91 protein-coding genes are annotated in these 115,343 nt (G+C 56.4%); 51 read left to right on the top strand and 40 right to left on the bottom strand.

Going from position 1 to position 115,343, the window contains the following annotated elements:
• Positions 1–5 precede the first annotated feature (5 nt).
• The 6 genes from crtID (at position 6) to DNI29_RS18035 (ending at position 6,522) form a co-directional block, all read left to right on the top strand.
• Entirely contained in the window at positions 6–1,490 is a 1,485-nt protein-coding gene (gene crtID / locus DNI29_RS18060; protein ID WP_238388137.1) for a bifunctional phytoene desaturase/3,4-desaturase, read from the top strand.
• 100 nt (positions 1,491–1,590) lie between these two features.
• A complete protein-coding gene (locus DNI29_RS18055; RefSeq protein WP_110979759.1) occupies positions 1,591–2,433 on the top strand; it encodes a phytoene/squalene synthase family protein in 843 nt (280 codons plus the stop codon).
• 26 nt (positions 2,434–2,459) lie between these two features.
• On the top strand, positions 2,460–3,041 hold the full coding sequence (locus tag DNI29_RS18050; RefSeq protein WP_110979533.1) for a hypothetical protein: 582 nt from the start codon (positions 2,460–2,462) through the stop codon (positions 3,039–3,041).
• A 281-nt stretch (positions 3,042–3,322) separates the two neighbouring features.
• Positions 3,323–4,522, top strand: a complete 1,200-nt coding sequence (locus tag DNI29_RS18045; RefSeq protein ID WP_110979532.1) for a carboxypeptidase-like regulatory domain-containing protein — start codon at positions 3,323–3,325, stop codon at positions 4,520–4,522.
• Between the two features lie 343 nt (positions 4,523–4,865).
• Positions 4,866–5,714, top strand: a complete 849-nt coding sequence (locus DNI29_RS18040; protein ID WP_110979531.1) for a 4-hydroxy-3-methylbut-2-enyl diphosphate reductase — start codon at positions 4,866–4,868, stop codon at positions 5,712–5,714.
• 136 nt (positions 5,715–5,850) lie between these two features.
• The gene (locus tag DNI29_RS18035) at positions 5,851–6,522 is read left to right on the top strand and encodes a fatty acid desaturase (protein WP_238388144.1); all 672 of its coding nucleotides are present in this window, start codon (positions 5,851–5,853) and stop codon (positions 6,520–6,522) included.
• On the opposite strand, the gene DNI29_RS18030 is transcribed toward DNI29_RS18035, so the two are convergent.
• Entirely contained in the window at positions 6,519–7,256 is a 738-nt protein-coding gene (locus tag DNI29_RS18030) for a LytR/AlgR family response regulator transcription factor (protein ID WP_110979529.1), read from the bottom strand. The genes DNI29_RS18035 and DNI29_RS18030 overlap by 4 nt on opposite strands.
• A gap of 271 nt (positions 7,257–7,527) precedes the next feature.
• Here DNI29_RS18030 and DNI29_RS18025 point away from each other — a divergent pair, with 271 nt between their 5' ends.
• Complete coding sequence (locus DNI29_RS18025) at positions 7,528–8,106, top strand: hypothetical protein (protein WP_110979528.1); 579 nt, start codon at positions 7,528–7,530, stop codon at positions 8,104–8,106.
• A gap of 68 nt (positions 8,107–8,174) precedes the next feature.
• Here DNI29_RS18025 and DNI29_RS18020 read toward each other — a convergent pair whose 3' ends face one another.
• The 3 genes from DNI29_RS18020 to DNI29_RS18010 all read right to left on the bottom strand — a co-directional run bounded on the left by DNI29_RS18020 (position 8,175) and on the right by DNI29_RS18010 (position 11,469).
• Positions 8,175–8,546 (bottom strand): heavy-metal-associated domain-containing protein, encoded by a 372-nt coding sequence (locus DNI29_RS18020; protein WP_110979527.1) that lies wholly within the window; start codon positions 8,544–8,546, stop codon positions 8,175–8,177.
• A gap of 88 nt (positions 8,547–8,634) precedes the next feature.
• Positions 8,635–10,935 (bottom strand): TonB-dependent receptor, encoded by a 2,301-nt coding sequence (locus DNI29_RS18015; protein WP_110979526.1) that lies wholly within the window; start codon positions 10,933–10,935, stop codon positions 8,635–8,637.
• Positions 10,936–11,016: 81 nt separating this feature from the next.
• Positions 11,017–11,469, bottom strand: a complete 453-nt coding sequence (locus DNI29_RS18010; protein ID WP_110979525.1) for an HYC_CC_PP family protein — start codon at positions 11,467–11,469, stop codon at positions 11,017–11,019.
• A gap of 302 nt (positions 11,470–11,771) precedes the next feature.
• On the opposite strand from DNI29_RS18010, the gene mraZ reads away from it, so the two are divergent.
• The 13 genes from mraZ (at position 11,772) to ftsZ (ending at position 28,499) form a co-directional block, all read left to right on the top strand.
• Positions 11,772–12,251: a division/cell wall cluster transcriptional repressor MraZ gene (gene mraZ, locus DNI29_RS18005; RefSeq protein WP_110979524.1), complete on the top strand. Its 480-nt coding sequence runs from the start codon at positions 11,772–11,774 to the stop codon at positions 12,249–12,251.
• Complete coding sequence (gene rsmH / locus DNI29_RS18000) at positions 12,248–13,189, top strand: 16S rRNA (cytosine(1402)-N(4))-methyltransferase RsmH (protein ID WP_202910517.1); 942 nt, start codon at positions 12,248–12,250, stop codon at positions 13,187–13,189. The genes mraZ and rsmH overlap by 4 nt, the downstream gene beginning before the upstream one ends.
• Before the next feature lie 2 nt (positions 13,190–13,191).
• The gene (locus DNI29_RS24750) at positions 13,192–13,920 is read left to right on the top strand and encodes an FtsL-like putative cell division protein (protein ID WP_202910515.1); all 729 of its coding nucleotides are present in this window, start codon (positions 13,192–13,194) and stop codon (positions 13,918–13,920) included.
• Positions 13,904–16,276 carry a PASTA domain-containing penicillin-binding protein gene (locus DNI29_RS17990; RefSeq protein ID WP_238388136.1) on the top strand — a complete coding sequence of 791 codons (2,373 nt, stop codon included), beginning with the start codon at positions 13,904–13,906 and terminating at the stop codon, positions 16,274–16,276. Before DNI29_RS24750 ends, DNI29_RS17990 begins: the two co-directional genes overlap by 17 nt.
• Positions 16,277–16,338: 62 nt before the next feature.
• A complete protein-coding gene (locus tag DNI29_RS17985; protein WP_110979757.1) occupies positions 16,339–17,802 on the top strand; it encodes a UDP-N-acetylmuramoyl-L-alanyl-D-glutamate--2,6-diaminopimelate ligase in 1,464 nt (487 codons plus the stop codon).
• 109 nt (positions 17,803–17,911) lie between these two features.
• Entirely contained in the window at positions 17,912–19,132 is a 1,221-nt protein-coding gene (gene mraY, locus DNI29_RS17980) for a phospho-N-acetylmuramoyl-pentapeptide-transferase (RefSeq protein WP_110979523.1), read from the top strand.
• 88 nt (positions 19,133–19,220) lie between these two features.
• On the top strand, positions 19,221–20,582 hold the full coding sequence (gene murD / locus DNI29_RS17975; RefSeq protein WP_110979522.1) for a UDP-N-acetylmuramoyl-L-alanine--D-glutamate ligase: 1,362 nt from the start codon (positions 19,221–19,223) through the stop codon (positions 20,580–20,582).
• A gap of 70 nt (positions 20,583–20,652) precedes the next feature.
• Entirely contained in the window at positions 20,653–21,831 is a 1,179-nt protein-coding gene (locus DNI29_RS17970) for an FtsW/RodA/SpoVE family cell cycle protein (RefSeq protein WP_110979521.1), read from the top strand.
• Between the two features lie 215 nt (positions 21,832–22,046).
• Positions 22,047–23,192 carry an undecaprenyldiphospho-muramoylpentapeptide beta-N-acetylglucosaminyltransferase gene (murG, locus tag DNI29_RS17965; RefSeq protein WP_110979756.1) on the top strand — a complete coding sequence of 382 codons (1,146 nt, stop codon included), beginning with the start codon at positions 22,047–22,049 and terminating at the stop codon, positions 23,190–23,192.
• A gap of 23 nt (positions 23,193–23,215) precedes the next feature.
• Entirely contained in the window at positions 23,216–24,658 is a 1,443-nt protein-coding gene (gene murC, locus DNI29_RS17960) for a UDP-N-acetylmuramate--L-alanine ligase (RefSeq protein ID WP_438834631.1), read from the top strand.
• On the top strand, positions 24,642–25,406 hold the full coding sequence (locus DNI29_RS17955; RefSeq protein WP_110979520.1) for a cell division protein FtsQ/DivIB: 765 nt from the start codon (positions 24,642–24,644) through the stop codon (positions 25,404–25,406). Before murC ends, DNI29_RS17955 begins: the two co-directional genes overlap by 17 nt.
• Before the next feature lie 84 nt (positions 25,407–25,490).
• Positions 25,491–26,882, top strand: a complete 1,392-nt coding sequence (ftsA, locus tag DNI29_RS17950; protein ID WP_110979519.1) for a cell division protein FtsA — start codon at positions 25,491–25,493, stop codon at positions 26,880–26,882.
• A gap of 108 nt (positions 26,883–26,990) precedes the next feature.
• On the top strand, positions 26,991–28,499 hold the full coding sequence (gene ftsZ, locus DNI29_RS17945) for a cell division protein FtsZ (protein ID WP_110979518.1): 1,509 nt from the start codon (positions 26,991–26,993) through the stop codon (positions 28,497–28,499).
• 382 nt (positions 28,500–28,881) lie between these two features.
• On the opposite strand, the gene DNI29_RS17940 is transcribed toward ftsZ, so the two are convergent.
• The 5 genes from DNI29_RS17940 to DNI29_RS17920 form a co-directional block, all read right to left on the bottom strand.
• Positions 28,882–30,015 carry a cytochrome-c peroxidase gene (locus tag DNI29_RS17940; protein WP_110979517.1) on the bottom strand — a complete coding sequence of 378 codons (1,134 nt, stop codon included), beginning with the start codon at positions 30,013–30,015 and terminating at the stop codon, positions 28,882–28,884.
• 92 nt (positions 30,016–30,107) lie between these two features.
• Positions 30,108–30,635 carry an NADPH-dependent FMN reductase gene (locus DNI29_RS17935; RefSeq protein WP_110979754.1) on the bottom strand — a complete coding sequence of 176 codons (528 nt, stop codon included), beginning with the start codon at positions 30,633–30,635 and terminating at the stop codon, positions 30,108–30,110.
• Between the two features lie 140 nt (positions 30,636–30,775).
• Positions 30,776–31,531: a succinate dehydrogenase/fumarate reductase iron-sulfur subunit gene (locus DNI29_RS17930; protein ID WP_110979753.1), complete on the bottom strand. Its 756-nt coding sequence runs from the start codon at positions 31,529–31,531 to the stop codon at positions 30,776–30,778.
• Positions 31,532–31,653: 122 nt separating this feature from the next.
• Entirely contained in the window at positions 31,654–33,588 is a 1,935-nt protein-coding gene (locus DNI29_RS17925; RefSeq protein ID WP_110979516.1) for a fumarate reductase/succinate dehydrogenase flavoprotein subunit, read from the bottom strand.
• A 19-nt stretch (positions 33,589–33,607) separates the two neighbouring features.
• Positions 33,608–34,282 carry a succinate dehydrogenase cytochrome b subunit gene (locus tag DNI29_RS17920; protein WP_110979515.1) on the bottom strand — a complete coding sequence of 225 codons (675 nt, stop codon included), beginning with the start codon at positions 34,280–34,282 and terminating at the stop codon, positions 33,608–33,610.
• A 234-nt stretch (positions 34,283–34,516) separates the two neighbouring features.
• On the opposite strand from DNI29_RS17920, the gene DNI29_RS17915 reads away from it, so the two are divergent.
• The 6 genes from DNI29_RS17915 (at position 34,517) to DNI29_RS17890 (ending at position 45,269) form a co-directional block, all read left to right on the top strand.
• Positions 34,517–37,363 (top strand): T9SS type B sorting domain-containing protein, encoded by a 2,847-nt coding sequence (locus DNI29_RS17915; protein WP_110979514.1) that lies wholly within the window; start codon positions 34,517–34,519, stop codon positions 37,361–37,363.
• Between the two features lie 78 nt (positions 37,364–37,441).
• Positions 37,442–37,777, top strand: coding sequence for a hypothetical protein (locus DNI29_RS17910; RefSeq protein WP_110979513.1), 336 nt, complete (start codon positions 37,442–37,444; stop codon positions 37,775–37,777).
• 129 nt (positions 37,778–37,906) lie between these two features.
• A complete protein-coding gene (gene fabD, locus DNI29_RS17905) occupies positions 37,907–38,794 on the top strand; it encodes an ACP S-malonyltransferase (protein ID WP_110979512.1) in 888 nt (295 codons plus the stop codon).
• A gap of 1,507 nt (positions 38,795–40,301) precedes the next feature.
• Positions 40,302–42,197 carry a glycosyl hydrolase family 18 protein gene (locus DNI29_RS17900; protein WP_110979511.1) on the top strand — a complete coding sequence of 632 codons (1,896 nt, stop codon included), beginning with the start codon at positions 40,302–40,304 and terminating at the stop codon, positions 42,195–42,197.
• 528 nt (positions 42,198–42,725) lie between these two features.
• The gene (locus DNI29_RS17895) at positions 42,726–44,288 is read left to right on the top strand and encodes a hypothetical protein (protein ID WP_123823309.1); all 1,563 of its coding nucleotides are present in this window, start codon (positions 42,726–42,728) and stop codon (positions 44,286–44,288) included.
• A gap of 192 nt (positions 44,289–44,480) precedes the next feature.
• Complete coding sequence (locus DNI29_RS17890; protein WP_110979509.1) at positions 44,481–45,269, top strand: MBL fold metallo-hydrolase; 789 nt, start codon at positions 44,481–44,483, stop codon at positions 45,267–45,269.
• A gap of 417 nt (positions 45,270–45,686) precedes the next feature.
• Here the strand turns inward: DNI29_RS17890 and DNI29_RS17885 are convergent, their stop codons facing one another.
• From DNI29_RS17885 to DNI29_RS17870, 4 genes are all read right to left on the bottom strand, one after another.
• The gene (locus DNI29_RS17885; protein ID WP_110979508.1) at positions 45,687–48,158 is read right to left on the bottom strand and encodes a glutaminase family protein; all 2,472 of its coding nucleotides are present in this window, start codon (positions 48,156–48,158) and stop codon (positions 45,687–45,689) included.
• A 116-nt stretch (positions 48,159–48,274) separates the two neighbouring features.
• Positions 48,275–49,690 carry a glycoside hydrolase family 125 protein gene (locus tag DNI29_RS17880; protein WP_110979507.1) on the bottom strand — a complete coding sequence of 472 codons (1,416 nt, stop codon included), beginning with the start codon at positions 49,688–49,690 and terminating at the stop codon, positions 48,275–48,277.
• A 235-nt stretch (positions 49,691–49,925) separates the two neighbouring features.
• On the bottom strand, positions 49,926–52,127 hold the full coding sequence (locus DNI29_RS17875; RefSeq protein WP_110979506.1) for a GH92 family glycosyl hydrolase: 2,202 nt from the start codon (positions 52,125–52,127) through the stop codon (positions 49,926–49,928).
• Between the two features lie 143 nt (positions 52,128–52,270).
• Complete coding sequence (locus DNI29_RS17870) at positions 52,271–53,731, bottom strand: T9SS type A sorting domain-containing protein (protein ID WP_110979505.1); 1,461 nt, start codon at positions 53,729–53,731, stop codon at positions 52,271–52,273.
• A 285-nt stretch (positions 53,732–54,016) separates the two neighbouring features.
• Here DNI29_RS17870 and DNI29_RS17865 point away from each other — a divergent pair, with 285 nt between their 5' ends.
• The 8 genes from DNI29_RS17865 (at position 54,017) to DNI29_RS17830 (ending at position 68,446) form a co-directional block, all read left to right on the top strand.
• The gene (locus tag DNI29_RS17865) at positions 54,017–55,792 is read left to right on the top strand and encodes a class I mannose-6-phosphate isomerase (RefSeq protein WP_110979504.1); all 1,776 of its coding nucleotides are present in this window, start codon (positions 54,017–54,019) and stop codon (positions 55,790–55,792) included.
• Positions 55,793–55,855: 63 nt separating this feature from the next.
• Complete coding sequence (locus DNI29_RS17860; RefSeq protein ID WP_110979503.1) at positions 55,856–56,656, top strand: DeoR/GlpR family DNA-binding transcription regulator; 801 nt, start codon at positions 55,856–55,858, stop codon at positions 56,654–56,656.
• Positions 56,657–56,792: 136 nt separating this feature from the next.
• A complete protein-coding gene (locus DNI29_RS17855) occupies positions 56,793–58,193 on the top strand; it encodes a sugar porter family MFS transporter (protein ID WP_110979502.1) in 1,401 nt (466 codons plus the stop codon).
• A 571-nt stretch (positions 58,194–58,764) separates the two neighbouring features.
• Positions 58,765–61,938, top strand: a complete 3,174-nt coding sequence (locus tag DNI29_RS17850; RefSeq protein WP_110979501.1) for a SusC/RagA family TonB-linked outer membrane protein — start codon at positions 58,765–58,767, stop codon at positions 61,936–61,938.
• Positions 61,939–61,956: 18 nt separating this feature from the next.
• Entirely contained in the window at positions 61,957–63,567 is a 1,611-nt protein-coding gene (locus DNI29_RS17845) for a RagB/SusD family nutrient uptake outer membrane protein (RefSeq protein WP_110979500.1), read from the top strand.
• Positions 63,568–63,609: 42 nt separating this feature from the next.
• On the top strand, positions 63,610–64,746 hold the full coding sequence (locus DNI29_RS17840) for a SusE domain-containing protein (RefSeq protein ID WP_110979499.1): 1,137 nt from the start codon (positions 63,610–63,612) through the stop codon (positions 64,744–64,746).
• 39 nt (positions 64,747–64,785) lie between these two features.
• Positions 64,786–65,934: a glycoside hydrolase family 76 protein gene (locus DNI29_RS17835; protein WP_202910513.1), complete on the top strand. Its 1,149-nt coding sequence runs from the start codon at positions 64,786–64,788 to the stop codon at positions 65,932–65,934.
• 136 nt (positions 65,935–66,070) lie between these two features.
• Positions 66,071–68,446, top strand: coding sequence for a GH92 family glycosyl hydrolase (locus DNI29_RS17830; RefSeq protein WP_110979498.1), 2,376 nt, complete (start codon positions 66,071–66,073; stop codon positions 68,444–68,446).
• 233 nt (positions 68,447–68,679) lie between these two features.
• Here the strand turns inward: DNI29_RS17830 and DNI29_RS17825 are convergent, their stop codons facing one another.
• The 11 genes from DNI29_RS17825 to DNI29_RS17780 all read right to left on the bottom strand — a co-directional run bounded on the left by DNI29_RS17825 (position 68,680) and on the right by DNI29_RS17780 (position 76,615).
• Positions 68,680–69,246, bottom strand: coding sequence for a hypothetical protein (locus tag DNI29_RS17825; RefSeq protein WP_110979497.1), 567 nt, complete (start codon positions 69,244–69,246; stop codon positions 68,680–68,682).
• A gap of 23 nt (positions 69,247–69,269) precedes the next feature.
• On the bottom strand, positions 69,270–70,091 hold the full coding sequence (locus DNI29_RS17820) for a hypothetical protein (RefSeq protein WP_110979496.1): 822 nt from the start codon (positions 70,089–70,091) through the stop codon (positions 69,270–69,272).
• A gap of 38 nt (positions 70,092–70,129) precedes the next feature.
• Complete coding sequence (locus DNI29_RS17815; protein WP_110979495.1) at positions 70,130–70,348, bottom strand: hypothetical protein; 219 nt, start codon at positions 70,346–70,348, stop codon at positions 70,130–70,132.
• The gene (locus DNI29_RS17810) at positions 70,348–71,085 is read right to left on the bottom strand and encodes a DUF1963 domain-containing protein (protein ID WP_162303654.1); all 738 of its coding nucleotides are present in this window, start codon (positions 71,083–71,085) and stop codon (positions 70,348–70,350) included. Before DNI29_RS17810 ends, DNI29_RS17815 begins: the two co-directional genes overlap by 1 nt.
• 112 nt (positions 71,086–71,197) lie before the next feature.
• Positions 71,198–71,413 (bottom strand): hypothetical protein, encoded by a 216-nt coding sequence (locus DNI29_RS24220; RefSeq protein WP_123823308.1) that lies wholly within the window; start codon positions 71,411–71,413, stop codon positions 71,198–71,200.
• Positions 71,414–71,459: 46 nt separating this feature from the next.
• Positions 71,460–72,032 carry a nucleoside/nucleotide kinase family protein gene (locus tag DNI29_RS17805; protein ID WP_110979493.1) on the bottom strand — a complete coding sequence of 191 codons (573 nt, stop codon included), beginning with the start codon at positions 72,030–72,032 and terminating at the stop codon, positions 71,460–71,462.
• Between the two features lie 24 nt (positions 72,033–72,056).
• Positions 72,057–72,839: a hypothetical protein gene (locus tag DNI29_RS17800; RefSeq protein ID WP_110979492.1), complete on the bottom strand. Its 783-nt coding sequence runs from the start codon at positions 72,837–72,839 to the stop codon at positions 72,057–72,059.
• 153 nt (positions 72,840–72,992) lie between these two features.
• On the bottom strand, positions 72,993–74,561 hold the full coding sequence (locus tag DNI29_RS17795) for a TPM domain-containing protein (protein ID WP_110979491.1): 1,569 nt from the start codon (positions 74,559–74,561) through the stop codon (positions 72,993–72,995).
• 76 nt (positions 74,562–74,637) lie between these two features.
• Entirely contained in the window at positions 74,638–75,066 is a 429-nt protein-coding gene (locus DNI29_RS17790; RefSeq protein WP_110979490.1) for a hypothetical protein, read from the bottom strand.
• Between the two features lie 46 nt (positions 75,067–75,112).
• Positions 75,113–75,715 carry an SMI1/KNR4 family protein gene (locus tag DNI29_RS17785; protein ID WP_110979489.1) on the bottom strand — a complete coding sequence of 201 codons (603 nt, stop codon included), beginning with the start codon at positions 75,713–75,715 and terminating at the stop codon, positions 75,113–75,115.
• A 549-nt stretch (positions 75,716–76,264) separates the two neighbouring features.
• Positions 76,265–76,615 (bottom strand): SH3 domain-containing protein, encoded by a 351-nt coding sequence (locus tag DNI29_RS17780; protein WP_110979488.1) that lies wholly within the window; start codon positions 76,613–76,615, stop codon positions 76,265–76,267.
• Between the two features lie 209 nt (positions 76,616–76,824).
• Between DNI29_RS17780 and DNI29_RS17775 the strand changes: the two genes are divergently transcribed.
• Positions 76,825–77,241, top strand: coding sequence for a hypothetical protein (locus DNI29_RS17775; RefSeq protein WP_110979487.1), 417 nt, complete (start codon positions 76,825–76,827; stop codon positions 77,239–77,241).
• 87 nt (positions 77,242–77,328) lie between these two features.
• Complete coding sequence (locus tag DNI29_RS17770; RefSeq protein WP_110979486.1) at positions 77,329–77,745, top strand: hypothetical protein; 417 nt, start codon at positions 77,329–77,331, stop codon at positions 77,743–77,745.
• Positions 77,746–77,755: 10 nt separating this feature from the next.
• Here the strand turns inward: DNI29_RS17770 and DNI29_RS17765 are convergent, their stop codons facing one another.
• Together DNI29_RS17765 and DNI29_RS17760 are read right to left on the bottom strand one after the other, a co-directional pair.
• Entirely contained in the window at positions 77,756–78,190 is a 435-nt protein-coding gene (locus DNI29_RS17765) for a BLUF domain-containing protein (RefSeq protein WP_123823307.1), read from the bottom strand.
• A 430-nt stretch (positions 78,191–78,620) separates the two neighbouring features.
• Positions 78,621–79,187: a hypothetical protein gene (locus DNI29_RS17760; protein ID WP_110979484.1), complete on the bottom strand. Its 567-nt coding sequence runs from the start codon at positions 79,185–79,187 to the stop codon at positions 78,621–78,623.
• 630 nt (positions 79,188–79,817) lie between these two features.
• Between DNI29_RS17760 and DNI29_RS17755 the strand changes: the two genes are divergently transcribed.
• A complete protein-coding gene (locus tag DNI29_RS17755; protein WP_110979483.1) occupies positions 79,818–80,441 on the top strand; it encodes a porin family protein in 624 nt (207 codons plus the stop codon).
• Between the two features lie 161 nt (positions 80,442–80,602).
• On the opposite strand, the gene folK is transcribed toward DNI29_RS17755, so the two are convergent.
• On the bottom strand, positions 80,603–81,085 hold the full coding sequence (gene folK / locus DNI29_RS17750; protein ID WP_110979482.1) for a 2-amino-4-hydroxy-6-hydroxymethyldihydropteridine diphosphokinase: 483 nt from the start codon (positions 81,083–81,085) through the stop codon (positions 80,603–80,605).
• Between the two features lie 4 nt (positions 81,086–81,089).
• A complete protein-coding gene (locus tag DNI29_RS17745) occupies positions 81,090–81,962 on the bottom strand; it encodes an alpha/beta hydrolase family protein (RefSeq protein ID WP_110979481.1) in 873 nt (290 codons plus the stop codon).
• A gap of 490 nt (positions 81,963–82,452) precedes the next feature.
• Here DNI29_RS17745 and DNI29_RS17740 point away from each other — a divergent pair, with 490 nt between their 5' ends.
• Positions 82,453–83,433 (top strand): polyprenyl synthetase family protein, encoded by a 981-nt coding sequence (locus tag DNI29_RS17740; protein ID WP_110979480.1) that lies wholly within the window; start codon positions 82,453–82,455, stop codon positions 83,431–83,433.
• A gap of 104 nt (positions 83,434–83,537) precedes the next feature.
• On the opposite strand, the gene DNI29_RS17735 is transcribed toward DNI29_RS17740, so the two are convergent.
• Positions 83,538–83,846 (bottom strand): hypothetical protein, encoded by a 309-nt coding sequence (locus tag DNI29_RS17735; protein ID WP_110979479.1) that lies wholly within the window; start codon positions 83,844–83,846, stop codon positions 83,538–83,540.
• A gap of 171 nt (positions 83,847–84,017) precedes the next feature.
• Here DNI29_RS17735 and DNI29_RS17730 point away from each other — a divergent pair, with 171 nt between their 5' ends.
• A complete protein-coding gene (locus DNI29_RS17730) occupies positions 84,018–85,421 on the top strand; it encodes a cytochrome P450 (protein ID WP_110979478.1) in 1,404 nt (467 codons plus the stop codon).
• 180 nt (positions 85,422–85,601) lie between these two features.
• Here DNI29_RS17730 and DNI29_RS17725 read toward each other — a convergent pair whose 3' ends face one another.
• Complete coding sequence (locus DNI29_RS17725; protein WP_110979477.1) at positions 85,602–86,729, bottom strand: MBL fold metallo-hydrolase; 1,128 nt, start codon at positions 86,727–86,729, stop codon at positions 85,602–85,604.
• A gap of 175 nt (positions 86,730–86,904) precedes the next feature.
• Complete coding sequence (locus DNI29_RS17720) at positions 86,905–87,405, bottom strand: hypothetical protein (protein ID WP_110979476.1); 501 nt, start codon at positions 87,403–87,405, stop codon at positions 86,905–86,907.
• A gap of 371 nt (positions 87,406–87,776) precedes the next feature.
• On the opposite strand from DNI29_RS17720, the gene DNI29_RS17715 reads away from it, so the two are divergent.
• Both DNI29_RS17715 and DNI29_RS17710 read left to right on the top strand, forming a co-directional pair.
• Positions 87,777–88,301 carry an SMI1/KNR4 family protein gene (locus DNI29_RS17715; RefSeq protein ID WP_162303653.1) on the top strand — a complete coding sequence of 175 codons (525 nt, stop codon included), beginning with the start codon at positions 87,777–87,779 and terminating at the stop codon, positions 88,299–88,301.
• A 126-nt stretch (positions 88,302–88,427) separates the two neighbouring features.
• Positions 88,428–88,994: a GNAT family N-acetyltransferase gene (locus DNI29_RS17710; protein ID WP_110979474.1), complete on the top strand. Its 567-nt coding sequence runs from the start codon at positions 88,428–88,430 to the stop codon at positions 88,992–88,994.
• Between the two features lie 2 nt (positions 88,995–88,996).
• On the opposite strand, the gene DNI29_RS17705 is transcribed toward DNI29_RS17710, so the two are convergent.
• The gene (locus tag DNI29_RS17705) at positions 88,997–90,103 is read right to left on the bottom strand and encodes an FUSC family protein (RefSeq protein ID WP_110979473.1); all 1,107 of its coding nucleotides are present in this window, start codon (positions 90,101–90,103) and stop codon (positions 88,997–88,999) included.
• A 185-nt stretch (positions 90,104–90,288) separates the two neighbouring features.
• Complete coding sequence (locus DNI29_RS17700; RefSeq protein ID WP_110979472.1) at positions 90,289–91,632, bottom strand: TlpA disulfide reductase family protein; 1,344 nt, start codon at positions 91,630–91,632, stop codon at positions 90,289–90,291.
• A 257-nt stretch (positions 91,633–91,889) separates the two neighbouring features.
• Between DNI29_RS17700 and DNI29_RS17695 the strand changes: the two genes are divergently transcribed.
• From DNI29_RS17695 to DNI29_RS17660, 8 genes are all read left to right on the top strand, one after another.
• Positions 91,890–94,184, top strand: coding sequence for an aconitate hydratase (locus DNI29_RS17695; RefSeq protein ID WP_110979471.1), 2,295 nt, complete (start codon positions 91,890–91,892; stop codon positions 94,182–94,184).
• A 137-nt stretch (positions 94,185–94,321) separates the two neighbouring features.
• Positions 94,322–94,798 (top strand): hypothetical protein, encoded by a 477-nt coding sequence (locus tag DNI29_RS17690; RefSeq protein WP_110979470.1) that lies wholly within the window; start codon positions 94,322–94,324, stop codon positions 94,796–94,798.
• A 68-nt stretch (positions 94,799–94,866) separates the two neighbouring features.
• Positions 94,867–95,466, top strand: a complete 600-nt coding sequence (locus DNI29_RS17685; RefSeq protein WP_110979469.1) for a DUF3885 domain-containing protein — start codon at positions 94,867–94,869, stop codon at positions 95,464–95,466.
• A 32-nt stretch (positions 95,467–95,498) separates the two neighbouring features.
• On the top strand, positions 95,499–96,527 hold the full coding sequence (locus tag DNI29_RS17680; protein ID WP_110979468.1) for an XAC2610-related protein: 1,029 nt from the start codon (positions 95,499–95,501) through the stop codon (positions 96,525–96,527).
• 134 nt (positions 96,528–96,661) lie between these two features.
• On the top strand, positions 96,662–97,204 hold the full coding sequence (xrtK, locus tag DNI29_RS17675; RefSeq protein WP_110979467.1) for an exosortase K: 543 nt from the start codon (positions 96,662–96,664) through the stop codon (positions 97,202–97,204).
• Positions 97,188–100,037, top strand: coding sequence for an MSEP-CTERM sorting domain-containing protein (locus DNI29_RS17670; RefSeq protein WP_110979466.1), 2,850 nt, complete (start codon positions 97,188–97,190; stop codon positions 100,035–100,037). Before xrtK ends, DNI29_RS17670 begins: the two co-directional genes overlap by 17 nt.
• A 225-nt stretch (positions 100,038–100,262) precedes the next feature.
• Positions 100,263–102,275 carry a TonB-dependent receptor gene (locus DNI29_RS17665; protein ID WP_110979465.1) on the top strand — a complete coding sequence of 671 codons (2,013 nt, stop codon included), beginning with the start codon at positions 100,263–100,265 and terminating at the stop codon, positions 102,273–102,275.
• Positions 102,276–102,540: 265 nt separating this feature from the next.
• Positions 102,541–103,533, top strand: coding sequence for an AAA family ATPase (locus DNI29_RS17660; protein WP_110979464.1), 993 nt, complete (start codon positions 102,541–102,543; stop codon positions 103,531–103,533).
• Here the strand turns inward: DNI29_RS17660 and DNI29_RS17655 are convergent.
• Positions 103,528–103,938 carry a hypothetical protein gene (locus DNI29_RS17655; protein WP_202910511.1) on the bottom strand — a complete coding sequence of 137 codons (411 nt, stop codon included), beginning with the start codon at positions 103,936–103,938 and terminating at the stop codon, positions 103,528–103,530. The two genes, DNI29_RS17660 and DNI29_RS17655, sit on opposite strands and share 6 nt — an antisense overlap.
• A 148-nt stretch (positions 103,939–104,086) precedes the next feature.
• On the opposite strand from DNI29_RS17655, the gene DNI29_RS17650 reads away from it, so the two are divergent.
• On the top strand, positions 104,087–104,773 hold the full coding sequence (locus DNI29_RS17650; RefSeq protein WP_110979463.1) for a TIGR02117 family protein: 687 nt from the start codon (positions 104,087–104,089) through the stop codon (positions 104,771–104,773).
• A gap of 132 nt (positions 104,774–104,905) precedes the next feature.
• Here DNI29_RS17650 and DNI29_RS17645 read toward each other — a convergent pair whose 3' ends face one another.
• Positions 104,906–105,154 (bottom strand): hypothetical protein, encoded by a 249-nt coding sequence (locus DNI29_RS17645; protein ID WP_110979462.1) that lies wholly within the window; start codon positions 105,152–105,154, stop codon positions 104,906–104,908.
• A gap of 899 nt (positions 105,155–106,053) precedes the next feature.
• Here DNI29_RS17645 and DNI29_RS17640 point away from each other — a divergent pair.
• Positions 106,054–107,646 (top strand): ABC-F family ATP-binding cassette domain-containing protein, encoded by a 1,593-nt coding sequence (locus DNI29_RS17640; protein ID WP_110979461.1) that lies wholly within the window; start codon positions 106,054–106,056, stop codon positions 107,644–107,646.
• 86 nt (positions 107,647–107,732) lie between these two features.
• Here the strand turns inward: DNI29_RS17640 and DNI29_RS17635 are convergent, their stop codons facing one another.
• From DNI29_RS17635 to DNI29_RS17610, 5 genes are all read right to left on the bottom strand, one after another.
• Positions 107,733–110,576 carry a S8 family peptidase gene (locus DNI29_RS17635; RefSeq protein WP_110979460.1) on the bottom strand — a complete coding sequence of 948 codons (2,844 nt, stop codon included), beginning with the start codon at positions 110,574–110,576 and terminating at the stop codon, positions 107,733–107,735.
• A gap of 688 nt (positions 110,577–111,264) precedes the next feature.
• Positions 111,265–112,017, bottom strand: a complete 753-nt coding sequence (locus DNI29_RS17625; protein WP_110979458.1) for a LytR/AlgR family response regulator transcription factor — start codon at positions 112,015–112,017, stop codon at positions 111,265–111,267.
• A 48-nt stretch (positions 112,018–112,065) separates the two neighbouring features.
• The gene (locus DNI29_RS17620; RefSeq protein ID WP_110979457.1) at positions 112,066–113,199 is read right to left on the bottom strand and encodes a sensor histidine kinase; all 1,134 of its coding nucleotides are present in this window, start codon (positions 113,197–113,199) and stop codon (positions 112,066–112,068) included.
• A gap of 34 nt (positions 113,200–113,233) precedes the next feature.
• Positions 113,234–113,821, bottom strand: a complete 588-nt coding sequence (locus DNI29_RS17615; RefSeq protein ID WP_110979456.1) for a DUF7010 family protein — start codon at positions 113,819–113,821, stop codon at positions 113,234–113,236.
• 105 nt (positions 113,822–113,926) lie between these two features.
• On the bottom strand, positions 113,927–114,871 hold the full coding sequence (locus DNI29_RS17610) for an alpha/beta fold hydrolase (RefSeq protein WP_110979455.1): 945 nt from the start codon (positions 114,869–114,871) through the stop codon (positions 113,927–113,929).
• Between the last annotated feature and the right edge of the window lie 472 nt (positions 114,872–115,343).

Raw genomic sequence — 115,343 nt, 5'->3', positions numbered from 1 at the left:
CTCATTTGACTACCGCCTCTACTTCTAAACATGTTCTGGTTATCGGGGCGGGCTTCGCCGGGCTGGCCGCCGCTACCTCCCTGGCCCAGCGCGGCTACCGCGTTACCATTCTGGAGAAAAACGAAGGACCGGGAGGCCGGGCCCGCGTGTTCCGGGCTGAGGGTTTTACCTTCGATATGGGGCCGAGCTGGTACTGGATGCCCGATATTTTTGAGCAATACTTTGCCCGCTTCGGCAAGAAAGTTTCTGATTACTATGAGTTGGTGCGCCTGGACCCCTCGTACCAGGTAGTGTTTAAGAGCCAGGAAACGGTAGATATTCCGGCCCGCATGGAGGAGCTGCGGGCACTATTTGAACAGTACGAGCCCGGTAGCGCCGCCCGCCTCGATGAGTTTCTGCGGCAGGCGGCTTACAAGTATGAGGTAGGCATCGGCAAATTCGTGCACATGCCCGGCCGCTCCCTGCTGGAGTTCATGGACCCGCGCCTGGTAGTAGATGCCGTGCGCCTTGATTTGCTGCAGAGCATGCACAAGCATGTACGCAAGTTTTTCAAAGACACACGCTTATTGGAGTTGGTAGAGTTTCCGGTGCTGTTCTTGGGGGCTACCTCCGAAAATACGCCGGCCCTCTACTCTCTCATGAACTACGCCGACTTAGCCCTGGGTACCTGGTACCCCATGGGTGGCATGCACAAGATTGTGGAAGGCATGGTGCAGCTGGCCCAGGAGCGTGGCGTGCAGATTGAGTACAACGCGCCCGTGCAGGAAATTGTGGTGGAACGCGGCCGCGCAACGGGCGTGCAAACCGCCGCCGGCTTCCGGGCCGCCGATGTAGTAGTGGCCGGTGCCGACTACCACCACGCCGAGCAGCACTTGCTGGCCCCCGAGTGGCGCCATTACGACGAGAAGTACTGGGACTCGCGCACGATGGCGCCCTCGTCGTTGCTGTTTTACGTGGGCGTAAACAAGCGCCTACCCAAGCTGCGGCATCATAACCTGTTCTTCGACGAGGATTTCAGCCTGCACGCCGAAGAAATTTACGAAGACCCGAAGTGGCCCACCCGCCCCCTATTTTACGTGTCGGCCCCGTCGCAGACTGACCCATCGGTGGCGCCGGAGGGCTGCGAGAATCTCTTTCTGCTGATTCCGGTGGCCCCCAACCTACCCGACCCTGAGGACACCCGGGAGCATTACTACCACCTGATTATGGATCGGCTGGAACGTCACTGCGGCACTAGCATCCGCGACGCGGTGGTGTATAAGCGCAGTTACGCCCACCAGGATTTCGTGCAGGATTACAATAGCTATAAGGGCAACGCCTACGGCTTGGCGAATACGTTGCGCCAAACGGCCATCTTAAAGCCGGCGCTTAAAAGCAAAAAAGTTAGTAATCTGTATTTTACGGGTCAGCTTACGGTGCCCGGTCCTGGCGTACCACCTTCGCTCATATCGGGGCAGGTAGTGGCAGGAGAAATTGAAAAAGAAAACTAAGTAGGAAACGCACCTTCCTGAAGTAGCGGGCTTTCCGTTACTTCAGGGGGGTAGCAGCTCCCGCCAATTGAAAACATCAGTAGCTAAAAACAGCCATCCGTTGGACCACGTTGCTCTTTTCACCGAAACCAGCCGGGCGTGTAGCAAGCTGATTACCAAACGCTACAGCACCTCCTTCACGCTGGGCATCCGCACGCTCGACCAGCGGTTTCACCTGCCGGTGTACTCGGTATATGGCTTCGTGCGCTGGGCCGATGAAATTGTGGATACCTTCCATGAGCACGATAAAGCGGCGCTGTTTCAGGATTTCAAGCGCCAGACCTACGAGGCCTTGGACCTGCGCATCAGCCTGAACCCTGTACTGCATGCTTTTCAGGACGTGGTGCACCAGTACGGCATCGACCGGGAGTTTATCGATGCTTTCCTGTTCAGCATGGAAATGGACCTCGACGACCGGAGCTATAATCAGTCGCTTTATGAGCAGTACATCTACGGCTCGGCGGAGGTGGTGGGGCTGATGTGCCTGCGCATTTTCTGTGAAGGCAACGAGGCTATGTTTCAAAGGCTGCGCGAGCCGGCACGTCGACTGGGCTCTGCATTCCAAAAAATTAATTTCCTGCGCGACATCCGCTCCGATTATGAGGAACGCGGGCGTGTGTATTTCCCGGGGGTACAGTACGAGCGGTTCACCGACGAAGTGAAACAACGGATAGAAACCGATATCCGGCTGGATTTTGAGGCAGGCTACGCCGGAATTGTGCAGCTACCGCGGGCGGCGCGGCTGGGTGTGTACCTAGCTTACGTCTACTACCTTAAGCTCTTCCATAAGATTCGGCAGCTGCCAGCTCAACGTATCCTGGGCGAGCGGGTGCGCGTACCTAACAACACCAAGCTATTGCTGCTGTTGGGCTCTTACTTCCGGTATCGGCTGGCGCGGGTATAGCAAAACTGCTCCTAAGCCCGGATTTTATGAACAACTTTGCAGCTGCTTGCTTCCTCATTGTTCTACGAATCCTGCGCCGCGTGAAGCTGCTCCGACTTCTATTTCTCTCTTTCCTCCTGACTCTCTCCACCCTCGTGTCCACCGAAGCTAATCCGTACTCTGTAACTCATTTGCGCCGCCAGTACCAGCAGGCTGCCGCCAGTAAAGAAGCTGGCGAGAAGTTCTATCAGCTCATGGCCGCCTACGACAAGCAGGACGCCGTGGTGCTGGCTTACAAAGCGGCCGCCGAAGCCATCCGGGCCCGCGACGCTTCCATGTTCAATAAGCTGACCTACGTGCAGAATGCCAGCAAACTGTTCGAGCAGGCCGTAAAGCTAGACTCCGACAACGCAGAAATTCGGTTTCTGCGCCTGAGCGTGGAAAGCAACCTACCCAGTTTCCTGGGCTTGAGCCCGCACGTAGACGAGGATCGGCAATTTCTGGTATCTACCCTGCTCAAACACCCCAACTCCGGTCTTGATGCGGAGTCATTTGGGCTGGTCCGCACATTTATGGTAGATCGGGGGCACGTATCCGATACTGAGGCACAAAAGCTGCGACAACTCTAATTTTTCCGGCCTTCTAGTCCTACAAAAAGCTCCTGCCTTGCGGGAGCTTTTTTGCGCTTATACCGTGCCAGTTGCGGCTCTGCAAAGGGGGTAGGGGAGCTTAATCTAGGCAAGCCAGCTATCTGATAAAATGTTACCCGGATATCTTTGGCACGCTTTGGGCAGGTAGGAGCCGCCTGGAAAAAGCAGCGTACAGTACATCAAAAATGCTGTTCCCACGTTTCTAAGGCACCCTTCGCCTTATAAGCGGCCCTACGTTCGTAACTCTCCCCTATAATTTGATGAAATCAGCTCTAATTCTGACGGTAGCCCTAACAACTGTTTCCCTAGCTCAGGCTCAGCAAATCACGCTTAAGGGCCGGGTGATTGATGAAAAGCGTCAGCCAGTGCCCTACGCCACAGTAACGCAGGCAGTCAACGAGCTGGGCACGGCTACTAACGAAGCAGGCGAATTCAGCCTGCGGGTGGCCAAAGTGCCCCAAAAAATAACCATTATCAGCTTGGGCTACGCGCCTACCACGGTCGAAATCAAGTCAGCAACGGACCCCATTCTGATTACGTTAAGCTCGAGCACGGTGGCTCTGCCCGAAGTGCGCGTACGCAACCCGGAGCAAGTAGCCTCAGAACTGGTAAAGCGGGCATATGCCAAGCTGGCCCGCCACCAGAAGCAGGAGCAGTACGGCAAAGCTTTCTACCGGCAGAAGCAGCGGCATAACAGCCAATACTCCGAGTTTCTGGATGCTTTCTATGATGTCCGCTTTACCAACCAAGGCATAGGCGGCTGGCAGCTGGAGCAGGCCCGCTACGCCACTGTAGCCGAAGAAACCGGCGTCGATATGAGCAATTTTTCGGCCGCCGTGCGACTCATTCCGGTGTTTGAGCCCAAGCCTAGTCGCCGGACGCTGGCCGTGCCACTGAGCCCCCTGGCTGAAAAGCAATTTAAGTTTCAGCTGCGCGAGGTGCTGCAGGACAAAGGGCAGGAAACGGCCGTTATCGATTTCACTCCGCGGCTCGATTTAAACCAGCCGGCTACGTTCGGCACGTTGTATCTCGACTTCAAAACAGCGGCTATCCGGCGTATAGAGTCCAATGTGCCCATCGGAAATCTGATGACGCTGCAGTTCTCGGAAGGTACTACCCTGGCCTCGCAGACCTTCCGGATGGTTACGGATTTCAGCGCCGCCAATGATTCCCTGAGCCGCCTGCAGTCTGTACGAGCCGATCAGCGCATTGTGCTCAGCTACCAGGGCAAGCCCGATACTACCGAAATCAGCGGTAACCTGTTCTTCTACCAGAACACCGCAAAACCGGCCGCCAAAGGCTATAAGACAACGGGCGTGAACTACAACGACCTGAAGCAGGCGATGAAGCAGAACTACAACGCCAAGTTCTGGCGCGACCGGGAAGTATTGCGGGCCAGCCCCGTGGAAGAGCAAGTAATTCGGGATTTAGAAAAGCGGAAGGCCTTTGGTTCCTTCTAACGGAAAGCAGGAGCGAAGCGAATTGCTCAGTTTCTCATTTCTGGAATCTAAATCGAATATTGTTGCGTAGGTAGTTGCTGCCCGTTTGCCTCTGTTACAGTTTGTAAGGGGGGTAGGCGGGTAGCAGTTACTTTGTTATCAAGCAGAGGGGGTAGGGTTGGCCTTCAGTGTTAGTACATAGTATAGTCAAGTGGCAATAGCTCGATTATCAAGATGTTAACTTTCTGCGGCTGCCTTTTGTTAGGAAAGCAGATCAGGCTACGCGTGGCAAGCGAAATAACAAACTCCTTGTATCTTCTGCCCGCTGTAACCTTCTGGTCACCTCGACAGTTACTCTGTTAGTATGCCGCACCACCTGAGCGTCCGTATCGACCCCAATTCCGGCTTCTGCTTCGGCGTAATTTATGCTATTCAGATGGCCGAGGACCTGCTTGACGAGCAGGGCTATTTATATTGCCTCGGCGACATTGTGCACAATGACGAGGAAGTAGAGCGGCTGGAGCAGCGTGGCCTGCGCATCATCAACTATGAGCAATTGGCCCAGCTGCGCAACGAAGCCGTGCTCATTCGGGCCCACGGCGAGCCGCCCAGCACTTACCAGATGGCTCTGGAAAACAACCTAACCCTAGTAGATGCCTCCTGCCCCGTAGTCCTGAAACTGCAGAACCGCATCAAGAGCAGCTACGACCGTCAGGATCAGATTTTCATTTACGGCAAGCACGGCCACGCGGAAGTACGTGGGCTGTTGGGCCAGACGAGTGGGCAGGCCGTGGTGTTTGAAAACCTGGAGGAACTGCTGCGCCACGAGCTGCCGGCCAACATCACCTTGTACAGCCAAACCACCAAAAGCACCAACTCGTTTTACCGCATCAAAGACGAGCTAGAGCAGCGCGGCTACCAAGTGAATGCCAATGATACTATTTGCCGCCAGGTCAGCAACCGAGACAAGGACCTGCGGAAGTTTGCCGCTCAGTTTGACCAAGTAGTGTTTGTGTCAGGCACCAAAAGCTCCAATGGCAAAGTGCTTTACCAGGTCTGCAAGGAAACTAATCCGGCTACTCACTTCATTTCCAAGGTTGACGAACTGTGCTCCTCATGGTTTCAGCCGGGGCAGTCGGTAGGGATTTGCGGGGCTACCAGTACGCCCATGTGGCAGATGGAGCAGGTCCGCGACGCCTTGCTGGCCTTATAAATTCGTTTGTAAGCCCATGCGTGAGGTGGAAGTACATAGCCCGTTGATTGAAGCTGGCCCGGAAAAAGCATTTTCGGCTACTCAGCTACGCCGGGTGCAGCCTACCCCCCTCGGGAGTAAGGGCGTGCTGGTGGCCATGCTTGTTGTGGCTGCTTGGACAGGTCTTTTGGCCTACCTCCTGGCTTTTTATGAACCCAACTGGCGCACGCCCTGGCCCTACCTGCTGGCCTTGCTGCAAATGCACCTTTACACCGGGCTATTCATTACGGCGCACGATGCCATGCACGGCGTGGTTAGCCCCAATAAGCGCTTAAACAACTTTATCGGGACTCTAACGGCAGGCTTGTTTGCTTTCAACTGGTTTCCGCGGATGCTGCCCAAGCATCATGCTCACCACCGCCACGTTGCCACCAGCGAAGACCCCGACTTTCATGACGGCCGCCACCCAAGCTTTGTGCTTTGGTTTGTGCGTTTTGCTTGGAACTACGTGACCCTAGCGCAGGTAGTGCTAATGGCCATTACCTACAACGTGCTGAAGCTTTTCTTTCCGCAGGAAAATGTCATTGCCTTCTGGATGATTCCAGCCGTGCTTGCTACGCTGCAACTGTTTTTCTTCGGTACCTACCTGCCCCACCGCGGCGAACATGCCCCCGAGAACCCGCATAAGTCGCGCAGCCAGTTGCGGCACCATGTGTGGGCTTTCCTGAGCTGCTACTTTTTCGGGTATCACTACGAGCACCATGACCAACCCTACCTGCCTTGGTGGCGGCTGTGGCGGGCTAAGGAAGCTGCAGAAAGAGCGGCCTAATTCTGACGCCGAATCAGGGAGCGGTTTACAATGCGTTCTGTTACTCGCTCCCGATAGGTTTGCCCCAGGGGCAGGGCGTGGCCGCCTACTTTCACTTCCAGGTTGCTCACAGAATCAATACGCGCTGAGTTGACCAGGTAGGAGCGATGAGTACGGATGAAAAGACCGGGTGGCAGCTGCTCCTCCAGGTTTTTCAGGTTCACCAGCGTAAGGTGGGTGCGGCCGTCGGAAGTATTGATTTTGGTGAAATCCTTTAGAGCCTCAATATAGAGCACCTCGCGGTAGTGCAGGCGCACAAATTGGGCATCGGTCCGGATAAAAAAGGAGCCCCAACCGGTCAGGGCATCGGCCTGAGCATCAGAGCCGGCCGTATTTACGCGAAGAATGCCCGCTACTTTATTCACAGCCTTCAGAAAGCGGTCCAACGAAATAGGCTTCAACAAGAAGTCAATGACATCGAGGTTGAAGCCTTCCATAGCATATTGGGGGTAGGCGGTCATGAGCACCACTAATGGAGGTTGCTGCAGGGACCGAACCAGATCCAGGCCGCTCAAGTGGGGCATGGTTACGTCGGAAAACAGCACTTGCACCTGATTTTCCATCAAATACCGGTGTGCGTCCAACGGGTCGGTAAACGTGGCCTTCACATCCAGAATGTCGGTCATCACCACGTAGGCCTGCAGCAGGTCCAATACGAGCGGATCATCATCCAACAGCACGCAGGTGATTTTCATTTTAATAGTATGATTCTAAGTAGTAGCGTGAATATAGGAAGATAAAGCCGAATCGTATTATTATTTATAAAAAGAAAACAATTTTAGACCTGTTCAGCTGCCTGCTGGTCTACTTTTGGATTGGGTTGCTCTACTTTGCCATATTTACAACCAGCACAGTATTAGCTTCTTCCGCAGCAAGGAATAGTGTAGTTACAGGTAATCTGTGAGATGTGCTTCCTGTGCTTCTGCTTCTAACGATTGACCGAGCGCACCTACCTTCTCATCGGCCATGAAAACCACACCTGCTTCTACTGTTTCGCCTTCTTTGGCCCCACCTGTGGTGCTGGGGGTAGCCCTAACTATTGCCCACCATGAGGGGCTGCGCCGTTCATTGCGCACGGCGTTTGGCTTAAGCACGCGGGCCATCAATCTGCGGATTGACCCCGGCATGGACCTTATTTTTCTCTGCGAGACAACGCTACCTGGTTCCCTACCCTGTCTGTCGGCGCTTACGCACCCCAGCGTTACGGCCGTTACCCTGCGCGAAGCCTGTCTGACCTGGAACCAGCCCCAGGGCCAGGCTATTGGCCGCGGTACCCCAACGCTGGGCGCCCTGGAAAGCGGAAGCTGCTTCCTAACTGCCAACAGCCGAAAAATCCCCATTGCTACCTTCGGCCCCCGCAACGTGCACGCCGCCCGTATTGACATGGAACTACAGGGACAACCCAATCTGCTGGAGTTTCTGCGTTCCGAGTGGTTTACTCTTGAAATATCGGGCACCAACCGCCGCCGCCTCACTCGGCCCCTGGCATTTCAGGCCAATCTGCAATTCGAGGTTCAAACCCGGCCCACCCTAGCTGCGGCATAGCCCCCTTTAAGCAAAAAGCCCGTCTGCAAGGTGCAGACGGGCTTTTAATTGGTATGACTCAGTATTGACTAGTGAGTTGCGTTAGTTTTCTTGCAGCAGTCGGGTAGCCGGTCGTAGGCACGGGCTTCGGCCGTTTTGTCGTCGGCGTCATAGCCGGTTTGCTGCACGGCAGCACGTAGGGCGGCCGGCGTGGTTTTATCAGGACGATACGTAACAGTCAGGATCTTGCTCGAAACATCGAGGTTGGCTTCCTGTACGCCCTTCTCATAAGCCAACGCCTTTTCCAGGCGAGATTTGCACATGTCGCACACGGCGGAGGTTTTCACCTGCAGCGTTTCCGTAGCTGGGCCTTTTGCCTTGGGTTTGCTACCCTGCGCAAACGTGCTAACGGAGAGGAACAGAAAAGAGAAAGCGAGGAAGAATGAGGTCAGAAGCTTCATAAAGAAGAAACAGCAATGAGTGAGAAGAAAGTGCCGGCAGCTCCGGTGAAAGAAGCGTGCCAAATGTACGCGCAGGCGAAGCTCCGCGCTAGTTAATTGTAAACCGCAGTCCGGCGTATGTAAGGCGACCATAAATCGGCCCCCAGATCATGGCCGCGTCAAAATCAGGACCGAAGGGGGCGTAGGCACCCTGTATGGGATTGGGCTGACGGTAGTTGGTCAGGTTTTCTACCCCCGCGTACACCTCAAACCGCTTGAAGGCACGAGTTAGCTGAGTATTCAGCAGGGCATAGCGTGGGGCAAAAGAGAGTGTGCTTTCGCCGGTGCCGTGCTGGTGGCCTTCACTACCGGGCGCATGGGCCAGTGGGCGTTTGCCGAAACCCTGCACCGTGAAATCGGCCCTCCATTTATCGAAGGCGGTAGCATAGCCCAAATTCAGGAACAGCCGGTGCCGGGGCGTAAGCACTTTGGGCAGCAGTTCCCCGGCATAAGTGGTCTTTACGTCGAGGTATTTGTAGGCGGCTTTGGCGTGTAGCCCTTTTACCGGCTCTACCTGCACCTCGGCCTGGAAGCTGCGTGAGTAGGAGCGTCCGCCCGTAACATCCAGATTCGTGATAATCAGCTGCTCGGAGTTTGTGTAAGGGTCCGATACCACTTGGTTCTGGAACTCCGTGTGGTAGTAGTCGGTGATGAACGTGGCGGGGCGGCCAAAGGCATTAAAATACTGCGTGAAGGAGCCGCCCACGTTCCAGGCCGTTTCAGGCCGCAACATCGGGCTGATGACAAACTCCCGGGAACTGACCAGCATGCCGGAGTTTTCAGCAATGGGGTTGGCCGTACGGAAGCCCCGGCCGGCAGCCAGGCGCAGCACAGTGTTCTTAGCCGGATCGTATTTCACATTCAGGCGCGGGGTCAAGTACCAACCGTAAAGGTTATGGCGGTCAAGGCGCATGCCACCTACTACCGTCAGGTTGCGGCTGTTCTGGTAGGTGTACTCAGCGAAGGCGCCGGGTACCTGCTCCAGCCGGTTGCGGTGCTCCCGAGCGTAGCGCTGGGCCGGCGTTTCGGTGGGGTAAGTGAAGCCCGTTTTATACACCTCGCGGTAATCGTCGTGCAGGAAGCTCAGGCCCGCGCGGTAGGTATGGGCCGTAGTGCCGATGATGCTCTGAAACAGTAAGGTAGCCTGCCCTGTGCGCTGGGTGCCATCATACGTCCGCAAGCCATAGCGGGAGGTAAAATCGTGGTCGGTACCGCTGAGCATAAGCCCCAGGCTCTGGTAGGGTCGGCCGGGCCAGGTGTAGCTGGTTTTGGCGTAGCCAGTGTAGCGGTTGGTTTCTTGGGTAGTACCATAAAAGCCCCCCGGGTTTTCCTCGCGGTAGCCCAACTGGCCACCCTGGCGCGTTTCACGCAAAGCGCCTACCCCTACCTCCATCACTAAACCCTTTCCCGAGAGGTATTTCCACTTATTAAAGAGGTTGTACTGGGTAGCCAGCGGCAGGTCCAGGAAGCCATCCTTGTTGCGGTCCACGCGGCGGCCCAGGTGGTCAGTGTGCAGCAGCAGGGCGGTGCTTACCTTTTTGCTGAGGGGCGTGGCCAGGTTCAGGTTAATATCGAACTTGCCCAGGTCGTTGCCATAGGCGTTGAACAGCAGCCGCTCCGCTTTATCTGGTTCTTTGAGGCGCACGTTTACCTGTCCCGAAATGCTTTCGTAGCCATTCACCACCGAGCCCATGCCTTTGATGATATCAATGCTCTCAATCCAGGGGCCAGCCAGGTAACCTAAGCGGTAGGGTGAGGCTAGGCCGCGCAGAGCCGGTTGATTATCAATCGTAAGCAGGGAGTAGGCACCATCCAGCCCCAGCAGCTGAATCTGCTTGGCACCCGATACGGCATCCGTGGTAGAAACCTCTACGGAGGCGTTGGTTTCGAAGCTCTCAGCCAGGTTGCAGCAGGCCGATTTGGTCAGGTCGCGGCTGGTAATAACCTGGGTATTGGTGGGCGTGAGGCCGGAGTAGGAGGGGGCCCGGCCTTCCACCGTCACCTCACCCAACTCGGCGGAGCGGCGGAGCGGGATGCGTAGGTAGCTACTTCCGGAGGCTTGCACCGTATCGGGGAGGTAGCCTAGGAAGTTGATGATCAGGCGAGCGTCGGAGCCCGCAGGTCGGGCCAGGGAAAAAGAGCCCTGGCCATCAGTAGTAGCGGCGGTAGTGGGGGCGCTCAGCCAGCGCACTACCGCACCAGGAACAGGCGAGTTGGTAGTGCCATCGAGCACTTGCCCGCGCACGGGGGCCGTGGAAGCATCAGGGGTTTGGGCCGCAGCGGCAAAAGCGCTGCCCAGCATGAAGCTGGCGGCCGTCAGCAGACGGCCCGGACCGGGAAAAGAGTTCATATCGTCAGGTAGTTAGGATTTCTCTTCAGAAGCCCAACAAGGCCTTCCAGCCCGTTGAGAAACAGGTCCAGAAGAGAAATCCTAGACGATCAGGACGCCGACAAACGTGAGCAGTTCCCGCCCGGCCCGTAACGGCGGCGAAGAGTCGGCGGCATGCCACCTAGCTTCGGAAAGCAGCAGGGGAGTAGGGGGTACCGAAGGCCACACAGTAGCCGCAGGCCACGCAGGCATCAGGGCTGGTACAGGTGCTTTTACCCAGGCCAGCTCCGCTGAGGGCGCATCCAGCTTATGAAAGTGTGCGCCAAACTCGCAGCACGCCTTGGTTAGTTGGGCCTTCTTGGCCTGGTGCGAATCAGAGTGGGCCGCCGGCTTGGGAGCCGGGCAGCCATGCCGCTCGGGGCTAAAAATAACCGACGCCGTATGCTTGCCACTTTCCCGGCAGGTATGCTGCTGCACCGTCAGGCCTACCGAAGTGGTAAGTACCAGCAGAGCCAGCCAGATGCTGAAGAGCCGATGGAGCAGAGGGCGTTTCATTACACTGCAAATATACGACATACCTGCCGCTTACCCAGGTACAGAATCCGGAAACAAAAGGTACGGAATCTTACCCTACCCCTCCGCATAAGCTCAACCTTACCCTGCTAAGAATGCTACCTGATCGGGACTGACATTCTGGCAAGCTAGGTCCGGGCTACCCCCTCACTTTGGAAAAAAGCCCCCAAAAAGCCCGAAAAGACCTATTTTAGAAGTGGTAGAAAATGGTAAATCGTGGTGGCCTTTTCCGGCGGGTTCCGTACTTTTGCTATACCCCGTTCCCATGCCTGCACTTCCCTCACATGATAACCCAGCTGCTCTCCGGCGAATACGAGTGCAAGCTCGACCCCAAAGGTCGGCTAGTGCTGCCGGCGAAGGTGAAGGCTAACCTGCCCGAAGCCTCCGGCAACCAGCTGGTATTGGTGCGCGGGTTTGAGCCCTGTCTGGTGCTGTATCCCCGGGCTGCGTGGCGCGTGATTCATGAGAAGGTGATGGCGCTGGATGAGTTTAATGAGGAGTATCGGCAGTTTCAGCGTAACTTCTTTCGGGGCATGACGGAGGTAGAGCTGGATACCATCGGGCGGTTTATGCTCCCCCGGACGATGCTGCGCTACGCTGGCATCGAGAAGGAAGCCATTATTGTAGGGCTAGGCAACCGCTGCGAAATTTGGGACCCGGAGCGCTACGATGACTTCCTCATAAAAGACCAGCAGAGCTTCTCGAAGCTGGCCCAGAAATTTTTGACCACCGAAACCGGCCCTGGCGGCCCCCTGGCCGCATGAGCAACGCCTTGAACGAATACCATAACGATACTGCCTACCACCGCCCCGTGATGCTGCGCGAGTGCCTCGAAGGCCTCGACCTGCAGCCTAACGGCCGCTACGTGGATGTTACCTTCGGTGGGGGAGGGCACTCAGCCCGAATTTTAGAGCGGCTTGACGAGGCGGGCCACCTATACAGCTTCGACCAGGATGCTGATGCCGAGCACGAGGCTGAAAAGCTGGCCCGGCCCCAGTTTACCTTCATCCGCAGCAACTTCCGCTACCTGCACCAGGAGCTCAAGCGCCACGACGCCCTGCCCGTAGATGGGCTGCTGGCCGATTTAGGCGTGTCTTCGCACCAGTTTGATACGCCGGAGCGGGGCTTCAGTACCCGTTTCGATGGCCCCCTGGACATGCGCATGAACCCCGACGGGGAAGATGCTTCAGCCGCTGATATTATTAATGAGTATTCGGAGGCCGAACTGCACCGTATTTTTGGCATGTACGGGGAAGTAACTAACGCCCGCACTCTGGCCGCTACAGTTGTGTCGGCTCGGCGTGGGCAGAGCATTACCACCATTGCCGGCCTCAAAAAGGCCATTGCGCCAGTCACGCCTCGTGGCAAGGAAAACAAGTACCTGGCCCAGGTCTTCCAGGCTCTGCGCATTGAAGCCAACGATGAAATGGCGGCTCTGCAGCAAATGCTGGAGCAAACGGCACAAGTATTGCGCCCTGGCGGCCGCTTGGTAGTCATGAGCTACCATTCCTTAGAAGACCGGCTGGTGAAGAACTTCATTGCCAAAGGCAAATTCTTCGGGGAAGTAGAGAAAGACCTGTTCGGTCGCACCAGTGTGCCCTTCGAGGCTCTTACCCGCAAACCGGTGGAGGCCTCTTCTGAAGAAATAGCTCTGAACAGCCGCGCCCGCTCGGCAAAGCTGCGCATCGCAATTAAAAACTGAGCATGGCTACCAATACCCTCCGACCTGCGAATCAGCCTCGTGTGAATGCCCCGCGGCAGGTAGCGCCCATCGCGCCCGAGCCGGTGCGCCCGCCCGAGCCGGAGCCTACCCCTCCGCCCCGCCCCAAGGCACCGCGGGAGCCCCGCCCGGCCGCCCAGAAGCGTAGCACTTGGAGTGTGTTTTCGCTGCTGGAGCGCGTAACCAGGGTGGATGGGCTGTTCCGGGAAGGCTTGCCGGTGCGCTATCTGCCCCACCTGCTCTTCATTATGTTTTTGACGCTGGTGTACATCGGTAACACCCACTATGCTACCCGCATGAACCGCAGCATCCAGAAGCTAAAATTGGAAACTGAGGACCTGCGCGCCGACTACACAACCCTGAAATCGGATTATATGGAGGCCAGCAAGCAAAGCGAGGTAGCCCGCAAAGTAGCGGCCTATGGCTTGGTGGAAAGCTCTTCGCCGCCCTTCCGCATTACCGTACCCGCCGGCCGCCTGGATGAGGCCGAACTGGATATGCTCCCTATTCTGACGGCCGACTCGGTGGCTGCCATGACGGCCCGGGCCAAGGCCGACTCCCTGCGCCGGGCCGGTGGACCATCAGTCGGCGACTCGGTGGAGGTAGGCGCTCCGCCCGTTCCCATCGGCACCGACCTCAACGGCGAGCCTGCTACTGAATCTACCACTTCCAATCGTTCAGCTCAACCGCGCCGCAATGAAAGGAAACGTTAAAAAGAGCATTGTAACCCGCGTTCGGCTGGCCTTTCTGGGGGTGTGCCTGTTTTCGTGCGCCATTGTGTGGCGCGTAACCCAGGTGCAGTTCAAGGAGGGCGCCAAATGGAGTGCCCTGGAGCAGGAGCGCCGCATTGTGTACCAGCCCGTATTTGCTACCCGCGGTAACATCTACTCCGACAACGAAAGCATCATGGCGACCTCGCTGCCCTTCTACCGGGTGGCCTGGGACCCCAGCGTGGTTGATAAGGAGCTGTTTAAAACCAAAGTCGATTCGCTGGCCTTATTGCTGTCCCGCTTTTTCGGCGACCGGACGCCCGGTGAGTATGCGCGCAAGCTCCGCAATGCCAAGAATGCCAAACCCTCGGTTCGTTACCTGCGTCTGAACTCCCGTCAGATCAACTTCCAGGAGAAGAAGGAGTTAGCGAAGTGGCCCATCTTCCGGGAGGGCAAGAACAAGGGCGGTGCTATCTTCGAGAAGGTAGACAAACGCTTCCGGCCTTTCGGTGGGCTGGCTCAGCGTACCATTGGCTTCGTGAACGAGGATAAAAATGGTGCAGGCCTTGAATTTACCTTTAACCGCCACCTGGCGGGCAAAGACGGCGAGGCCCTGTTCGAACGCCTACCCGGCGGCAACAAGCCTATCTACGACGGTACCGAAGTAAAGCCCCAGCCTGGTTACGACGTGAAGACTACCCTGGACATCAACCTCCAGGACGTAGCTGAAAACGCACTGTACAAGTCGCTGGTAGAAAACAACGCTCAGTACGGAACCGTCATTCTGATGGAGGTAAAAACCGGTGAAATCAAGGCAGTAGCCAACCTGGGCAAAGTAGATGAGGGCGTGTACCGCGAAGACTATAACTACGCCATTGCTGACCAGGGCCGTACTGAACCGGGTTCTACCTTCAAGCTGGCTTCCATGATGGCTGCCTTCGAGGAAGACCCCGACCTGCAGCTGACCGACACGATTAATACCGGCAATACTGGCTCCAAAAAGATAGGCGGAGCCGTTAAAACCGACTCGCACCCCTACGGCCGCATCACCCTGCAACAGGTATTCGAGAAGTCCTCCAACATTGGGGTAGCCATGCTGGCCGACCGGGTGTTCAGCAAGAGCCCCGAGAAGTACACCGACTACCTCAAGCGCTTCGGGTTGGACAAGCCGCTGGGCTTCCAGATGGCCGGCGAGGCCCGCCCCTACATCAAAGATCCGCACGACCGGAGCTGGAGCCGGACTTCTCTCACCACCATGAGCATTGGCTATGAGCTGAAGCTGGCTCCCTTGCAGACGCTGGCCTTCTACAACGCCATTGCCAACGGAGGCGTGAAGGTGCAGCCCATGATTGTCAAGGAAATCAAGCAGGCTGATAAGGTGCTGGAACGGTTTGAAACTCAGGTACTCATTCCCAAAATCTGTTCCGATGAAACCTTGCAGAAGGTTCGGGCCATGATGGAGGGGGTAGTGGAACACGGCACGGCCCGCGGCATCCGCACCAACGACTACCTGATTGCAGGCAAAACCGGTACGGCCTGGAAGTTCAAGAACGGCGCCTACACCCGCACCTATTCTACTAGCTTCTGTGGCTATTTCCCGGCCGATAACCCCAAGTATAGCTGCATCGTCGTGGTCGATTCGCCCAAGAACGGCCGCATTTACGGCGCCGACGTAGCCGCTCCCGTATTCCGCGAGGTAGCCGACAAAGCCATGGCCCGCGACGCTGCTTCGCAACGCCCGTTGCTGGCTCGCGCGCCGGTGCGCAAGTCGCGGGTGCCAGCGGTGCCGGCTGGCATGCAGGATGAACTGTCGATGGTGTTTACCAAGCTGGGGGTGACCCACAATGGCGCAACCGGTGCCGAGGACTGGGTGCGTACCGCGCCTACCGACTCCGAAGCGGAAAGTCTGAGCCTGAAGCCTATGGCCGTGCGGCCTGGCCGAGTGCCCAACGTGCAAGGTATGACCCTCCGCGACGCACTATTTCTACTCGAGAATCGGGGCCTGAAGGTTCGGGCTGTAGGCACGGGTAGGGTGAAGGCGCAGTCGATAGCCGTGGGTTCAGCCGCCCGGCGGGGTACTACCATCGTGTTGCAGCTGGAACCCATTGGGGGACGGCTCGCAGCTCCACTGCCAGCCGCACCGCCAACCCCCAGCTTAGCCACTCTGGCCGATGCACGTACTCCGCGCTCTGAATCAGCAACAGTTAATGCCGGCAATGGCGGCAAAACTGCTGATAAAAAGAAGGCGCCTGCCCATGCGAAAGAATCCGCTAGCGCTACTCCCAAGAAAACAGAGGCTGCTAAAAAAGCTCCATCTAAAGCGGCTGCGGCAGTTATCAAACCTAAGTCGAAAGCCTAACCAGGCTTCGCTAATCAGAAAGACACAAGCGGCTTAGAGCCTGAACCGATTTGAATACACCAATTTCTCTTCCCACTCTTCTGAAAGCCGTTACGGTTCGTGCCCAGCACGGTGCTGCTGATGTGGCCGTAACCAGCCTCACCCTTGACTCGCGCCAGGCAGGCCCAGGCGCGGTGTTTTTTGCCTTACGAGGCACGGCTACCGACGGGCACCAGTTCATTCCGAAAGCGGTGGAGCAAGGGGTTGCGGTAGTGGTAGTAGAAGATTTGCCCGCCAACTTGGAGCCCGGTACTACCTACGTGCAGGTGCCGGACAGTGCTGAGGCTATGGCCCGCATGGCTGCCGAGTTCTATGGTAACCCTTCGCGGCAACTGCAGCTGGTAGGCGTAACGGGTACCAACGGTAAGACTACCTGCGCCACCATGCTGCACAAGCTGTTTCGTGAGTTGGGCTACCATTGCGGCCTGCTGAGCACGGTGCAAAACCAAATTGATGAGGAGGTTATTCCGAGCACCCACACCACGCCCGATGCCATCCGGCTGAATGAATTGCTGGCCCGCATGCTTAAGGCGGGGTGCACACATGTGTTTATGGAGGTCAGCTCCCATGCCGTGGTGCAACACCGCGTAACGGGCCTGCACTTCACGGGAGGTATCTTCACTAACCTCACTCACGACCACCTCGACTACCACGGCACCTTCGATGCTTATCTGAAAGCCAAAAAAGGCTTCTTCGATATGCTGCCGAAGTCGGCCTTTGCCCTCACCAACCAAGACGACAAGCGTGGCCCGGTGATGCTGCAGAACGTGGTAGGCCGCCGCGAGACCTATTCACTGCGTAATGCTGCCACGTTCCGGGGCCGCCTGATTGAAAACGCCGTGCACGGCCTGCACCTGGAAATTGATGGTCGCGAAGTGCAGTTCCGTCTGATTGGGGTGTTCAATGCCTACAACCTGCTGGCCATCTATGGCGCGGCGGTGCTGCTAGGCGAAGAGCCCACAGAGGTGCTAACGGTACTGTCGGGGCTGACTTCGGCGCCGGGCCGGTTCGAGCCGGTGGTATCGGAGCGGGTGCGCATTACCGGCATCGTAGATTACGCTCACACCCCCGATGCACTGGAAAATGTACTCCAAACCATTGCTGATATTCGCCAACCCAGCCAACAGGTTATTACGGTAGTAGGCTGCGGCGGCAACCGCGACGGCGCCAAGCGACCCATCATGGCCCGCCTAGCCGCTCAGCTCTCCGACCGCGCCGTGCTCACTTCTGACAACCCGCGTTTCGAGGACCCCAACGACATCCTGACCCAGATGCAGGCCGGCGTGCCCACTGAGAACCAAGGAAAAGTACTGACCATTGCGGATCGTCGCGAAGCTATTAAAACGGCTGTAGCCCTGGCTCAGCCCGGCGATATTGTGCTGGTAGCCGGTAAAGGCCACGAAACCTACCAGGAAATCAAAGGCGTGAAAACCGACTTCGACGACAAGCAGGTGCTTACCGAAATGTTCGGGTTATTAGGCAAATAGCGCTGAATAATCCAAAATCCGCACAAACGCAACGTTTGACCAGCTTTAAAAAACCTGAACCTTTGCAGCTTGGATACTCTCTGAACCCCAACTGCTGACCCTCGCGCCCATGCTCTATTACCTCTTTAATTACCTCTACAAAGTGCATCACCTGCCGGGCGCGGGTGTATTTCAATACATTTCCTTTCGGGCAGCACTGGCGGTAGTTACTTCCCTGATCATTGCGCAGTTCTTTGGTGCCCCGCTTATTCGCGCTTTGCAACGCCGGCAGATTGGTGAAACCGTGCGCGACCTGGGTCTGCAGGGCCAGATCGAGAAGAAAGGTACCCCAACTATGGGTGGGCTTATCATCTTGCTGGCCATTCTGGTGCCGGTGTTGCTGTTCGCCAAGCTCGACAACATTTACGTGGTGCTGATGCTGCTGAGCACGGTGTGGCTGGGGCTGATTGGTTTTGTAGATGACTATATTAAAGTAGTTAAGAAGGATAAGGAAGGTCTGGCCGGAAGGTTCAAGGTGCTAGGGCAGGTAGGCCTGGGTGTGACGGTAGGCTGGGTGCTGTTCTTCTCAAACGACGTAACTGTGCGCCAATACGCGCTGCCCAACGGCTCGTTCTCAGCCGTAGATGCCAGCTCCGTGTACCAGGACGTGAAGCTGATGATTACCACTGTACCCTTCCTGAAAAACAACGAGCTGAACTACGGCGACCTGTTTGCTACCGCCGGCGACTTCTTCAATGAGTACTACGCTTTCTTCTACATTCCCATCGTCATCCTGATTATTACTGCCGTCAGCAACGGTGCTAACATCACCGATGGGCTTGATGGCCTGGCGGCTGGTACGTCGGCTATTATTGGGATTACGCTGGCTATCTTCTGCTTCGTGAGCGGTAACGCTCTGCTGGCCGACTACCTCGATGTAATGTTCATTCCGAACTCGGGGGAGCTGGTAATCTTTTGCACAGCTTTCGTGGGGGCGTGCGTGGGCTTTTTGTGGTACAATAGCTACCCCGCGCAAGTGTTCATGGGCGACACGGGCTCCTTGGCCATTGGGGGCATTATTGCGGTGCTGGCCATCATTGTGCGGAAAGAACTGCTGATTCCGGTGTTGTGCGGAGTGTTTCTCATTGAAAACCTTTCGGTTATGGTGCAGGTGAGCTACTTTAAGTACACCAAGCGCAAGTACGGCGAAGGCCGCCGCTTGCTGCGCATGTCGCCGCTCCACCACCACTATCAGAAGCTAGGCTATCACGAATCCAAAATCGTATCGCGCTTCTGGATTGTGAGCATCATGCTGGCCGTCCTGACGCTGGTAACGCTGAAACTTCGCTAACCTTTCAGGCTGCCGGAGGGGTAGGGAAATGTACCATCTGTCCCCTATGCCTTCCGTCGCCTTCCTTCACATCATCACCTGAAATAACATGCACTACGTCGTACTCGGAGCCGCAGAAAGTGGGGTAGGGGCTGCGCTGCTGGCGCAGGCCAAAGGGCACACGGTGTTTGTGTCGGACCGCGGAGTTATTCGCGCTGATTACAAAGAGAAACTGACGCAGGCTGGTATTCCTTTCGAGGAAAATCAGCACACGATGGAAGAGGTCTTGAAGGCCGAAGAGGTAGTAAAAAGCCCCGGCATTCCGGAAAAGGCCCCGGTAATCCAGGCTCTGCGCGCCCAGAACACGCCTATCATTTCAGAAATCGAGCTGGCTGGGCGCTACACTCAAGCCAAGTGCATCTGCATTACCGGTACCAACGGCAAAACCACTACCACGCTGCTCACCTACCACCTACTGAAGGAAGCAGGTTTAAATGTGGGTTTGGCCGGTAACGTAGGTTATTCCCTGGCCGAGCAGATTATAGAAGACAAGCACGAGTACTACGTGGTAGAACTCAGCTCCTTCCAGCTCGACGATACCTACGAGTTTCAGCCCTGGGTTTCAGTGCTACTCAACATCACCCCCGACCACCTCGACCGGTACGGTTATTCCCTGGAAAGCTACGCCAAGGCCAAGCTGCGCATCACGCAAACCCAGGACAGCGAGCAGTATTTTATCTACAACGCCGACGACGAGACGATTCAGCGCTACTTCCCGGCCGCGCTGCGCCCGGTTATTCAGCTCCCGTTCAGCCTGCACCGCCGCCCCGATGTGCAACTGGCTGGCTACTACACCCACGAGGACTGCCTGTGCACTAACCTGGCGCCTGGTCTGGGGTTGGATGGGGAAGAAGTCAGCGTGGCCAGTTCGCCGCTTATTGGCCAGCACAACCGTCAGAATATGCTGGCGGCTGTGTTATGCGCCCGTATTGCCGAACTAACAGCCGAGCAAATCGAAGCCGGCCTGGCAACCTTCCGCAACGCCGACCATCGCCTGCAAGCCGTGGGTGAAATAGGCGGTGCTACCTTCATCAATGACAGCAAGGCCACCAACGTGGAAGCTGCCTGGTACGCCCTCGATGGTATCCGGCAGCCTATCGTCTGGATTGCCGGCGGCACTGATAAAGGTAACGATTACACTACCCTGATTCCGTTGGCTAAGTCAAAGGTGAAAGCCCTGATTTGCTTGGGAGTGGATAACGAAAAGCTGAAAGCCAGTTTTGGTGGTGTGGTGCCTCATTTAGAAGAAACACAAAGTATAACCACTGCGGTGCGCCGCGCCGCCGAGCTTGCTGCTCCCGGCGACGTGGTGGTGCTCTCTCCTGCTTGCGCTTCTTTTGACCTGTTCCGCAACTATGAGGATCGGGGCCAACAATTTGCCGCTGCTGTGGCGGAGCTGCAGAAAGCTTAATCTGCCGCGGCGCTGCCAAATAGATTGTTTATAAACTCATCACACTTCACCATTTCACTATTTCAACGCCATGGAACCCATTACCAATTGGCTGCGGCAAAATCTGAAGGGTGACCCCGTGCTTTGGGGTATCGTGCTGCTGTTTTCGTTTATCTCTATTGCGGTGGTGTACTCGGCCACGGGTACGCTGGCGTACAAGAAAATGGGCGGCAACACGGAGTACTTCCTGTTCAAGCACACTAGTCTGATTTTCGTGGGCCTGTTCTTCATGTGGCTGGCTCACCGCATTGACTACCGCTACTACTCGCGCTTGTCTCTGTACGCCCTACTGATTTCAGTGCCCTTGCTCATCTTCACTTTCGTGATGGGCTCGAACATCAACGAGGCGTCGCGCTGGTTAACCATTCCGGTTATCAACCAAACGTTCCAGCCCTCCGACTTAGCCAAACTGGCTCTGATTTCGCACCTAGCCTCAATGCTCAGCCGCCGCCAACAAAACGTTGGCGACTTCAAGACGACGCTCTTGCCAGTAATGCTGTGGGTGGGGGTTATCTGCGGGCTGATTATTCTTTCCAACGCTTCTACCGCCCTGCTGCTGTTTGCTACCTGCCTACTGCTGATGTTTATTGGCCGGGTGCCGCTTAAGCAGATGGTTGTGATGGTGGCTATTGGGGTAGTAGTAGGCGGCGTGGGCCTGGTTGCAGGTCAGCGCTACAAAACGGTACTTTCCCGCATCGAGAACTTTACGGATAAGAGCAAGCCGGTGCCGTTTCAGTTGGAGCACGCCTACATTGCCGAAGCCACGGGAGGCCTGTTTGGCAAGGGGCCTGGCAAGAGCACTGAGCGCAACATCATGCCTCACCCGTACTCCGACTTTATTTACGCCATCATCATTGAGGAGTATGGTCTGTTTGGAGGGGTAGTGGTCTTGTTTCTCTACCTAGCCTTTCTGTATCGAGGGCTGAAAACAGTAATCAACAGTTACGGTGCCTTTGGGGGGCTACTCTCGGCGGGCCTGAGTTTTAGCTTGGTGCTGCAGGCTATGGTGAACATGGGTGTGGCCGTGGGCCTAGGCCCGATTACGGGTCTGCCGCTACCCCTGCTAAGCATGGGAGGTACTTCCTTGATTTTCACTGGTATCAGCATCGGTATTATTCTGGCCGTAAGCCGGGGCGAACGAGAAATCCGACCCATGGTGGGCGAACCTGAAGATACTGCCCGTATTCCGCGCGTATCCCAGTACGCCTAGTTTCGGTTGATAGTGAAGCTACTGACCTGTCATGAGAGCCTTTGCTTTGTAATTGAGTAGGGCGCCCCGAAGCAGAGTGATACCTCTTCATATACAACCAGGAGCATGATTGCCTGTATGACTATTTACAGGACAGTCAAAGCAGGCAAAAGAATTTGCTTACCAAGAGTTTGGCGTATCGCTGTCCGCTTGGAAAGCAGTACAAGATTGATTTCATGCCTTTAACATCCACAGCATCCCATTCGGCTCCTTACCGCATCATCATCAGCGGCGGCGGCACGGGTGGGCACATTTTCCCGGCGGTGGCTATTGCCAACGAAGTACGCCGCCGCCATCCCGAGGCGGAAATCCTGTTTGTGGGCGCCAATGGCCGCATGGAAATGACGCGCGTGCCAGAGGCCGGTTATGATATTGTTGGCCTTGATATTACGGGTCTGCAGCGCAGCCTCGCGCCCCAGAACCTATTGTTTCCTATTCGGGTGATGCGCGCTGTGCGTAAGGCTGGCAAGCTTATCGAGAAGTTTCGGCCCGATGCCGTAGTGGGGGTAGGGGGGTACGCATCAGCTCCGGTGCTGCTGGCGGCTACCTCGCGCGGTATTCCGTCCCTGATTCAGGAGCAGAATTCCTATGCCGGCCTCGTCAATAAGCTACTGGCCAAGCGGGTCCAGCGCATCTGCGTGGCCTACGAAGGCATGGAGAGCTTCTTCCCCGCCAACCGGCTGGTGCTTACTGGCAACCCCGTGCGTACTGAAATAGCAGATGGGCAGCGTGCCGAAGCGCTGGCATTTTTTGGGCTGGATGCTGACCGACCGGTGTTACTGGTAATAGGAGGTAGCCTCGGTGCGCGTACACTCAACCAGGCCACGGCCGCAGCCTTGCCGCGTCTGCGCGAAGCAGGTGTGCAGCTGCTCTGGCAAACAGGTAAAGCGTACTACCCCCAGGCGCAACAGCAAGCCGCTCCGTTTGCCGCCAATAATCTGCAGGCCCTGGAGTTTGTGCGCCGCATGGACCTGGCCTATGCCGCCGCCGATGTGGTGGTTAGCCGGGCTGGGGCGCTGTCTGTATCCGAGTTGTGCCTCACGGGTAAGCCCAGCATTCTGGTCCCCTCGCCCAACGTGGCCGAAGACCACCAAACCAAGAACGCACTGGCCCTCACTCGCAAAGATGCTGCTCTGCTGGTACGAGATGAAGAAGCCGCCGCTACACTCTATGATGAGGCTCTGGCTCTGCTCCGCAACCAAACCCGCCAACAGGAGCTAGCTGCTAACATCCGGCAGCTGGCCCGGCCCCAGGCCACAGCTACCATCGTCGATGAGCTGGAAAAGCTTATGCCGGCTCGTTCTGCACGGCTCGTTTCTTAATTGCCCTCTAATTGCTTCTGACGTTGAATCCTGTAACGGCTTTTCCTCACGTATTTTTCCTCGGTATCGGCGGCATCGGCATGTCGGCCCTGGCACGCTGGTTTAAAGCCAATGGGCACTCCGTTAGTGGCTACGACAAAACGCCTACCCCCCTCACAGAAGCTCTAAGTGCCGAAGGCATAGCCGTGCACTATGAGGATGCGGTAGAAAACATTCCGGCCGAGGTACGCGAGAATCGGGCTCAAACCCTCGTAGTTCTCACGCCCGCTATTCCCAAAGACCACCAAGAATGGGCTTGGCTGCGGGAGCAGAACTACGATATCCGCAAGCGCAGCCAAGTGCTGGGCCTCCTGACCCAAGGCCGGCCAACTATTGCCGTGGCTGGAACGCACGGCAAAACAACCACCAGCAGCATGGTAGCGCACTTACTGCAGCATGCTGGCGTGCCGAGCGCGGCCTTCCTGGGTGGTATTGCCGTGAATCTGGGCTCTAACTTGTTACTACCCCCGGCTTCGGCTCCAACCGCCACTACGCCGGTAGTAGTAGAAGCCGATGAGTACGACCGAAGCTTTCTGACGCTGTTTCCTACCGTTGCCATCGTCACCAGCACCGATGCTGACCACCTGGACATTTATGGGCACAAAGAAGCACTAGTAGAGTCGTTCCGACAGTTTGTGGGGCAGATTCAGCCGGGTGGCACGCTTATCATCAATCATACCGCCGACCCCAGCGTGGCAGCGGCTGCGCCTGAGGGCGTGCAGGTACTTCGCTACGGCCTCTCACTGGAGCAGGGCCCCGAGCTCTACGCTGATGCTATTACGGCTGAGGGCCATCGGTTTCAGTTTACCTTGCACGGTCCGCAAGGAACAGTAGAAAACCTAGAATTGGCGGTGCCCGGCTACCATAACGTCGAGAATATGCTAGCCGCTGCTTGCGTAGCCCAGCTGTATGGTCTCAGTGCGGAGCAACTACAATCGGCCGTAGCCGCCTACCGCGGAGTAAAGCGCCGGTTCGAATTCATTCTTACCGCAGGTACTCCTGAGGAGCCCAAAGTGTATGTAGATGATTATGCTCATCACCCACGCGAAATTGAGGCGTTCCTACGTTCCCTACGAGCTCTATATCCGGGTCGGCAGTTACGAGTAATCTTCCAGCCCCATCTGTTCAGCCGCACCCGCGACTTTGCTCCGGGATTCGCTGAAAGCCTGAGTCTTGCGGATGAGGTAGTGCTGCTGGATATCTATCCGGCGCGGGAACTGCCTATGCCGGGCGTGACGTCGGAATTGATTTTGTCCCAAATAACGGCTCCGCTGAAAACACTGCAGTCGAAAGAAGAAATTTTGCGGAATGCCGAAACCAATCCGAATTTTGACGTATTAGCCACCGTTGGGGCCGGAGACATTGACCAGTTGGTGCCTAGATTAAAGAATATTTTGAATCTTCGCTGGAATGGAGCTGAAGCGTAAAGCGAATAACTTACTGTTTGCCACGGGCTGCCTGGTGCTGCTGCTAGCGTTGGGGGCATTTGCCGCCCTGCGGCAGGCCAATCGGCCGGTGGGTGGGGTTATTGTGTCCATTAGCAATGAATTCAATAACTTCTTTATCAGCGAACGAGAGGTAACCAGTCTGCTCACCCGCCGGGGCGAAGAACGCCTTGAAGGGGCCAATCCGGCCGATATCGACCTGAAAGACCTGGAAGCGCGCCTGAAGGCCCACAGCTTCGTCAAGGACGCTCAGGTGTACCGCGACCTGGCTGGTAACTTGCACGCCGATGTGCGCCAGAACCGTCCTATCGCCCGCCTCGTACACAGCGACACCCGCCAGGACAGCTACCTGGATGCCGATGGCAACCGGCTGCCCTTATCGCCGCTATTTACGGCACGGGTAGTGCCCATCTCCCGGCTCGGTGGTCAGCCGCTGTCAGCCAGCTTTTTTCAGGATAGCACTGGTCAGCGCTACTTGGAGTTTTTGCGTTACATCGATGAAAAGCCGTTCTGGCGCGCTCAAGTAGCTGAAGTGTTCGTTGGGTCAAATGGTAAGCTCTCCTTCACCCAGCAGGTGGGCGACCAACGTGTCGAATTTGGCTTTCCTGAGAATATTTCAGAAAAATTTGCGAAACTGATGGTATTTTACCGTCAAATTCCTCCTGTTCTCGGCTGGGATACCTATCACCGGGTCAATGTCGAGTTCAAGGACCAAATCATCTGCGAATAAAATTATCGGTCTAAAAGGCTACCTTATAGCACGTTAGGCTACCCCTTTTCCTGCAACCAACCGCAACTCTCTCGCCCTCCTCCCATGCAACACGATAAGATTGTAGTCGGCCTCGACATTGGTACCACCAAAATCTGCGCCCTAGTAGGGCGTAAGAATGAGTTTGGCAAACTCGAAATTTTGGGCATGGGTAAAGCTGTGTCGGAGGGGGTAGTGCGCGGCATTGTGTCGAACATCGATAAAACGGTGGACGCAATCCGGAAAGCTATTCGTCAGGCCGAGGAGCAGTCAGGCATCAACATTGGGGTAGTGAACGTGGGCATTGCCGGGCAGCACATCAAGAGCCTGCAGCACAATGGCAGCATCACGCGCGCCTCTGCCGATAATGAAATTACGCTGGACGATGTGAACCGCCTCACCAACGACATGTACCGGCTGGTAACCCCACCCGGCTCGGAAATCATTCACGTAATGCCCCAAGACTACAAGGTGGATTACGAGGAAGGAATTCTGGACCCTGTGGGTATGTCGGGTGTGCGGCTGGAGGGCAATTTTCACATCATCACGGCACAAAGCACGGCCATCAATAACATCAATAAGTGTGTTACCAAGGCTGGGTTGGAAATCGATAACCTCATTTTGGAGCCCTTGGCCTCCAGCATGTCGGTGCTCAGCGACGAGGAAAAGGAAGCAGGTGTAGCTCTGATTGACATCGGGGGCGGCACCACTGACCTAGCTATCTTCAAAGATGGCATCATTCGCCACGCGGCCGTGCTGCCTTTCGGCGGGAACATTATCACCTCCGACATCAAGCAAGGCTGCCTGGTGATGCAAAACCAAGCCGAGCAGCTGAAAGTGAAGTTCGGAAAGGCTATTGCTGAGGAAGCTTCTGAGTATGAAATTGTAAGCATTCCTGGTCTGCGCGACCGGGCACCGAAAGAAATTTCTCTCAAGAACTTGGCTTACATCATTGAAGCCCGGATGGAAGAAATTATTGAGCTGGTGTATGCTGAGATTCAGCGCCTGGGCTTCCACGACAAGCTGGCTGCCGGTATTGTCCTGACGGGCGGTGGTTCGCAGCTGCAGAACCTAGTGCAGCTCACGGAGTACGTAACCGGTATGGATACCCGTATCGGCTACCCTAATGAGCACCTAGGCAAAAGCAAGATTGAGGCAGTAAAGTCGCCGATGTATGCTACTACGGTGGGCCTTGTGCTGGCCGGCTACCGCTCCATCGATAACCGGGTAGCCCAGCGTGGATACGAGGAGCCTGAGCAGAACTACTACCGTGCAGCGCCCGAGGTTCGGCCTACCCCCGCCCCGGCCCCGCAACCGGTAGCCCAGCAACCGCAGCCGGCTCCACAGCCGGCCCCAGAGCAACCCAAGAAATCGTCGGGTGCCGGCGACTTCTTCCAGAAGATCATCAGCCGCACAAAAGGGCTGCTTATTGATGACTTCGACGACAAGCAATATTAAGTTAGTTATGAGTTAGTAGTTAGGAAGTATGAGTTGCCCGAAGCACAAGCAGAATGACAACTCCTACTTCCTACTTCATAGCTCATAATTTATAACTGACCCCAACTCATGAATTTCACTTTCGATATTCCGGCACAATCTAGGTCCATCATCAAGGTGATTGGCGTGGGGGGAGGCGGCTCCAATGCCGTGAACCACATGTTCAGCCAAGGCATCAAGGACGTAGAGTTCGTCATCTGCAATACCGATAAGCAGGCCCTGGCTTCCTCCACGGTGCCAAACCGCCTGCAGATTGGCGCTGACCTTACCGAAGGGCTAGGAGCTGGTGCTAACCCAGAGCGTGGCAAGCAGGCCGCCATTGAGAGTCGCGAACAGATTCGGGAGCTGCTCAGCAATGGTACCAAAATGGTGTTTATTACGGCAGGTATGGGTGGCGGTACTGGTACTGGCGCGGCGCCCGTAATTGCCAAAGTTGCCAAAGAGCTTGGTATTCTCACGGTAGGCATCGTGACGGCGCCTTTCATGTTTGAAGGCAAGAAAAAGCGCCAGCAGGCGGAGCACGGCATTAAGGAGCTGAGCGACAACTGCGATACGGTACTGGTAATTCTCAACGATAAGCTGCGTGAGATTTACGGTAATCTGCCCATCCGCTCGGCCTTTGCGAAGGCTGATAACGTGCTGAGTACGGCTGCCAAGTCTATTGCCGAAATCATTACGGTTACGGCCGATGTGAACGTGGACTTTGAAGACGTGAAAACCGTCATGAAGGACTCGGGCGCAGCCGTAATGGGTAGCAGCATCACGGAGGGTGAGAACCGTGCCCAGCGTGCAGCTGAGGAGGCACTGGCTTCGCCACTGCTGAACAACACCGATATTCACGGAGCCCAGAAAATTCTGCTCAGCATTATGTCGGGTGATCAGGCAGAGCTGGAAATGGATGAACTCACGGAAATCACGGAGTACATCCAAGACAAAGCCGGCCAGAATGCCGAAGTTATCTTTGGCCACGGTATTGATCCGACCCTGGGCCAGAGCATCCGGGTAACGGTAATTGCCACTGGTTTCGCTCGCGACGCGCACAACATTACCAACGTGGTAGCGCGTAGCAGCAGCAATGAGACAGAAAACTCGGCCAGCAATCAACCTGACCCACAAATCAATATTTTTGACAAAGACCGTCAGGAGGCTCCGGTGGTGCCCACTTTCGGCTCGCCGGTGCCTGCTACCCCCGAAGCTCAGCCGGTAAAGTATGATTTGGAGGCTTCTCCGGCTCCGGTTGGCTACGTTCCGCCGGTAGTGTCGGCTCCATCTGCTCCCGCCCCCGATCCGGTTCTGTATCAGCAGGCTGCTCCACAGCCCGCAGTTACACACCATGCGCTACCCCGTCCGTCGTTGGATGCGCGTGCGGAAGAGCGTCGGCAGCGCCTGCAGGCCCTGAGCAACGGACTTACGAACGATGCTATCAAAGACCAATTGGAAACCCCAGCTTACCTGCGTCGGCAGGTAAAATTGGAAAACGTTGTGCCCTCGTCAGAAGAAAATATCAGCCGTTTCAACCTTTCGGATGACAACGAGTTACTAGGCGACAACCGCTTCCTGCACGATAATGTAGATTAGGCTGCCTCTAGTAGAGGTGGTAAAAAAGCGCGGGCCACTCATCGGAGTGGCCCGCGCTTTTACTTTTGGTTAGGGTCGAGGCGGTAATGAGTCGGTAGGTATGGCCAGCGAATCGGAGGCGTTCTGAGCTGGTGCAGCCATTTCTCGGTCGGGATTTAACATTCTTCCTCGCTGCGAGCGTGGCGCTGACATACAGGCACCTAGTAGCAGAACGCCACATAGAAACCCAAATAGACGGTAGAAGGGCATAAGAGGAAAGAAGGTGTGCGGAGTGAAGCCAGCCCCTACCCCCTCAATGGCAGTAAAGGCTAGCAAAGAGCTATAGAAAACCTGACAGTGAAAAAGGTGTCTTCACCTCTTTAGTGCTGAACCAAAGAGTAGGCTAGGGCTTAAACGGATCAGAAAACCGTTTATCCGTAATAAAAGTGGAGTCCGTCAGGGTTTTGAGGAAAGCAACAAGCTGGGCTTTCTCCGTGGCGGTAAGATCCAGCCGGGTGCCACCGGGTGTGTTAGACATCAGCACATTGACATCTACCCCCGGACTAGCCGCTTGGACGTGTTCATTATAGTGGTCCAGAACCTGCTCCAGCGTCTGGAACCGGCCATCGTGCATGTAGGGAGCAGTCAGGGCAATATTGCGCAGGGTAGGAGCGCGGAACTTACCCCGGTCGGTGCTTTGATTGGTAACGCCTGCCCGCCCGATATCCGTGAAAGCTACGTCCAAGCCATTATTGAAGAAGTCGGGGGAGCTGAACAGGCCATCCTCGCTGATATGGCAATGGTGGCAAGCGGCGCCGCGCACGAAAAAGCCGCTCACCTGGTCGGGGTGGTTGGCAAACAAAGCAGCTCCCGCCCGTTCAGTTGCCGTAAGCGTGCCTTCTTTACGGATGTATTTGTCGTAACGCGAGTTAGCTGAAATCAAGGTCCGCTCAAACTGAGCCAGAGCCTTGAGGACGTTTGCTTCGGTGATGGTGCTACTCCCGAAGGCTTGCTGGAAAAGCGGAGGGTAGAGGTCAGTCTGCTGAAGCTTTTGCACGCCAGTAGCCAGCAACTGGTGCATTTCCAGCGGATTTTCGATAGGCAGCCGAGCTTGTTGTTCCAGACTGGTAGCAGCTCCATCCCAGTTCAGAGTTTTCTCCCATAGCACATTAGCCAGCGACATAGTGCCGCGTGCATGCTGACCGTCTACGCCAGCAGCTCTGGCCAACCCATCCGTAAACGCCTTGCTTTGCTGGTGGCAGCTACCGCACGACTGCGTGCCCGTGCGCGACAATCGGACTTCATAAAATAGCTTACGCCCCAGCGCTACCCCTTCCTCCGTGAGCGGGTTGTCACTGGGTACCCCCACGTTCTGCGGAAGGTTGGTGGGTAGCACCAAGGCATAGGGAGTAGTTACGGTAGGATTCTGGCCAGCTTCTTCACCGCCCGAAGAACTGCAAGCTGTCAACCAGCTTGTAGGTAGCGCTGCCGCTAGCAATACCCAGCGTCCGAATCGAAGTAAAGAAATAGAAGCCATATGCAGCCTTACTAAGCAGGTAGCTCAAGTTACCACTATTCGCCTGAATTGTTAAGCTCTGCTGTTTGTGGTTGCAACGTACAGGACTCTTCCTAAAATTGTAGTAAGCGTGCTGCCTGTTCGCGCAAGAGCTGCTGATATAGCGGTTCTGTAATTTGGCCTTCAGTAGTCAGATGCTGATCAATAAAGGGTAGTCGAACTCGCTCGGGTAGCACTGCTGTGCCCAAGTACATCAACACGTCCGTTAAATGGTTAAGCGGCAGAATTCCGCCTTGGCTTCCGCTACTTAGGCCCACGAGGGCAGCTTTTTTTCCACGGATACCACCGGGGTAGGGGAGCCCATCAATAAACGCCTTCAGCACGCCGGGAAAAGAGCAGTTGTATTCCGGAACCACGAAAACCAGCTTATCAGCCTCTTCTGCCAAGGAAACTAGTCGGTTAAATTCGTCGTGCCGGCCAGTGTTAGCATACAGGGCAGAGGTAGTGAAGTCCAGCGGAAGCTCTGTCAGGTCCAGCAACTGGGCGGCGGCGCCGTGCTCGGCAAGTAACTCTGCGTAAAAGTTGGCCACGCGGCGGGCGCGGGAGTTCGGCCGGTTAGTACCGGCAATGATGGTAATCATCAAAGAGGGGCGTTGATAAATGAGGTTTGGAGGCGAGTAAGAGGGTAGGCCCCCTTACTCGTCGTAAATAAAAGAGCAACAAAAAAGCGAAACGGAAGTCCGTTTCGCTTTTTGGAATCCTTTCGGAATAACCGGAAACTTTATGCCAAGTTATTCGAAGTTGCTTTGGCCGACAGGAATTCGCGGTTCAGGATAGCAATGTTCTCCAGCGAGATGCCCACAGGGCACTCGGCAGCACAAGAGCCGATGTTAGTGCAGGCACCAAAACCTTCCTTATCCATCTGAGCTACCATGTTCTCTACCCGCGACTTACGTTCTACATGGCCCTGCGGCAGCAAAGCCAGCTGCGATACCTTAGCCGACACGAACAGCATGGCCGAGGCATTTTTGCAGGATGCTACGCAGGCACCACAAGCAATGCAAGTAGCAGCTTCAAACGCACGGTCTGCAATTTCCTTCGGAATTGGAATTTCGTTGGCGTCGGGAGTGCCACCGGTATTTACCGAGATATAGCCACCAGCCTGAATAATCCGGTCGAACGCTGAGCGGTCTACGCTCAGGTCTTTGTTTACAGGGAAAGCATTAGCACGCCAGGGCTCAATCGTAATGGTGTCACCATCGTTGAACTTACGCATGTGCAACTGGCAGGTCGTCGTGCCCGGCTCCGGGCCGTGGGCACGGCCGTTAATAAACAGGTTGCACGAGCCACAGATACCTTCGCGGCAGTCGTGGTCAAAGGCAACCGGCTCTTCGCCCTTGCGCAGTAGGTCCTCGTTTAGAACGTCCAGCATTTCCAGGAACGACATGTCGGGGGAGATGTCTTTTACCTGGTAATCCACGATGCCACCTTGTGTGTTGCGGTTTTTCTGCCGCCACACTTTCAGGGTAAGGTTCATGGGTTTGGCATTGGGGTTACTTCCAGCCATTTTATTTCAAGAGTATTGAGTAGTGAGTATGAGGTAGTGAGAGGTTGAAGCGAAGCGCAGGGGTAGGGAAACCACCCCTGCGCTCAGGCTCACTACTTGTAGCTGCGTTGGGTAAGCTTCACGTTTTCGAAACGTAAATCTTCCTTATGAAGTGCCGAAACCTGGTTATCGCCAGTGTATTCCCAGGCAGCCACATAAGTAAAGTTCTCGTCGTCGCGCAGTGCTTCGCCTTCAGGCGTCTGGTATTCCTCGCGGAAGTGGCCGCCGCAGCTTTCGTTACGGTGGTAGGCATCATCTACCATCAGCTCGCCCAGTTCCAGGAAGTCGGCAACGCGGCCGGCTTTCTCCAGTGCCTGGTTCATCTCAGCTTCTGTACCCACTAGTTTCAGGTCGCTCCAGAATTCCCGGCGCAGCTTCTGAATTTCCGCTTTGGCGTGTTGCAAGCCCTCGGCGGTGCGGGCCATGCCGCAGTATTCCCACATAATGTGGCCCAGGGCCTTGTGGAAATCGTCAGGGGTGCGGGTGCCATTGATGCTCATCAGCTTTTGCACGCGGGCGCGTACTTCGGCTTCAGCCTCTTTAAAGGCCGGATGCTCAGTAGTAACCGGCTTAGGTGGCGTTTGAGCCAGATAGTCCCCAATGGTATAGGGAATTACGAAGTAGCCGTCGGCCAGACCTTGCATCAGAGCCGAAGCGCCAAGGCGGTTGGCACCGTGGTCTGAGAAGTTGCACTCACCAGTTGCGTACAGGCCGGGCACCGTAGTTTGCAGGTTGTAATCTACCCAGAGGCCACCCATGGTATAGTGCACGGCTGGGTAAATACGCATGGGCTGCTCGTAGGGGTTCTCGCCGGTAATCTTGGCGTACATATCGAACAGGTTACCATACTTCTGACTTACCCAGTCAGCGCCATTGCGCTTAATAGCGTCGGCAAAGTCAAGGAATACGGCCAGGCCAGAACTGCCTACCCCACGTCCTTCGTCGCACATCATTTTGGCGTTGCGCGAAGCTACGTCGCGCGGTACCAGGTTACCGAAAGCGGGGTATTTGCGCTCCAGGAAGTAGTCACGGTCTTCTTCCTTGATATCGTTCACCCGGATTTCGCCCTTGCGCAGGCGCTCGGCCGTAGCCTTCTCCTTCGGTACCCATACGCGGCCGTCGTTACGCAACGACTCCGACATCAGCGTCAGCTTCGACTGGTAATCGCCCGATACCGGGATGCAGGTAGGGTGAATCTGGGTGAAGCAGGGGTTAGCGAAGTAAGCCCCTTTTTTGTGTGCACGCCAGGCTGCCGTAGCGTTGCTGTATTTAGCGTTGGTGCTCAGATAGAACACGTTGCCGTACCCGCCGGTAGCTAGTACCACAGCATGGCCCGCGTGCTGCTCAATCTCGCCGGTAATCAGGTTACGGGTGATGATACCCCGCGCCTGACCATCCACGATAACTACATCCAGCATTTCGGTGCGGGTGTAGAGCTTCACTTTGCCATAAGCTACCTGACGAGAAAGCGCTGAGTAAGCACCTAACAGTAGCTGCTGTCCGGTTTGGCCCCGGGCGTAGAACGTGCGGCTTACCTGGGCTCCTCCGAAGGAGCGGTTAGCCAACAGTCCGCCGTATTCACGGGCGAAAGGAACACCCTGCGCTACGCACTGGTCAATGATGTTTACCGATACTTGGGCCAGACGATACACGTTGGCCTCGCGGGCACGGTAGTCACCCCCCTTGATAGTATCGTAGAACAGGCGGTACACGGAGTCACCGTCGTTCTGGTAGTTTTTAGCAGCATTGATGCCCCCCTGCGCGGCAATCGAGTGAGCCCGGCGCGGAGAGTCGTGGTAAGTAAATGCTTTTACGTTGTAGCCCAGCTCAGCCAGCGAAGCTGCTGCCGAAGCACCGGCCAGACCGGTACCTACTACAATAACATCGTATTTCCGCTTGTTGGCGGGGTTTACGAGCTTAACGTTGAATTTATGCTTATCCCACTTTTCGGCCAACGGGCCTTCGGGAATTTTGGAATCCGGAAACATCGGCGGTCGAGTTTAGGACTTATTTGAAAAAGTAGAAGTAGATCGGCATGGCGGCGAAAGCAGCGCACACGATGATCGAGAAGCCATAGCCAATGTACTTGATGGCTGGCGTGTACTTGCGGTGGGTGAGGCCTAGCGTCTGGAAGGCGCTGCTAAAGCCGTGCAGCAAGTGATAGAGCAGGGCTACTTGGCCTATCACGTAGAGCACTACGTAGAACGGGTTCTTAAAAGCAGAAATTACCAGAGCGTAGGCGTCCTCGTTACCGTTAGCGTCGCGCGGCACATCGGTGAAGCGCAGGGAGCCGAAAAAGTTGTAGAGGTGCACTATTAGGAAGAACAGCACGATGCTACCTAGAAGTGCCATGCTGCGCGAGTGCCAAGAACTATTCTGCTCAATGTGGTCCACTACATAGCGCTGGTTGCCACGGGCGGCGCGGTTCTTGGCGGCCAGCACCAAGCCATCATAAATATGGAAGCCGAAGCCCAATACCAGCACGATTTCCATCGTCCGGATCAGGGGGTTGTGGCCCATAAATTCGGAGTAGGCATTAAAGGCTGCTCCATTATCGGCGTTGAACAGCTGCAGGTTACCAACCAAGTGTACTACCAGGAAGGTGCAGAGAAACAGGCCCGTTACGGCCATCACGATTTTACGGCCGATGCTACTGGAAAAGGTTTTTGTAATCCAACTCATAGAGAGCTACTGAAGGGGTGTGGGTAGGTCAGTTGTAACGGCCAAAGGTAGCCCCCAACCTAGTAGGAAACAATCTGAATAAGGCTTCGTCGTTAGAGTGAATCTATACCCAGCCGGCTCCGTTAATACCTTGGCCGACTTCCTAACCCAAATGCAGTAGTATTTGTTAGGTTCTAGCTGGGTTTTTCCTGAACTTCCCATTCCTTCCTCTCCGCCTACCAATACGCTGACTCTATGAATCTTCCGCTACTGAACCGCCCGGTACGGCATCTGCTGGCCGGGCTACTATTGCTAGTAGCCTGGCTAGGAGCCGCCTCCTCGGCCCACGCCACTCACTTACGCGCCGGCGACATACAAGCTACCGTGGACCCCGCTGATCCAAGGAAAATCAACTTCCGGCTGGTACTCTACATTGCTTTGGGCCAAGACGTGGCCAATGAAGACGTTGTGACTATTTTCTACGGTGATAATACGTCCAGCGGACTGAGAGGTATTCCGGTAACCAGTAAAACGCCCTTAGGTCCGGGCCTGCAGCGCAACATCTTCGAGTTTAGTCATACGTACAACGCGCCGGGTTCTTACCGGGTGAGCTATGTAAGTGAGAATCGGGTCCGGTCGGTGGTTAACCTATCCAACTCCGACCAGCAGTCCTTCTACATTTACACGGATATTATCATTGATCCGCTGATAGGGATAAACCGTTCGCCGGTGCTCACGGCGCCTGCTGTTGACCAGGCCAGCCGTCGGCAGGTGTTTCTGCACAATCCGGCTGCCTTCGATGCCGATGGCGACTCGTTGTCTTTCGAACTGGTACCAAGCCAAGAAGCTGGCACGATTCAGGGCACCATTGACCGGCGCAATGTTATCATTGCCAATACGGTTCCGGGCTTCCGCTGGCCCAATGACCGCTCTTTCGGAGGACGGCAGGTTCCCTACAGTGGCCCGCCAGCAGCTGTTGAGAATGGAGAAGCCATTTTCACTATGGATCCGCGTACTGGTCAGATTGTCTGGAACTCGCCAGAGGTCACCGGTGACTATAACATAGCATTTGTAGTGCGCGAGTGGCGCCGGGTGCCCGGCGTGCGGGCGCGCCTGATTGGAGAGGTAGTAAGGGATATGCAGATTACCGTAACGCCCAGCAACAACCTGCGGCCTACCCTGATTGTGCCTCCTGACCTTTGCGTTATAGCTGGCCGCCCGATTCCGCCGGTGGTAGTGACGGCTACTGACCCTGAAAACAACCGTATTCTGCTGGAAGCCTTCGGGGGGATATTCCCGCCGGCTACCTTCGTGCAGAATTCCCAGGGGCCGCCTACCGCCCGCGGTACCATGAATTGGACTCCTACCTGCGCCAATATTCGCTCCGATGCCTACCAGGTGCTGTTCAAGGCTACCGATGTGCCTACCAGCGGAACGCCGCTGATTGATGAGCGGTCGATGCGGATTACGGTAATAGGGCCGCCGCCCGAGAACTTGCGGGTGACGCCGGTGGGCAATACTGCCCGCCTGGACTGGAGCAGCTACCTTTGCCAGAACCCCGGCGCCCAGATCCGGGTGTACCGGCGGGAGGGACCCAGCGGCTGGACGCCCGGCGAGTGCGAAACGGGTATTCCAGCCTCACGAGGGTACACGTTTATCGGCAGTACCAACGTAGGAAGCCAAACTTTCCTGGACGACAATAGCGGCCGGGGACTAGAGCGCGGGAAAAACTACTGCTACCGCATTTATGTAGAGTTTGCCCGGCCGGCCGGTGGGGCCAGTATTGCATCCAATGAAGCTTGCTTGGAAGTAGTAGGTCGTCCGGCGCGATTGACCAATGTGACGGTGGATCGTACCGATGTTACCAACGGCCAGATTACCGTGAAGTGGAACAAGCCAACCTCCACACCTCCTTTTAGCTCTCCTAATGGCTACCGCCTGTCGCGGGCGGTGGGTCAGAACGCTACAGCTTTCACCCGCCTTAGCCGGGTATTTGGCCTGAATGATACCACTTGGGTAGATACGGGGCTGAACACAACGGAAAATGCCTACAGCTACCGCTTGGAATTTTTCCGGGTAGCGAGTCCCGGCTCCCGGGACACCATTTGGGAGCGGCCCGCACCGGCCTCCAGCGTGCGGATTGAGGCAACACCAAATCCATTAACGAACAGCATCGGGCTGACCTGGACCTACAATGTACCGTGGGATAATTCAAAACGCCCCACTACCATTTACCGCCGCCTACCCAACGGCACGTTTACACCCGTAGGTAAGGTAACGGGCACTGCAACCGGTGGCACATTTACAGACAGAGGTACCACGGCTCAGCCCTTGGTGAAAGGCGAAACCTACTGCTACTATGTGAAAACAAACGGCACTTACAACGCCGCACTAGCTGACTCGCTGATCAACCTGAGCCAAGAGCAATGCGTGTCACTGCTACCCATTCCGTGTACGCCAATCCTAACGCTTAAGCCAACAAACTGCGACAGTTTGGCGAGCCGCCTGTTCGATTTGCCAGCTACTTCACCCGTTGACGGAGAAATCTATAATAACTACCTCAGCTGGACACTCAGCAATGAACCAACGGCTGATTGCAGCCGTGACATCGTTTCGTACATCATTTTCTACGCCCCCAACGACACCGAGCCGCTAAAAGAACTGGCTCGGGTACCTGGAACTCAAACCACGTACATCCACCAGGGCTTACGAAGCGCGGCCGGTTGCTACGCAGTGCAAGCCATTGATGCCAACCGGGCCGTGAGCGCCCTGAGCAACAAGGAGTGCAAGGATAACTGTCTACTGTTCCTGCTGCCCAATATCTTCACCCCGAACGGAGACGGCAAGAATGACACGTTCCGGCCCAAGGTGTTCAGCCCCATTGAGCGCACCGTAGTGAAAATCTACAACCGCTGGGGTACGAAGGTCTACGAAAGTGATAAGGACCCGCTTATCAACTGGAGCGGCGGAAACACTAACGCCGAAATAGGCTCAGGTACTCGTGTTTCGGAAGGCATGTATTTCTATCAGGCCGAGGTTGAGTTCAAGGACATTAACCGCACCAAGCGCACATTTAAAGGCTGGGTGCAGATCAACCGCTAAGTATCCCTCAGTCTAAAAAAGGCGGCCGAGCTCCACAGCTTGGCCGCCTTTTTTGATGTACTATGCTTTCTTTGGCCTATGAACCGACTTGCTCCACTTTTTGCGCTGCTCTCCGTGGCTGCCTGCACTTCAACAAATTCAGCTTCTACCACTGCTCCGGCTTCTGCTGAGCCTACCAGTGCTACTAATGCAGCAGCCACTACCGAGGCCCAGGCTACTGCTTTGGCCAGCCGCTATTTCCGCACCCAGCCCGACTCGGCCGTGTATCAGCTGCAAACCATGACGGTGGTTGATGCCGGCACCAGTTGGCAGGTACTGGTCAAGCGCTCCGATAGGGTAGGAATAAAACCCGATAACGCGGCCGTGAACGTAGATAAGCAGACCGGCCAGGTAACCCGGGTGCTAGTAAAATAGCGGCTCTGGGCCAGGCTGCCTGCTTTAGCTTTGGGCATTCCGGCCGATTTGTGCAGCTTGCGCACTTGTTTTTCCACCCTTGCGCAGCCTACTGCCGAAAGGCAGTTTGGCTGCTGTATATCTGAACTGATGAAAGCAGTTATTTTTCCCGGTCAGGGTAGCCAGTTCAGCGGCATGGGCCGCGACCTGTACGAGCAGCACCCCGAGGCTAAGCGCCTGATGGAACAGGCCAACGAAATCCTGGGCTTTTCCCTCACGGACGTGATGTTCAGCGGTTCCGATGAGGACCTGCGCCGCACCGATGTTACCCAGCCCGCCATCTTCCTGCACTCCGTGGCCCTGGCCGCCGTGCTCCCCGACTTAAATCCAGCTATGGTGGCTGGCCACTCCCTAGGCGAGTTTTCGGCGCTGGTAGCCGCTAAGGTACTTAAGTTTGAAGACGCCCTACGCCTGGTAGCCCAGCGCGCTCAGGCCATGCAGGCCGCCTGCCAGGAGCAGCCCGGCACCATGGCTGCCATCCTCGGCCTCGACGATGATACTACAGCCCGCATTTGCCAAGAAATTAGCGCGGGTGGCAACGTGGTAGTGGCCGCTAACTATAACTGCCCTGGTCAGTTGGTAGTGTCGGGCTCCCAGCGTGGCATTGAACTGGCCTGCGAGCAGCTGAAAGCGGCAGGTGCTAAGCGCGCCCTACCCCTGCCGGTAGGCGGAGCCTTCCACTCGCCCCTGATGCAGTCGGCGGAAGCGGCCTTGGCCCAGGCCATTGCGGGTACTACCTTCTCGGCTGGCATCTGCCCGGTATACCAGAACGTGGACGCCGCCCCTCACACCGACCCCGACGAAATCCGGGAAAACTTGGTGCGTCAACTCACGGCCCCTGTACGTTGGACCCAAAGTGTGCAGCGCATGGTAGCCGATGGTGCCACCGAGTTTGTAGAATGCGGCCCCGGCAAAGTTCTGCAAGGCTTGGTGAAGAAAATTGCGCCAGAAGCGGCTGTGAGTTCGGCACTCGTATAATTCAACTTTATACTGAAAAAGCCTGCTAGTTTTTGCTAGTGGGCTTTTTTGTTAATTTTCCTTGCCTTAAAATATAATGAATACCTAAAATGACTGGAACTGTAAACATAGCAATGCAAGTTTTTTAAAATATTATCCCTTTTGGCGGAAGTGGTATGTTCTTTAGTATGCCCTAGAACAGTAAATACAACGAAATATAGATAATCAAATTGTCTATAGAAAATGCAAGTGCCTTGCATAGTATTCTTATGTAAAAGGTTGTGTCTATAAATGATGAATAATAAAATTTAAATGTAGGAGACTGTATAAGACTAATAGTCATAGGTTGTATAATGCAATATTATTAAAAATTACGACGGTATGATTAATCATAGTGATATAAAGTAGATAAAAAATCAATTAATAATTATGTTACAAATATTGATATTTAAGTTAAAAAAGAATGTAGTTGATTCTTTTAATGATGTGTTTTTAAATTGTGATAGTAAGTTAATTGGCACGCTTCACCTCTAGCATATTTGTATAATTTTCCAGCAATTCTGCTGCCGTCTTTCCTAACCTTGGGTGCACGACAGCGCTGCTATTTCAGTAGGTAGTACTAAGCAAAGCGGCTCTCCGGTAGATATACATCACTTTCCTCTAGCCCTGGATGAGAATGGCGTCATAGTGAGCGTTTCTATTTTGCCTATAACATCTCTAGGCAGGTGCAAGATCACTGAAAGGAGCATAGTCATCCATCAGAAGCTGACTGCCGCCAATGATATAGCCGTACACGACGGCACCCAATTGACGCGTACCAACGCCAAATGGGATCTATTCGTTTACGCGGCTTGCATGTCTTACAGGCCCCATTACCAATGTTCGAATGTATCGTAGCAACACGTTCAAGGTACTGCTTACTTTCATGCCGCAACAGGAAATCTTATCTGCATACTGGACCTGCTCAACACCACCGCCATATGGTTTCTTACTAGGTTTCCCATGATAACACAATGATCAGCTTAAAAAAAGGTGGTCTAAGTCATGACTAAAAGCCCAATAGAGGCTCTGTTGACTCGGACGTAAAGAAAGAATTTACGTGTTTTTTAACTGATTGCTACCTCCTACTTCCCTATCCACCCCAACCCGGCAAACTGATCTAAGATGGAAGCACGGCTACCTTAATAGGTTGTGTATTAGCTGTATAACCATGACTGATATGCTGTTTATCTGCAGTAATGCACTATTTTTTTCCTAGCAATTTCTGATAACTTACCTAACAAAGCTAGCTGCTCACGACATCTGCAGTGTGCTTGTTTACACTTTCTTGTGCTGAGAGTAACTTAGACGATGAGTGACTCCCGCCCCTGGCAATTTTATTTCCAATAAGCAGGTAGTCTACTACCAGCCAGTCCGCTCCTTTTCCACCTATTGCCTTTCTGCCAATAGCCCTTCTCGAAGGGTAAGGCGTCGGTGTACCCCAATACTTTGATCTGCACTTTCTTTTTTCCATTCCAACCTATACCCTATGAAAACCAAAACACCTCTACGCTCTCTATTGGCCAGCTTGCTAGTAGGCGTACTTCTGCTCAGTAGTATCTCTGCTCGGGCCCAGTTCAAGGTTATCGGCTATTTACCTTCTTGGACAGGGGATGTGAACAGTGTCCAGTATGATAAGCTCACCCATATCAATTACGCCTTTCTGCTGCCTAACGCTGACGGCACGCTCCGCCCTATTGACAACCCTGCTAAGCTGCAAAGCTTGGTTTCCACCGCCCACGCCCGCGGGGTGAAGGTGCTGATTTCGGTAGGTGGCTGGATGAATGATGGCAGTCCAACGGAATTTGCCTCCATCGGCAACAATGCCACCTACACCCGCAACTTCGCTACAAACCTCATCAACTTCGCTAACCAATATGGGCTGGACGGCATTGATATTGACTGGGAACACCCGAACGCCAACACGGCCGGCGGCTACGCGAATGTGATGCAGGAATTGGGTACCCAACTGCACAGCCGGGGCAAGCTCTTGACAACGGCTGTGGCAGGAGGCACCTGGGCTGGCCCCGCCATCCTGGACCGCGCCCTCGCAGCCTTGGACTTTGTAAATGTAATGGCCTACGACGACACGCCCCCGGCCCACTCCACCTATCAGCTGGCTTCACAGTCGCTGGGCTATTGGCGCGGGCGTGGGCTGCCGGCGAGCAAGCTGGTGCTGGGCGTGCCCTTCTACGGTCAGGCCGGCGGCGAGACGTTTGCCTCGCTCGTGGCGCGTGGTGCCGACCCCAATGCCGATCTGTTCCAAGGTATTGGCTACAACGGCATTACCACAATCAAGAGCAAAACTAACTTGGCTTTTGACCAGGGCAGCGGCATCATGATTTGGCAACTGGCCGGCGACGCCACCGGGGCTAACTCCCTGCTTACTGCTATCAACCAGGTGGTGCAGCAGCGCAATCCGGCTAGTAGTGGCGTGGCAACCTTCTATAAAGACTGCAACTACACGGGCACGGCCGTAAACCTGCCTGCCGGCGACTACACCCTAGCGGCACTGCAGGCCCGGGGTATCCTCGACAACGACGTCTCCTCGCTGAAAGTGAACAGCGGCTACGAGGTAGTACTCTACGAAAACGACAACTACAGCGGCGCCGCCCTCACGGTGGGCAGCGCCGGCAATACCTGCCTGGTAAACAACCCGCTCGGCACCGGCAACTGGAACGATAAGGCCACCTCGCTACGGGTGCGCACGGTTACGACCACCTCGCCTTCGTTCAGTGTAACGTTGCAGGCCGAGGCCGCCAACGTGAACAACGGCATGACGGTGGAAACCTGCTCGGAAGGCGGCCAGAATATGGGCTTCGTAGATGCTGGCGACTACCTCGTGTGGAATGGCATCAACTTCCCCACCTCGGGCACCTACACCATTGAGTACCGGGTAGCCAGCGGAGCTGGTGGCGGCACTATTTCCTCGGACCTAAACGCCGGCGCTGTTCAGCTGGGTAACAGCACGATTCCGGGCACGGGCAGCTGGCAGACCTGGACCACCGTTTCCCGGACCGTAACCATCAACGCCGGCACCTACAACTTCGGAATCTATGCCCAGACGGGCGGCTGGAACATTAACTGGGTACGAATCAGCCAGGGTAGTAGGGCGGCAGCAGTAGCAAGCAGCTCTAGTCGGCAACCGGCAGAAACGGTTGCCCTTGACCTTTACCCTAACCCCGTTACCAACGAACTACTCATCCGCTCCAGCCAAGACTTGACTGGTAGTCGCTACGAAGTAGTAGACGCGCAGGGCCGCGTGTGGGCTACGGGCGCTGGACCGGCTACCCGACTCAACGTGGCCAAGCTACCGACTGGCATCTACACGTTGCGTCTGAGCCTCCAGGGCCGCACTCAAATCACGAAACGGTTTGTGAAGTAGTCAGATACATACAAGCATTTTTTCAATGCCCCCGGTCCAAGCAGGCTGGGGGCATTTTGGTAGCGTACAACCCGCTGCAGAAAGCCATCTTCGCTCTCAGCAGATCCTACAGAAAGGTGGGTTCTTTATGCGCCTCACTAGCGGCAGGTGTGGGCTTAAACTAAGAGCTAATGTCCATAGCCCCAGAATTTGCAAGCTCACAGAGTAAAGGTACTTTATTGATAATCGCAAGCAGGTCTAGTTTATACTCTTGCGTATGTGAAATGACAGACAATATCTATTCATCAAGTTTGATCATATAAGTACCTGCTACAATTTCAGTTGGTCCTATTGGATATCCCTTTGAGAGCGCCAATGACCTGAACAGCGTGCCATTTCAATCCCAGGTTGTCTGTTTGAAGGCATCAATGGCTCCAATTTCTGGCAGGGCAACCTTTTGTATTTTAGGTGCGGGTAGCATTTCGCTAGCTAGTATCTTGCAAAGATTTGACGGCTGAGGTTGGCCGCCTTGTTTCTCCGCATTATTCTATGAATAAACTATTACGCTACCCGATCCTGACCTTGTCACTATTGGCAGCTGTACCTACGCTGGCGCAAACAACTCCTGCCAGCTCTCACTCCAGGCTAGCGTACACTTCTGCATTTGAAGAGGCTGCTTTGGCTCCCAAAACGCCTAGCACGGAACGAGAGTATCTGGCTCAGTTGCTGGCAGTGAATCCTGCCAGCACAAACGCCGAACTCCAGCAAGCAGAGCAGCGCTTAGCTGAATTCTACGCCCAGCTTGATGCTACCAAGATCAGCGCAAAGCCTCTGGCCAAGCAGGTACGCAGCATTTTCGAACTAGCCCACCAGCGCTTTCTGACTAAGTACGAAGATGCAGCCACTTTTGACCGTACTGTGCAGAGTGGGGTGTATAACTGCGTGAGTGCTTCGGCTCTGTATGCTCTCATCTTCGAGCATTATAAGCTACCCTATGCTATTCGCCAAAAGCCAACTCATGTTTACCTAGTAGCCGACCCCCAGGCCAGTAACATCATGGTGGAAACTACGGCCCCTACCTTCGGTTACTTCCTACCCGATGCCAAGTTTAAGAAGGCCTATGTAGACTATTTGGTTGAAGGCAAGCTCGTCAGCCAGCAGGAGGTTCAGCAGCAGGGGCTTGAAGAAATATTCAAGCAAAAGTTTCAGGCCGACAAGACTATTTCGCTGCCTCAGCTTATTTCATTGCAGTACTACAACCAAGGCGTACTGGCCCTGCAGGCTGGCGAGGACGAGAAAGCTCACTCTGCCCTGCAAAAGGCAGAGAAACTGTATCCAGCTACCGAAACCAAATACCTGCTCACCCAGAGCCTAGCTGCACGCCTGCAGGGCAGCAACTATAACACGCTGGAGGATGTGCAGTTGCTGACTGAATTCTACGCCCGCCAGCCGGCCACTAAGTACCGCGACGAGTGCGTCAGCAACTTTAAGGGAATGACGCAGAAGTTTTTACTTGAGCGCGGCGACACGGCTCTTTACCGCCGCGTGTACAGTACGTTTATGGGTAGCGTCGCCGACTCGGCTACGCGCCACTCGCTTTCATACGTGTACTACATGCAGCGCGGGCGCATGTTGGCCCTTCAGCAGCATGGCCAGCAAGCTATTTCTCTATTATTGCAAGCCTTTCGCTTCAACCAGTCTAGTCCCGAGCTACAAGGGCTCATTTCAGCTGTAGTACAGGATGAAATCAATGTGCATCGCAACTCGGTAGGCTTGCTGCAGCGTTTGGATAAGTACAGCACCGACTACCCGTTCCTGCGCAACAGTGGGCCTATGCGCCAAGCCTATTTATATAGCTATGGCCGCGCTGCTTACGACGCTTTTGTAAGCAATAAACGCACCGAGGGCAAGAAGTACCTGACCGCCTTCGAGCAAGCTTATGCCCGTAAGGATGCTACTATTGATCCGCCAATCGTGGCCACAATTTATCTAATGGCTAGTGTGGCTGCAGGTAAAGCCAATGACTTAGCTGGTGCTCGGGCCTATGCTAAGAAAGGACTCACTTATGAACCTACAAATCCTGAGCTTAAGCGCATCGCCGCAATGCACTAGCTGACCAATAGTTGCTCTCGCCTGCTGTTTTGGCAAGGGTAACTCCTGAACCATCCTGGTAGCTGAGTTGTCAGTTGGACTATAGCGGCCGATGAGGTTGCTGACTCTGCTTTCTAGAGCGGCTTTCTGAGGAAGGTATATTCTTGATATATACAGCATTCTTATTCCTTTCTTACATAGGCACCATAACAGATGAAGCTTACTCTTGTCATCACGGCTGCACTGCTGACCTGTACAGTGCAGGCGTTAGCCCAAAGTGCGGCCCCTGCTACCGCATCGCGGGCAGCAGCTGATCAAATCGCCACCAAACAAGGACCGCTTACGGTGCAGCCAATCACGCACGGTAGCGTGGTATTTACTTGGAACGGCAAAACAATTTATATAGACCCGTACGGCGGGACACAGGCCTACGCCGGGGTAGCCGCGCCCGATGTAATTCTCATTACCGACATTCACGGCGACCACCTGGACCCCAAGACGCTGGCAGGCCTCTCCGTCGGCAAGGCTTTGCTTGTGGTTCCCCAAGCAGTGGCTGACCAACTACCGACCGAGTACAAAGCACAGACGCGCATTCTCAGCAACGGCCAGCGGCTCGATACACTAGGCCTACGCGTGTCGGCCGTTCCGATGTACAATCTGCCCGAAGTAGCCAACTCCCGGCATCCCAAAGGCCGAGGCAATGGCTACGTACTGAACCTAGGTGGGAAAAGCGTATACCTGTCCGGCGACACGGAAGATATCCCTGAAATGCGTGCCTTGAAGGGTATTGATGTGGCTTTTGTGTGTATGAACCTACCCTACACCATGGACGTGCAGCAGGCCGCGCAGGGGGTGCTGGCTTTTAAACCGAGCATAGTATACCCGTACCACTACCGGGGGCAGAATGGTCTGAGCGACGTCGAAAGCTTTAAAAAAACCGTGAATGCGGCTAACAAGAAAATTGACGTACGGCTACGTAACTGGTACCCGGATGCCCAGTAAAATAACAATGTCGGCCTGTGAGCAGGATAATGTCTGATATTAGCTTGGCTTAATCTAGTTCTGCTCTAGCCGAACATAGAGATCAGCTAGAGCTTCCATTTAAGCATTATTTGCTACTAACGTCAACACATGAAAAACCCTTTTCAGAAGTGTTACCTAAAGGCATGCGCGTAGATCATGTTTCTTAGCTTTGTGCAGAAGAAGGCCGCATGCGATTGGTCGAACCGGTTGGCGGCGCGGGCCAGTAGTGACTACGCCACAGGCTTACAGGGCTTGATAGCCTCGCTAGAAGAGGTAGCTGATTTAGTAGCATCCCTCGTATCAGACCGGACAGCGTAGTTGACTGCCACCGAGTTCATGATTGACGGAAGGCACTATCCCAACAGTGTATTCAGTGAGTAACCGCATAAAGTTAAATCAAGGCTTTTGCCCAATTCGTTGCTCTAGCATTTTGACGAAGTAGCCACCTACCACCGAGCGTGCCTGGAAGCCAACCTGCTTAGCGTCCGTGGTTTCGTGCCAATCGGTTAGCGGCACACGGGTAGGGGAGTCGTTGGCGAACTGCCAGACCGGCCTGATCAACGCCTGGAAATCAGCGGGGTTGTTAGCCATGGTAGCCGTCCACATAATCCAATCCGACTTCGTGTAGGTCTTGCGGCTATCCAGCGGCAGGCCGTAGCGCTGCTGCTTGGTGAGGTAGTAAGCTATTTCCTGTTGGGCTATTTCTTTCGGAAAAACGTCCAAGCCGAGCAGCTTATCCCATACCAGATTGTACTTCTGGCTCCATGAGCCGGAAGTTTTATCGAAGGTGAGGGCGTAGTGGTCACCTGTTTTTGACATATCTACCCAACGTTCAGCATACTCGCGGGCTAGGGCTGTGTACTCGTCGGCTGTTTTTTGGTCGCCTAACTGCCGGGCCATTTGCCCGTAACAAGCAATACCCATAATAGCCTTCACCGACAAGTTAGCATTGCGGGCCAGATGTCCGGCAAAGTCATCGGTGCTGAGTTGATTGGCCGGGTCAAAGCCGTCGCGCTTCAAGAAGCCTACCCATTTGGTAAGCACGGGCCAATGCTGGCGAGCAAAGTCGGGCTTGCCATCCATCTTCACAACAGCAGCCGTCAGGATGAGCATGTTACCGGCTTCTTCCACCGGCATGTCCTCGCCGTATTTTTGGTCGTTAGCCAGCGGATAAGTGCCTAGGTCATGGGCCGGAAAGTCTTTCTTCCAGCGTCCCGATTCGCTATAGTCGAAGATGAAGCGGAGCAGTCCCTTAGCCAACTCATTGTTGTACAGCAGAAAGAGAGGGGCTGAGGGGTAGGTAACGTCAACGGTGCCAATGAAGCCTCCGGAGAAGTTTTCCTTGGAAAACGTTAGTACTTCTCCTTTCGGTCCGGCCACAATTTTGTGGGCGGCAATGGTCTGGCGGTATGCTAGCTGACAAAGATCGGCGTACTCTTTGCCCCCGGCCGCCTGAGCATCAGCGTACATTTTCTTATCGAAATCAGTGCTTTTCTGGCGGAGGCGAGCGTAGTCGGCCTCGGCTACTTGCAGCACTTTGGGCATGGTCGTGGCTGGGTCGCGCCGCCACCAGCCGCGCAAGTTCTGGCCGAAGTACTGCACCGAGTAGATGTCATCGTAACCAAGTAGCAAGTGACGCTCCGTAGCTTTATTTACCGCTCCCAGATCGAGGACTGCCGCTAGAACCAAGCGTTGAGCTTGGCCGCTGAGTGGCTTGGTAGCGGCGGTTAGGGAGCCACTTTTCGCGAAGGCGCTTCTTAGCGCTTGGGGCTCTCCCGTGGTAAGCTGAGCTGGGGCGGGGGCAGCCAAGTAGGCCTGACCCCAGTCAATGCGGGCGTTATCGCCAGCCTGACCGAGCACGGCTTGGGTTTTCGTGCCTACTGACTGCCAGCTTAGGGGGCCAGCTTGGCCAGCGTGGGTCGTGACGGGTTGATAGCCTGTGTTGGTAGCTAGGTTTCCGCCCTCCGTGAACATCACCTGTACGGGGTGGGCCTTGCCGTCGGTGGCAGTGGCAGTAAACGTGATGTAGCTCACGGGGCGAGCTACGGTTTCGAGCTCATCGAGCAGCAGCGGTGAGAGAAAGTTTACGGTTAGCTGTACGGGCCCAGCCATAAACTGATACGTGGTCTGAGTTGCTGTTACCTGCACGCTGGTCTGCTGGGCACTGGGTAGGGCCGGCGGCTGGGGTAGGGCTTCGTATAGACCGGCATCCAGGTACTCACCGCCCACATGGCTGTTGGCGTGCATAGCCAGCACGTTCAGTCCCTTGCGCAACGATTGCCGGGCCGCGGCCGGCACATCGAAGTACTGATAGCGGCCATTGGCCCCGGGCTGACGCGTGAGCAATACGCCGTTTAAATACACCTCAGCCCCGTCGTCGTGCTGCAGCAGCACCTTGAGTGGGCCGGAAGTGGCTGGGTTAGCAACCTGCACTAAGCGGCGTACCCAAATGTCTCCGCCTTCCCAGTTGGTACCGCGGAGGGTTTTGTTGTCGGTAAAGGGCGCAGGGCCCGTTCGCCAGCCTGTTGCCGCAAAACCTGGTTTTTCCCAGCCGGGCACTGGCGTAGTCAGCGTGTATTGCGCCGTATAAGGCTGCTCCTGGACCGTGGTAATTACGGCCCGGTATTGCGGAGCAGCCTTGCCTAGAAACTGGTAGGCTTTGCCGTCCACGCGCACTATACCTTCCAAGCTTTGTTCCTCGCTAGTCCAGTGCCGGGTGGGAGCGGCTGTAAGCGTGTCGTTGAACGTCCACACACTAAAGAAGGGGTCGTGGGCAATGAGTGGGTACGCAGGGGGGCGTAGCGTTTGGGCCAGCAAGCTGCCGCAGTTTAGACCTGCGGCCAGTAACAGAGATAAAAATCCTTTCATGCTTGGGGGAATTGAATAAGCGTGCGAGGAGGGTCTCGCACGCTTAATGGGCCACAAAGGGAAGCCCTACTCTGATCAATAAGGAGTGCCCTTGTCCTGTCCGATTTACCGCTACCTTAAGCCAGCAGCTGCGGTTTTTCCTGGTAAACTTTCCAAAGAAACTCGCCAAAGAGAGTATTCGCCCAGGCGAACCAAGCCCGCGTGAACTTGGTCGGATCATCCTTGTGGAAGGCTTCGTGCATGTAGCCAGTGCTGGCGTGGGTAGCGCGCAGGCTTTGCACGCAGGTCCGGATTTCGGCGTCGTCGCTGCTGGTTAGTCCGCGCATTGTTATGGCAATGGGCCAGATCATATCTTGTCCCACGTGAGGCCCCCCAATACCTTCCGCTGCACGGCCTTTAAAGAAGAAGGGATTGTTTTCGGATAACAAAAACCGTCGTGTGTTCTGGTAGATGGGGTCTGTCGCCGGAACGGCTCCCAAATAAGGTAAAGCCAGCAAGCTGGGTACGTTGGCGTCGTCCATGAGTACTTGGCTGCCAAAGCCATCTACTTCGTAGGCGTAGATCTGGCCGTGTTGCGGGTGGTTCACAACTGCATGTTTGCGTAGCGCCGCTTCTACTTCATCGGCCAGGGTTTTCAGCTCTTGCGCTGTTTTCGTGTCCTGGGCCAAGGCAGTAATCATTTCGCTGGCCTGACGCAGGCTCACAACGGCAAAGAAGTTGCTCGGTACCAAGAAAGAATAAAGCGTAGCATCGTCGCTGGGGCGAAACGAGGAGCAGATCAACCCCACCGGCCGGACGGGGTAGCCATAACCGCTCATAGGCTGAGTATCGGTAGCAATGGCCGTTTCGCGCTGAAATTTGTAGGGCCCCAGGCTTTCCTTGCGCTGCTGCTCCCGAAACGTTTGCAGGGTAGCACGAATGGCTTGCTGCCACTGGGCATCGAAGGGGGCGGGGTCGTTGGTTTTCTTCCAGTAGTGATAGGCCAGACGAATGGGGTAGCAAAGCGAGTCAATTTCCCACTTGCGCTCGTGCACGCCCGCCTGCATCTGAGTCATGTCCGACTTCCACTCCCCGACCTTCGTGTCGTCGCCGTAGAAGGCGTTGGCATACGGATCCTTCAGAATGCAGCGCGTTTGCCGGTTGATAACGCCTGCTACCAGCTGCCGCAGTTCTTGGTCTTTCCCTAAAAAGTTGAGGTAAGGAAAGACCTGCGCCGAGGAGTCGCGCAGCCACATGGCGTCGATGTCGCCCGTGATGACGTAGGTATCGGGGCGGCCCTGGCGGGTGGAGTAGGTAACCGTGGTATCGAGCGTGCTAGGGAAACAGTTGTTGAACAGCCAGCCCAACTCCGGATCTTTTACTTTCCGCTGAAACTCCTTGATGGCAGCCTCCACCGAGCGGCTACGGAACCGCCGCTTAGCTTCCGCAGGACGCACCACTGGGAAACTAGGCGCTGCGGCTAGGGAGTGCTGGGACAGGAAAACACTGGAAGTTAGAAGAGAAACGTTTCGGACAAAGGCTCTACGATTCATAAGGAAAGGAAGGAAAAGCGCGCGTAAATGTTGGTGGGTTGAGGCTTAGTTGGTTGGCAAGGGGTAGGGGGCGCCGGGTTAAACGTAAGCGTATTTGGCCTTTAGTATAGCAAAGCAGGCAAATTCGGCTTTAATCGGGCCTCACCGATAGCATAATCTGCCACAGGTGCGGGTTAGGGCTGAGTATGTAAAGGGTTCACTGTGCAAGCGGGGGTAGGGAGTGCCCCGGTGAGGTTTACTTGGTCACGATTTCCAAGCGGCCGCCGGTACGAAACAGGCCATGATCCACGAAGTAGCCCTGGTTGGTTTTCCCGTTTGCCTTGATCGTGCTTAGCGTGCGGCCGTTGCCTTTCTTTTTCACAGTAAACACTTTGCCGTTATCGGTTTTCCAGCTGACTTCGTCGAAGAGAGGCACGCTGACTAGGTACTTGGCGTCGGCGGCAGAGTAGGGATACAAGCCTGTGGAGGTAAACACATACCAGGCCGACATTTCGCCCGCGTCGTCCATGCCGGAATAGCCCAGGCCATCTTTGCCCATGCCGTAGAACTTATCCATAATTTCATCGAGCCGGCGCTGCGACTTTTCGGGCTTGCCGATGAAATAGTAGGAAAACGGCGTTTCGTGGTCAGGCTGGTTGCCGTGGCAGTACTGTCCGATAAAGCCGGACACGTTCCGGGCAATGTGGGCAGGGTTCCAGGGTACCGTGAACAACGAATCCAGCTTGGCTTCGAAGGGCTTGGGGCCGCCGTATAAGGCAATCAGGCCGGGCATATCGTGGGGCGCGAAAAACGACACCTGCCAGGCGTTGGCTTCCCGGTACATGTACTCGTAGTAAGGATACTGCGGGTTAAACGTTTTAGCCCAGGTGCCATCGGCCAGGCGGCCCCGCATAAACTTGGTACCCGGGTGGAACAGGTTCCGGTAGTTTTTCGAGCGCGCCATCATGGTCCGGTAGGTGGCGGTATCGTTCAAAATCTTCGCAACCTGAGCTACGGCGTAGTCATCAAAGGCATACTCCAGCGTTTTGGATACGCCGGCTTTATCCTTAGTTTCTACTTCCGGGTTTGCTACCTCGGCGGTAGAGATGTAGCCTTTCTGGATGTACTCGGAAATATGAGGCCGCGCACCTCCTTCCAGGTTAGCGTTGCGCAGCATCAGCTGGTACACGTCCTTCAGATCGAAGTTGGTGATGCCCCGCTGATAAGAGCCGGAAATCAAGGCCGAGGCATGGTCTCCGTGGAAGAAGGTAGGTAGGAAACCGGTTTTGTGGCCCACGTCCTGCATGGACTTAATAACATCGGTGGCTACCTGGGGCGCGAGCATCCCGATTAGCAGGTCTTTATTGCGGTAGGTGTCCCACAGGGAAGGCTCGGTGTAGTAATTGAAATCGGCCTTCACCACATTGCCTTTCGCGTCGCGGTATTGGCCGTTCTGGTCGCTGCGCAAGGCCGGCCACAGAAAGGAGCGGTACAGGCAGCTGTAGAATAACTGCTTCTGCTTAGGCGTCCCACCCTTCACTTCTACCTTCGAGAGCAGGCCTTCCCAGGTTTTTTCGGCTTGCTGGCGCACTTGTTCGAAAGAGCGGCTGCCAATTTCCTGCTCCAGGTTCTGCTTGGCATTCTGCGCGCTCACGAACGATATTCCGATTTTGAGCTCCACTGGCTTGTTGCCACCATCGGGCAGGCGCAGCACGGCCAGCCCATCCTTGGTGCCTTGGCCTTGCACTTCCAGGTCCTGCAGGTTCTCGCTTAGCTCTCCGTAGAAGTACACCGTCTGGCCGCCGGTTTCCTGAAAGCCTTGCACGGCAGCCGTACCGGCTTTTTCTATCTTCCAGTTCGTTACCCGCTCATTGGACTGCCCCATCTTGAACACGATACGACGGTTGGCAGGCTCAGTGTAGCGGTAGCGGTGGAACCCGCTGCGCAAGGTAGAGGTGAGCTCAACCTGTACCCCGTAATCCTGCAGGGTAACACCGTAAAAACCAGGCGAGGCCTTTTCAGTGGTCTTGCTAAAGCGAGACGAGTAGCCCCTAGCGGCGGGTGCCGTTCCCGAAACCGGCAAAACTGGTAAGTGGCACAGGTTCCAGTGCCCTTTATTGGTGTGGGCAAAGCCGTAAATAACCGAGTCTTCGTAGTCGTAGCCAGCCCCGGTGTGAAACTCCGTTATGGGGCTGAGCTGCACCATCGCATTGGGCAGTGAGCTTCCTGGAAACACTAACCCGGCCCAAACGCCGCGCCACCCTTCGGGGGGAGCATAACCAATAGTTTTCGGGTCATTGAGCGGGGCCGTGCCCATAAACGGGTTGGCGTACTGCAAGTAGCCATTTGAGGACTGGTGGCTTGCCGTTTGGTTGGTGTTCACCGGTGGGGTAGTCCTGGTGCAGCCGCAGGCACACCAGGCCAGTAGCACGGCCAAATAGCTTTTGGGTTTACTCATTAGTTAGGAGTACAGGTGGGGTAGGAGGGGGCTAGCTTAGCGAAGCTGCCATCAAGTTGGTTCGGTTAAGCGCACTACCGACACATTCGTTTTCCTGCGTTGCAATCAAGTCATTCCAGGGAAAACGGGCGTGGCTGACTACTTTATTTCTTTACAAAGCGTTGTGATAGGCGGTGCACGCCGCTGGACCAAGAAACGATATAAACGCCAGGAGTCAAGGCCGAAACATCAAGCGAATCGGCATATGTATGGTCGGCAATTACGACTTGCCCCAGGGAATTACAAACTCTAACATTGCCGCCTGCAAGTTTACGGTTGGCTTTCAGGCTCAAGCGGTTCACAACAGGGTTCGGGAAAACCATGAAATCAGTTGATTTTGCGGTAACGGGGCTCGTAGTAGCAAGCGGCGTATTCGTTACTTGGGCAACCCGTAGGATGGCGGCGGCGGCGCAGGCTTGGCCCATCATGTTTACCGAGGCCGGGAACAGGTAGCGGCGGTCCTGGTTCCAGGTTCCGTCGGAGTCATTATAGGAGCTGGGGTAGTAGCCTAGCTGGTCGCGGTTGTAATCAATGAGGTAATCTACAATGTTGCGCGCGGCGTTGAGCCACTTAACGTTGCGGTCTACTTCGTAGAAATCGACTAACATCTCAACTATGTCGCTGCCCCCCCAGAAGGATATTTCGCTTACTCCCTTACCGGGCGTGTACCACTGCTTCAGGCAGGCGTCGGCCATTACCTTGGCATCGTCGAGGTAGCGGCTGTCGCCAGTAAGCTGATAGAGCTTGAGGGCTAGCTGAATATTGGGCGTAGTCTGATATGCTCGGTAGCCGGCCCCGTTTTCGCCGTGCCCCGTCAGGCTCCACCGGTTGTTCTCGTAGAAAGAGTACTGGTTGAGCAGGTTAGTTGTCCCGTCACGCAGCTTCCAGTTTACATCATTAATCTTGTCGTAGTAGCGCTTGGCAATGTCCAGGTACTGAGGGTCGGAGCTGTTTTTGGCAATCAGGGCGCAGTGAAGTGCCGGCAGAATGGTAGCCTGGGAGTAAAACTTGCCCCAGCCCAGCTCACTTTCCTTTTGCGGCACTCCCCAGTTGGCGTCGCGCGCTTTCAGGCAGTAGTTAAGCCCAATGAGGGAGCGAGTATACAGGTCCGTTTCATTGGGCAAAACCTGTTGATAGGCATCCATGAGTGCCAGCCCCACAATGGCGTTATCGTCATACAGCGGGTCAGCACCGGGCACTATGTCGGAGGCATACTTACCGTTCTGCAGGTATTTGTCGAGAGCATAGGCGTAGGACTTAAGCCGCTCCGTGTACTTGGCCGGGTTTGCTAGCGCCCCGTAGCGCAAGGCCCGAAGCATGTGGGATGCCGGCCAGACGTAACTCGCACCTCCGCGCTCCACGATGACCTTTTCGTTGCCGTCAATCCGCTCTACATATAGATTGTTGCTGGCGTTGTAAAACTTGGTGTTCAGCTTATCCAAAATCGCCTCACCGGCAACCTGGTATTTGTTCTGGCCAAAAGCCGTTGCGGCTGTAAGCAGACAACTGGCGGCTAGCAGCGCTAGGCGCGCTGTAGTAAAAAGGGGGGTAGAGAAGTACTTCATTGGAGTGGGCGCTAGAAGGTGAAGGCAGAAAGTCCAGCCAACAGGGGAATACCTGGGGCTGGTAAGAGCAGTTATTGAGCAAATGAAACTATTTATTTTTCGTTTTGCTATGAAACGAACATTTTAATTATCAATATTGGCCGCATCAAGCTGGAGTTGCTCTCCGTCAGTCAGCTCTTAGGTGAGCATGCAATCAGCTGCCCTATCACGTTTTGAACCGGAATTCTTGCCCCATTTACTGACAGGCACTACCGGTTTTCTTTTCTCTTATCAACTCTCCATCCTATGCGCTCCTCCAACTATGACAAGTTTCCCTACGTGTCGGTATCGGCCCAAGCGGAAGCTTGCCACATCGGGTGGCCCGCCATTACTGAAGTGCTGCGTGCGGCTTTAGAGGCCGCGCCCCTTGTTCCCGACTCTCCCCTGGTACTCGCGGTAGAATGCTACCCCGGCACTGATCTGAAACTGTTACAGCAGCAGCTGGAGTCAAACTTGCCCGCGGATCAGTACCTAGTAGCCGACGACTACTTCCGCAGCCCCGCAGAAATTGACCAGCTGGTTGCCGGTCCGCTTACCGATGACCCCGTTTTTGGCCGGCTAAATGGATTGACGGTAGCCGATTTTTTCGATCCGGCGCGGCTTCGCCAGGCGCAGCAGACCCTGGCCGCAGCAGCTGGCAAGCTCGTAGTGGTACTCGGCACCGGGGCTACCATACTCTGCCCTACCCCCGCCCTAACCGTATATGCTGACCTAGCCCGCTGGGAAATTCAACTGCGCCAGCGGCGAGGCGAAATTGCAAACCTGGGCAGCGACAACTTTACCGAGAAACCCAGCCTCAAGTACAAGCGGGCCTTTTTCGTGGATTGGCGGGCCGCCGATCGGTTGAAGAAGCAAGTGCTGCCCCGCGCCGATTTTCTACTGGATACCAACAACCCTACTGAACCTAAGCTTATCCGGGGGGCTGACCTGCGGGCCGGGCTGGCAGCGGCCGTGCGGCGCCCATTCCGGGTAGTGCCTTTCTTTGACCCCGGCCCGTGGGGCGGGCAGTGGCTGCGCGAGGTGTGCGACCTGCCCGATGGCCCAGCCAACTATGCTTGGGGCTTTGACTGCGTGCCCGAAGAAAACTCTTTGTTGCTAGGCTTTGGAGAGGCGCGGGTAGAAATTCCGAGCATCAACCTGGTCTTTGCTCACCCCCGGGAGCTGCTGGGGGAAGCCGTGCACGGACGCTTCGGTACCGAATTTCCCATCCGCTTCGACTTTCTCGATACCATGGGCGGTGGCAACCTCTCCCTGCAGGTACACCCCCTCACGGAATATGCCCAGGACCAGTTTGGCCTAGCGTACACCCAGGACGAAAGCTACTATATGCTCGCCGCCGAACCGGACGCGGTAGTGTACCTGGGGCTGAAGGAAAACGCGGATGTTCCGGCCATGGTGGCTGATTTGCAGCGCGCCCAGGACGATAGCACGGCCCCTTTTCCGGCGGACAAGTACATCAACGAGTTTCCGGCCCGCGCGCACGATCATTTCCTGATTCCGGCGGGCACCATTCACTGCTCGGGAGCCAATTCTATGGTGCTGGAAATTTCGGCAACTCCCTACATCTTCACATTTAAGCTGTGGGATTGGGCGCGCATGGGCCTTGATGGCCGGCCCCGGCCCATTCACCTCACCCACGGCGCGGCCAATATTGCATCTGACCGTACCACGTCCTGGGTAAGCCAGCACCTAGTCAACCGCGTAGAGCCGGTGACCAGTGGTTCAGGCTGGCGGGAAGAGCGCACAGGCCTGCACGAGCGGGAGTTTATTGAGACCCGCCGCCACTGGTTTACAGATGTAGTGCCGCATCATACCCAGGGCGGCGTGCAGGTACTCAACCTAGTACAGGGCAAGGAAGCCATTGTCGAAAGTCCCAGTCAGGCCTTCGAGCCCTTCGTGGTACACTACGCGGAAACGTTTATTGTGCCGGCGGGGGTAGGAGCTTATACTATTCGTCCTCATGGTCCGGCAGTCGGTACGGAATGCGCCACCCTGAAGGCCTATGTGCGAACCCAGGCGTAGGAAAGCCCTTCGTATTTGGCAGCTACCTTCACCTGCTAATGGACTTTTGACCCCGACACTATTATGTCTGAACTAGCAACTCCGGATAATGCGGCCGCTGCCCGCGCCCAAGTCATTGTTGAGAAACTGCTGCACACCGGCACGGTAGCCGTTGAGGAGCTGGCTACCCTGTTTGGGGTTTCGGTAGTAACCGTGCGCCGCGACCTGATGGAACTGGAGCAGCAGGGCCGACTCAGGCGCACACACGGGGGCGCAGTGCCCCGAGAGCCGCTGCTGTACGAGCCCTTCCGGTATAACTCCAGCTTCCACGATCAAATTGACCGCAACCTGGCGGAAAAGCGTCGCATCGGGCTAGCCGCCGCCGCCCTCATTCAGCCCGGCGAAATTATCTCCCTGACGGCCGGCACCACCACCACCCAGGTTACGCGTAGCCTCCGCTCAGGGGCCAACGTGACGGTCGTTACCAACACCGTTAACGTGGCCATGGAGCTGAGCCACCGCCAGGATGTGCGCGTGTTTGTTACGGGGGGCTTTCTAACGGGTGGCTGGTTTTCATTAGTGGGACCCGCTACTGCCCAAGCTCTTACTCAATTCTTTGTCGATAAAGTTTTTATCGGCGTCAATGGCATTGATGCCGAAAAGGGCCTGACCTCCCTACATCCCGAGGAGGCCGCCGTCATTCAAGTGATGCTCCGCCAGGCCAAGCGGCGCATTGTAGTCGCCGACCACACCAAACTCGGAACGGTTGCCCCTTCATTGATCTGCCCCCTCACCGAGGTGCACCAGCTTATTACCGACACAGGCGCCACCGAAGAGCAAATAGCTCCCTTCCGCCAGCGTGGAATTGAGGTGCTGCTGGTATGAGGCCTATAGTAGAGTAACATAATCCGTTCGCGTGTTCCCCAGCCCGCGCGGAGAGGAGGTAGCCCCAGAGTAAGGGGTGCGCCTGCTGGTACTGCCCATAGTAATTCGATTAGTCACGGTTTCCCATCCCACGACGATGCCCCTGCAAGCCTCCCCCAATTCCCCCCTGAGTGAAGCTGTTGCCCAAGCGCCTTCTCCCACCCCCACATCAACCGGTGATGCCGGCTACGTTTACCTCATTGCGACCGTCGCGGCGCTTGGGGGCCTACTTTTTGGTTTCGATACGGCCATTATCAATGGAGCCCTGGTTTTTCTGAAGAAGGACTTTGGATTGACTGATGCGCAAACTGAGTTGGCCGCGAGCAGTATTCTGCTGGGGGCTGTAGCAGGGGCCGCCGTAGCAGGCTGGCTCACTGACCGCTATGGGCGTCGCCGCCTGCTATTTGGGGCAGCTCTGCTATTTACGTTGTCGGCGCTGGCGGCAGCAGTGCCGCGCACCCTCACCGAGTTTGTCATAGCTCGGCTGGCGGGCGGCCTCGCCATTGGCTTGGCCTCGTTGCTAGTGCCGCTGTATATCGCCGAAATTGCTCCGGCTCGCATCCGGGGGCTGCTGGTAACGCTAAATCAGCTGGCCATTGTTACGGGCATTCTGTTGGCTTATGTCGCCAGCTATTACCTGTCTGGGCTGGGGTTAGACTCCTGGCGCTGGATGTTTGCCTCGGCGGCGGTGCCCTCATTGCTCTTTATGGTTACGTTGCTGCTTGTACCCGAAAGCCCCCGCTGGCTGCTGGGCCAAGGGCGCGAAGCCGAAGCCGTAGGCACACTCACTCGCCTTAATGGCCCTGCTACTGCGGCCACTGAAACCGCCGAAATCCAGGCGGCTCTGGCGGCCGAACAGGGTGAAGAAGCAAACCTCTACCAGCCACGCCTGCGCCAACCGTTGCGCATTGCGGTGGTGCTGGCAGTGTTGCAGCAGATTACGGGTATCAACACAATTCTGTACTACGGCTCAATTATTTTCACTGAGCACAGTGGGCAGAGCGCCGCTTCTGCTATTGGGGCCAACGCCCTGATTGGAGGTATCAACTTCGTTGGAACCGTTGTCGCACTCTTTGTTATTGATAGGGTAGGGCGCAAGCCCTTACTACTGGTGGCTTCCGGGGGCATGACTCTGGCACTAGGCGCCCTGGTCGTAGCCATGCAGCTGGGCGCGCCAGGGCCGTGGCTGCTAGGGCTCATTATGCTCTACGTTGCCTGCTTCGCGGTCGGGCTTGGGCCGGGCGTGTGGGTAGTCATCACCGAAATCTTCCCGAATGCCGTGCGAGGGCGGGGGGCTTCCTTGGCTACGGTTGCCCTATGGATTGCCTGCACCATTGTCTCGTTTACGTTCCTCTCACTGGTAAAAGCTGCAGGGCTGGCTGGCGCGTTCGGACTCTACGCAGCACTATCGGCTTTCACGTTCCTGTTTGTTTGGCGGGCAGTGCCTGAAACTAAGGGCCGGACCTTGGAAGAGATTGAGCGCGGGTGGCATGGATAAGTGAAGGGATTAAGAATTAGTACTTACTGCAGATATTATTTTGTCTGTCTTAACCCGCAATCGTTTTAATAAAATTAATTATCTGTAAATCAATATTTTATATTTGTTAGTAAAATTTTTTTAAGTAAACTAGCTCAACGTTTTATGCTAGCTTAAACGTTTTAGCTATTATTACTGACGGTTAGACATATCTGGTCTCCTGTAGGCGATAATTTGATGACACTGTGTTGCTTGACCCTTCACACAGGTTTGAGCAATCATAGCACCGCGAAATAGGCCTGAGGCTAGTAAAAATTCACCTCATGCTTATTTAAATACCTTCTTACCCTAGCAGCACTAAGAATCACGGGCCTAGTAAAATAGCCCTGGTTTGCCAGGCCGCTGCCTTTTCCAACGTTACCGGGCCTCAGGTCCACAAGCAGCTCTGCTTTTTGCCTACCTACTGCTGAACCCCAGGGTAGGAGGGTAGATCAAGGCCGCATCCCGGTATTTCTTGCGTTTCCTGCCTTAATCCCACGGGCTGGTGCGTGACTCCTTCTGCTCTACATTCTTCATTTTTCCCACCCATCACATGGCAAACTATACTCGCTACGTGTCAATGGCAGTATTGCTAGGCGCCGTCCCCAGCGGTGCCAGCCGGGCCCAAGGGGCTTTTGCTTTTCAGAGCGCCCCGGCCCCTAAGCCAGCCTCCACGTTTCTATCTACCCCAGCTGCACTGGCCGATGTGACCGTTGCCGGCCGCGTAACGGATAGTAAGGGAGCAGGGCTCCCGGGGGTAACAATCGTGGTAAAAGGTACTACCCAGGGTACCAGCACCAACGCCGATGGCTACTTTACGTTGCAAGCGCCGGAAAATAGCGTGCTGGTATTCAGCTTTGTAGGATTCAGCCGCCGGGAGGTACCCGTGACCGGCGCTACCAGCGACCTAGCCGTAACCCTCGCCGACGACACACAAGCCCTGCAGGAAGTTGTGGTAGTCGGCTACGGCACCCAGCAGCGGGCCAACGTAACCGGAGCCATCAACACGGTGGGAGGTGCCACGCTGGAAAACCGCCCGGTAACCACAGTAGCCCAAGCCCTCCAGGGTTCTTCTCCTAACCTAACTATTCAGCAGAATAGTGCCGAGCCAGGAGCGGGGCTTAATATCAACATCCGGGGGGTAGGCACGCTAGGCAATGCCTCGCCACTTGTCATTGTTGATGGAATTCCCGGCTCACTTAATGCGCTCAATCCTAATGATATTGAGAGCGTGACTGTGCTCAAAGATGCCGCTTCGGCGGCCATCTATGGCTCCCGGGCAGCCAACGGCGTACTGCTGGTGACTACCAAGCAGGGAGTACTCAACCAGAAGCCAGTTGTTAGCTATAACACAGTAGTAGGCTGGCAATCCCCGAATTTCCAGCGCAAGCCCGTCACGGGCCTGGAGTTCATGCAGCTGAAGAATGAGGCTCTGATCAACTCGGGACAAGCCCCGCAGTTCTCCCCCCAGCAAATGCGCGACTTTGCTGCTCACGGAGACTATGAGTGGCACCTGGATAGAGTGCTCAAAAAGCAGGCGCTCCAGCAAAACCATAACTTGAGCGTCAGCGGCAGCTCGGGCAAAACGCGCTACTTGCTCTCCTTAGGCTACGTTGACCAGAACAGCTTGTTCTACGGCGACGACTTTGGGTTTAAGCGCCTGAATACTCGCCTCAACTTAACCACGCAGGTAACCGACCGGCTCAAGGTAGGAGCTATTTTCTCCTACGCTCACGTAGGAACTCGCGAGCATGCCTTTGACTCGCAATGGATTATCAGCGACGCGGCGCGCATTCCGGTTATTTACCCCGTGCAGGACGAGCAGGGCAACTACGTAACCCCGGCTACCTCGACCAGCAACTCAGCCAACCGGCTTCGGAACGGAGGCCTGCGCACTAACTCCAACGACAACGGCTACGCCAACCTGAACGCCGAGCTGGAGCTGTTCAAGGGTTTGAAGGTGCGCGGCGTGGTAGGCGGAGATTTGTGGAATTATCAGCTCGACGAGTTCACCCGCAGCCTGCAGTATGTGACCCTGGACGGTTCGCCTACGGCTGGCGGCGATGGCAATAACTCGGTGCAAAAGCGCAGCCAACGCACCCTGCTGACCAACTATCAGGCCGTGCTCAACTACGACCGGACGTTTGCCGAAAATCACAGCGTGCAGGCTCTGGTGGGTTACTCCACCGAACACTTCACCGACGACCGCCAGGGGGTTCGCGTCATCAACGTGCCGGGCAATGACTTTGGGGTAGTAAACAACGGTACTACCTACGCCGGCGTATTCGACCCCAGCGGTGGCTACCACCCCAATGGCACCTACGGCAACCAGGAGCAGTGGGCACTAAACTCCGTATTCGGACGACTGAACTACGCCTTCGCTGGTAAGTACCTCGTAGAGGGCAGCTTCCGCTACGACGGCTCCTCGCGGTTTGCCAGCAACAAGCGCTGGGGCTTCTTCCCGTCGGTTTCGCTGGGCTGGCGCCCGCTGGAAGAGCAGTTCCTGAGCTTTCTGCAGCCTACCTTCAGCGACCTGAAAGTGCGCGGCTCTTTAGGGCAGCTAGGCAACCAGAACATTGGCCTCTACCGATACCTGAGCACCGTAAGCCTGGCCCCAAGCACTTACTCTTTCGGCGGCATTCCGGTGTCGGGTTCCTATTTCAGCACTTCCAACGCCGATATTACCTGGGAAACGGCCACGATGGCTAACGTAGGCCTTGACGTGGGCTTTTTTAAGAATGCGTTGTCGTTCAGCGTCGACTACTTCGACAAGCGCACCAGCGACATTCTCATTGACCTGCCGGTAGCCGCCACCTTCGGGGCGGGTGCACCTACCCAGAACGCAGCCAAAGTGCGTAACCAAGGCTGGGAAGTAACAGCTACTTACCGGATGCGTACGGCCGGTGGCTTCAATCAGAGCCTGAGCCTGAACGCGGCGGATAGCCGCAATACCGTAACCGATACCAGGGGGGTAGAAACCATCCGGGGAGGCGACGCCTCAAACATCATCCGCGAAGGATTCCCCATCAACTCGTACTATGGCTACCGCACAAATGGCCTGTACCAGACGCTTGAAGAAGTAAACGCCGGACCCAAGCCTTCATTTGTAGCTCCGGGCACGGTGCGCCCCGGCGACATCCGCTACGTGGACCGCAACGGCGACGGGGTAATCAATCAGGATGACCGCTTTATTCTAGACAATCCCTTCCCTCGCTACACCTTTGGGGCTACGTACACGGCCGATTACAAAGGCTTTGATCTGTTGGTGTTCGTGCAGGGCGTAGGTAAGCGTAGCCTCTACATTCGGGGCGAAGGGGTAGAAGCTTTCCACAACAACTGGGAAAACGTATACCAGCAGCACCTCGACCGCTGGACGCCGACAAATCCTGATGCTGACTACCCCCGCCTGACCATTGGCACGGCCTCGACCAACAACAACCAGGGGTCAGACTACTGGCTGCAGAATGGTGCTTACGCCCGCCTGAAAAACGTGCAGCTGGGTTACACGCTACCTGCCTCACTGACCAAGAAGGCCGCAATTCAGCGCCTACGCATTTTTGCTTCGGGCCAGGATCTTTTTACTATCAGCCACTTAAAGGAAATCGGGTTTGACCCAGAAATCTCCGAGTTCAGCGAGAGTGTGGGCACCGGAGGAGGGCGAGGCAGCAGTGGCCGGGTGTATCCGGCTGTGCGGGTCATGACCCTCGGGCTTGATATTTCTCTTTAACCTCCACCTCCCACCCAGATGAATCGTAATTTCCGCTATATCGTACTGCTTGGGCTTGGACTAGGCTTTGGCTTTTCAGCCTGCCAGAAGCTGGACCTGCCGCCCACCGACCGTCCAACTGACGCCACGTTCTGGCAGCAGCCCTCCGACGCAGCCAACGTGCTGGCTACCTGCTACGAAAACCTGTATAACTCCGAGTATTTCTTCTTCAACGAAGTACTCTCGGATAATGCCTACAACAAGAGCGACGTGAACGGCTCGAATGCCCGCAACATCGCTGAAGGAGCCTACGGCACCAACCAGGAGCGCATTACCAACGAGTGGAGCTACCACTACAGCGGCATCCGCAAGTGCAACCAGCTGCTGGGCAACATCGACAAAATTCCTGGCTTGGATGCTGGGCTTAAGGCTCGCTACCAAGCAGAGGCCCGCGCCCTGCGTGCCTACCAGTACTTTCAGCTCCTGACCTGGTACGGCGACGTGCCACTGATTACCAGTGAAATCAGCGTTACTGAGGCGGCAAAAGTAACTCGCAACCCACGGGCCGAGGTGCTGGACTTCGTACTCAAGGAACTGGACGCGGCGGCCGCTGACCTTCCGCTGAACACAGCCTACGCTACCGAGGATCGTGGACGCTTCACCAAAGGAGCGGCGCTGGCCGTGAAAGCTCGGGTGCTGCTCTACGAGAGCCGCTGGGCCGAGGTGGCTGCCATCACGGAGCAACTGTTGAGTGGCCAGGTAGGCAGCTACAGTCTGTTTTCGAGCTATGCGGGTGTGTTCTCGCCCAACAACGAAGGCAACAGCGAAGTAATACTGGACCTGCAGTACCTGTTTCCTTCGCGCACACACTCGGAGCAGCGCTTCTTTATACCACGCACCGAGGGTAAGCTCATCAGCGCCATTGCCCCTACCCAGGAGTTGGTGGACAGCTATGTAATGGCCAACGGCAAAGCCATTACCGAGGCTGGGTCGGGCTATAATGAAGCTACTCCCTACGTGGGCCGCGACCCGCGCTTCGCGGCTACCCTGGTCTACGATGGCTACCGGTGGCAGCGTCCGGATGGGTCAAGCATCCTTATTCGCACCTTCCCCGGCACCGGTGATAACTCCGTGGACCGCGCCGATGCCAGCCCCACGGGCTATTACTCGGCCAAGTATTTCGACCCGACTGCCGACGCCAACCTTAACTCGGGTTTGAACCTGATTCTGATCCGGTACGCCGACGTGCTGCTCATGCATGCCGAAGCGAAAAATGAGTTGGGTCAGCTCAGCGCCGGCGAGTGGGACCGCACCATTGGGGCTCTGCGGCGCCGGGCAGGCTTCACCGATCCGGGCGCGCTAGCTTTCCCGGGAGGCGACAGAACCAGCCTGCAAGCTGTAGTGCGCCGTGAGCGCCGCACCGAACTGGCCATGGAAGGCTTGCGCATCTTCGACCTGCGTCGCTGGCGCACGGCTCAAACCGCGCTTAACGGCTTTGCGCACGGCATCAAAGTAGGGGACCCGAACGTGGATAATGGCTACATCCGCGTGGACCAACGCACGTTTGACCCCGGCCGGCACTACTTCTGGCCCGTGCCCCAGCGCGAGCGGGACATTAACCCCAGTCTCAGTCAAAATCCGGGCTGGTAGCCCTTCCCATCTGTTTTCCCACACTTCCTTGCTCTATAAATCATGAAACAATATTCCCACCCTCTGCTGCTGCTGCTGTTGCTCGTGAGTCTGCTCACCGGCTGCAAAAAGGATGACAAAGAACTCGACGAGACTATTACGCCAGTAGCCAACTACATTTCGCCCGCCGACAATGCCGTTATCAAACTCGATCCGCCCTCAAACGCGGCCGTGACTTTTGAGTGGGGCCAAGCCCGCGCTGCAGATGGCACGGTAGTTCTTTACGAGGTGCTATTTGACAAAGAGGGAGGTAACTTCTCTGCACCCGTTTATAGCGTAGTATCCGGAACGAACGGCCTGGACACCAAGCTGGTGCTGAGCCACGGGGACCTGAACAAAATTGCTAATCTGGCCGGTATTCCTGCTCAGGCACAAGGCAAGTTGAAGTGGACGGTGAATGCCTCCAAAGGTCTGAACGTAATGGCTGCCGCTGCTGCACGCACCATGACGGTAGAGCGCCCCGCAGGCTTCTCTGTTATCCCCGGTAACCTGTACCTGACGGGTTCTGGCACCGAGGCAGGGGCCACGCTCAGCGAGGCCATGCCCTTCAAGCGCGTTTCGGCAGGCGTGTTTGAGCTATATACCAAACTCTCGCCCGGCGAAGTAAAAATGGTGGACCAGACCACTGGAACGCCCACGGCCTACTACATCAACGGCAACAAACTGCTGCAAGGTAACGACGCCACCAGCCCCGCTATGGCACCCGCGGTGTACCGCATTACCCTCGATTTCAACAATGGCTCAGCTATCCTCACCGAGATTCAATCGGTAGGCCTGTGGATTTCGGCTCAGAATAAGGTAACGGTAACCCTACCCTACGTAGGCAAAGGGGTATGGAAAGTCGAAAACACACCCATCGAGTTCTTCCAGTTTGACTGGGGCCGCGACGAGCGTTACAAATTCATCTTCTCTGAAAAAGATATGGCGGGCACCGTGACGGCCCGGCAGTATGGTAGCACCAATACCGACAATACGCCGCCTACGGCTACCACGGCCGCGGCCTACTATAACCTGGTTCCGGTAGCCGATAATCAGTGGAACAACACCTTCAAGTTTATCGGAACGGCAGACCGGAAGAGCGTGGATATCATGGTTATGATGCAGCCTGCTGCCTACACCCACCAGGTGACTGTGCGCTAAGGTGATAAGCGCCTTTTTCAAGGTTTTACTTACAATTCTATGCTTTTCCTCCGAGGCCATGCCCGCCTGCTGCTAGGGTTGCTGCTCCTAGCCGCCTGCAACGAGCCCGTCGATGATATGATTACCCCTCCGGCCCCAAAGCCAGAGGTAACGACGGCCAACTGGAACGCCCGCGCCGATTCGGCGCAGACGGCTCTCCATCAGTACTTCTGGGCAAACCAGTATTACCAGCAAGACAATCTCGGAAAGACGAGATTTCATTACTGGTGGCAGGCCCACGGCCTCGATGTGCTGCTTGATGGCTACCAGCGCACCAGTGCCCAAGACTACATCACCAAGATGCAGCAGCTTCAGCAGGGGGCCAAAAAGCAGAATGGCAATACGTACCTGAACACGTTCTATGACGATATGGCCTGGCACGCGCTGGCTAACCTGCGCGCTTTCCAGGTCACGAAGGACCAGTCGTACAAAGCCACAGCCCTGCTGCTCTGGGCCGACCTCAAGAATGGCTGGAGTACTAGCCAAGGCGGTGGCATTGCGTGGAATAAGGACCAGCTCGACTACAAGAATACTCCGGCCAACGCTCCGGTGGCCATTCTGGCCGCTCGCCTCTACCAACTCGACCGCAACCCCGACGACCTGGCCTGGGCAACCAAGATTTACGAGTGGCAGAAAAAGACCTTGGTCGATCCTACTACAGGCGCCGTCTGGGATGGGATAAATCGCCAGGGCAACGGACAGATAGACCGAGACTGGCGCTTTACCTACAACCAGGGTGTGTTTCTGGGGGCAGGCTTGGAGCTGTACCACGCAACCCAGCAAAGCACCTACCTCGACGATGCCAACCGCACGGCAGGCTACGTAGTCAATGACAGCCAGCTCTCCCCCGGGGGGATTCTGCGCGACGAAGGGGGCATGGATGGAGGGTTGTTCAAAGGCATACTCGTGCGTTACCTGTCGCTGCTGGCCACCGAGCCCGCTGTGCCCGCTGCTACGCGCGCCCGGTACGTGTCGTTTCTCAAGTTCAACGGCGAGAGCTTGTACAAGCAAGGCATGCGCCGGCCTCAATATCTGTTCAATACCAGCTGGACGACCCAGCCGGGCGGAACCGTGGACGGCTCGACGCAACTGAGTGGGGTAATGATGTTTGAGGTGATGGCCGACCTGCAGGCCCGCAAGCTCTTGTAGGTAAAAGTCCCGAGTTCTATGCTGGCGGCAAAAGCAGTCAGGCCGCGCTGTGGGGCGCGGCCTGGTTCGTCCGCGTCCGGTAGTGGGAGCCGGGCGCGGACCTTTTGCCAGCGCCTACCACTCTTAAAATTTTGGTATGAAAGTGTCTTTTGTGGGCGGCGTGCTGCCCCTGGTATTGCTGTTAACGGGAGCTGAAGCCCGGGCGCAGAATGTGCTCAAGTACGTAAACCCTAACATTGGCACGGCGCACAGCCGGTGGTTTTTCTACACCCCGGCGGCTGTGCCCTACGGCATGGCCAAGCTGGCGCCCTCCACCAACGGCCACTACGGCAACGCGTCCGGCTGGGAAGCAGTAGGGTATGACACCCGTCAGAACTCCATCGAGGGGTTTGTACACTTTCACGAGTGGCAGGTAGGCGGCGTAAGTTTTATGCCCACCACGGGCGAGCTGCGCGTGAAGCCCGGCGACCTAGAGGGCCCCGCTACTGGTTACCGCTCGCGTTTCGACCGTAAAAATCAGGTGGCCGAGCCAGGTTACTACCGTGTGCTGCTCGACGACTATGGCATCACCGCTGAACTGACGGCAACCAAGCGGGTAGGATTTCACCGCTACACTTTCCCTAAGAACGACCAAGCTCACCTTATTCTCGACATTGGCAATACGCAGGGCGAGAGTGGGGAAGTGACCGACGCTAGCATCCGGATGGTGGACGCCACGCACGTAGAGGGCTTCGTGAGTACCTACCCCAAGTACGTAAAGACGTATGACCCCGCCGGCAAGGTGAACATGTATTTCTTTGGGGAAATCAGCAAGGCGCCCGCCAGCGTGGGGGCCTTCACTACCGCAGGAACCCAGCCCAATACGAAATCGGCTACGGGTAAGGGCGCAGGCTTATTTCTCAATTACCAAACCACCGCTCAGGAAAAGATTGAGCTGAAGGTCGGCCTTTCGTACACTTCTATTGCCAATGCCAAGGCTAACCTGTTAGCTGAAGCTCGTAGCCTTACCTTCGACCAGGCCCGCACCGCCGCGCAGTCTACCTGGCAGCGCGAGCTGGGCAAAATCACGGTGGAAGGCCCCGATGAGCAAAACAAGACCAAGTTCTATACCGGCCTGTTTCATGCCCTGCTGGGGCGCGGCGTTGCCAGCGACGTGAACGGCGACTACCCCCGCCACGCCGGCCAAGTAGGCAAGCTGGTGGCCAGCGGCCCTGGACCTAAGCCCGAGTTCATTAACACCGATGCTATCTGGGGCGGTTATTGGAATCTGACGCAGCTATGGGCACTGTCCTACCCCGAGTGGTACGGCAACTTCGTGAACACCCAACTGCAAGTGTACCGCGACCGGGGCTGGTTTGGCGACGGCTTGGCGAACAGCCAATACGTTTCGGGGGTAGGCACCAACTTTGTGGGGCTAGCCGTGGCGGCTGCCTACCAAGCAGGTATCCGCAACTACGATGTGAACCTGGCTTACCAAGCCGTCCGCGCTAACGAGCTAGACTACCGCAACCGCCCATTTGGCTCAGGTAAAATGGACGTGAAAGCCTTTACCCAATACGGCTACGTGCCTTTCAAAGAAGGCTACAAGGAAGATAAAGGAGTATGGTTCAAGACGGATTCGACTGGCGCCTACTTCTCCAACTCGCATACCCTGGAATACAGCTACAGCGCCTTTGCTGCTGCGCAAATGGCGAAGTCGCTAGGCAAAAAAGCCGATTATGAGCAGCTACTTAAGCTGTCCAATGGTTGGAAAGCCATTCTGAACCCGCAGAATAAGCTTATGCAGCCTAAGTTGGCCGATGGCACCTTCGCAAGCAACTTCAAGCCCTTTGAGCCGTGGCGCGGTTTTCAGGAAGGCAATGCCATGCAGTACACCTTCTACGTACCTCAGAACCCTGCCGGGCTTATTGCGGCCCTAGGGCGTGATAAGTTTAACAACCGCCTCGACAGCATCTTTACGGCCTCGGCCAAAACGGGCTTCGGGGGCGGCAAAGAGATAGATGCCTTCGCCGGCGTTAACGCTATCTACAACCACGGCAACCAACCGTGCCTGCACATCAGCTGGCTGTTCAACTTCTCAGGCCAGCCCTGGCTGACGCAGAAGTGGACCCGCCAGATCTGCGACGAGTTCTACGGCACCGAGCCCATTCACGGGTATGGCTACGGCCAGGATGAGGACCAAGGGCAGCTGGGTTCTTGGTACGTAATTACTGCGCTAGGCTTGTTTGATGTGAAGGGCTTCACCGATGCCCGGCCTATCATTGAGTTGGGTAGCCCGATTTTCAGCAAGTCCACCATTCAGTTGGGCAACCAGAAGAAGCTGGTAATCGAAGCCAAGAACACCTCCAAGCAAAACGTGTACGTGCAATCGGCGGAGCTAAATGGTAAACCACTCACCAATTGCTGGCTTTACCGTGATGAACTAATGAAGGGCGGACGACTTGTATTCACGATGGGACCTCAGCCCAACAAAGCCTGGGGTACCAAGACCCCGCCACCATCAGTGCAGTAGAGCTACTGCTGGCTTTATGATGAAAGCTCAGCAGTGTGCATGAGCGCAGACTTGCTACTTCCGAACTCCGGATAGTATCAGGTGCAAATACAGATGCCGCGAAAGCAGGACCTTCTGCCCTTCACAGGGGGTAGGTTTTGCTTTCGCGGCATCTTGCTGAAAGGTAGTCCAAGTTGGCCGTTACGCACTCGGATATGAAGTGCGATGGGTGCATCTGTAAAATAATCAGCGTGTTACTGGTCGGAGGAGTTATACTGCTCGGGAGAGGTAGTCTTGAAGCTGATCTTAGTACCTTCGGCATTGACAAACTGCTGTGGTACCGCCGAGCTGGTGCGACGATAAGTTTCATCGGCCGACACGCTATGACCAAATCCGCATTCGTCGTAGCCCTGCTCGGTTTCAATCACAACCTGTTCGGGGGCAAAGACTAGGCGCAGGCGGCAACCTAGGGAGTCGTAATCTTCCTTAAACGAGCACCGGCCTACGCCCCCACGCACCACCGCTCGCCGATACAACTGACCTAGGTTAAAAGAAGGCGGCCCGTTGCTCACATCCAGCGACAGCAGCACCGTAGAGTCAGTTTCGGGGTACACCAGGAGCGTACCGCCGGCCTGCTCCCGCGTCGTATCGCCCCAGTTGTATTCGCCGGCGTACGAGGCTGTTTGCAGGGTAGCACGCGGTGCGGCAGGGGAGGTAGGCGGAGGGGCAGTAGCCGGTTTTTGGGCAGATTGGTCGGTGGTCTCAGTACAGGCTCCTAGGGCAGCCAGCAGCAGAACAGAGCAGGTAGATAAGCGAATCATTGGAAAGGAAATCGGAAGCAAGTTTAGTTATGCTGCGTAGGAAGTTCCAACTCAGCGTACGTGAGGCGCACCCGGCTGGCAGCCTCAGCTACGTCCGAGTTCGGGTCGGGGTCGGCGTGTGCTTGCTGCAACACCACGTGGCGGGCATCGCGCCAGCGGGCGGCCCGCGGCCCCCAGGCCGACAAGTCACGCGACCAGACGAGTTGCGGGGCGGCACTGTCGCAACGGTAAAGGCTGAGGTTGGTAGGCGTGCCGCCGCTGGTTACGTCCTCGCACACGCTGAGCAGGTAGCGCCCATCGGGCGAGATGCTGGGCGCGCCCAGCAGACTGGTGCGGCGGCCGGTGCGCTGGTCCACCAGCAGCACGGCCGGACCCTCATCGGTAGCCACGTCAATCACCCATTGGTGGGCCTGGGGTAGGCTGCCCCAGTAGTAGTAGGCATTGTCGTTGCCCTCCGGCCCGTCGGGCGAGGGTACGGGGGTAAGCGTAACGGTCGGCCCCTGGGTGGGACGCAGCACCAGCAGTTCGCCCTGGCGTTGCACCCGGCCATCGGCGGGCAGTGGGGCATCGGGCACGTTCGACTGGTTTTCCTGGTCGCTGGGTCGGGTGGGCAGCGGGCCGGCGGGTAGCCTGGCAAAATTGGCCTCCGTGCTAGCACGCAGCTGCAAAATACCCGCCCGGTGGCCCAGCGAATCGGCTACGTGCAGCGTATCGGCGGTAGCCCTTGCCGTGGAATTTTCAGCAACTGAAGTAGTTGACGGTTGCTGACGGGTAGTTGTGCTAGTGGGCTGGTCAGGTTGGCAGGCCGACAGACCTAACGCGGAACTACTTAGCAGCGCAGCCATGTAAAAGCAAGCTGGTTTCCTCATAAACTGATGAAATTTCAAAGGGACATAAGCGGCTCAGCCGAAGCCGACAGTGTTGTTAGCTCGTCAGGCGATACAAACTCGCGACCGTCGCCATTTTCAGTTTCGGGCTGCGGCTTGAAATTGGCTAGGTAATCGATGCGGTAACAGAAGCACTGGTTGCGGTAAGTTTTGTATGCGGGCAGTGTCAGGCCAGCTAGAGCCAAGGTCCCACCGAACAGCAATGGCTTGGTCATTAGCAACTTTGCAGTTGGAAAGAAATGGTGGCCGGGTCGGAGCCATCTACGCAGAAATAAAGAAGACCCGAGTCGCCCCAGGCGAAGTCCTCCGTGCTATCAAACTGTAGCCAGAATGTGCCCGTGGGGTAGGCCCCTTGCAGCCACTGCGCGTAGCCGCCCACCCAGGAGCCCAAGTCGGGCTCGCCGGACAGTTCGGTCACAGCCTGACGGTAGGCCTTACGCCAGTTTTTGGGGCGAAGCTGCTCACACAACATCTGAAGTTCAGGAGCCAGGTCGGGTAGCTCGTCAACGTCGGGTAGGGACGGCACGGCCTGGGTGCGGATGTGGCTGAAGCCTATAGTCGGCAGCTCGGCCGGGCGGAGCACTTGGGCCATCAGTTCGGGGCGCAGGCGGGGGTATACTTTTAACCTATAATCGCGCGGGTCGCCGTCGTCAAATGGCAGCTCGCCCCAGTGATAGTTCTGGTAAAATTGCACTACCTGCGCCTCGAAGGGCCAGGGCATGGTTCCGTCGGGGTTTACCAGTTGAAAAATCAGCTCCAGGGGCTGGCCCGTATCGGGGTTGATAGGCCAGGTTTCGCCCACTTCGAAGTACGGGTCGCCTCCAATATGCGAGAGTAGCTGTGAGGCGGCAGGGCGTTGTTTGGTCGGCTCTATCAATAATTGCTGTTTGGTGCGCAGTAAGCTCTGTAATTGGGCGCGGAGCTGCTCACTAAGCAAAGGTTCAGAAGTCATAAGATTAACGAAGCGAATACATGCGCAGAACGAAGCGGCTAGTTCATTAAAAAAAGCACTGGTACTGGGTGTAAGGGGGATACGCCCCACTGCTCTGGGGTAGGAGGTCCACTTAGCGGGACAGTGGTAGTGCCATGTATGTTTTGGGCGCGTCGTCAGGCATTTCGCCATGGGCATTGAGGTGGCACACCTTCAGACTAGCGTTACCAGAACTGGCAAAGCTGTAAAATCCTTCGACAGGGTGTTGGGCCAGCATTTCCAGGAAAGCCGCTTGGGTAGCCTGCATTAGCTGCTGTTTCAGGCTCTGAAAGTCAAACGAAACCGTCATGCTGGCAAACTAAGCAATAGGCAGTAAAGAGGACCCAAAGAAGCGGCTACTCCTGGTAAATATTAAACTTGGCCAGCGGCACCCGGCCGAAGTTTTTGGCAGTAGTGGCGGTGCTAGTGCCATGCTCAGGGTCAAGGGCGTGAAACCGCTCATTACCGTCGCGGTGCAGCAGCCAGCTACGCGAAGCAGCATCGTAGCGGAAGGTGACGTAGCGCGTCCAGCGGTGGGCGCTGCCGCCGTAGTGCTCCACCGTGAAATAGCCCTTTTTGACGGCCAAGCCCACGAACGGGTCGCCCATCATGCCGCCGCAGTCCACGCAATACACGGCATTATCGGAGCGGGCCGCCAGAGTATAGGAGCCGCCCGCGCCACCCACAAACAGCAATAAAGGGCGCTTGGTGGGGTGGTCCACTACATCGGAAGTTTGCTTTTCATCGGGCTTGTTTAGCACTACTACCCAGTCAGGTAAGGCGTCACGGTTCAGGTCACCTTGCACAGCGTCCAGCACTTCGTAGCCAGCAGGCAGCGCCCGGCGAATGGCGGCAGGCAAAGCGGGAGTAGAAGGTGCCTGGGGCGGGGTAGCAGAGAGCAACAGGCTCAGGCAATACAAAAGCAGCATAGCAGGGACGGGAAGCGAGTAACATTACAAAACAAAGTCGATATCAACCATGCGGATGATGTGGGGGCCGTGTCGGGGGTACTCTTTCTGCTTGCCTAGGTGCTTGGGGCGCCCGCCGTGGGCAGCCAAGCTCGCGGCTACGGCCGTAGTCAGCGCGGCTGTGTCGGTGTAGCGCAGGGGCTGACCGCCCACGCCCTGCCGACCGTTGCTGAAAAACACCATCAGGTTCACTTGGGGCGTGATTATGTAGTCGTAATAATACAGCACGTCGAGGTTGAATTGCTCGCACAGCGCGGCCAGAGTGGTTAGAAAGTCGGGCTGCCGGACTAGCGGCAGGTGGCAGTCGAGGCGGAGGAGGGCCACCTCGGCCCGGTGTTTTTGGGGGCCTGCAGCCACAGCCTGCAGCACTGGGTTGTAGCGGTAGGGTGGGGTAGGGTCCTGGGGCTCAGCCAGGCGAAGCAGCGGCGTATCGGTCGGCAGCGGCTCAGCGGTGGGCGTAGCCTGCTGCTGGTGTAGCACTTGTTCCAGCTCCTGGGCTACATGAAAGGTATAGTCAGTCAGGGCGTAGTCGCCCAGGGTGAGGCGCAGTTGGGTAGTGTGCGCGTAGGCAAACAGGTAGCCATCAGGGTAGCGTGCTGCTACGGCGCGCACCTGGGCCAGCAGGGCCGCCGGGTCAGGGGCCTGCACGGTCACGGTCAGCTCGGCTGGGCCGTCGGCGTGCCCGCCAAAGCCTGGGCAGAAGCGGAAGAAATCGAAACGGTACAAGTCCTCTGGGAAACCATAGTACCAGTATACGCCAAGCAGCATAAGCGCGCAGAAAACGTCGGGTAGCTCAACCAGTACGTTTCCTGCTTAGCCCGCGTTGGGGCGGTGCAAACCGATTTGTACGAAGTTATCGGTTCTGACGAGAGCCCAGCGTACTATAATTAAGGTCCGTCATCTATCAATAAACACGCTCTTTTACCAGCTGCTACCCGCGCCGCCACCACCCGATGAACCACCGCTGCTGGTGCTCCGGCCCGAGCTAGAGCTGTCTGAGCTACTGCTCCATGATGACGAGGACGAACTGCTAGAAGATGAGCTCCGGGTAGGGCTGGATAGCTGCGGAATAACCTCCCGGGTTTTTACTTCGTGCTGGCAGAAGCGGCACTTTTCTATTCGCCACCCCCAGCCGGCAGCGCTGGTTGTAGCCGCTTGCTCCACTCGCAGCCGGCCCGGTGCAAACGTGCGGTGGTGGCAGGCCGGACAGACGCTGGCCTCGCTTTCGGGGTTGGGGTAGGGTAGGCGCAGGTGGTGGCCGTTGGCACATTCCCACACGTCGTAGTCTATTGCCCGGATTCTTTCTTCGGCCTGCTGGCCCGGTTCCAGGTGACCTTTTTCCGTTTCGTTATCCAACTTGTGCATCGGTAGCTCACACTCGGGGCAGGCAAAGGGCGCGTCGCGCAGCTGCGCCAAATGGCGGCGGTAACAAGGCCAGTACAGAGCCAGCCCCACCGGAAACAGATAGGCCGTGAAAGCCAGTCCCTGGTGTGCCGTTTGTAGCTGTCCGTACGCTTCGGGCCGGTCTGTGGGGGCCACGGGGCGCCGTGCCCGCCGGTACTGCCATCCAAAATAGCCGTGTAAGTACAGTAGCGGCAGTCCGTAAATCAGCACAAAAAATAGCTCGGTAGCCAGTGCCCCCTGCAAGGCCGGCACGACCAGGGCTAGCAGCAACCCAAGGGGTAGCAGCACCAGCCAGCCACGCCCGCGCAGGTCCCGGGTGGTACAGTACCACAGCACCAGATAGAGCACTAGCGCCAGCAGCGCAACCGTCAGGGTGCCAATGGGTAGGCCGGGTTCAGGTGGGGCGTAATTATAGGTTTGGTCTTCGCCCGGCAGGGCCGTTTCCAGCGGGTCATCAGCGTCGGGTAGGCCGGATTCCGCCATTATTGACCGCTGCAGGCTGTCAAGGTAGAACTTAGTCGAGTCATCGGCGGTAGCCAGCCGAGGCCGGGCAAGGGGGGCGGCAGGACGCAGCCGCCTGATGATGGCCGCCACACCTTGCTGCACAGCCCGGTCGTAGTCGCCGGCCTGGGCTGGCTCCAGCATGTAGCGCTGCTGAATGCGGTAGCAGATAATGTCGGGTAGGTCGGCTTCTAGGCCATAGCCTGTTTCAAACTCCACCCGGCGCTGGTCGAGCACAAGCAGCATCAGCAGACCATTGTTCGTGTCTTTGCGGCCGATTTTCCACTTATTAAACAGCGCTGTGGCGGCCGTTTTGGGCACTGTTTCCCCCAGGCTGCGCACCAGCACCACATCAATATGCGCCCGGCCGCTGCGGTCAAGGCTGTCGAGGCGGGCATTGAGGCTGGAGGCCGTGCTGGGGCTCAGCACCCTATCAGGGTCACTAACATACGTTTCGCCCAGCGTTTTGGGGTCAGGAATAGCCGTGAGGTAGTTTTCGGCCGTGATGCGGCGAGCGGGTTCCGGCGACTCGCAGCCAACCAGTAACCCCACACCCACCAGCCAGCAAACAAAATATCGAAGCATACATAACGCGTAAGAAGGCCCAAGCTGCCTGCGGGTTATCTCCGTTGGCTTTTGTTTTATATGCAGAATGGAAAGGCTATGCTGCTCCTTGCTGAACACGATAGAACTCCTCAACGGCTGCCTGCGCCTGCGTGTCGGCGCGAGGGTGCCTATGCAAACGGCCCAGGTGAGCTACCAGCAAAGGCTTTTCAGGGCCGGCGGCGTTTATCAGCCGGTTAAGTAGCCAGACGGTCATTGCCGTTGGCTGCCGGTCTAGGGAGGCCAGCAGCAAGGCTTCGTAATGCCCGCGGTAACTCTCAAGAGTGTGTACCAACTGGCCCGGCGCTCCAAATTCAACCTGCGGGTGCCGCTCCAGAACGCCTAGGATTGCCTGGCAAGCCCGATGACCGTCGCTATTTTGTTGTAAGCCGTTCATCAACTCCCCAAGATTGTCCAGCTGAGCATAATCCTCGGAGCTATCGACAGTCAGGTGGTTTAGCTCCCCAATTATTTCGTCGGTTGTCATAAAAGCCAGCAGTATAGACGTGAAGTGCGCTTTACAGGGCGGCCGTTCAGGCATTATCAAATGCTGAGCACCACGCGCTGTATTGTGGTCCGGCCCAGGCTTTCATGCGGGGAAATAGCCATGCGGCGGCGCGTGGGGCCAGGTTGAAGCCCCGCTCATCGTCGATAATCCGGTCTGGCTCAAAAGCGGTGAGAGCGTGGTGCAATGCCGCGCTACACAGCAAAAATTGTCCTAGCGTATCGGCTATCTTCTCGCCGGTTTCCCAGTCGCCCTGGCCGTGCCACAGCTTCTGAATACCTGACTCAGGCTGGCTCAGGTCGAGCAGCACGGGGTCTTCGCCTTCATCACCGAGCAGAAAAAAGCCCGCTGGCCAGTCTTCAATGGGCATGTTGGTGACGGTGTTCCAGTTGTAGCCCGGTTGCCGTACGCCCAGCCGGTCGAGGCTATACAAGTAGAGCGGGTTCCCTACTGTAGTAAAGCTCACTTCCTCTGTGGGGGCTATAACATCAAGATAAGTCCGAAGCTCCTCGGGTAGTGGCTGGTCAAACTCGGCGGCCAGCCGCCCGGCGGCCTTGCCGTGTCCGAAAGCAAATGGCTGGCCTCCGGGCCAAAATCCGTGAATTTCCGTGAATGCCTCGTCGAAAGTCATAACTAGGTTGAGGAAATATTTAGTCAGGAAGAACGCTCGATAACAGGCACAATAAATTACCCCATCTGCAAGGGTACGAACTTTACCTACTGTTCGGCTATGCCGGCCAGTCTAGCTTTTACTACTCCCTCGTAAGAAGGCAAGCTTAGTTCGCTGCAACTCGTGGCACCTAGGGCTTCCTTTTCTTACGCGGGTGTCCCGATGGTCTTGGGCCGGACCAAGTGTTCTTCGACTGCTTTTCGGTAAGGCAGCCGAGAGCGAGGCCTTCCTACCTCCGTATCAGGGTAGGAAGGCCTCCAACCGATTACGGCCACCTGGCCAGCGGCAAGCCATAAGTTGCTGGTTTCTAGTAAAGCGCTATAAGGGCGCCTCAATCAAGAGGCTATAGAATAGAAAAACGGCCCGGGTTCCCTTGCTAAGTTTCTACGCTGGTAATTTGTGCGTTAGCCTATAAAAAGCCCCAACTATTCGGCCCGAGTTCTGTTTATACAATCTCTCTGCTGCCTGCTGCGCAACTGATCCGGAAGGGCATGAGCAGGACTAGCTGATTTACCGGATGTCAGCCAGCCACGCACTGGCCACGTATCCTACCCGGCCGTTCACGGCTACCTTGGTATAGGAGCCTTCGCTCCGGCCCAGCACGTACACAGCTGCTTTGGGAGGGCAGGTGTAGAGTTGCTTGGCTGTGCTTCCAGCTGCTGCTAGCAGGGGATAATCCATTGCCTTCCGGAACCTAGTCCGGTAGAGGTAATTTGATACAGCAGCTGAGTCCGGCGTAGGTTGCCAGGTAGCATGTGGTGCGGATTGGCGTGCCTTAGGCGCCTGCTGGGCTACTACAGGCTGCTGCGCCCCCAGCATGAAAGCAACTGTGCTCCAGAACATCGTGAGGTACTTAGCCATAATTGCTAGTTACGTATCCGGTATATAAATAGAAGGAATTCAAGCTAAGCTCCAGCTGAAACAGCAAATTCTTTCTATTTATTCTGACATGATTCGTGCCAGTACAGATATTTGCAGGAGTATACCCATAAGATGGTAACCTTAACCATGTTTTTGGCAGTATACTGTTCTGCTCTCTTACTGCCTGCCTTTCCCGCCTTCTTCGACCTATGCCACAGCTTGCGGGCCTTCCGCTTTACTTCGAGAATCCCATTGGCCGCCTCTACGAACACCCCGACGGCTATGCCATTATTGCTTATAATCCTGGACCTCGCCAGCTGGCTACCTTCCAGGCGTTTCTCCAGCATCTGGAGAATATGCTCCGGCGCCACGGCTGGAACAAAATTCTCGCCGATCATCGGCAGCTGACGCCTTTCACAGAAGAGGAGCACGTTTTCCTGCACGAGCACTGGCTACAGACCTCCCATGCCTCGGGACAACAAATGCTGACGGCCGTGCTGATTTCGGCCGAGCAGCTCGCGGAGCTACCGGCCGAGCAGCAGCAGACTGCGCACGTCGGTACGCTGACTTACCATTTATTTGCCGACGTTGCTTCGGCTACTGCCTGGCTGCGCCCCCTGGTGTAACTTATTTCTATTGATTACATAAGCATAGACGCCTTTCGCTCTGTTACGGGCGCTGGCATTTTTCTACTTTTTCTACGCTATTATTCTGTGGCCCAGCCCATCCTATACTTTGAAAACGCTATGGCCAGCATCTACGCTCACTTGGGTGGCTACGCGCTGCTGCGCTACCATCCAGGTGCGCGCACACTGGCCGACGTGCACCAAATCCTTACCTACACGGGACAACTATTGGCGCAGCGGGGCTGGCACAAGCTCTTTAGCGACCAACGCCTGCTCTCCCCTTTCACTGAGGACGAACAAGCCCTGATCTTGGATTTTTGGCAGGCTCGCCACTTTACGCATGGCCCTACCTTGGGAGCCGTACTCCTTTCCCAGGACGTATTTACCCGCCTCTCCTTCCATGCCATTCGGGAGCAGGCGTACGGCGCGCTACGCTACCAGGTCTTCGAGGACGAAGCCGAGGCCGCCTCTTGGCTTCAGCAGATAAGCACGCTACCAAGCTGAAGCCGAGAGGCTAATTTGCCCCACTATTATGTGGTTGAAGGACAAAAGAGTGCATAAGTTGCAACAGCAAGGTGTCTGCCTCACTCAGGCCTACCCGGTTCAACTCCACCTGCTCTGGGGCCACGTATCCCGTTAGTTGAGCAAACTCAGCCGGGGTAGCCGCATGAAAGCCCATGGACCATTCCGAGAAGCTGCGGTGTTCGATGGCTTTATCTGCCAGTTTTACTACACCTGCGTGTCGTGGATCCGCTTGAAGCTTCTGGTAAAGGGCCTGGAGCGCAGCTTCTTCTCCTTCCAGCACCTGCATAAATTGCCCATTGCCATACACCAGCAAACCAGTTATTTGAGCCTGCGTATTCGCTTGGCGCGCTTGCTCGAGCAAGGTGCGTAGCTGCTCGTCTCCAAGGGACTGCACGCTCCGGCTCATGTAGATGATGTGGTGCATCACAAGGCTGATGGTGAGTTGGTATAACCTCAACCGTTGTAAAAGGTTCCTTTCTTTCACTTGCCCACGTGACGGTCCGGGCTCTTATATGACTAACAGAGTGGAAGTGGAGAGTATAGGTAGCAGAGCCACTACTAGTTTGTTTGCCTTCAGGGGGTAGGAGACCTAAAAAGATCAGTGCAAGGGCATACATGCCGGACAGTACCTAAGCACTTGTCAAGGGGAGAGGGGTAGGGCTCCGTTTCTTAATTAAGGTTGTGCTTTTATTCAACCATCCGGTAGAAGAAAGGCAAATAAAATGACTTCTGCCAAGTAGTTGCCTTAGCAGCGGTACTTCAAGATGCTGAGATACATGGCACACAACTGCCGCTCCAACTTTCAGCGGCAGAGTTATTGGATTGCAGCTTTGGTCTTGTAGCTCTGATTCTGGTTAGGCTGCTGCCGCTTTGCGGCGTTCTGCTTCTGCTTTCACAGCGGCCTTAAATTCCTCATTACTGTGCAAGTCCGGGTGGGCTTTCCAGACCGTGCCTGGGGCTTCCCCATTATGCAAGCGACTCATGGCCTCATGGAGTAGGTCGGCCTCCGTGGGCTTCTGCGGGGTAGCTTTGGCTTCCGCTGTCAACTGCTCAGATTCTTCCTCTCCAAAAAAGCCATGTTGGTAGAGGCCTGTCAGCTTGAGTACCGCCCGGCTTAGGGCTCGTTTCTCCGCAGTTTCAGCGAAGTAGCTGTTCTTGCAGTTCTCGGGTACAGCGCTTCCATAAGTTTCTACCGTTGCCTCGTCCATCTTAGCTACGGCCTTAATAACTGCATACTTGGGTTCAAGCTTGAGGGCTTTGTAACTAACCTGTATTCCATAATGTGCTTGCACCTTTTCAATACCTGACCGGGTCAGGATGGTGTAGTGCTGGTGTTGAAATACATCTTCCTTGATCAGGCCGCACTCTTTGTAGAGGCTATTGAGCTTGTCGGCTTTCGTGGCAGGCGCTTGCTTAGCCATAGTGGTTCAAGAGGTAGGTGATTAAAGAGAAGGCTCGTCGTACTGAGGTCGTATTTTCTACGAATTGGATGTCTCGCAGTTGTAGCGGCACTCAGAGTGACAAACCAAGGGAAATAAACAAGTATCTGGGGAGTTCGTCCGTAGTACAGCTGTTCTGACAAATAAAGGCGCATAATTCGTCACCAAGCCTAACATCGCCTACCTGAATTGCGGCTTTGAAACAAGTAGGATGTCAGCAGCATATTCGCGTCTAGACATCCATTAAACTGCTTGGCCCTCTACCCATTGCAGAGCCACTGGCTTCTTCAAGCAGAGCAGCTGTTTTTGATTCTGCGTCGGCTTCGGGTTTCAACGAACCCTGTTTTCCTGTGTACAGCTTTGGAGCCTTAATATAATATCTCGACTAGTTGCCTAACAGTCGCGAAAGAAGCAGATCTGGTGAAAAGATACACGTCCGGTTGAGCAGTTTTTATTTTAAGTGATGAGCTTAATTATTGTAAATCAATATTTTAAATAAACAAAATCACATAACTATCGTCTTTAGTTAGGCAGCCCACATGCAAATGCTTTCAAACCGGTTGCTCTCGCGCAAAACCTGACACCTTTTCTAACCTCTTTTTCTTGTTAGCTATGAAAACGATTATTCTGTCCTTGGCCTTGCTTACTGGTGCTACTGCCGCTGTACAGGCCCAATCCACCACCGGGGGCGGTACCCGTTTCGGCCTGAAAGTAGGCGTAGTGGCCGCCACGCTGGCTGGCGACGACAAAGACTTCCAAGGCGATGTGCAAAACCGCTTTGGGTTTCAGGCTGGTATTACAACCACTACTACCCTAGGTGTTGGTGGGCTGTTTGAACTGCACCCCGAACTGCTGTATTCCCAGCGCGGCTACCAGATCGAAGACGTTTCCAAAACCACCTTTCATAACCTTGATTTACCACTCCTAGCCCGCCTTAATGCTGCTGGCTTTGTGGTAGAAGTCGGCCCGCAAGTGGGCTATTTATTTGGCCGGAAGACCAAATTTGATGATTCAGCTCAGGAGGACATTACCGGTCGGGACCAACTTAACAAGCTCCAGTTCGGCTACATTGTGGGCGTCGGCTATCAGTTGGAGAGCGGCCCCAATGTTGGCATCCGCTACAACCGCAGCATCACCAAGCTTTATGATGGAGATGCTGCCCTACCCGGAGGGAATAAAATTTATAACTCCGTGTTTCAGTTTCAATTAGGATTTGCTTTCCCCGGTGGTAAATAGCCCGCCACGCTTCTGATATAGAAATCCAATGAAGCAGTAGTTAGCTCAGCAACGATATAAGTAGGGCATTGTTATGAGCAAAAAAGAAGCCCGCTCATACAGCGGGCTTCTTTTTTGCCCTTTGATGAGCATTTAAATAGCTGACTTCTGAAACGCGCATCTCATTTTGTCAGCGTTACTTTCAACGTATCAGTACACTCTGCCAACAACTCTGCCACGGTCTTTTCTAACACTGGATGCATTACATCGGCTGCTATTTCTACTAGGGGTACTAAAGCAAAACGGCGCTCCGGCAAGCGTGGGTGGGGTAGGATGAGGCGCGCTGTGTTCAGGACAAGGTCATCGTATAGCAGAATGTCCACGTCGAGGGTGCGGGCGCCCCAACGGATGAGCCGTTCCCGGCCAGCACGCTGCTCGGTGGCTTGGCAGGTTTCGAGGAGTTGGAGGGGTAGGAGAGTAGTCTGCACACAGATGGCCTGGTTCAGAAAAGCAGGCTGGTCTTCGAGGCCCCAGGCGGCGGTTTCGTAGAGCGCCGAGGCGGCTACCACGTTGCCAGCGGTGGCATTTAGATAATCTATAGCCTCACGCAGAATCGTGGTTCGGTTGCCGAGGTTAGAGCCGAGGAGGAGGTAGGCGGTAGACATGAGACTATAGAACGCGGCCCAAGAACTCCATAGTCACCTCTGCGGCAGTCAGGGCTTGGGTAGGCAGCTCTGGGGAAGGCCACGGGTGACTACCCCCGAAATTGTGCGTAACTCCCGGCAGGATGGCCAACTCGGCTTCGGGCTTCCAGGATTTTAGCTCGTGGGCCCGCTGCACAGGTACGGTTTCGTCCTGGTCGCCGTGCAGAATCAGGAGGGGCTGCCGAAGCTTGCGGCGCACGTTGTGCGGGATATCCAGCCGCAAGCGGTTTTGGTGGTAGTCCTCTACAATCTGGAAGTAAAGCGGGAGCTGCTGCTTGGTGCGGCTGTTTTCTACGTAATACACGCCCTGCTGCTGCCAGTGCTGCATCAACTCCTCGGTCCAGCCGGGGTTTACATTATTAATAGCGGCCCAGGTAACCACAGCTTTCACACGAACATCTTCGGCGGCCTTCAGCAGCACCAGCCCGCCGCCTCGGCTGTGGCCGATGAGGGCTAGGCGCGTCAGGTCCATTTCAGTGCGAGGCAGCTGGGTTTCGTCGGCCTGGTGCAGGTAGTCGAGCAGGGTGCCAATGTCGTTTAGCTCCAATGAAAAGTTGTTCCGCCCGAAGGCTTCCAGGTCCTCCAAGTCGCCGGTGCCATCTACTACTAGGCCGTTGTGGGAGAGATTGAGCTTCACAAACACTACCCCCTGTTGGGCAAACCAATCGGCCAGTATGTTGAAATGGCCCCAGTCTTTGAACCCTTTAAAGCCATGCACGAACACTACTATCGGTTTGGGCTGCCCGGTGGGCACGTAGCGCAAATCAGCGGCGAAGGGGCGGGCATGGAGGGGGCTGGCAAGGCGCAGATCGAGGCGGAGGGGCTGGGGCAGTGGCATAGAAACGAAGGTAGGGGAAGTGGTGAGATTGTGGACTGGTAAATGGCGAGTTCGACGCTCTGGCGGCGCATACGGCGTGGTTCCATCTGGCCCTGCCAGCAGTCCTACCCCTTCAAATCCCACAAACCCATTCTGCCAGCCATTGTTATCCTGAGCAGACGGCGTGGCTGCTGCCAAAAACTAGGACTAGCAACTAGTTCCCCTCCTCAGATGAGGAGGGGTTAGGGGTGGTTGAAAAGCTAGAACTAAAAGACTGAGGCTAGTTATCGTTCTATCATCATCAACCACCCCTGGCCCCTTCTCATCTGAGGAGGGGGAACTAGTTGCTAGTCTAGCTACACACTCCATAATCTGGTTTGACAAATACCCTACCTTCTAAAATGTACTTAACCCTTACTGCATGTGGGGTAGGCGCAGCTCTTACTCCCCATTTCACTAACTCACTATTTCACCTTTTTCCCCGTATCATTGCAGCGCTCAAAATACCCGCATGACCGTTACGCTGGACCAGATACAGGCGCCCATCGCCGCCGAGATGGAGGAATTCGAGAAGAAATTCCGCCAGTCCATGCAAACGCGGCAGCTCCTGCTCGATAAAATCATGGGGTACATTGTGAAGCGCAAGGGCAAGCAGATCCGGCCCATGTTTGTGTTCTTCACGGCCAAAATTAGCGGCGGCGACCCGTTGCCAGAAGCATCGTTCCGAGGCGCGGCCCTGATTGAGCTGCTGCACACGGCCACGCTGGTGCACGACGACGTGGTGGACGAATCGAACTACCGGCGCGGCTTCTTTTCCATTAATGCGCTCTGGAAAAACAAGATTGCCGTGCTCGTGGGCGATTATCTGCTGAGCAAAGGTCTGCTGCTGAGCCTGGAGAATAATGACTACGAGCTGCTCAAAATCGTGAGCAACGCGGTAAAGGAGCTGAGCGAAGGCGAGTTGCTGCAGATTGAAAAAGCCCGCCGCCTCGACATTACCGAGGACGTATACTTCGACATCATCCGGCAGAAAACAGCCTCGCTTATTGCTTCCTGCTGCGCGGTAGGGGCGGCCTCGGCCGGCGCCGACGCGGAAACCATTGAGCGAGCCCGCCTCTTCGGCGAGAAGGTGGGCATGGCTTTCCAAATCAAGGACGACCTGTTCGACTACGGCACAGCCGAAATTGGGAAGCCGTTGGGCATTGATATCAAGGAAAAAAAGATGACCCTGCCTCTCATCTACGCCCTTCAGCAAGCCGACTGGCTGACCAAACGCCGCGTCATCTACAACGTGAAGAACAACGATGGCCGCAAGGACCGGGTGCAGCAGGTTATTGAGTACGTGAAAACCTCCGGGGGCCTGGAGTACGCCATTAAAGTGATGGAGCGCTACCGCGACGAAGCCCTGGAAATTCTGCGCACGTTCCCGGCTTCGGCCTCCCGCACTTCCCTGGAGCAACTTATCAACTACACCATCGAGCGGGAGAAGTAATTCGCACTTCGCTTAGGCGTTGACCTAACACGAAAAAGGCTCGCCAAATGGCGAGCCTTTTTCGTGTTGAAGCAGTAGGCAACCGGAGTTGCGTGGGCTGAGGCTTAATGCTCCGGCTCGGCAATCTGGTAGGCTACGCTATCCGGGGCCACTTCCGACACCTCAAAATGCACACCATCGAAGGTGCTTTTTACGGTGATTTCGTGGGTCATGTCGCAGCCGGGGCACTTAATCTCTTCCTTCTCAAACTGGCCGTCGTCTTCCATGGAGTTGGCCAAGTGGTCGGGAGCGGGCACGCCAATCAGATCAGTGAAAACTTCGGTGTGGCACTCGTTGCATTCGAATTTGAGGCCTACAGTACGGCCTTGCAGTTCATCGAGCGGGGCGGGGGTATTTTTCTGTTGAATCCACATAAGGAACCGGGAGTTTGGTTGTTGGAGAAAGTTCGGGAGGCCACAGGGGCTAGTAGGCTGTACGCGCGAACGGTGGCTTGGGGTTGTGCTGAGGGGTAGGAGAGTGCAGCTTGCTGGCTCGGTGGCCTCGTTTTTGTTTTATCTTGGAAAGCATTACTCCGCTATTTCCGTATGCCTACCCCCTTGTTACCTGATATAGAGGCGCCGACGGCGCCTTTTCCGTGGGTGCCACGCTGGCGCACCTTACTTTCCTCGCTGGCTATGGCCCGCGACCCTATTGGCAACCTTAACCGTGCCCACGCCGCCCACGGCGACACTGTGGGCCTGCACCTGGGGGGCATCCGGCCTTGCTACGTCACCCGCGACCCGGCGCTGGTGCAGCATATTCTGCAGAAAAACCACCGTCGCTACCTTAAGTCGGACCTCACGCACGGCCTGATTCGCTACATCGGGCGCGGACTGCTCACTAACGAGGGGCCCGACTGGCTACGGCAGCGCCGCCTAATTCAGCCGGCCTTCCACCGCCAACGCCTGGCGGGCCTTACCCGCCTGATGCAGGCCGCCGCTGAAGAATGGACCCAGGAGCTGCAAGCCCGCACGGCGGCCGGCCCGGCTGTGGTCGATATTCATGAGGCCATGACGCGGGTAGCGTTCCGAATTATTGCGCAGGCCACGTTTGGTACCAGCATGAGCGACGCGGAGCGCGACCGGCTGTCGGATATTCTGACCCAGATTCAGGCCTTCTATGTGCGTACCATCCGGCAGCCCTACCTCCGGCCCTGGCTGCAAGGCACCGGCAGCTACCGTCGCCACGAAGCCCTGAGCCAAGAGCTGCGCGAGTTGGTCCGTACTTATATCCGCAAGCGCCAGCAGACCGGTGCCAGCCCCGCCACCCCTCACAACGACCTGCTACAAATGCTGCTGGACGTGCGCTACGAGGATACCGGGGAGCCCATGACCGAAGAACAGCTAGTGGACGAAGCCAACATTCTGCTGCTGGCTGGCCACGAAACCTCGGCTAACGCTCTGAGCTGGCTGTTTTACCTGTTGGCCGAGCACCCCGAGGCCGCCGCGCAGGTACGGCAGGAGCGGGCGGCCGCCGGCCTAGCCCACCGCGCCCCGGAGTTCGAGGAACTGGCTCGTCTGCCCTATTCTATGCAGGTGATTCAGGAAACCATGCGGCTTTACCCCCCGGCATGGATTCTGGACCGCGTGGCCCTGGAAGACGACGAGTTTCAGGGACACCCCTTTCCGAAAGGCACGTTGTTTTCGCTGTATATCTACGGCCTGCACCGCCACCCCACGCTGTGGCCTCAGCCCAATGCGTTCCGGCCCGAGCGGTTCGCGCCGGGCGCCCAGCCGCCGGTGCCGGCTTATGCCTACCTACCTTTTGGGGGCGGACCGCGCCTGTGCATCGGCAACCATTTTGCCCTAGCCGAAATTCAGCTGGTGCTGTTGGAAACGCTACGGCACTTCACCGTCGCGCCCGTCACGCAAGAAGGGGTAGTACCCGTGCCGCTGGTGACGTTGCGGCCACAGGAAGGGGTAGAGTTGCGGTTTGAGCGGATAGCATAACCGGAATATCTGTCATCCTGAGCGCAGCGAAGGACCTCTACCGTTTCGTTAAGGCGACAATGCAACGAAACGGTAGAGGTCCTTCGCTGCGCTCAGGATGACAGATATTCTTCACTCAATCCTCACTGAAATTCAGATTCTGCTTTCTGCTTAATCCCCCTAACTCTCATCAGAACGCCCTTACTGCCACCACTTGGCCTGCGGTAGCGGACCTGCACCGAGCGTTACGGTTTGGCCCAGGAGCGGGGTTGTCATGGGTAGGCCGAGGTGGGCTGCGGCGGCCGAGGCCCGCTCCACCGGTTCGTTCCAGGGGTGGTGGGCCTCCGTGAAAGCGCCCCAATGCACGGGCAGCAGCAGCTTGGCTTGCACATCAAGGGCGGCCTGCACGCTCTGTTCGGGCAGCATATGAATCTGGGCCCACTGGGCATCATACTGCCCACATTCCATCAGGGCCAGGTCGAAAGGGCCGTGTTGTTGGCCGATGGCTTGGAAGTGCGGGCCGTAGCCTCCGTCGCCGCTGTAAAACACGCGCTTCGCGGCCGACTTTATCACCCAAGAGCTCCAGGAAGTAGCATTTCGGTTGGTAAGGCCCCGGCCGGAAAAGTGGCGGGCGGGCGTGCTGGTAATGGTCAGGCCGCCGGGCAACTGCACTGAGTCGTTCCAATCCAGGTCCCGTATGCGCTCCGGCGCCACGCCCCAGGCCCGCAGGTGGGCGCCTACCCCCAGCGGCACGAAGAAGTGTGTAGTCTTATCCTTGAGCCGCAGAATGGTCTGGTAGTCCAGGTGGTCGTAATGGTCGTGGGAAATCAGGACGGCATCAATAGGCGGGAGCTGCTCGGCAGTAATGGCCACCTGCGGATTGTAGCGCTGGGGCGTAATCCAGGAGATAGGCCCCATCTTCACGCTCAGCATCGGGTCGAGCAGGATGTTCTTCCCCGCAATTTCTACCAAGCTGGCCGAGTGCCCGAACCACGTTACGCGCAGCACTTCCGGCGTTTTTCGGGTGATGCTCACAGAGTCCAGCGGCTGCATGGGCAGCGGTCCGGCGGGCTTGTCGTTGGGTGTTTTGCTGAACAGAAAGCGCCAGAGCGAGCCAACCGTGCTGCCGCCCGTCATGAGGGTAGTGGGCACCAGGTTCTGAAATTCCCCATCCTGGTAGTGCCCCGATTTCGCGTAGGCTGCCCGCTGGGCCTTGGTGGGTTTACCCCCAAACTCGGGGCTGAGGTTGGCAAACGCTACGCCTATTACCAGCAGAACAATCAGAAGGCTGACCGTGAGGCGGCCCAGGAAGCGGAGAGGTTTGCGCATGTGTGCGGGGTAGTGGTTAAGCTCGTAGTCGATTGCATACGGGAAATACTTTACTGCATCCGGCAAAAGACCAAAAAGGAGCCGCCTTACCCCCAACTCTACGCAAAACCGCTCTGCCCGAGCAAACGAGCAGAGCGGTTGGGAATAGGTTGGAGCCTACGTAAGGGGTAGGAGCTTAGCTGCGGCCGCCGAAGCTGCGGCGGTCAGGGCCCTGGCGGTCCTGCTGCCGGTCATGGCGGTTGCTCATTTGGCGCATGCGCTCCTGGCGTTTAGCCTCCAGCTGGGCGTACTGCTTTTTAGAAAGGGCGTCTTTGAGCTGCTTATCGGTGTTCTCACGGATGCGCTTGAACTCGCTGATCCGCTGGCTGCGGTCCTGGCCCGAGCGGCCGCGCAGGGCTTGCATCTGCTGCTGCTGATCCTGGAAAATCTTCTCGACCTTCGACTTCTGCTTTTTGCTCAGGTCGAGCTCTTTGGCCAGCTCATCGGTGCGGCGCTGGCGTTCCTGAGCACTGAGTTGGCCGCGGCGGTCATGGTCTTGGCGGCGGTCGTGGCGTTGCTCGCGGCCTTGGCGCTGCTGGCGGCCATCATCCTGGCGCTGGTCGGCGGCAAAGCTGGTGCTTACAATGGAAGAAGACAAACCAAGGAGAAGGGCGAGGCTGAAGAGTTGCTTTTTCATGATAAGGAGAAGGTTGAGGGCTGATGTGAGGGTAGCGTCCGATGCGCTACGTTCTGCCATCTCTCATTCAAACCAGGTGCCTTATTCCGGTTGGTTTCCTCTACTATCTAGCACTACCCCCGAAACACCGACCAACCGCCTCTTTTAATCGCCCTGCCTTTTCTTCCAATTCTGAAGCTGAAAGCTATTTATTTGGCCTTTGCACACGTATGCACCTCAACTTCTGGGTTAGGGCCAGAAGCAGTACCCATGAAGTGCCCCACTTTGTATAAAGCAACAGCTGAAGGGCTAGAAATTGCTAAAGCATGTCTATCGAAACTTCAATTGATATAGTAGGAGGCATTAGGCCTCTTCAGGACCGATTTTGCCCTTTGAATGAAGCTGAAATAGCTGAGCTCGAGAAAGCAGTAGGTGCCAGATTGCCGCAAGATTACGTTTGGCTGCTGCAAACCTATGGCGAGTTTATATTCCGCAACTCAGTCGGGTTTGCACCCCTCAAATCAGATCCAGAATACAAACATCCCGAAGAACTTGGCATACCTAATGGCAGCATATTTAAGGGCTCAGGAATAGCTACGGTATATGGTAAGAATACTCATAAAGGAGTAATAACCATCCTGGAAAAGCTGAAGATGTATCAGAGCAGGATGCCTGAACAGTTTTTGCCCTTTGCTGATGACGGCATGGGAAATCAGCTGTGCTTGGCTCTGGTTCCCGAAAACTATCAGAATGTGTATTGGTGGGACCATGAGCTGGAGTGGGACGAAGAGGACTATGAAGACGAAACTGGCTCTCCTATGCCCAATGCTGCAAAGTTTCAGAACGTATATCTGGTGGCCAATAGCCTGACCGAGCTTTTCGAAAAGCTGGTCGTATGGGCGTCGGCTACTTCTTAGATGCTCTCTAGCTACCTATTACTAGAGATAAACCTGTCTAGGGTATGTGCGGCTTGTGGAAACTCTGTGCACAACCGAGTTGCAGGAGGCGTTGCTAAATTCATGTCTAATGGCCTACTTGCTCGCATGACCCAGCCCCTGAGCCTGCTCGCTACCCCGCCTTCCTTGGTTCCCGAACTGGAAACCCCCGATTTGCTGCTGCGCGGCCCCCGGATTACCGACCTGCCCGAAGCGGCCACTATTGCCGCCGACCCGGCCTTTTACCGCTACCTGGGCAATAAACCGCAAACCGAGGAGGATACCTGGCGTCGTATGCTGGGCCAGCAGGGCCACTGGTCGCTGCTAGGGTTCGGGGCCTGGGCCATTGAAGAAAAAGCTACCGGTCGCTATTTGGGCACAGTGGGTTTCTTCGACTTCCAGCGCGACCTGACGCCCTCCCTGAAAGGCACTCTGGAGGCCGGTTGGGTGCTGGCACCCCGCGTGCACGGCCTCGGTTACGCCAGCCAAGCCGTGCAAGCCGCCCTGAACTGGGTCGAGCCACGCTTCCCCACCGCCCGCATCACCTGCATCATCGACCCCGATAATACGGCTTCCCTGGCCGTGGCCCGCAAGTTTGGCTTCCGGGAATTTGCTCGCACCACTTACCACTCCGAGCCCATTGTGCTGCTGGAACGCCCGCGGCCGCAGGCGTAGCGCTACGGCGCATCGGCTGGCTTGGGCTGAGCAAAGAGGGGTAACCTGCGCACCAGCCACTCACTGAGCCAGAACAAAAGCAGCGCAATAGTGGCCCCGAGCAGGGTATCGAACACGCGTCCCTCCACCGAAATCAGGGTATTGCCGGGGTGCCCGGCCGTGGAGTTCAGTAGGGCCATAGGTGTAATAAATAGCAAGGCGAGGGCGTAATTGCGTGCCACCACTACCTCTGTGGCCGCCTGCAGCACCATCAGCAGCGCTACCAGCCACAGCCCCGAAGGCTGCGTTAGCGTCAGCAGCTCGAAGACCCCAATGCCCAGCAGCGTGCCGATCATGCGTTGCAGCCCTCGGATGGTAGTCAGCTGCCGGGAAGCGCTGGACTGCAGCACCGCCACTGCCGACAGCACGACCCAATACGTCCGGTGTGCCCCCAGCGGCCGACTGACCAGGCAGGTAATGAGCACGCCCATTACCACGCGCAGTGCCATCAGGGCAACTTCCCGGTCTAGCTTGAAGTGTGGATACAGCACCCGCAGCCCCGAGGGCGAGCCGTGGCGCCGCCGGACCGAGGGCAACAGCAGCGGGGCAATAATCACCAGGTAAGCCAGGGCTGCCCCCACTGCTACCAATCCTACCAGCGGCAGGCCCGGCAAGCCCACTCCGCCCAGGGTTTTGGGCCGGGCCAAATGGGCACTCACGGCGCTTACCAGCACAAACATCATGGGGCCGGGCGGGCCCAGTCGGATACCCAGCGCTACCACGCAGGCTACTGCACTCACTACCACTAGGCACGCATTGCTTAGCCAGAGGCTGCCGGCACACGCTACCCCCAGGGCCGAGGCCAAAACTAGCCCCGCGGCCACCAGCGGGAGCAGGTCCATTCGGTCGCGGCGGCTTAGGCTGGCGCCGTACAGGGCCGTGAAGGCTCCAAGCCCTGCCTGCAGCCCCCACCCTTGCTGCCCCAGCGCAGTAAACAGCCCCAGCGGTAACCCCAGCGCCAGCCCGGCCTCCATACCTACCTTCCAGCGCCAGGGCGCCGGATGAAGCTGAATTAGGCTCCGAACGGCCCGCCGCGTGCGGGGTACATAGCGCTGCATGGGGGTTGACATGGACGAGAGGGGTAGGGAGGACAGTGGCCAATCAGGGTTTTAGAGAAACGGGAGAGGCTAAAGTGGGTTTGGCAGAACTTCACCTCTGGCTCCTCTCCCTGAGGAAAGGGGCCAGAGGCGAGGCCAAACGCAACGGGCCTGCTCCCTTAGAGAGCAGGCCCGTCAGATAAATAGCAACCAGTAACCTATTCGGCTAGCAGCTGGTCAATGGTTTTGTTGAATTCGGCCACTTCCTGCTCATAGTATTTGCCGGTGCCGGGGCCCGAGAAGCCCGTGTGAATCTTGCGCACCTCGCCTTTCTTGTCGAGGAAGATGGTGGTGGGGAAAGCCAATACTTTCTGAATCTGAGGCAACGACTGGCTAGCAGCGTCTTTGTTGGCTTCACCGGCCACGGCCAGGTCATAGCCCACGTTCATGCGCTGCTTCATTTTCAGCAGCTTCTGGGCGGCTACTTTCTGGTCGGTGGTGCGCTCGTAGCCTAGCCCGATGATTTCTACCCCGCGCTGCTTGTTTTTCTCGTACCAGGGGGCCAGGAAGTTGGTTTCATCCATGCAGTTGGGGCACCACGAACCCAGAATCTGCACCACCACTACCTTGCCTTTGTACTTGGGGTCGGCAGTCGAAATGCTGCCGCCTTCCGCAATGCTCGGGAATTTGAAGTTGAGCTTTTTCTGGCCGGGTTTCATACCCGTCAGGGCGTTGGCATCGGGCAGTTTGGCCTTCGGGTCGAGGGTAGCCGTCCAGGTTTCGTGGCCCGATTTACCACTATAGAAGTCGCCCGAAATCTGGTTGATATTACCCGGCTTGGCCAGTTTGCCATCGAACAGGAAGCCGTGGCTGCCATCGAAGGTGGAAAGCATGATGTGTTCTTCACCACCTTTGGTTACCAGGTTACCCGCCAGGTAGCGGTAGTCGCCGGTAGTGGTCAGGAACGTACCCGTCAGGGCCGAGCTGTTGGTGCTATCCTGGCGGATAATGCCCACGGCCGGATACGTTTGGCCTTCATCGTCGCGGAACTCCACGCGGAAGGTCGCGCCCCGCCGCAGGTCCCCGAAGGTAGAAGCCGATTTCTTGTCACCCGTGAACAGGGCAGGGGCATCAGTGGATTTCGTGGCTGTGAAGGCTACCCGATACGGGTCTTTGGCGTCGTACTTCACCCAGGCGCCTTTAAGCTTGTCGGCCCCATCAGTGCGTACCACCAGCGCGGCATCGAACACGCCCAGGCGGATGGTGGTGGAGTCGCCGACGGTTTTGATTTCGTCCAGCTTCAGGCGTTCCTCGCCGTTGCGGAGGTACACGGCCACGGGCTGGTTGTTATTGCCCGCTTCTACATCGAACAGAAACGGAATTTCCTGGCCCTGGGCCGAAAGCACCCCGCGCCAGGTACCGGCCGGCAGGTAGGTAGCATTGGCGCCGGTGGTTTCCACGGGCTCGGTTTTTTCGGAGGAAGAGTTGGACTGACAGGCCACCGCGGCCAGCGCGAGTCCGGCCCCGGCTATGGCCTTGCGAAAAGAGAAGGCGACGGGCATAGGGAAAAGTTAAAGAAGGTTGATGCGAGGCTAAACTACTACCCCTTGCTATTAGTTTAAGGAGAGCAAGGTCGCGAATGTAAGGCCGGCAACGCATTCTGTCTGCCAGCAAGGTAGCAGTGCCTTTTGGAATGATTCTAAATCAGGCTTCCAGGGCCGCCCAGGGCCCGAAATTTTAGGCAGCGCAACGACCGGCAACTATATTTGCGTACCTGTTTCCGACAGGTTCGTTCTCTCCACTTTTTCCATTTCGCATTATGGCGTTTGACTTAGAAATGATCAAGGCCGTGTACGATGGCATGGGCTCTCGCATTGAAGCCGCCCGTACTGCCGTTGGCCGCCCGCTTACCCTGACTGAAAAAATCCTGTACGCTCACCTGTACGGCGGCTCTGTTTCGCAGGCGTATGAGCGGGGCGTTTCCTACGTCGATTTCGCTCCGGACCGCGTAGCCATGCAGGATGCCACCGCCCAGATGGCTCTGCTGCAGTTCATGCAAGCGGGTAAAGCCCAAGTGGCTGTGCCCAGCACCGTGCACTGCGACCACCTGATTCAGGCAGAACGCGGCGCCGACCAGGATTTGGCCGTAGCTAACTCCGAAAACAAGGAAGTATATGACTTCTTGGCTTCGGTATCCAATAAATACGGCATCGGCTTCTGGAAGCCCGGTGCTGGTATCATTCACCAAGTAGTGCTCGAGAACTACGCCTTCCCTGGCGGTATGATGATCGGCACTGACTCGCACACCCCCAACGCCGGCGGCTTGGGCATGATTGCCATTGGCGTAGGCGGTGCCGATGCCGTGGACGTAATGTCGGGCATGGCTTGGGAGCTGAAGTTCCCGAAAGTAATTGGCGTGAAGCTGACCGGTAAGCTCTCGGGCTGGACGGCTCCCAAAGACGTAATCCTGAAAGTAGCGGGTATCCTGACCGTAAAAGGCGGTACCGGCGCTATTGTGGAGTACTTCGGCGAGGGCGCTGAAAACCTCTCGTGCACGGGTAAGGCTACTATCTGCAACATGGGCGCTGAAATCGGGGCTACTACCTCGGTTTTCGCCTACGACGAGAAGATGGCTGCTTACCTGCAGGGCACTGGCCGCGCTGAAATTGCTCAGCTGGCTTCCGGTGTAGCTGCTCACCTGCGCGCCGACGACGAAGTTCTGGCTAACCCTGAGGCCTACTACGATCAGTTGATCGAAATCAACCTTTCGGAGCTGGAGCCCCACGTAAACGGTCCGTTCACGCCGGACGCTGCCTGGCCGATTTCGCAGTTCGCTGCCGCCGTTCGGGAGCACAACTGGCCCGCTAAGCTGGAAGTTGGTTTGATTGGCTCGTGCACGAACTCGTCGTACGAAGACATCACCCGCGCCGCTTCGGTAGCCAAGCAGGCCGCCGACAAAGGCCTGACGGTACAAGCCGACTACACCGTAACGCCTGGCTCGGAGCTGGTGCGCTACACCGTGGAGCGCGACGGTCTGCTGGACACCTTCGCCCAGATGGGTGGGGTAGTACTGGCCAACGCCTGCGGTCCGTGCATCGGGCAGTGGGCCCGCCACATGGACGACATGAAGCGGCCGAACTCCATCATCACTTCGTTCAACCGCAACTTCGCCAAGCGTAACGACGGCAACCCCAACACCCACGCTTTCGTGGCCTCGCCCGAAATCGTAACGGCCTTCGCTATTGCCGGCGACCTGACCTTCAACCCCCTCACCGACACGCTGACCACCAAAGACGGCCAGCAGGTGAAGTTTGATGAGCCCCAGGGTATCGAGCTGCCCCCCCGCGGCTTCGATGTAGAGGATGCCGGCTACCAGGCTCCCGCCACCGATGGCACGGGCGTACAGGTAATCGTTGATCCGAACTCCGACCGTCTGGAGCTGCTGGAAGGCTTCAAGCCGTGGGAGGGGGTAGACCTGATGGGTCTGCGTCTGCTCATCAAAGCCCAGGGCAAGTGCACCACCGACCACATTTCGATGGCCGGTCCGTGGTTGAAATACCGCGGCCACCTGGACAACATCTCCAACAACATGCTCATCGGGGCTATCAACGCCTTTAATGGCGAAGCTAACTCGGTGAAGGATGCCCTGACCCAGGGTACGCCGTACTCGGCCGTGCCGCAGGTAGCCCGTAACTACAAAGCCCTAGGCGTTGGCTCGGTGGTAGTAGGCGACGAGAACTACGGCGAAGGTTCGTCGCGGGAGCACGCTGCTATGGAGCCCCGCCACCTGGGCGTGCGCGCTGTACTGGTAAAGTCGTTTGCCCGTATCCACGAAACCAACCTGAAGAAGCAGGGCATGCTGGCCCTGACCTTCGCCAACAAGGCCGACTACGACCTGATTGAGGAAGACGACACCATCGACATCCTCGGCTTGACGGAGTTTGCCCCTGGCAAGCCCCTGCAGGTTCGTCTGCACCACGCCGACGGCGACACGGACCTCATTACGGTAAATCACACCTACAATGAAGGTCAGATCGAATGGTTCAAAGCCGGCTCGGCCCTGAACCTGATCCGCCTGAAGGAAGCCGGTGGCAGCATGATGTCGCAGAAATAATTCAAGCTTCAGCTTTCTAAAAAGGCCGCTCCAGACTCTGGGGCGGCCTTTTTTTACGTGGTTCTTAGACGCTTTGCAACTTTGGCTCAGTCTGCAGTATCTGAGTAGAGATACATAACTCATTTGCTCCTACCCCTATGAAAACTACCTCTACTCTGTTGGCCACGACGGCTATACTGTTGAGCGGCTGCGCCACCGTGTGCGGCACCGAGCCTGAGCCCGAGCCTAGACCTTGCTTGAGTGCTACATTGGCTGTGAAAAGCCTGGAAACAGAGTATGGCTGCCAGAACACTACCCGCCAGATGAATGTCAACCTCTCGGAAACCTATACCGTCATTCGCTCCCAACAGGAGTTCGAGCAGCAGGTAAGCGGTAGCTGCCGGCCACAAATTGACTTTGCCGTTTATGATTTGGTAGTTGGTAAGAAAGGCTTGGCCAGTGGGCCAGGCGGAATCAACTACACCCTGCGGCAGGAATGCAACACCAACAAGCTGGTGCTGTCCGTGGTCATTGGTCGTAGCATGACCACCGAAGCGCCCAACATCACTTACCACGCCCTTATCCCGAAGCTGGCGGCGGGGCAGGAGGTAGGAGTGCAGGTGGAGGTGAAGTAGATAACAGCAACTCTGTTGTAGAAACGGCCGCCCCAAAGAGATGGCCGCTTTCTTTGAAAAGCAATTAGATGATGACAGCCGAAGAGTTTACTGAATTTTGGTCCAGCACTTACCCGAATACTTTACCAATCAATTACCTCTTCAGACATGACTACCCTAATCGGTGGGTCAGGTTTCATAGCCTGCCGGAATCCAAACGGTATCCCGAGGATGAAGAGGACTGGACAATTTTGCTGCACCGCCAGAACACAATCATTCAGGCCTTGGTAGGCGCACGAGCCCAGCTCATACTGGTAACGGGTAGCTACAACGAGGTCAAGGGTAGCATCAACATGGATATACCATGGGCGGAAACAGCTTTACGGCATCTCTCTTTCACCACTTTACCAGCACTTCCGCTAAGAGAGGTCAATAGTGTAGAATATGGGGAAGAGGACTTTTACCTTCCCATATTCGCAGAAGTTGATTGGCAGTGGGATATGCTGAATAACGTGTTACGCGATGTGGCGCAGGATGAGATAAGATTCTTCTTAGTCTCCAGAGAACAACAGTGCTTAATAGCTCCGTATGACGGCGGCATGGACATTATTACAGCGAATACTGAAGTGCGGGATGCTTTACGGATTCAATTCCAAAGTTGGTTGTCAATGCGGGAAGACGGACTCTAAATGATGTTCTTTGCTATTGCAACTGAGCTATCATGACCCGCTACTTATTCCTGCTATTATTGCTGCTTGCCGCTTACCCCTTGCGGGCGCAGCAAACCTATCTGGTGGATGACTTCTCGCCAAGCTACTTCGGCAAAATCTATATTCAGGATACAACGGAGGTGTTCAGTCCCGGCTGGATTGGCATTTATGATAAGAAGACAAAGAAAGAGGTAGTCAAGGTGGAGTCGGAGGAGTTGGCGCTGTCCTTGCACAATGGCAGGGTGCAGTCCAACATTCAGGAGGTTCCTTACGGCGAGCAGAGCCTGATTATCAGCGAAGATTTCAACTTCGACGGCCGGCCCGACCTAGCCATTGAAGATGGACAGAACAGCTGCTACCACGGCCCTTCCTTCCAAATCTACCTTAACCTGCCTACGGGTCTGAAACACAGCCAGGCGTTTACGGACCTGGCCCAAGAGTATTGCGGCATGTTTCAGGTAGATGCCAAAACCAAGCGCCTCCATACCTCAACCAAAAGCGGCTGCTGCTGGCACCAGGACTCGGAGTTCATCATCCGCAACGGTGAGCCGTCTCTGGTGCGTCAGGTGGAGATGGACATGATGCGCTTTCCGTTCCAGACGACTACCACCACCACTTGGAGCGGTACCCGCATGGCGCAGACTATCAGTCAGGAACTGTATCTGGAGGATGAAAGCATCCGGGTAGTCTGCTCATTTCAGGTGGCTGGCAATGGCAAGCAAGCCGTGCTGTTCACCACCGATAATGACCTATCGTTGTACTATGCCCTGCTGCGGAAAGATGGGCAGTTGGAATTTACGTATCCAGAGTTTGGAGCTGAAGCCGACAAATTCACTATTCAGGTGGCTTCTGGCATTACCAAGTTGCGCTTTGTCAACCAGAGCGCCCAGTACACCATGCAGCAAACCTCCGGCGGGGCGCTTAGCATTCAGGTGAAAGTAGGGGGTAGGGTGGTGGAGTTACGGGAGCAACCCGGCACCCGCAAAGGCAGCCTGCAGCCCTTGCTAAAGATGAAGCCGGAAAACCTGAGCCACATCTAACGAGCAGCCAGAGAGGGAGGGCTTGCGAGTAATTTATCTGGTAGAGATGTTATCTGTTTATGAAACTTTGAAATTCAAAGTACTTTATAATATGTTTGTGCGTTTGTTACTGTGTTCTTCTCTATCAGCCAGCTATGAATACCTCCCGCACAAAAGCTACAGTGCTATACGGCAGCATAGGAGTTAGCTTTTTACTATTAAAGTTTGCTTATGCCCACGCCACATCCGCCGACTTGTGGTGGCTACTGAGCCCTACCAACGCCTTGATAGGAGGGGCCCTGGGGTCCGGTTCCTTCTTTGATCCGGCCCAGGGATTTGTGCATTCCAGTCTGCACATCACCATCGACAAATCCTGCTCAGGCTTCAACTTCTGGCTGGTATGCACCGGCTTGCTACTTGCCATCGGTGGGCGGTACGCCGGGCCTGGCAAAGCGCTGGGAGGTGGGTGGCTACTGAGCTTGCCCGTGCTGGCCTACCTGCTAACGGTACTGGTGAATGCCTCCCGTATTTTGTCGGCGGTGGCCCTGCAGCGGCTGCTTCCCGGGTTAGGACAGCGCTATGCCTGGGCACATCAGGCGGAGGGCGTGCTAGTATATCTGTTTTTTCTGATTCTTTTCTACGGCGGCTTCCGGCTGCTTTGCTCCCGCTACCTCTCTTCTTATGCAGAACCTGCTTAATCCGAAATGGCTATTTGTGCTCAATACGCTCCCGCTGGCCGTGCTAGCATTATTGCTGGGCGGAGAATACGGCGTTATTCATACCCTGCTACCCCCTGATAGCCAGCAACTGTGGCTCGTGCTGGGCAGTTTGTTGGTGGGCCTGGGGGTAGTGCACGCAGGTTACGCCGGGTGGCAGCTGAAGCGTAAGAAGCGCCTGCCAACGCTCTACGGGGCTCTGACTTTGGCTGCGAACATAGCGTTCCTGTACCTGTACGGATACCACCTGGACCGCTTATTTCCGCGGGAGGTGCCGCGCTGGATGGTGCCGGGTGAAATGCCGCTGTATGCCGGCACCTTCCTGATGCCCACCTTGGCGCATGCCGCCCTTGTCATTCTGCTCAACCTAACTCCTGCCGACCGTCCCCACCGGGCCCTGCCCAACTTTGGGGTAGCCCTGGCCGTGCCGGTCGGCGCCTACCTGTTCGGGCAACTGGTGCTGCCATGGTGGCAAGTGCCCAATGGCCAATTTGGGCAACACGCGCTGGTTGTGCTGTTCATCACCGGAACCCTGCTTTTTCTGTTTTTCCTGGCCCGCGGCGTGTATATCCTGCTCACCCGAAAAGCTGGGGTCTGGGCTGAGTATCAACTGCTCTGGAAAGTGCTGATTACGCTGATAATGCCAGTGCTCGGGCTGCTGGTGAATTCCGGGATGCTCTTCAGAGAGCTAGGAACTCCTTCCAGTGGCATCTTTGGGAATTTCCACAGCTGGTGGTTCTATGGGCTGGCCGTACTAAACGGGGTGCTGTTGTGCGTGCCGGCCCCCACGGACAAGTGGTGGCGCTTGGCCTTACTGGCGGGCCGAAGCTTCACGCTGGCTTATACGCTGTACTTCTTTCTCGTCTTTCTGCCGTTCCTGCCCTTATCTGTCATTGCGGTGGTGGCCGTTGGGGTTGGCTTCCTGATGCTGACGCCCCTGCTGTTGCTGCTGGTGCATGTGCGCGAGCTAAGCCAGGACGTGGAGGTGTTACGGGCATATTTCTCGCGCCGACTTGTGGTAGGAGTATTGGTAGGGAGCAGCCTGTTGCTGCCCCTAGGCATTACGGCCAACTATCTGTACTGTCGCCAGGCGCTGCACCAGGCCCTGGCCTATATCTATACTCCTGACTACAGCAAGCCTACCCCTCAAATCAATGCCAACCCGTTGCTTTATACCCTGGAGCGAGTGCGGGCACACAAAGACCCTAACGCTAGTCTGTTCGGTAGTGAGCTGCCGTATCTCTCCACCTATTTCAACTGGTTGGCGCTCGATAACCTCACGCTGTCGGCGGAAAAGCTGCGGCGACTGGAGCAAGTGTTCGGCAGTGAGCGGCCAGTGTATAACCGGGAACAGTTTCAAAGGGATGAGCCCGAGGACGAATCACGCCCCCAACTAACCAAGCTAACCAGCCGCAGCCACTACGATGCCCGGCAGGCGGCCCGGAGCAGCTGGGTAGATCTGGAAATTACCAATCCGGACCAGTGGGGCAATGCGGAATACCATACTACCTTGGCCCTGCCCGCAGGCTGCTGGGTACAGGAGTACTACCTCGATATGCACGGCCGCCGCGAAAAAGGCATTCTGGCCGAAAAGAAGTCGGCTATGTGGGTGTTTGCGCAAATCCGGAATGAGCAGCGCGACCCGGGCATTCTGTACTATCTCACGGGCAACCAGGTGGCCCTACGCGTGTTTCCGTTCGCGGCCCGGGAGGTGCGGCGCACCGGCTTCCGGGTGTTGCACAAAGAGCCCGTAGCCTTGCAGATAGCCGGCCAGACGGTGCAACTGGGCGATACGGCGACTTCCGTTACGCAGCCGCTTCGGCAACCCGTCACTACTCCCGGCGGGGAGGTAGTGTACCTGAGTACCGCTGCCAAACAAGCACTACCGCTAGTACAACGGCGACCCTACTACCACTTCCTGCTCGATGCGTCGGCTACCTCAACCACCAAGCCCGCAGCGTACCAACAACGCATCGAACGCTTTCTGCAGCAACGACCGGGTGCCAAAGCTACCGCCCGCTACACTCTGGTGAATAGCGGAACAACTACCCTGCCTGCCGGAACAGATTGGCTATCTGCCTGGCCAGCAACGCCAGCCACCGGGGGCTACTACTTAGAAGGGGCTATGCAGCGCGTCTTGGCGGAGGCCTGGCTTCATCCAACCCCGGAGTACCCCGTGCTGGTAGCCGTTACGGGTTCGTTGCAGCGGGCCGTGCTCCCCGATAATTTTGCTGCGCTGCAGCCCGCTACTCCTGAGCAATCTACCTTTCTGGTATTGGCCGCCGATGGGTCTGTGCAGGCTCATTCTCTCATCCATCACTCCAGCCAGCCACTACTGCCAACCGAAACCCCAGCGGAGGGTAGGGCCGTACGAGCCTGGCCGACGGCCAAACAACCCCGCGCCTACCTGCCCGACAACGGGCAACCCTCGGTAGTACTAGGAGGAGAAACATTCTCCCTACCTCCTGCGCTGGGTCAAACCTGGCAGGATGGCCTGTGGCTGCAGGGCTACCAACTGTACCAGGCGCGCAACCCCGCTGCCGCCGAACCCATGCGCTTGGCGGCCATTCGGGGCAGCTTCCGGTCGGGCATTCTAAGTCCGCTTACTTCCTACTTAGCTCTGGAGAACGAAGCCCAGAAAGCCGCTCTGCTGCGCAAGCAGAACGAGGTGCTGGCCGGCAACGCCGCCTTGGATGTTGATGATGACGTGCAGCGCATGTCGGAGCCGGAGTTGTGGGTGTTGCTGCTGGCGGTAGGAGCCTGGGGGCTGCGAAACTGGTATCGGCATCAGAAGGGGGTAGCCCTAGCGAAGTAGGCCGGATAGTCTGGGCTTCGTGGATAGGTAGCAAAAAGCACGTCATTCCTCGACCAACGCGAAATGACGTGCTTATATGAATCGGTAACATTACCTATTCAAGGAGTTGAGCAAGTAGCCACCGACGAGCGGTAAGGCAGAACGGACTTAAAAGTAAACCGCCGAGCTCCGGCCGCTTACCTTTGCGCCGCGTGGTTTTCCGCCGAATCTGCCGCGCTGTTCTGCATGAAGCATCTTCTACTCCCTGCCTCCCTTCTGTTGGCCGCTACCTCCGTGGCGCTGGCCCAAACTCCGGTAACGCCGGCGGCTCCTACTGCCGCAGACAGCGCCCAGACCCTGCCGGAGGTGGCCGTGACCTACCGCGCCGGCAGCCGCACGCCGGTTACCTTTCTGAACCTGAGCGGGCGGGAACTGGCGGCCCGCAGTGTGGGCCAGGAGCCTTCTTTCCTGCTGACGCAAACGCCCGGCGTTACGGCATATTCCGATGCGGGCAGCACCCAGGGCTACGCCTACTTTCGCCTGCGCGGCATTGATCAGACCCGTATCAATACCACCCTGGATGGCGTGCCCCTCAACGAGCCCGAAGACCAGGGGGCGTATTTCTCGAACTACCCCGACCTGTTCAACTCCCTGAGCAGTGTGCAGATCCAACGGGGGGTAGGCACCACCCAAAACGGTGTGGCCAGCTATGGCGGCAGCATTCAGCTATTCTCGCCTTCCCTGCTCGATTCAGCCCGCACTACCTTGGGCGGGGGCTACGGCTCGTTTGGGAGCTACCGGGCCTTTGGCGAGTACGCCAGCGGGCGGCGGGGGCGCGCGGCCCTGTACGCTCGGGCTTCGCACCTGCACTCCGATGGCTACAAGGAACGCTCGGCCAATACCTCGCAGTCGGTGTACGTGAGCGGTGGGCTGTTCTATGAGAAAACCAGCTGGAAGCTGAGCGTGCTGGCCGGGCAGCAGCGCAACCAGCTGGCCTGGCTGCCCGTGCCCGACTCGGTGCTGCGCCGCAACCGCCGGGCCAATGCCAACGGGGCCGAAAACGACCGGTTTCAGCAGGCTCTGGTGCAGCTTCAGAATCAGTGGCTGGTGGGCAGCCGCTCAGAGGTAAACACTAGCGTGTACGCCTCGGGGCTGCGCGGGGGCTATGATTTCGACCTGAACACCTTTCTGGGCTTGCCGCCTACCTCGGAGCTCTACCGCTACGATTTTCGCTCGGGCCTGCTCGGGGCCTTCAGCACCTATACCTACCGCACCGACCGGCTAACCTGGACCAGTGGCCTGCACCTGAACACCTACCAGCGCCGCCACCTGGGTAGCGAGCAAACCGCCGGGGAACTGTACCGCAATACGGGCTACAAGCGGGAGGGCAGCGTGTTCAGCAAAGCCGAGTACCAGCTGGGCCGCCTTACGCTGTTTGGCGATGTACAGGGCCGGGCCGTTTCGTTCCGCTATACCGGCAGCGTGCCGCTGGAAACCCTGGAGTGGCGCTTCCTGAACCCGAAAGTGGGCGCTAGCATGACGGTGGGCCAGCGTACTACCCTGTACTATACCCTGGGCCGCACCGGCCGGGAGCCCACCCGCAACGACCTGTTCGGGGGCAATGACGACCTGCTGGCCGACAGCACCGGCCAGCCCCTGCTCAGCAGCACTCAGGCAGAGTACGTGAATGACCACGAGCTAGGCGTCCGGTACCGGAGTGCTACCCTGGAGGCGAGTTTGAATGCCTACTACATGGATTTCCAGAACGAAATCGTGCTGAATGGGCAATTAGGTCCGAACGGATTGGCGCTGACGGATAACGTGGAAAGCAGCCGCCGGACCGGGCTGGAGGCCACCGTGCGCTGGCAGCCGATGCCCCGCCTCACGCTCACCAACAACTCGGCTTTCAACCGCAGCCGCATCCGGGAGCAGGAGCAGTCGTTCCGGCCCATTCTGACCCCGGCACTGCTCATAAACCAGGAGGCCACCTACCAAAGCGGGCACTGGCTGCTGGGCGTAGCGGGCCGCTACCAAAGCCGCTCCTACCTCGATTTTGCTAACTCCGCCACCATCAGCGGATATGCTTTGCTGAATGCGCGGGTTCGGTACGCCCGGCCTCGCTGGGAGGTGACCTTGTTCGGGAACAACCTCACCAACACCCGCTATTTCAACAACGGCACCGTAGAGCCCGATGGCACCCGCAAGTATTTTGTGCAGGCCCCAGCCAACTTCTACCTCGATTTCCGTCTGCATATCTGAGCTACCTGCTAAGTACTTTCCTTACTTCAAATTGCGAGCTAGGACTAACAGCTAGCTCCCCTCCTCAGATAAGGAGGGGTTAGGGGCGGTTGAAAGTCTAGAGTTAGAAACTGGAGCTAGAGGATGTGCAACGAATACCAACCACCCCCTGCCCCTCCTTGCTTGATGCGCAACATCATCTGAGGAGGGGAGTTAGGTTCTAGTTCGCAACTTAGATTACATACTTCGGGAGGGTGGGGGCGCGTAGCTTCCTGCCCCGGCACCTATGACGCACGCATTTGTATTCGGCAAATTTCTGCCCTTTCACCAAGGGCACGCCGCCCTCATTGACTTCGCCCGTCGGCACTGCGACTACCTGACGGTGCTGGTGTGCGCCAGCAACCACGAAACCCTGCCCGGCGCGCTGCGCGCCCAGTGGATACAGGCTACCTACGCCCATTGCCCCGAGGTAAGCGTGCAGGTGCTGAATTACCGCGAGGAAGAATTGCCCAACACGTCGGTTTCTTCTGAAGCCGTAGCACACGTCTGGGCCGACTATTTCCGGCAGGTAGTGCCCGATGTTTCCCTGGTAGTCACCTCCGAGCCATACGGGGCGCTGGTAGCCGCCCGCATGGGCATCCGGCACCTTGATTTCGATAGGGCAAGGGCGCAGGTACCGGTATCGGCTACGGCTATCCGGCAGGATGTGCGGGCGCGGTGGTCCTACCTGCCTGCGGCGGTGCAACCCTACTACCGGCGCACGGTGGCTATTCTGGGCACTGAATCAACGGGCAAAACTACCCTGACGGAGCAACTGGCCACGCACTTTGGCGCCGATTTCGTGGCGGAAGCCGGCCGTGACTTGATCAGTGACTCCACCAGTTTCAGCCGCACTGATTTGCTGCGCGTGGCCGATGAGCATGCCCGGCGCATTGTCGCCGCCCGTGCCACAGCCGGGCCGTTGCTGCTGCTGGATACCGATATTCACATCACCCAGTCCTACGCCCAGCTCACCGAGGGCGCCTACCTCCCGGTACCCGCTGAAACCTACGCCCGCAACCGCGCCGACCTTTACCTCTACCTACTACCCGACGTGCCCTTCGTGCAGGATGGCACCCGCCTGCCCGCCGCCGAGCGCCTCCACCTCGACGCAGTTCACCGCCAAACGCTGGCCGATTTTGGTATTGAGTACAAAGAAATCAGCGGCGACTGGCCCGAGCGGTTCCGGCAGGCAGTGACCCTAATAGAGAAGATGCTGCGCGCAGCGGGTACGCTATGAGGTAGCCACCGTTTCGGCCCGCGCTTCCCGGGGCTTCTGCACCAAGTAGTAGTACAGCAAAATCAACAGGCCAGTCAGGAAGGGTAGGAGGGCCAGATGCTTGCCGGTGGCCCCACCCCCGAGCGGCACCTCATCGAACCCCACAAACTCGCTGATCATCCAATAGGAGTTGGCCGAAATCCAGAACACAATGGCCAGGTTATGGGCCAGCTCGGCCTTGATGTCGCGGGTACGCCAGGTAATGAGTACAGCAATGAGCAGCGTCGGGAATACCATCAGAATGCCCAGGGGCTTCCACACCATGCACCAGCCAATGTCCTTGAGCAGCCAGAATAGAATATGCATGTTTTCCATGCGGCGGTAAGGGGCCGGAATGCTGTATAGCTGGTCGTTGGGCTGGCTCATGGGGGTAGGGAAAGCACGAAGATAACCTGAGCCTGCTCGCCAGGAAAGCTGAAATCAACTAGGTCGTTACGATCAAGGCATGCAAGCGGCTTTTTTCGCGCGGCTGCGTATGAGGTCCTGATTTCAGTTGTACACGCAAGTTCTTTTTATGCCCGATGCTCTTCGGAAAGTAGCTAAAGGAGCCGCCTACGTGGGCGGCGGAGTAGTGGGGGCGCTGGCCCTGTACCTAGCCGCTGCGGTAGGTCTTTCCGCCGTTCCCGTTGGTCGCCGCAACTCGCCCGAAACCGGCGAAATAGAAGCCTATATCCTCTCCAACGGCGTGCATACCGACGTGGTAGTGCCCGTGCGAACCGACCAGATGGACTGGACTCAGCTGGTTTCCTACTCCGACACGCCCGCCATGGACACTACCCGCAGCTACGTCGGGTTTGGCTGGGGCGACAAGGGCTTCTATCTGAACACGCCCACCTGGGCCGAGCTAAAGCCCAGCACCGCCGTGAAAGCTATGTTCTGGCTGAGCACCACGGCCATGCACGCTACCTTCCACCACGAGCCCCAGCCCGGTCCCGACTGCGTGAAAGTGCTGCTGACCCGCGCCGAATACGCCCGCCTGATTGCTTTCATCAAAAAGAGCTTTGACTATAATGCCCGCGGCCGGACGGAGCTCATCGGGGGCTACAGCTACGGGCAGCACGATGCCTTTTACGAGGCCACGCGCACTTACAACCTGTTCTATACCTGCAACACCTGGGCCAACGACGCCCTGAAGGTATCTGGGCAGAAAGCGGCCCTCTGGACGCCCTTCGACTTTGGAATCTTCTGGCAATACCGCTAGAAGTATGAGAACCGGCGCTATGGGCTTAATGCTTGTGCTCGTGGAAAGTTGAAAACCTGGATAAAAAGAAAACCCGGCTGGTTTCGCGTAGAGCGACACAGCCGGGACTAGAGGGTGGAAAGATGAAGGTGGCTAGTTAAGCCACACCTGAGCCACCGTCTCAAAGCGGTGACGGGCAAAGGCACCGTACGGACGTTCGGCGTAGAAACCCAGCACATGCACCTGTAACTCACCGCTACGAGCGTTGCGGCGCATCTGGATGGGATACACTTGGCCGGCAACGGGCCAGTCTCCAATATGGTCGGCAGGGCGGCGGCTGGCATCAACGCAGCGGGCGTACTGCTGCACGGGAAGCGGAACAGGAAGCTTTACTTTCGACATATCCAAAGATAAGAATATTGTCTCTTATTAGCTAATATTTTTGGGTGTTTATGAGTGTGCAAAATTTTGAACATTATGATGTTTTTTATTGCATTATGTGTCTTATTTGTATAACAAAAGTCGCTTGAGCAGTGGCCTTGAAAATGGTTCAAACCAATGAACCTATTACAGTAAAATACTAAATTATTTAGCAAAAAAATCATCTTGATTCGTAACACATTAAGAGAGTAGCAAACAGGGACACTCAATAGAGGAAATAGCTGCTTTCATTAGAAAGCAAACTTTGCTTAAAACAGTTACTACTCAGCAATTTCACTATGTTTGCATCTGCTTCAGGCTATTTCCTCGTGGCTGATGAAGATGTTCGACGAAAATAAAGACGGCCAATTCCAGCTTCCGGCCTGACAGAAGCTAAGAGTGTAACTCGTCTATCTATTTACTGCGCGACGGCAAAGCGCAAAGACCCTCTTCGGTCACATGTAATTCACTTACCCAGGCTGCTACAATAGAGACAGTGCCCCGGTCTGACCGGATGGGCCTTATGTAACGACTTGCCCCAATAAGTTGGAGGCCAGCGGCGGGCAAATTAAGCCCGGTGAGTGAATCGGCTACCCCCTCTTAGCGCCTGAACCGGCAGCATACCTGCTGGTAGATAAGCAGCACGCTTATCCATAATGCCTTCTGTTTTACGGAAAAGTCTTGGCTCAGCTCCATGAGGGTAGCTGAGCTTTGGGCAGCCTCGCCTTGGAGGTTTCAGATAGTCATCTACCGGTTTCTTACTGTCCTCTGCATATGTAGCAGATCTATAGCCTATGGGTAGTCCGGCAGCCTCGTAGCGGGGCTTGATTTACGCTGCAACAGCTTGATGTCGGCTTTATACACTTCAACTACACTGCTATATGAGTATTGTTGTTAACGCACTTGCCTACCATCATCCTAATAGAGAACTGCTATTTCAGGACATCAGTCTAGCGGTAGGCCGTGGGGAGAAGGCTGCTTTGGTGGGTAATAATGGGGTAGGAAAATCGACGCTGCTGCAGCTGGTAGCGAGGCAGCTAGCTCCTACAGCTGGAGAAATAAGCATTTCGGAGGCACCCTATTATGTTCCGCAGCATCTGGGCCAGTATGATGACTTTTCGGTGGCGCAGGCGCTGGGAGTAGCTGATAAGCTACAAGCACTAGGTGCCATTCTGGAAGGTGATACCTCGCCCGAGTATTTCGCTCTCCTGAACGATGACTGGGAGATTGAGGAACGGGTGCTAACGGCCTTAACCGCCTGGAAGCTACAGCATCTACCGCTGACTCAGCCCTTAAAATCACTCAGTGGAGGTGAAAAAACCAAGGTCTTTCTGGCGGGCATTCTCATTCATACCCCCGGCATTATTCTACTCGACGAGCCATCTAACCACCTTGATGCAGAAAGTCGTACTCTGTTGTATGGGTTTATCCAGCGTAGCCGGGCCACAGTCCTGCTTGTCAGCCACGACCGGGCGTTGCTGAACTTGCTGGACGTAACATTGGAGCTCAGTAGCAGCTCGGTGGAGGTATACGGCGGGAACTATGATTTCTATAGGGCCCAAAAAGAAGGAAAGCTCACGGCGCTGCAGGCTCGGCTGGAGGAGCAAGAGAAGACCCTGAAGCAAACCCAGCAAAAGGCGCGCGGCTTGGCTGAGCAGCGTCAGAAACTGGAGGCCCGCGGCAAGGCCCAGCAGCACAAAAAAGCCCTGCCACGCATTGTGGCCGGCAGCCTCAAAAGTAAAGCCGAGCAAAGCTCAGCGCAGCAAAAAGAGGTGCAAAACGACAAAATTCAGGACCTGACAGACAACCTGCGGCAAACCCGAACGCAGATTCAGGAGCAACAGGTTTTGCGAATAGACCTGAAGAAACCCGATCTGCACCGCGGAAAAATTTTAGTGGAAGCCAAGGCTATCAACTTTGCTTATGGCGCGGCACCGCTCTGGAAAACACGGCTAACCTTTCAGCTTCGCTCGGGCGACAGAATACGGATAGCGGGCCGCAATGGTAGCGGCAAAACCACGCTGTTGCGCTTGCTGATGGGAAAATTGCTACCCTCAACGGGGCAGCTAACCCTCGCCGAATTCAGGTACTTATACCTGGATCAGGAGTATTCCGTGCTTGATAATCAGCTTTCGGTAGTGGAGCAGGCCGAACAGTTCAATACCCGACATCTACCAGAGCATGATTTGAAAATGCTGCTGCACTACCACCAGTTCCGGCAAGAAAGCTGGGACCGGAAATGTGGGTCTCTGAGCGGGGGAGAGAAGATGAAGCTGATCCTCTGCTGCCTGGCCATTAGTGACAACACCCCGGATCTACTTATCCTGGATGAACCTACCAATAACCTCGACCTGTACAGTCAGGAAATAGTAACGGAAGCCGTCCGAAGTTTCGCGGGCTCTATCATGGTCATTTCGCACGATGAGTTTTTCATCCGGGAGGTGGGCATAGACAGCACCATTGAACTAGGGTAAAACCTCACGGCCCCCGGGCGTCACCCAATTCTGACTTTGGATGACGCCTGGGGGCAGTAAGTTGTTTTACCGGAATGCCGGCTGTATCAGGGTTGGCGTACTACCCGACGGGTAGTGCTGCCGGCCACCGTGCTGATTTGTACCAAATAAACACCAGGGGGGTAAGGGCTTAAATCGAGTTGAGTATTGCCGCCGCTGGCTGCAGTGTGCACCAGCAGTTCCTGCCCCAGCGCCGACAATACCCGCACCGTAGCCGCCCCGGCCGGGAGCTGCAGGAGTAGCTTGCCGGTAGTTGGGTTTGGGTAAAGCGCTACCTCCAGCTGCCGAGTTGGACGCACAGTTAATACCTGCTGGTAGCGGGTTGCAGCAGCGTCGGCGGCGGCCTGCAGTTGGGCCAGCGAGGGGGCGCCCAGTATCGCAAATGCTACCACTACAGAATCGGCAGGTGCGAGGCGGGGTAGGGTTGCGCCCACCACCTGAGAAGCGTCGGTGCCAGCCACTAGGCCCGCAGTGCGCTGACTGGTGCCGCTGGTCAGGCTCAGGAGCTTCTCGGCAGCGCTGAAACCATCGGCAAGGCGGATGGCGGTGCCCGCCGGTGCTTGGTTGTCAATGGAGTACACGCTGGCTTGCCCACCCGAGAGGTGCTGAACTCCCGCGTACAGGGTAGGTTTGATGGGGTCGTAGAGGTAGCCCAGGTGACGGGAAGCATCCCAGTTAGCGGCGTTGCGGGCCGGTTCGCCGGGCAGGTCCCAGTCCATGTACAATCCTATGTGCAGGGGCTTAAGCGTATCGGCGGTAAGGTTGGTGAGGCTGTACTCCACTACTACGTAGTCGCGGTGCGGAGCCGTGGCCCAGGCGTAGGCCCGTTGTCGAACCCTTACGCCCACTGAGCGCCCTTTGGTGAGGCTAGGTAGGGAATCACGAAGTACACCATAGGCTTCCTGATCGGCGCGCAGGGGCTGCGTTAGCCTGCTGGCGCGGGCCAGCGCATAGAAGTTGTGATTGGCGCCGTAGCGGTCATTGCGCACATTGTCGGCTAGGCGGGAGGTAGGCGTGGCAATCAGCAAACCGCCTTCGGCCAGCAGTGGGCCGCTGCCCCGGTAGCTCACGCCTTCGCCGGCGTCGGAGCCCAGCCCATCGTAGCCCAGGTTGCCGCGGCTGGTAAGCGTAAGCTGTAGGTCGTTGATGTTAAGCACCACGTAGTTGGGGTTCAGCTGGATGGTTTCGTACTGATCCTCCCGGTAGCCCGTAGTAACATCTTCTAAGCGGTAGCGCAGCACGGCCTGAGCATTCAGGGGTACGCCTGTTGTGGCCACCGCCAAGCGGAAGGGCGCATCGGCATTGGCGCGCTGGGCCAGGGTAGCCAGCGCCCCTACCGCGAAGCTTCCCTGGCGCACCGTGACATAAGGCGAGAGGGAAGTAACCGTGACGCTCAGATTGCGGACTGGGCTGAGCAGGTTCTGAACCGTGACGGTCAGCCGGATAGTGTCGCCATTAGCGTAGGACCGCCGGGCCGGCAGCATGATGCGGCGCACCACCCGCGCCGACTGCTGGGAGGTTTCGGTGAGGGCGCGCAGCACATTAAGGCGGCCTGAGCCAATACGACCTGCAAAGGCCGCGTTGCCAGGTAGTGCATTGATGTTGTCGGTAGTACGCCGGATCTGGGCGGCTATCTGGGCAGCATTGTAAGTGGGGAAGTGGGTGCGTAGCAGCCCCGCCGCTCCCGATACTAAAGGTGCCGCAAAGGAGGAGCCGCCCACCGCGCCGTAGTCAGAATCCGTATCACCCCAGGTAGTCACGATGCCGGTGCCGGGCGCCGAAAGATCCACGCGGCGGCTGTAGGTAGCGTTGAGGCTACGTTCATCAGAAGGCTGCAGCGTGGCCACAGACAGCACATGGTCGTAGCTGGCGGGGTAGAAATCCAGGTCGGCGGGCGTGTTGCCGGCAGCGGCCACCACCACGGCATCCCGGTTGACGGCAGCGTAGGTAATAACGTCTTGCTCGAACTGGGAACGGCCACCCGCCCCACCCCACGAGAGATTAATGACTTTGCAGCCGTGGTCAGCGGCGTACACAATGGCCTCGAAGCCGCCAAAGACGCCGGCATCGGTGCTAGGGTAGATTTTTAAAGGCATAAACCGGCACCGGTACCCCACGCCCGCAATACCCTTGCTGTTGTTAGGGGCAGCGGCGGCGCAACCAGCCACCAGAATACCATGCACGCTGCTAGGGTCGCGCGAGGGGTCATTGTCGTTGTCGGCAAAGTCCCAGCCGTAGTAGTTATCTACGTAGCCATCCAAGTCATTATCAATACCATCAATGGGGTCGAGGCGGTTTACCTGGATCTGGCTGGCCAGATCTTCGTGAGTCAGGCGCGTGCCTCCATCCACAATCCCAATAACCACGCTGGTATCGCCCTGGCTGATGTCCCAGGCCCGGTAGGCCCGGATGTTCTTAAGGTAATACTGCCCCCCGGCGCGGGTAGAGTCGGAAAGTGGGTCGTTGGGTTGAAACAGGGTAGGATAGCTATACAACGGCTCGGCGTACTCCACAGCCCCGGTTTTAAGCAGAGCCCGGCAGGCCTCTGCCACAGGCAGCGTAGCCGGCAGCTCAGCCTGCAAAATCAGTCCCAGGTCAACGGCACCGGGCTGCTGCGCAGAAGATGACTTGCTGTAGGGAAATTTGGGCCGCACATTGCGGATATTCAGGCGGGCCAGCGTGGCGGTGAGAGGCGAGGTTCTGGGGTTTTCCGGAATATTACGCTGCTGTGTGGCGCCTGCTTTCAGCTTGAACACCACCCGCCCCGGAATGATGGTTTTAACCGCCGTAGTGAGCACCGGGCTTTGCCCATGCAGTGCCGCCGGAAACAGACTTAGAGAAATAGCGGTAAACAGGCAGCAAATAAATAACCGATGTAGTGGTAGCAGCATACGCAAGAAGTAGGTGGGTGGGGTAGTAGGAAGTATAGCCGACTAACGAGAGCAATAAACAATTGGATGCTGCTAAGAGACCAAGCGCCAAACAAATTCCTTGTGAATTTAACTATACCGAGCCGGCTGAGCATTGCTAGGCGGCATCTTTTCGATTAACAGCCTTGTCTAAACCCTGAGTATTGCCTTTTCCCGTCTCGGGAAAATAGTCGCCTTCATGTTCCCAAAACTACCCAGCCCCCGAAATGCAGAAAAGCCACCTGATGCACTCAGGTGGCTTTTTCTAAGGGAGCAACTGGGCTAGTAAAAGGCCTATTATCTGCCTCCTTTGCTGTATTTGTAGCGCTTTGGTGCATTCACCATTCGAAATTTATGGGGGTTGTTAGCGTTCAGGTCTAGGCCTAATCCAATGGGACTGTGGTTGCGCTTAAATTGGGACTTATCATTGGTGCGCCGAGTTCTTTCCATAGAAACCGAACGGTATTCACGGGGTTTTTCCATGGCGGTAGTATCCTGGGAGCAAGAGGCAAAAAAAGCCAGGCCAGCAACCGCCGAGAGAGGTAGTATAGCTTTCATGATGGGAGAGGCTGAGGAGAAAAAAATCACCCGGCGCAATGCCAGGTACCTGAGCCTGTGTACTATAAACCACGGCAAAAGGATACAGCCAAACCGGAATAATACAGGCCTGCTACAAGCTCAGCATCTCCCGAAACCGCACTGACTGCTGGCGCGAAACCTCTACCTCGGGCCCGCCGCGCAACCGGATTTTAAGCGAGTTGCTGAACCAGGGCTCGATGCTCTCTACCCATTTCAGGTTGATGATTTGCTGACGGTTGGCCCGGAAAAATATTCGTGGGTCGAGGCGCTGCTCCAAGTGCTGCAGGGTACGCGGAATCAGGGGGCGGTTGGCCTCGAAGTAAATTTGGGTGTAGCTGCCATTGATTTCAAACAAGCGGATGTCGGCCAGGCGCACAAACCAGCACCGCTCCCCGTCCTTCACAAACACCTGGTCGTGCTCGGTGAGGGGGGTAGGGGTTGGCTCCTCTGGCAGGGGTAGGGCAGCGGTCGGCACCGCTACCGGCGTGGTGGCCACCTGTTTCGCGCGGGCCTTGCTGACGGCGGTGGCCAGCCGGTTTTCCTGAATGGGCTTGAGCAGGTAGTCGAGGGCATTTACCTCGAAGGCACGCAGGGCGTACTCGTCGTAAGCCGTGGTGAAAATGACGTGAGGAGCTACATCCAAAGAAGCCAGGAGCTCAAACCCGGTTTCCCCTGGCATGTGGATGTCCAGAAACAGCAGGTCGGGCTGTAGCTCCCGCAACTGAGTGCGAGCTTCCTCGGCGTGACGTGCTTCGCCTACTACTGTTATCTCCGGGAAGGCCTGCAACAGGTGGCGCAACTCGGTGCGGGCCAGGCGGGAATCGTCAACAAGCAGAGCGTTCATAGCATCGCAGATTTACACAAATTGATCAAGATTTCACTGATTTTGACCTCAACGCAACGTTTGGCTTGAAGTCAATTCAGACAACTGCGGGACTGGTGCCATAGAGGCTGTAGGCACGGCTGCCACCGGCAATTGCAGGTGGGCTACTACCATATCGGGCGTATGAGGGTCATTGGCGAGGTGGAGGTGGGCGGCGGGGCCGAATAGCAGCGCCAGCCGCTCGCGGGCGTTGCGCACGCCTACCCCCGCATGACCCGGCAAAGGCTCGTAGCGGCCGGTATTGCGCACGGTAACGTGCAGAGTGTTGGAGTCGTTGAGTTGGGCGCAGAGGCGAATAACGCCGCCCGCCGGGCGAGGAGCCAAGCCGTGCTTGATGGCGTTTTCTACCAGCAGCTGCAGGGTCATGGGCGGAATCAGGACGGGCAAAGCGGCCGGGTCCACATCGATCGAGTAATGCAGGCGCTCCTCTAACTGCAGGGCCTCCAGTTGCAGGTAGTGCTCCACAATTTCCAGCTCCCGGCCCAGCGGTACCTGCTCGGCGCTATTAAGCTGAATGGAGTAGCGTAGCAAGTCCGAGAGATGCGTAATCATGTCGCGGGCGCGGGCCGGGTTTTCCATTACCAGGGCCCGGATGTTGTTGAGCCCATTGAACATGAAGTGAGGGTTAATCTGGGCCTTGAGAGTACGCATCTCGGCTTCTTGCACCGCGGCAGTCAGCTTCCACTTGTCTATCTCAGCATGGCGGAAGCTGGTGAGGTAGTGCCACCCAAAGTAAAAGCCTGCCCACAGCCACAGTAGAAAGTTCACGTTCACGGCGTAGCCAATAAACTGGGCCCAACCGTGGGGTTTACCATCGCCCGCCGGGCGTATGATGAAGATAATCACTGCCCAGATGATAACCTGGCTTAACAAGGACAGCAGAGCATTAACTATGAGGAGCCGGCCCAGTAGCGGTACGGGGCTCAACTGCTCCCAGGCGTTGGCCCGGATGTGGTAGCGCAACCAGTGTGAGACGCCTAGCATGGTGGCGGCGATGCTGAAATTAATCAGCAGCATATCGCGCGAGCGGGCTCCCATAAAGGAAAATGCCGCCACACAAACTACAAAATACAGGCTCCAGCCCAGCAACTGGCAGCGCCAGTAAAGGCGGCTGGGGGGCGGTACAGCAGCGTAGGAAAACATAGCGTAGTAGGAGGAAAGCAGGGCTGGCCGAAGGCTACTGGAGCTGTAGTGCCTGGGCTGGGCGGTAAGCTTTCGAATTCTGACGGTAAGAAAAGAAAAGCAACCCACCCAGCACTAGCAGGGAGCCGGTAACAAACACCGGAATCAGGTAGAGACTTTCCGCCGGGGTGCGCAGCCCTAGCACCAGACTACCCACCGGAATAACGCCAGCCATCACCGCATAGGGTCGGGCGTTATAAAACCACGCGTACGGAAAGAAATGAGCACCCGTGATAATGCCGTAGGTCATGATAAAATGCTGCGGATACCGGCTGAACATAAAAATCAGGAAGGGAAAATAGAACAGCTGCGCAAAATTCAGCCAGAGCCCCAGGGGCTGTAAGGGGTTGTGCGGCAAGGACCAGGTAGTGCGGAGTGCTTTGGAAAGCAGCCAGGCCAGCGGCAGCGTGGCCGTGCCCACGAAAAACGTGATGAAGCCCTTCTGAGCCGCTGAGTAGGGTAGGGTCCAGACGATGGCAATTGCTGCCCAAACCACAGTGGCCGCTGCAATAAAGTCGAGCCCATTTTTGGCCTTAACCGACAGCTCCGTTTTCAGCTCCGCGAATTCCTGTTCCGATATCATGGGTAATGAGTTGTAGCTTCTTCTGATAAGCGAAATCAAATGCAGGGTACTGCTCAGGTACCTCAGCGGGCGTAAGATAAACGCCCGCTGGAATGTCTGCTGCTATTACTTCTTCGCCAGGGCGTTTTGCTTCAGGAAAGCATCGGTCTGACTGAAGAACCACTGCGTATCGTCCCACATCAGGAAGTGCTTGCCAGCCTCCGACATTTCGACCTTGTGCTGGGGTAGTTTGGCATATTGCTGCTCGAAAATGGCCTTGGTGCTTTCTTTGGTAGAACCGTACTGCTTGTAGGCGGCCCAGGCGCCTAACACCAGCACGGGTTGCTGAATGCGGGCAATATCCTGGCGCAGGTCGGTGGTCATCAGGTCGTAGTAGGCCTGGGCTACGGTGGCGGGGTCAGAAGCCACCGACCAGCGGGTAGCCTGGCTGATGCGGGCTGTGTCAGTCATCATGGTAGCCGACATCTGGCGGGCAGCGGCGGTAGTCATCTTGCCGGCGCTCATTTGCTGGCGAATACCTTCGGCCATGGGCTTGGCGGCTTCGGCCGTGAGGGTAGGGTTTTGCACGGCAGCCAGGAAGGGCAGCGAATCGACGATAACCAGGGGGCCGGCGGCTTCCGGCTGGGTGCTGCTCAGCCACAGGGCCAGGAAACCTCCTAGGCTGTGGCCCACAATGGCCGGCTTTTGGAGCTTCTGCGTTTTGATGTACGTCAGCAACTGGTCGCGGACGTTGAGCAGGAGCTGGTTGGTGCTGGCTGGGGCCGCGTTGCCCCCGAAGCCGGCCAGCGAAATAACGTGGCACTGGTACTGCTTCTGGTAGTGGGCTACGGTTTCATCCCACACGGCGCCGGGGCAGGTCAGGCCCGGAATCAGCAGCATAGGCTTGCCCTTGCCCACTACCCGCACCGTGAAGTTAGGGTGGCTGGCAGGGTTGTCGGTGGCGGAGGGAGTAGGGGCCGGAGCTGCCTGGGCAGTATTGGGCGCAACGAGCAGGGTAGCCGCGAGCAGGAAGGCAGAGCAAATGGGGCGGAGCGTGGCAGTCAGGTTCATGGCAGAAAGTAGTTAGGAGTAGATGAGTCAGGGTTGTTTGATGATTCAAACCTAGCACCCCCGGCCCCCGCCCGAAACTACTTTTCCGCGAACGGTAAATTGGCCGCCCGAACTGCTAAAAACTCCGCCCGAATTGTACAGCTCATTTGCCTGCCATTTCACCTCCCTTAAGCGGAATAGACTTTTCCAGCATATGCCCCCTCTATGAAATTCAACGGGCTCATGCTGTGGGTCAGAGCTTTGTTCATGACTGGTCACCCTCGGAAAGTTCAGCGCCTAATTCGTGCCTAATCAGTCGGGGCTCCATCAACAGATAATCTGCTGATGGAGCCCCGATTGTATGTAAAATATGCTGTGGTGCAGGGATTGATGCTGGCGTTAATTGACGACCAGGGTCATGATGGAGTGGGGTCGGCTGGTGGCCTGGGCGGCCTGGCCTTTGATCCAGAGCTGGAAGGGCTGCTCCTGGTTG

It is taken from the genome of Hymenobacter sediminis (assembly GCF_003231285.1).
In the GTDB taxonomy this organism is placed as follows: domain Bacteria; phylum Bacteroidota; class Bacteroidia; order Cytophagales; family Hymenobacteraceae; genus Hymenobacter; species Hymenobacter sediminis.
Note: the sequence above shows the minus strand (reverse complement) of the source record. Positions and strands in the feature narration are given on the sequence as shown.

Coding starts and splice junctions, on each gene's coding strand:
- DNI29_RS18050 (WP_110979533.1), top strand. CDS start 2,460: ATGAACAACTTTGCAGCTGCTTGCTTCCTCATTGTTCTACGAATCCTG.
- DNI29_RS18045 (WP_110979532.1), top strand. CDS start 3,323: ATGAAATCAGCTCTAATTCTGACGGTAGCCCTAACAACTGTTTCCCTA.
- DNI29_RS18040 (WP_110979531.1), top strand. CDS start 4,866: ATGCCGCACCACCTGAGCGTCCGTATCGACCCCAATTCCGGCTTCTGC.
- DNI29_RS18035 (WP_238388144.1), top strand. CDS start 5,851: ATGCTTGTTGTGGCTGCTTGGACAGGTCTTTTGGCCTACCTCCTGGCT.
- DNI29_RS18030 (WP_110979529.1), bottom strand. CDS start 7,256: ATGAAAATCACCTGCGTGCTGTTGGATGATGATCCGCTCGTATTGGAC.
- DNI29_RS18025 (WP_110979528.1), top strand. CDS start 7,528: ATGAAAACCACACCTGCTTCTACTGTTTCGCCTTCTTTGGCCCCACCT.
- DNI29_RS18020 (WP_110979527.1), bottom strand. CDS start 8,546: ATGAAGCTTCTGACCTCATTCTTCCTCGCTTTCTCTTTTCTGTTCCTC.
- DNI29_RS18015 (WP_110979526.1), bottom strand. CDS start 10,935: ATGAACTCTTTTCCCGGTCCGGGCCGTCTGCTGACGGCCGCCAGCTTC.
- DNI29_RS18010 (WP_110979525.1), bottom strand. CDS start 11,469: ATGAAACGCCCTCTGCTCCATCGGCTCTTCAGCATCTGGCTGGCTCTG.
- mraZ (WP_110979524.1), top strand. CDS start 11,772: ATGATAACCCAGCTGCTCTCCGGCGAATACGAGTGCAAGCTCGACCCC.
- rsmH (WP_202910517.1), top strand. CDS start 12,248: ATGAGCAACGCCTTGAACGAATACCATAACGATACTGCCTACCACCGC.
- DNI29_RS24750 (WP_202910515.1), top strand. CDS start 13,192: ATGGCTACCAATACCCTCCGACCTGCGAATCAGCCTCGTGTGAATGCC.
- DNI29_RS17990 (WP_238388136.1), top strand. CDS start 13,904: ATGAAAGGAAACGTTAAAAAGAGCATTGTAACCCGCGTTCGGCTGGCC.
- mraY (WP_110979523.1), top strand. CDS start 17,912: ATGCTCTATTACCTCTTTAATTACCTCTACAAAGTGCATCACCTGCCG.
- murD (WP_110979522.1), top strand. CDS start 19,221: ATGCACTACGTCGTACTCGGAGCCGCAGAAAGTGGGGTAGGGGCTGCG.
- DNI29_RS17970 (WP_110979521.1), top strand. CDS start 20,653: ATGGAACCCATTACCAATTGGCTGCGGCAAAATCTGAAGGGTGACCCC.
- murG (WP_110979756.1), top strand. CDS start 22,047: ATGCCTTTAACATCCACAGCATCCCATTCGGCTCCTTACCGCATCATC.
- DNI29_RS17955 (WP_110979520.1), top strand. CDS start 24,642: ATGGAGCTGAAGCGTAAAGCGAATAACTTACTGTTTGCCACGGGCTGC.
- ftsA (WP_110979519.1), top strand. CDS start 25,491: ATGCAACACGATAAGATTGTAGTCGGCCTCGACATTGGTACCACCAAA.
- ftsZ (WP_110979518.1), top strand. CDS start 26,991: ATGAATTTCACTTTCGATATTCCGGCACAATCTAGGTCCATCATCAAG.
- DNI29_RS17940 (WP_110979517.1), bottom strand. CDS start 30,015: ATGGCTTCTATTTCTTTACTTCGATTCGGACGCTGGGTATTGCTAGCG.
- DNI29_RS17935 (WP_110979754.1), bottom strand. CDS start 30,635: ATGATTACCATCATTGCCGGTACTAACCGGCCGAACTCCCGCGCCCGC.
- DNI29_RS17930 (WP_110979753.1), bottom strand. CDS start 31,531: ATGAACCTTACCCTGAAAGTGTGGCGGCAGAAAAACCGCAACACACAA.
- DNI29_RS17925 (WP_110979516.1), bottom strand. CDS start 33,588: ATGTTTCCGGATTCCAAAATTCCCGAAGGCCCGTTGGCCGAAAAGTGG.
- DNI29_RS17920 (WP_110979515.1), bottom strand. CDS start 34,282: ATGAGTTGGATTACAAAAACCTTTTCCAGTAGCATCGGCCGTAAAATC.
- DNI29_RS17915 (WP_110979514.1), top strand. CDS start 34,517: ATGAATCTTCCGCTACTGAACCGCCCGGTACGGCATCTGCTGGCCGGG.
- DNI29_RS17910 (WP_110979513.1), top strand. CDS start 37,442: ATGAACCGACTTGCTCCACTTTTTGCGCTGCTCTCCGTGGCTGCCTGC.
- fabD (WP_110979512.1), top strand. CDS start 37,907: ATGAAAGCAGTTATTTTTCCCGGTCAGGGTAGCCAGTTCAGCGGCATG.
- DNI29_RS17900 (WP_110979511.1), top strand. CDS start 40,302: ATGAAAACCAAAACACCTCTACGCTCTCTATTGGCCAGCTTGCTAGTA.
- DNI29_RS17895 (WP_123823309.1), top strand. CDS start 42,726: ATGAATAAACTATTACGCTACCCGATCCTGACCTTGTCACTATTGGCA.
- DNI29_RS17890 (WP_110979509.1), top strand. CDS start 44,481: ATGAAGCTTACTCTTGTCATCACGGCTGCACTGCTGACCTGTACAGTG.
- DNI29_RS17885 (WP_110979508.1), bottom strand. CDS start 48,158: ATGAAAGGATTTTTATCTCTGTTACTGGCCGCAGGTCTAAACTGCGGC.
- DNI29_RS17880 (WP_110979507.1), bottom strand. CDS start 49,690: ATGAATCGTAGAGCCTTTGTCCGAAACGTTTCTCTTCTAACTTCCAGT.
- DNI29_RS17875 (WP_110979506.1), bottom strand. CDS start 52,127: ATGAGTAAACCCAAAAGCTATTTGGCCGTGCTACTGGCCTGGTGTGCC.
- DNI29_RS17870 (WP_110979505.1), bottom strand. CDS start 53,731: ATGAAGTACTTCTCTACCCCCCTTTTTACTACAGCGCGCCTAGCGCTG.
- DNI29_RS17865 (WP_110979504.1), top strand. CDS start 54,017: ATGCGCTCCTCCAACTATGACAAGTTTCCCTACGTGTCGGTATCGGCC.
- DNI29_RS17860 (WP_110979503.1), top strand. CDS start 55,856: ATGTCTGAACTAGCAACTCCGGATAATGCGGCCGCTGCCCGCGCCCAA.
- DNI29_RS17855 (WP_110979502.1), top strand. CDS start 56,793: ATGCCCCTGCAAGCCTCCCCCAATTCCCCCCTGAGTGAAGCTGTTGCC.
- DNI29_RS17850 (WP_110979501.1), top strand. CDS start 58,765: ATGGCAAACTATACTCGCTACGTGTCAATGGCAGTATTGCTAGGCGCC.
- DNI29_RS17845 (WP_110979500.1), top strand. CDS start 61,957: ATGAATCGTAATTTCCGCTATATCGTACTGCTTGGGCTTGGACTAGGC.
- DNI29_RS17840 (WP_110979499.1), top strand. CDS start 63,610: ATGAAACAATATTCCCACCCTCTGCTGCTGCTGCTGTTGCTCGTGAGT.
- DNI29_RS17835 (WP_202910513.1), top strand. CDS start 64,786: ATGCTTTTCCTCCGAGGCCATGCCCGCCTGCTGCTAGGGTTGCTGCTC.
- DNI29_RS17830 (WP_110979498.1), top strand. CDS start 66,071: ATGAAAGTGTCTTTTGTGGGCGGCGTGCTGCCCCTGGTATTGCTGTTA.
- DNI29_RS17825 (WP_110979497.1), bottom strand. CDS start 69,246: ATGATTCGCTTATCTACCTGCTCTGTTCTGCTGCTGGCTGCCCTAGGA.
- DNI29_RS17820 (WP_110979496.1), bottom strand. CDS start 70,091: ATGGCTGCGCTGCTAAGTAGTTCCGCGTTAGGTCTGTCGGCCTGCCAA.
- DNI29_RS17815 (WP_110979495.1), bottom strand. CDS start 70,348: ATGACCAAGCCATTGCTGTTCGGTGGGACCTTGGCTCTAGCTGGCCTG.
- DNI29_RS17810 (WP_162303654.1), bottom strand. CDS start 71,085: ATGACTTCTGAACCTTTGCTTAGTGAGCAGCTCCGCGCCCAATTACAG.
- DNI29_RS24220 (WP_123823308.1), bottom strand. CDS start 71,413: ATGACGGTTTCGTTTGACTTTCAGAGCCTGAAACAGCAGCTAATGCAG.
- DNI29_RS17805 (WP_110979493.1), bottom strand. CDS start 72,032: ATGCTGCTTTTGTATTGCCTGAGCCTGTTGCTCTCTGCTACCCCGCCC.
- DNI29_RS17800 (WP_110979492.1), bottom strand. CDS start 72,839: ATGCTGCTTGGCGTATACTGGTACTATGGTTTCCCAGAGGACTTGTAC.
- DNI29_RS17795 (WP_110979491.1), bottom strand. CDS start 74,561: ATGCTTCGATATTTTGTTTGCTGGCTGGTGGGTGTGGGGTTACTGGTT.
- DNI29_RS17790 (WP_110979490.1), bottom strand. CDS start 75,066: ATGACAACCGACGAAATAATTGGGGAGCTAAACCACCTGACTGTCGAT.
- DNI29_RS17785 (WP_110979489.1), bottom strand. CDS start 75,715: ATGACTTTCGACGAGGCATTCACGGAAATTCACGGATTTTGGCCCGGA.
- DNI29_RS17780 (WP_110979488.1), bottom strand. CDS start 76,615: ATGGCTAAGTACCTCACGATGTTCTGGAGCACAGTTGCTTTCATGCTG.
- DNI29_RS17775 (WP_110979487.1), top strand. CDS start 76,825: ATGCCACAGCTTGCGGGCCTTCCGCTTTACTTCGAGAATCCCATTGGC.
- DNI29_RS17765 (WP_123823307.1), bottom strand. CDS start 78,190: ATGCACCACATCATCTACATGAGCCGGAGCGTGCAGTCCCTTGGAGAC.
- DNI29_RS17760 (WP_110979484.1), bottom strand. CDS start 79,187: ATGGCTAAGCAAGCGCCTGCCACGAAAGCCGACAAGCTCAATAGCCTC.
- DNI29_RS17755 (WP_110979483.1), top strand. CDS start 79,818: ATGAAAACGATTATTCTGTCCTTGGCCTTGCTTACTGGTGCTACTGCC.
- folK (WP_110979482.1), bottom strand. CDS start 81,085: ATGTCTACCGCCTACCTCCTCCTCGGCTCTAACCTCGGCAACCGAACC.
- DNI29_RS17745 (WP_110979481.1), bottom strand. CDS start 81,962: ATGCCACTGCCCCAGCCCCTCCGCCTCGATCTGCGCCTTGCCAGCCCC.
- DNI29_RS17740 (WP_110979480.1), top strand. CDS start 82,453: ATGACCGTTACGCTGGACCAGATACAGGCGCCCATCGCCGCCGAGATG.
- DNI29_RS17735 (WP_110979479.1), bottom strand. CDS start 83,846: ATGTGGATTCAACAGAAAAATACCCCCGCCCCGCTCGATGAACTGCAA.
- DNI29_RS17730 (WP_110979478.1), top strand. CDS start 84,018: ATGCCTACCCCCTTGTTACCTGATATAGAGGCGCCGACGGCGCCTTTT.
- DNI29_RS17725 (WP_110979477.1), bottom strand. CDS start 86,729: ATGCGCAAACCTCTCCGCTTCCTGGGCCGCCTCACGGTCAGCCTTCTG.
- DNI29_RS17720 (WP_110979476.1), bottom strand. CDS start 87,405: ATGAAAAAGCAACTCTTCAGCCTCGCCCTTCTCCTTGGTTTGTCTTCT.
- DNI29_RS17710 (WP_110979474.1), top strand. CDS start 88,428: ATGACCCAGCCCCTGAGCCTGCTCGCTACCCCGCCTTCCTTGGTTCCC.
- DNI29_RS17705 (WP_110979473.1), bottom strand. CDS start 90,103: ATGTCAACCCCCATGCAGCGCTATGTACCCCGCACGCGGCGGGCCGTT.
- DNI29_RS17700 (WP_110979472.1), bottom strand. CDS start 91,632: ATGCCCGTCGCCTTCTCTTTTCGCAAGGCCATAGCCGGGGCCGGACTC.
- DNI29_RS17695 (WP_110979471.1), top strand. CDS start 91,890: ATGGCGTTTGACTTAGAAATGATCAAGGCCGTGTACGATGGCATGGGC.
- DNI29_RS17690 (WP_110979470.1), top strand. CDS start 94,322: ATGAAAACTACCTCTACTCTGTTGGCCACGACGGCTATACTGTTGAGC.
- DNI29_RS17685 (WP_110979469.1), top strand. CDS start 94,867: ATGATGACAGCCGAAGAGTTTACTGAATTTTGGTCCAGCACTTACCCG.
- DNI29_RS17680 (WP_110979468.1), top strand. CDS start 95,499: ATGACCCGCTACTTATTCCTGCTATTATTGCTGCTTGCCGCTTACCCC.
- xrtK (WP_110979467.1), top strand. CDS start 96,662: ATGAATACCTCCCGCACAAAAGCTACAGTGCTATACGGCAGCATAGGA.
- DNI29_RS17670 (WP_110979466.1), top strand. CDS start 97,188: ATGCAGAACCTGCTTAATCCGAAATGGCTATTTGTGCTCAATACGCTC.
- DNI29_RS17665 (WP_110979465.1), top strand. CDS start 100,263: ATGAAGCATCTTCTACTCCCTGCCTCCCTTCTGTTGGCCGCTACCTCC.
- DNI29_RS17660 (WP_110979464.1), top strand. CDS start 102,541: ATGACGCACGCATTTGTATTCGGCAAATTTCTGCCCTTTCACCAAGGG.
- DNI29_RS17655 (WP_202910511.1), bottom strand. CDS start 103,938: ATGAGCCAGCCCAACGACCAGCTATACAGCATTCCGGCCCCTTACCGC.
- DNI29_RS17650 (WP_110979463.1), top strand. CDS start 104,087: ATGCCCGATGCTCTTCGGAAAGTAGCTAAAGGAGCCGCCTACGTGGGC.
- DNI29_RS17645 (WP_110979462.1), bottom strand. CDS start 105,154: ATGTCGAAAGTAAAGCTTCCTGTTCCGCTTCCCGTGCAGCAGTACGCC.
- DNI29_RS17640 (WP_110979461.1), top strand. CDS start 106,054: ATGAGTATTGTTGTTAACGCACTTGCCTACCATCATCCTAATAGAGAA.
- DNI29_RS17635 (WP_110979460.1), bottom strand. CDS start 110,576: ATGCTGCTACCACTACATCGGTTATTTATTTGCTGCCTGTTTACCGCT.
- DNI29_RS17625 (WP_110979458.1), bottom strand. CDS start 112,017: ATGAACGCTCTGCTTGTTGACGATTCCCGCCTGGCCCGCACCGAGTTG.
- DNI29_RS17620 (WP_110979457.1), bottom strand. CDS start 113,199: ATGTTTTCCTACGCTGCTGTACCGCCCCCCAGCCGCCTTTACTGGCGC.
- DNI29_RS17615 (WP_110979456.1), bottom strand. CDS start 113,821: ATGATATCGGAACAGGAATTCGCGGAGCTGAAAACGGAGCTGTCGGTT.
- DNI29_RS17610 (WP_110979455.1), bottom strand. CDS start 114,871: ATGAACCTGACTGCCACGCTCCGCCCCATTTGCTCTGCCTTCCTGCTC.